Genomic DNA, 98,211 nt, shown 5'->3' with positions numbered 1-98,211 from the left:
GAAGCAATTAGATGCAAAGTTACCACAAATTGATTTTGATAATTTTAGAAAAGATTATGTAAGTAATAATGGATTTGCTAAAACAACAGGTACAAGTACTATATATAATGTTATATTAAATCCTGCTCCAACAAGTTATGTAGATGGATTAAATGTAACCATAATACCGCACATTGATTGTGGAGATAATCCTAAATTAAATATAAATGGATTAGGTGTCACAACAATTTTAAAACAAGATGGAACTGACATAAAAGCTGGAGATATAAAAGCTAATAAACCTTTGCCATTAGTGAGGGTAGGTAGCAATTTTTTTATAAAGAATAGTGGAGGAAGTGGACTTCAAATTAAAAGACGAACAAGTGGTTTTTTTTCAGCAACTCCTGAGAATAGAACTATAACATTGCCTTATACAGTCAATGTTGACAATGCTATTATTTTAATAAATAGTGATCTTAGCGAATTAGAATATTATTTTGATACTTCATTAGGAGCTCACGAATCTAATGCTATAAAGCTTAATACTGGAGTAAGTAGGGCAGGCTTATATTGGGAAGTTATAGAATTTAATAAGAAGGTTCATAATCTCAAATATGAGATAAGGTTTAAACCTGATGAAGTTAATCCAACTGTAAAGTATAATATAGATGTTAAAGACATTAATAAAGTATTAATGTTTTATAATAGAAATGCGACACCTACATCATCTTCGGCATTACAATATCACAACAACATAGGAATAGAATTAGGAAATGATACAAGTGGTAATTTTATAAAATTACATTTTAAAAGCACTTACAATAATTATTATAGTGCCAATATAAGAATTTTTCTTATAGAATTTGATTAAAAATAAGAAGGTGAAACATAAATAAGAAAGGGTGATAAAATTTGCTAATTATATATAACACACAAGGTAAAATATACAAGTCATACACGTTATATAGTGTTTAATAAAGGAAGTGGAATTAATGCAAATAGTTAAGTATGATATAGATGATAATATACTTACAGTAGGTTTTAAAGAAGATAATTTTGTGGTTTATAGTATTATAGAATATAATAAAAACTTATCTAAAAAAGAATTATTGAAACAGGCATATATGCAATGTAAAGATGCTATTGAGTATGAAAGGACTTTAGAAGAACATTTAATTACAACGGATGAAATAGGAGAAGAATTCATACTAGAAGATAGTAAAGCAATAAAATTAGAAGTTGACTTTGATAATTTAAAGGGTAAAGTTTTAGATCAATATGTGAATGTATTTTCTACAGATATTATATTTTCTGTAGAAGGTAGTGACAAAGTTAGTATAAAAAATAATAAAATTATTGAGGAATCTGTATTAATTGATACAGATTATTTTATTGTTGCTAAATATGGAGATTTAATAGAAAAACAACAAAATACTATATATGCTCCAAAAGTTGTGAAAGAAAATGTAGACAAAGAAAAAGTAGCTATGGCTGAAGCTATAGTTGATTTAAATAGTGAAATAGAAATATTAAAGAAAGAAATTGAACTTTTGAAAGGTGGCAAATAATTATGTTAAAACAATATTTAATAGTATCATATGGAATTTTAGTAAAGGCAGGAGCTTGGGATTTGGAAGAAACAGAAGGTTCTAATAAGCAGGTAGTTCCAGAAGAATATAAAATTAAGGTAGCAGAGTATTTGGCTACACAAAATATTACACAATAGAGAGATATGGTGATTGTGCTGAATATAACGAATATATAAGTGCCAAATTAGAAAAATAAAATTATCGTAAAATCGTTACAAAATTATTGTAAAATCATTGCAAAATTTTCAGAATATGATATCCTATAATTAGAAATTCATAAAAAGTAAGGAGGTGATACAATGCAATATTTATATGATCCTAAAAATATAGTCCAGTTAGGCGAAGAATTAAAACAAATTATTGATGATTATTGGGATAAAAAAATAACTAAAGATATTTGTTCTTATTATATATATTACTGGTATAGGAATACTGATTTATTTAATGAAAATGAAATTAATTCAAGTATTGAAAAGATTATAGGTAAGAATAGAACAAAACTAGTATATAGATTATTAAAAACAAATTTATTGGATTTAGAAAATTCAAGGGTTATATTAGTAAAAAGAAAAAAAGTTGACCATAAATACATTTCAATAGAAGTATTAAAAATTGACTATTTGCTTGAATATCTTCAAATTAGAAAAGTAGATATTGAAGATATAGAATATAATCTAAAAAGAACCAACACAGACTATACAGAAAAGGACTTGTTTGAATATTTACATGAAAAATATTCAACAGACTTTTTGAAATCTGATATTAAACTACCTAATTGGAAAGATATCTGTTATTCGCATGGAAATAGTATCGCTGTTTTAAAAGATATAAATAGTTTAAACTTTATGATAAACCTTATTCATAATTCCTCACAAAGTGAATATGAATTAGAAGCTGTATTATCAGAAAATATAGAAGGTATTGATGGCGATTTACAAAGATTTAGTAGATATATGAAAAAGTTAGAAAAAATATTAGAAAAAGCACAACTTGAAGATAAAAAAGAATACTTATATGAAATGAAAACTATATTTTTTAAGAGAATTTTAAAATAAAGTTTTTCATATAAAAATTGTAGGGATCTATCTCTAGATCCCTTTATGATTAATTTATTGGAAATGACATAAAATTGAATTTTATGTCATTTTTGAAATCTAAGATGACATAAAATTAAATAATTAAAAGGAAAAGCAGGGACTAGGTAATAGTCTTTTTTTATTATATAAAAAGATGTTTTATGTAATATTTATTATTAAATTATGTAGGTTTAGGTAATATTACTCAAATAGTATGTATAATATAAAAGTGTAATAGCAATTTTTGCATCACATGATCCAAAACCCTTGAATTAGGCAGTAAAAAGATATATCACCCTTTTTATTGCTTATTTTTATGCAAAGGAAGGTGAACAGAGTTGAATGAGGAGTTAATAGAAAAAAGAATAAGTGATTTAGAAGTTACACCAAAATCATCTAAGGCGACATAAAATTAAATAATTTAAAGACAATAGAGCAGGACCATCAAGGTTCTTTTTTTATAAAAGATATCATGTCTATTAAATAACATACGATATATTTAATAAATCTAAACATACAGGAGTGAATAGTATGAACTTACAAGGTATAAATATATCAAATTCTAATTACTATGCAAAATCAGTAAAAGAAAAATTTATGGTTAAAGATAATGAAAAACTTAAAAAAGATATAGAAAAGCAAAATGAAATTAGAAAAAACAATTTAAATTCAAATAAATTTGAAAATGAACAGGAAGAAAATGAAGAAGGTACAAGTTCTAAAATAGTTACAACTGCTGATGGAATGAAAACATTGTTGTTAATGAAAGATTTAAAAGTAGTTTCATCATTAAGTCTTGGGAAAAGTACAAATGATTTAGAAAAAATACAAGAAAGTGAAGTTGATAATATAAATATTAATATATCTGAATCAAATGAATAAGAATATATTTTTAGATAAAAACGTGTTTTATGTAATACTTATTATTAAATTATGTAGTTTAGGTAATATTACTTAAATAATATGTATAATATAAAAAGTGTAATAGCAATTTTACTTCACATGATCCGAAAACCCTTAACTTGGACAATAGGAAGATGTATCATTTTCTTATTGTCCATTTTTTATATGAAAAATAAGATGATATAAAATTAAATAAATTAAAGGGGAAAGTAGGGGCTAGATATAGTCTTTTTTATTGGAGTTTTATTAAATAAGTATTTAAAATATAAATAACAAAACACTATAAAAATTTCGACAAATGGTTTCAGAAAAATACAAATTGTGATAATCTATTAATAGAAAACATATTTTAAAAACTGAATAGACTCAATTTAAATTTCCCTAAAAAGATGGTGTAAAAGCCATCTTTTTTAATACTCAAAAACAATATAAAATATAAAACTAAAATAATGATTTAAACAATACTGCTTATTAATTGAATAGGCAGTATTTTAATTTAAAATAAATTATCAAAATTAAAGAAGGGTAGTTGTAATATGGAAGAACTATTGAAGGTAGCAGAAACACAAGGAATATGGTGTCTTGCATGTATATTACTTACAATATATGTGCTTAAAACTACAAAGGAAAGAGAAGATAAGTTAAATGCAACTATAGACAATAACCAGAAAATAATAATGGATTTAACTAAAAATATAGAAGTTGTAACAGAAATAAAACAAGATGTTGAGGACATAAAAGAAAAATTAAAATAGGTGGTGATTATATTGGAATTCTTAAAAAATTTACTTCAAATAAAAAAGATAATTGCGTTACTAACTACTATAGTATTTTGTTTTTTATCAATTAAAGGCTTGATAAGTAGCACAGAATTTCTTTCAGTGTTTACCCTAATAATAGGATTTTATTTTGGTCAATCAAGTGCAAGACAAGCTATTAAAGAAAATAATAGGGAGGAATAGTTAAAATGCAAAGTAGAAGTAGAAGCAATTTAAAAGGAATAGATATTTCAAATTGGCAAGGAGATATAGATTATAGTAAGGTCAAAGCTAGTGGGATAAAAATAGCTTATATGAAAGCATCCGAAGGCAGTAATTACAAGGATGCTTTTTTAGAACAAAATTATAGTAGAGCAAAAAAACAAGGATTAAAAGTTGGGTTTTATCACTTTTTTAGAGGTGATGCTTTAAATGAAGCTAGATATTTTGTAGAGTGTATTAAAAATAAAGTTTCAGATTGTTTATTAGCATTAGATATAGAAGTAGATTGTGGTATGGATAAAAGTACACTAACTACTGCATGTATAACATTTTTAGAGGAAGTAAAAAGATCAACAGGAAAAAATGTTGTTGTATATACTTATACATCTTTTGCTAATTCAAGTTTAGATTCAAGACTTTCAAAATATCCAGTATGGATTGCACATTATGGTGTTGAAACTCCAGGATATAATCCTATTTGGACATCATGGGTAGGATTTCAATATAGTGATAAAGGACAAGTTAATGGTGTAAATGGTAACTGTGATGTTAATGAATTTAATAGTGGTATATTTAATGGGGTTGTAACTCTTGATAAGAATGAGGGAATAGTTACAGCAGATGTATTGAATGTTAGAGATAAACCTAATGGAAATATAATAGGAACATTATTAAATGGGCAAGTTGTTAAAATAGATAAAAAAGTTGATAATTGGTATTCAATATTCTATGGAGATTATGGAGGATATGTAAGTTCAAATTATATAAAAACAGAATATGAAAAAGAAAATAAAAAGGAAGTGTATGATATGAAAACAATAGTACTTTATTTCGGTGACATGGATGCAAATGCTGCTATATATGTAGCACAAAAGAATCAATGTCCTATGATGAAGAAAAGTGATTTTGATATAAGTGGATTGAAAGCAGAAAAGATAATTCAAATAGGTGGCAAAGCTGGTAGTACTAGATATGATAGTTTAAAAGGTGCTGGTAAATTAGTGTAAATTTAAAGGTAGATTGCAAGTTGAAAAATACAATAAATATATTTTTATAAAAATATATTTATTGTATATGACTATTGATTATGATTTTGAAAAAAATTATAATATTAAGTAATAAGTATTTGAAATTTTACATATAAAGTGGTAAAATAATTTTTTTGTGTGGGGGATAAATGTATGGCAAGTTTATTTTTTTATAAGAAAAAAGATGAAACAAATATTTTTGATCTAATTTATTTTAAAGATGGCAAATTGGAGTTAGAAGAAATCAAAAATATTTTAGAAGGCAAGAGTGCAAAATATAATTCGGATAAAATTTTTAATGAAGAAGGGTATACACAAATAGTAGTTGATTTAGAAAAAGGATTATTAAGTAGTACATATATATTTAAAAACAAATTAGGTCAATATACAACTATTGAATATGATGATAAAGATGATGAATTAAAAATTAAGAGAAATCCTTATTTTTATTTCGGGCAGTCTAGACTTTTAGTGAAAGATGATTTGAATATAATGGTAAAAGCAAATTATTCTAGTGAAGAATCATCAAAAGGAAAATGCTTATTATTTTTAGATGAAATAGGAATAGATATAGAATCTGTAAAATTTAGTAATGAAGTATTTAAATATATCAAAGATAATTATAACTGGAAGAGAATAAAATTACAAAGAATAGAAAGAGAGAAAGATAGCACTAAAAATATTTCTTATGAAGTCGATCCATCTTCAGATAAGGAATCAGAAGTGGATAAGATATATAGCGAATGTGGAGTTTTTGAAAGTATAGCATTTAATATACCATTCATAGACAGCGTATATTTAGTAAAATTATATAGGGCAGATCATAAGGTTACAGTTGATGAATCACAATTCAAAACAAAAGAATTATTTGAAGAATTTTGTTTGTATTTAATGAGTGAAATTATGTCAATAATACATAATGAGACTTTATTAAATGAAGGAAATGGTGAATTAGATAATGAAGGAGATGATTAGAAATGGATTGCAAAATATTTAAATCATCAGAAAAGATAAATATGAATGATTTAAATAAAAAATTATTAAGTTCTAATTTTTATACTCAAGAAAAAGAAGATATCTCTATATTTCATTGCAATTTAATCGAAGATAATATATGGCATGTAGTATTTTATATTAATGAAGAAATTTCAACTACATCAAAGTATGTAAAAAATATAAGCACATTACCCATAAATGTTTATATTAATACATTTATATTTACTAATAAGGATATATTATGTATTGAAAATATATATACTGAATACTGTGATTTAATAATAAGTAAGATAAATAAGATTACAGATATATGCTTTAAGATGTATAAGTTATTACAAGAAGATATGGTTAATATAGTTAAAAATAAATCTAACCAAATTCTTCAATATGACTGTGAAGAAGATGGATTTATTTATAGTTATGAAAATCAAAATGATATAAATACAGCTATAGAAGAAAATAAAAAAATATATTATATGAATATAACTCCAAATTTAGAAGGATACAAAAAGGTATTAACTTCGATTAAAAAATCTGGCGAGATAAATATAAAGGCAAATATTCCACTAGTATTGATAAAACTATTAGAATATTTTTTAAGTGATATATGATTAATGTTATAAAAATTATTAGCTATATTATATTAGGTTCTATATCAATTATAGTAACAACATTTAAAGATAAATTTGATATATATGCAATAGTATTATCAGTATTTATAGGTATAATATCATTGGTCTTAGGTTTTGTTTGTAAGGAATATGAAAATATATATAATCAACTAACTAATCGCAATGAAGAAAATAAAAAATTGAATGCAAAAATATCAGAGTTACTTATAACTATAAATGACAAATCACCATATATAATACAAGAGTATATTCATGATGCACCTAAAAATGTGTTAATGAGGGATAAATTATATAATGTAGAGATTATTCTATCGACAATAAGCAATGATTATGAAATAAAGTATCTTAATGTAAGTTTAAGTAAAAGGGGAAAGTTAGATCAGAGTATATTTTTAAAACAAAAAAGTTGTTATGAACTTAAAAATAGATATCCAACCTACAGAAATGGGAAACATGAATTTGTCTTTGACATGAAGAATAATGAAAGATTAAATTCAGTTGCTAAAACTGAGTTTAATCTTTCATGTAGCGAAGTTGGTGAAGTTGAGATGATTATAGAAATTATGGGAGATGTAGCAGCAATAACTAAAAAGAAAACAATTAATTTGAAGGTGATAGAATAATATTTATTGTTGTATTAGATTAAAATTATAAATAGAAATTTGATTTGATAAAAAGATGAATTATGTTAGAATAAATTATAAAAGAATATTGCACAAAATAAGCCTAGGAGTTGAAAAGACTTCTGGGTTTATTTTTTTATGTAAAAAAATTAAGTGGTTATTGTATAGTGTCAAATAAAGTTTGAATTATTCTAGTTTTGTCGATATTATGTACAAAAGTAAGATATTGTTATATTATCAAGTTATATATTAAATCAAATAGGGGGATTATTACATGAAAAAGGCAATCGGAATTATAAGTATTGTATTGTTTTGCTTAATAGGATTTCAAAGTTGTGCAGCAGGATTAGGAAATGCATTGAGTTCAAATGGTGAAATTAGTGGCACAGCTGGAATAATGTTAGCTTTCTGTATGCTTATAGGGGGAATCATAGCATTAGTATCAAAGAATAGCAAAGGATTAATTATAACTTCAATAGTATTTTATGTTATAGGTGGTTTAATAGGAATAGCCAATATTGGAACATTTAAAGACTTGCAAATTTGGTCAATATTAAGTTTTATTTTTGCTGTATTGTTAATATTTAATATTATAAAAAATAAAGAGTTATATAATAACAAATAAATTCAAGTAAAAGCATGTATGCAAGTTATAAAACCATATAAGTATTAAGACTGATAATAATAAAAAGTAGTGCAATATTCGTGCAGTAGTAGTGCAGTAATATGAAAAAACGATACTAATTAAAAGCGTAAAATCAACATTTATTCTTTAATAAATGTTGATTTTATAAGGTTTTAGGCATAAATAGAAGTAAATTAATAGATGTTATTTCGACGGGTGAGTTCGATTCTCACATATTCCCGCCAATTAGATTATTAAAATAACTAAGTTTGGTTATTTTAGAGATATAGAGCCGATATGATATAAAAATCATATCGGCTGTTTTATATTTTAAAAAGAAGATTTATATAAAATTTTTATAACAAAAATAAATTGTTTCTAGCTATTATATTAAAACGTATACTATTGTAAGTTTGCTTGCAAATAGTTTTGAAAATAGATAAGGCAATATCATTATTATAAATATCATCATTACAAATATCCCTGCAATTATTTAGAAAAGTCTTTTTATGAGTGTATTCAAAATAGTTATATGAAAATGTCATAAATATACCTCCGAAATATCAATATATTCATATATTATAATATAAGATTATATATTTGTTGATATTCAAATTATGTCAGTATACTAATTGAAACTTAAATGACGTTGTTAAAATGAATAAAGTAAAGAATTTTTAAACATTTATTTTATCAAAAGCATTTATTAATTTTTATAAGTATAATAATAATAAATGTATTAGGAGGAATTTATGGATAAAAAATTTAAATTTTTATTAATCATTTTAACTATTCTATTTTTAAGTGTTGGGTTAATTTTTTATAAAAATGAAGGTCAATTAAAAAAATCTAATATAGCTATAAATAAATATTTAGATAAGGTAGAAATTAAAGAATTAGATGAACATAGTTTTCTTCAAAACTTAGCAAAAACACAGGATATAAGTTATGATGAAGCTATGGGTTTAAATAGTAAATACAAGGTTGATAATGAAAATATAGTAATAAAATATGCAGAGAAAATTCAACCATATAGTATTAATGATGATATGAATGTAGTTATGATTGTAGATTTTAAGTATATTCATAATAAGGATACTAATGAGAATAAGATTATAAGTGTAGGTAGTACTTATATTAATTTAAATGGTGAATATGAAGGCAGTTGGAGTGGTTCAAAATTTAATAAATATATTGAACCTGAAGAAATAAGAATAAGTACAACAGGACAAATTTTAGTTGAGGTAAAAAATAAAAAGACTGATATTTCAGGATTGCAAAAAGTTATGGAAACGAAAAATAGTTTAAAATATGCAAGTGAAATAGAGACTTATGCAATGACAATAAATATAAAAGAATTATAAATATAAAATCTATAACCTTACGATATTCATATACAATAAAGAAATATTTATATATAATGAATATTATATAGGGGTACATTTTATATTCCAAGAAACAGGAATTATTTAAAACGTTATTCATAAAAATTTCAAAGAAACTCTAATGGATTTGTCATTTTATTTCCAAGACTAAACGGCTATTAGTGAACTAAATTAAGAGCTATGTAATTAAATTCTAGTCTATTTTTCATAACTCTTCGTTAGTAATTCACATTAATAAAATACCATTATTGATGTGAATTACTTCCTTGATTTATAAATAATATACATTAAATTTTAAATTACATATTTCTAAATTTAGTTCACACGACGTCCTATCTAGGCAGTCGCTGAACCCGTCCTTGGGTTCAGGCCTTGAAAATAAAACACAAATTAATAAGAGTTTCTAAATCAATTTTTAAAGAAATACTAATTTAAATAATTCCTGTTTCTTGATAAAAGAAAAAAATTTTCAATTGAGAAAGATGTTATTTTGAATTTGAACTTGGAACACTAAGAATCCAAGTTCAAATTCAAATTATTATTTCAAGTGAGAAAGAGCTGTTTAAACGAATGTACAGAAATTAACAATTAACAATGAAGGATAAAACTGAATTATTATTTTTTTATTGGTTTACATAAGGATTTGCAAAGCAAATTATTTAAACACAATATAAAAACTAGTTTTTATGTGCTTCTATTTTTAAATATTAGGAACAAAGTGAGTAATAACTACCATAACTTTTCACTTTTACTTCTTACTTAGTTCCAATATAAAATAGAAATAACATGTAAATTTAGTAGTATCATTTGATAAAAAGATTATTTTAAATTTGAGCTTGGAAACCTATATAAGTAGAAGTTTAGTGTGAAAATAAGGGGTGAGAAACATGGAATTTTTTAAAAAGCCTATATATAAATGTAAAAAGAATAGAAAAATTGATGGAGTATGTGCAGGAATAGCCAAAACAATTGGAATAGATGTTAGTTGGATAAGACTACTTTTTGCAGTATCTATTTTTGCTGGTGGCTCAGGAATAATAGTTTATATATTATTAGATATAGTGCTTGATAATGAACCAGAAGACCCTTTAAATAGTGATTTATAATGATATGAAAAATTTAAGTTTAATTCCAGAGTATTTAACTAATAATATTTTAGATAGTAAATATTATTAGGAGGAATTAAAATGATTAATAAAATAGGAAAAATAACATTATATGTAGATAATCAAGAAGAAGCTAAAGCGTTTTGGGTTGAAAAGTTAAATTTTATTGTTAAATTTGAAAAAGAGATGGGACCTAATATGAAATGGATTGAAGTTGGACCAAGCGAAAGTGAATTTACTACGTTTATATTGTATAATAAAACTTTAATGAAATCACAAAATCCAGATGCAAACTTGGAACATCCATCAATAATTTTAAGCACAATTGATATAGAGTCAGCATATGATAAAATGAAAAATAATGGTGTTGAAGTAGGCATGATGATGAATATGCCATATGGAAAAATGTTTCCATTCAAAGACCAAGATGGAAATGAATATTTAGTTAGAGAAGATAAGTAAAATTATAATTATAATTTTAAATATTAAGTATTGACTAAGAATATTTAATATGATATTTTATAATAAATTGAATTAAAAAGGAGTGCTTTTTGTGAGTGAGGTAGTATCTAAATAAATTAATTTAATATTTTATAAATCTCAAAAAATAGGTATTAAAGTACCTTTGTTTGTTGTGGGTTTATTTAAATTAATGATGAAGATACCTTAATAGCAAAAAGACATTAAATATTAATGATGATAAATGTAACAATGATTTTTTTGTTGTATATGAAATATCATCTATGGTAATTGATTGTTAAGCTATGGATTTTCCATAGCTTTTATTTATTTAAATTAAAATTGAAGTTTTAAAAATAGGTATCTTCATAATGAATTTCTAATAAAAATTTAAAATTAGTTATGAGGAGAAAATAAATGAATAATAATGCAATAGAAAAATTACAATATAACGAAATAAAAGAAATGTTAAAATCATTTTGTGTGAGTGGATTAGGAAAGAATTTAATTGATAAGTTAACACCAGAATCAAATATGAAAATTGTAAAAACTAGACTACAGGAAACTAGTGAGGGCCGAAACATCTTAGATATATATAGTTATGTTCCACTAGAAGGAATTTCTAATATAAATAAATTTATAGAAAAAATTGAAAAAGGAATGGTTTTAGAGTGTGATGAGTTAAATAGTTTTAGTGATTTTTTTAGAGGGTGTACGAAGATAAAACAGTTTATGATAAATAAAGAAGATTTAGCGCCCCTATTAGGTTCATACTCTAATTCTATTGTAGATTTTAAATCAATTGAAGATGAAATTAACTTATCAATTAAAGGAAATAGGGTTGATTCATCTGCAAGTAAGGAATTAAAAAGAATAAGAAGACTAATAGATGTAACTGAGGAGAAAATAGAAGAAAAGTTAAGTAAATTCTTAAAGAATGATTCTAATAAGAAATATATACAAGAATTCTTTATAAGTAAAAGAAATGGAAGATATACTATTCCAATAAAAAGTTCCTATAAAAATTTTGTTGAAGGAAGCATTGTAGAATCATCATCAAAAGGAACCACAATATTTATGGAGCCTAAGGCTATAGGAAAATTAAGCCAGGAGTTGATTGTGTTAAAAAGTGATGAGGCCATAGAAGAATATCAAATTTTAGCTACACTTACAGGTATAATTTTAGAAAAAATAAAAGATATAAAAATAAATAAAGAATTAATAGCTCAATATGATATGATATTTTCCAAAGCTAAATATAGTAAAAGCATTAAAGGAATAGAACCTAAAATAAATAATTATGGATATATAAAACTAATTAAGTGTAAACATCCATTATTGAGGGGTAATGTAGTTCCATTAGATTTTGAAGTAGGAGATAATTATAGAACTTTAATAATAACAGGACCTAATGCTGGTGGAAAAACTGTGGTTTTGAAGACTTTAGGGTTACTAACATTGTTAGTACAATCAGGGATTCATATAGAAGGGGAAAAAGGTTCAGAAATAGCTATATTTGATAAAATATTTGTTGATATTGGTGATGATCAAAGTTTGGAAAATGCATTAAGTACTTTTTCATCACATATGAAAAATTTATCAGCTATAATGAAAGAAAGTAATAGAAATACATTACTATTATTTGATGAAATTGGAAGTGGAACAGAGCCAAGTGAAGGTGCTGCATTAGCCATATCAATACTAGAAGAATTTTATCACATGGGGTGTATTACTGTTGCAACAACACATTATGGAGAAATAAAAAGATTTTCAGAGAAACACAGTGACTTTGAAAATGCTGCAATGAAATTCAACAAAAAAACATTAGAACCATTATACAAATTAGTCATTGGAAAAGCTGGTAATAGTAATGCAATTTGGATTTCAAGAAAAATGGGTATAAGTCAGAAAGTTTTAGAACGTGCACAAAATTATATGAAGAAAAGAGAATATAATTTTAATTTAGTCAAAGAAAGTAAAGTAAAAAAGGCTTCTTTTGATGAACAAGAAACTAACAAAGAAAACTTTTATGAATATAAAAAAGGAGATAAAGTTCTATTGCTAGATTACAATTATTCAGGAATTGTATATGAAGAAATAGATGAAAACAATAACTTAAAGATATTTGTAAACAATGACATTTTAGAAGTCAATTATAAAAGAATAAAATTAGAAATAAAGGCAAGTAATCTATACCCAGAAGATTATGATTTAAATACAATTTTTCAAGAATATAAAGAGAGAAAATTAGAAAAAGATATTAAGAGAGGATCTAAAAAAGCTCTAAAAAAAATTCAAAAAGAAATAAAAAAACATTATATATAATTAAGAAAAATATAAGGAGATGTAAAATATTTTACATCTCCTTAAAAGCTATATATATTTCAAATTTTTAAGAGAAATATCTAAAGACTTATAAGAATGAGTAGTTGCACCGCTTGATATAAAATCAACACCAGTTTCTGCAACAGATTTTATTGTGGATAAATCGATATTACCAGAAGCTTCAGTTAAAGCAGCACCATCAATAACTTTAACTGCATCATTCATAGTTTCAATGCTCATATTGTCAAGCATTATTATGTCCGCATTAGTTAAAATTGCTTCTTTAACTTCTTCTATACTTTCAGTTTCAACCTCGATTTTTTTTAGATTTCCTATGTTATTTCTTACGAGAGTAACAGCATTTGTTATGTTTCCAGCAGCCTTTATATGGTTATCTTTTATTAAGATACCATCAGAAAGAGAATATCTATGATTTACGCCACCACCAATTTTAACAGCATATTTTTCAAACATTCTAAGACCAGGTGTAGTTTTTCTAGTATCTAAAAGTTTTGCTTTAGTATGAGAAATTTCTTTTACTAAGTTATTAGTTAAAGTAGCTATTCCACTCATTCTTTGAATTATATTAAGAGCTAATCTTTCACCAGAAAGTATGTTTTTCGTATTCCCCTTTAAATTAGCTATAATATCACCTTTTTTTATAATATCACCATCTTTAAAATTAAAAGATATATCTACATTTCCAAGAAGTTCAAAAACCCGTTTAAATACAGGGAGTCCTGCAATTATACCATCTTCTTTACAGATTAATTCAATACTACAAAGGCTATCATCATTTACAATGGAATCTGTAGTCAAGTCATAATAAGGCATATCTTCTTTCAATGAGTTTATTAAAAAATCATCAACTGCAAACCAATTCATTTTTTATATCGCTCCTTAAATTTTTTAATTTATCTATTATTAAAATTTCATCATTTTTAATAAGGGATGTATATTCTGAAAAATCTAGTATTTTATCGAAAGTATAATAACTAGATTTTATGGAACTATTATTAATTAAGCGTGAAGCCCTACGAGAGAATACTAACGCCTCTAGTAAAGAGTTACTTGCAAGTCTATTGTTTCCATGGACTCCGGTACAACTAACTTCACCAACAGCAAATAAATTTTTCATAGAGGTTTCAGAATTTAAATTTACCTCTATACCTCCCATGAAGTAATGTTGAGCAGGGCATACAGGAATTCTTTCTTTTGTTATATCATAGCCTTTTTCCATACATTTTTTATATATTGATGGAAATCTAGTTTTGATAAAATCACTAGGTTTATGAGAAATATCTAAATACACATAAGGTATATGACTTTTGGATATTTCTTTTTTTATAGCTTCAGTAACAACATCTCTAGGTAATAATTCATCTATAAAACGTTCATTATTACAATTAAAAAGAAGAGCACCTTCTCCTCTTAAAGATTCTGAAATCAAAAAACTTCTATCAGTAGAGTTTTTTTCATATAAAGAAGTTGGATGAAATTGAATATATTGAAGATCTTTAACTTTTATAGAATGTCTTAATGCAATGCTTAAGGCACTACCTCTTAATGATTTATCATTAGTTGAATGTATAAATAATCCTCCAATTCCACCACAAGCAAGAACAGTGTGATTGGCATTAACTGTAAATATTTTATCTTTACTTAAAAACACTCCGCCATAACATAAATTATTTGTATTTATAATATCAACAAGACAAGCGTTTTCAATTATAGTTATATTTTTTTTAGAACAAGCTTTTTCTTTTAATGTTTCAAAGACTTTTTCACCTGTTTTATCTTTGCAATGAACAATTCTATTTACACTGTGACATCCTTCACGAGTATAATATAGTTTATTATTTATTAAATCAAATGGTACACCTAACTTTATAAGTGTATCTATATTTTCTATAGATTCTGCAACTAAAGTTTTTACTGCATTTAAATTATTTTTATAATTGCCAGCTCTTAGTGTATCGTTTACAAATAATTCTTCATCCTCTTTGTTTAGAGCTGTAGAGATACCACCTTGGGCTAAGTATGAGTTACAATTTATAGTTTTAGATTTAGTAACTATTAAAATATTTAAATTATCACTCAAATTTAGTGCGGTATAAAGACCTGCTATTCCACTTCCAATAATTAAAACATCAGCATATAAATGTTCAGAATTCATTTTATATGCCTAAACTAAGCATATTCTTTAATGAAGCTGAAGCACCTGCTATAACATCTTCAGAAAGAATTACTTCATTATCTAAGTTTTTTAATGTATTATAAAGTGATTTTAGTGATGTTTTTTTCATATTGGAACAAGTCATATCTAAAAAATAAAAGTTTCTATTTGGATATTTCATTTCTAAATCATATTTTACACCGCATTCAGTTACTACAAGATAATTTTCTGATGAATCAGAACCTACAAAATCTATTATTTCTTTAGTACTACCAACAAAAGAAGCTTTGTCACAGACTTCTTTTTTGCATTCAGGGTGAACTAAAATTTTATAAGGTTTATCTTTCATTTCTAATTTGAAAGTATCTAAATCATTTAATGTAATATTATTATGGATAGGGCAATAACCACTCCATAAAATTATATTTTTTTCAGGAAGTTTATTTGCAACATAAGATCCTAAATTTTTATCTGGAACAAAAATAATATCCTTTTCTTTTATATTAGAAACTATATTTATAGCACTAGAAGATGTGCAACAAACATCTGAAACAGATTTAACTTCACTAGAAGAGTTTACGTAGCAAACTACTTTACTATTAGGGTAATCTTGCTTTAATTTTAATATATCTTCCTTTGTTACCATATCTGCCATTGGACATGTTGCTGTCTGTGAGCTATATAGTACTTTTTTTTCAGGCGATAATATCTTAGCGCTTTCAGCCATAAATGTAACACCACAAACAACTAAAAGTTGTTTGTCGCTTTTTTTACCAATTTCGCTTAAATAATAAGAGTCACCTACATAATCAGCAATTTGTTGAATTTCTTTAGGCTGATAAAGATGAGCTAGTATAAGGGCATCTTTATCTTTTTTTAATTTTACAATTTCATTTTCTAAATTTAAGCACATAAGTACGACCTCACTTTTGATGTTTATACTAGTGTATATACACTAGTATAAATATAACACTCATGAAAAGAATAGGCAATATAAATTTGAAAAAATGGATATAAATGAATTAAAGTGTCAATGATTACATATATAATATAATAAAATTAGGTGATCAAATGTATAGGCCATTGGTTTTATATGCTATTTCAATACTTTTAGGTTCTGTTACTTCATATATTTTTTTAGAAAAAATATATATAGGAATAATTATAAATGTTATATTAATAATTATTTTTTATAAAAAGTTAGAAAAAGAAGATTTTATAATTGCTATGATATTTGTGTTTATTGGTTTTATGTCACATTATAATTACTTCAATTTTGAGCTTGGTGAACAAATTCAGGGTAGAATAATAGAATGTAACAAATATAAAATTGTAGCTACTGTGAAAAATAGAAAGGTATTTTTAGAGGGAGAAGGTTTATCTAGTTTAAAAATTGGAGATGTTTTTGAGGCAAAAGGTAATTTTAAATTTGATATAGATTATAAAAATGGATCTTTGGGAATTTTCAACATAGATAGTATGAATTCAAATAGTGATATATTAAGTAAAGTTTATAATATAAAGAATTTGTGTTATCAAGAAATAGAAAAATATGATGAAGAATTAGCCAATTTTGTAATGGCTATATCATTAGGTGATAAATCGTTTTTAGATTACGAAAAAAAAGGTGTAATGAATACATTAGGGATAATACATATAATTACTGTTTCTGGATTTCATATAGCACTTATTTATACATTTATAGAAAAAGTATTAAATTACAAAGTTGCAATAGTAACTACCTTTATATATATAACAATTATAGGATATACTCCATCTACTGTTAGAGCATTTATAATGATATTTATTTTAGTTATGTCTAAAAAAGTTTATAGAAATTATGATAGTTTAAGTAGTTTATCATTAGCATTTATAATATTAGTTTCTATGAAACCATACTACATATTAAATCCAGCATTTAATTTATCATTTTTATCAGTATTAGGAATTATTACTATGAAAGATAAATTTGATAAAGTATTAGACTTTTTGCCTACATTAATAAAAGATTCAGTGTCTATAACTCTATCAGCATCAATGCTTACAACTTTATATATGGCATACAATTTTAAAAAAGTAAATTTAAATGGAATTGTTGCAAATTTTCTATTGATGCCATTTTATTCATTTTTAATAATTGTTAGTAATTTGCTTTTAATTTTAATATATATACCAAAGTTTAATAAAGTTTTTATATATTTATTGAAAGGATTACTTTTATGCACAAATACTTTTGAAAATTTTATAGTTAGCAATTTTAATACTGTATATACTATAAGTTATATTGGAGCATTAACTATAACATCAATGTATATATCATATATTTTTTATAAAAAAAATCATAAGAACACAATTTTCATACCAATCATAATGACAATATTTACCCTTGTTAATATGTATTCATATTATCCCAATATAAGTTATATAAAAACAAAAAAAGGTACAACAATAAATATAAGCTATAAAATGAATAATATCATACTGAGCAATAATAAAGTAAAAATATCAAAAATACGAGAAGATATTAAAGTAGATAGAATATATGATGAAATAGAAAATGAAAAAAATATAAAGTTAAATAATAAATATAATATTATGGTAAAAAATAATGGAAAAGATTTAGATTTAATTATTGATGATAAAATTATTATAACTAAAAATAGGAAATCTAATTTAGACAATAATAAAGCTTATAAACAAGTGAAAATAGTTGAAGATGATAGAAATGTAGGAATTGGATTTACCTATGATAAATATAAGTTAGTAAATAAAAATGTATTCCAGGTTCAAATTTAAAATAGAAATGAATAATCTTAACCATAACTAATCACTTTTCACTCTTAGTTCTTAATTGGTTTTAATCATAATATCAAAATAAACTGTAAGATTGATATTATTATTTGATAAAAAGATTACTTTGAATTTGAGCTTTGAATCCTATATATGTTGTAAGTTTTCGTTAGAAATTATAATATATATATATGGTTTTAAATTTATAATTAGAGGTAGGAGATTAAAGTTTGATTAACTTAGTTGAATTTGAACAAAAAATTAAAAAAAATAGTATAGATAATTTTTATATATTTTGTGGAAGTGATGAAAGTATAATAAAAAATTGTATATATAGTATTTCTAAAAAAGTGATTACAAATGATTTTAAAGATTTTAATTATATAAGATTAGATGGTAGAAAAGTTAGTAATGATGAAGTAGTGAATGCTTGTGAAACATTACCATTTATGGAGGAAAAAAAAGTTGTTGAAATTTTTAGAGCTAATTTTTTAGATGATAATAAAAGCAGTGATGACGAAAAAAACATGGACTTTAACAAATTATTAAAATATGTACAGGATATACCACCGTATACTATTTTTATTATGTATTATATTTTTAAAAGTGACAGAGAAAAGCCAAGTTCTAAAATAAAGAAATTAGAGAAGTTTGGAACACTAGTAAAAATAGATAAAATGAAGGGTGCAAATCTTAGTTATAAAGTAAAAGAGGTTTTTGAGAAAAAAGGTAAGAAAATAGATAAAGCAGAATTAAGTTTTTTTTGTAGTTTGGTAGATGGAAATATGAACATTATAAATAATGAAGTTGAAAAACTTTGTTGTTATTGTGAGGGTAGAAACATAACTAAGGAAGATATAACACTATTAATGTCTCAAAAAAATGAAAATGATATCTTTAATTTTGTAGATTATTTATCTCAAAAAAATATAAAAAAATCTATTGATATACTAAATGAACTTATATATAAAGGTGATGAAGTTACAAGTATACTTTATATGATTCAAAGACAATTTAAACTTTTATTAGCTTTAAGAGTTGGTATAGATTCTGGTGAAAGTTTAGATAAATTAGCTAAAGAATATAGATTACATCCGTTTATTGCAGAAAAGATGATGAAACAGAGCAGAAAATTTACGGTAGAAAAACTAAAAAGTAATTTAGAACTTTCATTAAAAGTTGAAAAAAATATAAAAAGTTTAAATACTAATAATAGAACTCAATTAGAATTCTTTGTAATAAATAGTATTATATAAAAAAAGAGCTATATATAGCTCTTTTTTTATAATAAAAAACCGGTATTGACCGGTTATTTATTATGCTGATAAATTAGATAACTTAGTAGCTAATCTAGATTTTTTTCTAGCTGCTTTGTTTTTATGTATTATTCCTTTGTTTGCAGCCATATCTAAAGCTTTAACAACTACAGTATAGTTTGCTTTAGCTTCTTCTACATTTTTGTTAGCAACTGCAGTTTCAAACTTTTTGATTGTAGTTTTAAGTGCAGATTTTATCATTGTATTTCTAAGAGTTTTAGCCTTAGTAACTTTTATTCTTTTTTTTGCTGACTTAATGTTTGCCATTTCACTTCACCCCCTTGCATTTTTATCACGCCTCGGCAGCTTTGGGGAAGTCTGCGTACGAGTATTTATATTCAACAAGTGATATTATATCATTATTTTTTTACTACTTCAAGTAAAATTTATCATTTAAATATAAAAATATGATAAGGCATGAATAATAATGTTTTATTAACATTATAACCAATATTCTTTATCAAATGCAACTTTTATTAAAAAAAGAATATTAAAGTTGCATTTGGAAAAAATACAAACAAAGGAAAGTCTACATTATTATTTTAAATAAATTAAGAGGTGGAGATAAATATGAACAATATAAGAACAGACTTAGCGTTAGAAGCTAGAGAGTATTATAGTGAACAAAATGAAAATCCTGAGATAGATGGTGTTGAAGTAGAAGAATATGTAGATAAGCAAGTTATGGTTACACATGTAAAAGTATTAAATGAGAATGGAGAAAAAGTAATAGGAAAATCAAAAGGGGATTATATCACATTGGAATTTACAGATTTTGTATATTACGATGCTGATGCAAAAGAAGATGTAAGTCAAACTCTAGCAAAAGAATTATCAAAAGTTGTAAAAATAAATGATAAGACTACAGCACTAGTTGTGGGATTGGGAAATTGGAATATAACACCAGATGCATTAGGACCACAAGTTACATCTAAATTAATGGTAACAAGGCATTTAAAGGAATATGTTCCAGATAGCATAGATGAAGGAATAATACCAGTTGCAGCCATAGCACCAGGAGTTTTGGGGCTGACAGGTGTTGAAACTAGTGAAATAGTAAAGGGTGTTGTAGATAGAGTTAAACCTAATTTAGTTATATGTATAGATGCATTAGCATCAAGAAGAACACAAAGAGTAAATAAAACAATTCAAATAGGAAATACAGGTATAGCACCAGGAGCAGGTATTGGAAATAATAGAAATGCATTAAATGAAGAAAGTTTAGGAGTACCAGTAATAGCAATTGGAGTTCCAACGGTTGTAGATGCTGCAACACTTGCAAGTGATACTATAGATTTAGTATTGGAAGATCTTATGAGTGAGTCTAAAAAAGATAGTAAATTTTATGATATGTTAAATTCATTAGATAGAGATGAAAAAGATTTATTAATAAAACAAGTATTAGGTCAAAAAATGTCATCAATGGTAGTTACCCCTAAAGATATTGATATGGTAATCGAATGCATTTCAAAAATAATAGCAAATGGAATAAATATAGCGCTTCAACCTGCACTTACATTAGATGATATAGATAAATATTTAAATTAAATATATGAAAATAAGAGAATTTTTCAATTCTCTTATTTTTATTTGAAAGTGTATAAAATAATATTTCATTCATATAAATTATATAAACATATTATATTTTTAAGGGGATGAGGGTAGGTGAATTATAAAAAACAATCATATAAGAAAAATAATTTTAAATATAATCCTAAGTATAATATTAAATATTTGGATGATAAAAATAGAAATATTAATTTGAATAAGAGTAAAAGTTTAAAAACTATACTTATAATAACAAGTTTAATCTTATGTTTTGTCTTTTCTGCATTCAATATATATTTTTTAAACAAAAGCGAAATTAAAACTAATATTTTATATAAAGCAATGAATAATAGTATGGCAACATTAGGGGTATCTTCAAAAAAACTAGATACAAATGAAAAAGGCACATTTTTACCAAATAATATAAAAAAAGCACTTAAATATGACATAGAACATATAAAAAATAGTAAAAGTAAAGAAAAATCTTCAATAAGAAAAAATGATATTACCATGGATGATGTTTACAATATTGAAGCATTTAATTTAAGTGAAAATGATATAAAGAAAAATGAAATAGGGAAGGTGTCTAGTGATGATTTAGCTAAAAATGCAGCAAAAAAAATATTAATATATCATACACATACTTGTGAGGCTTATTCACCTGGAGAAAATAGAAAACAAGATTTAAGTCTTACAATTGCCGGTGTAGGTGAGGAACTTACAAAGAGTTTAAAAGAAAAAGGTTTTACAGTTATTCATGATATGACACTTCATGATAATGTTGATTACCCTAATGCATACAAGCATTCTAGGGAAACATTAAAAAGATATTTAAATGAATTTAAAGATTTTGATTTAATAATTGATCTTCATAGAGATGGAGGAGTGCCTAAAGCTAGAGTAACATCAAAGATAAATGAAGAATCTATAGCTAAAATTATGTTTGCTACAACATCTGAAAATCCTAGATATAAAAAGCAATTAGAAAAGATTAATAAAATTGCAGGAATTTCAAAAAAAATATATCCAGAATTATTTAGAGATATAGTTGCTCATGATAATGGAATTGGATGTGATTTTTATAGCCATGATTTAAGTGATAATGCAGTTTTAATAGAAGTTGGTTCAGAAGAAAATACTTTAGATGAAGCAAAAAATAGTATGAAATATTTAGCAGAAGCTATAAGACTTTCTTTAAACTAATTATAGTAATTTACATTTTAAAAGGTATAAATAATATAAAAATTTCATATAAATCAACTAGATGAAAGAAATAAACTTTTTATATGGACAAGTTTGTTGATAATCTTACTTAAAATTTTAATTAATAATAATTTTAAAAATAAGTAAATTATAACTTGTTTAGTATAAATCTAGGGGGGAGAAAATGAATTACAAAAGGGAAACATATAAAAGATACAATCCTAGGTATAACCCAAGATATAATGTTAAATATATTGGAAATCAAGCAGAAAGCATTAATAAAAATGTTAAAAAGCATAAAAAAGTAATTAGTATAATACTTATTGCTATATTAGCATTAAGTGTTTCATATATGAGTGTTAAGGAATGTTTTAATAAAGGTGATAGTAGTTTTAAAACAACTATTTTATATAAGGCTATAAATAATAGTATGGCAACTTTAGGTGCTTCAGCTAAAAATACAGTTAGAAATGAAGATAAAGGTATTGAAGCATTTAATATACAACAAGCAATTAAAGATCAGTTAGGCTTTTTTAGAAATAAAAAAAATAAAGACAAAACTAAGAGTGTAATGAATGAAACATATAATTTAAATGAATTTAATTTAAATGAAAAAGATATAAATAAAAATGAGGTAGGAAATGTTTCAAAACAAGACTTAGCTAAAAATGGATCAAAAAAAATACTTATATACCATACACATACTTGTGAAGCTTATTCGCCAGGTGAAGCTAGGAAAAAAGATCTTAATTTAACTGTTGCAAGCGTTGGTGAAGAACTTACAAAAAATTTAAAAAGTAAGGGATTCACAGTAATGCATGATACTACAATTCATGATAATGTTGATTACAATGGAGCATATTATGAATCAAGAGAAACAATAAAAAAATATATAAATGAGTTTGGAGATTTTGATTTAATAATTGATCTTCATAGAGATGGTGGAGTTCCAAAGGCAAGAGTAACAGGAAATGTTAATGGGGATTCTGTAGCAAAATTAACATTTGTACCAGCTACAGCTAATCCAAGGTATAAAAAACAATTAGAAAAAATGAACAAAATTGCAGCAAATGCACAAAAATTATATCCACAGTTATTTAGAGAAATTCCTATATATGCGGAATATACTACAGGAATAACATATTATAGTCAGGATTTAAGTGACGGTGCAGTTTTGATTGAGGTTGGTTCAGATTCAAACACTTTAGATGAAGCTAAAAATAGTATGAAGTATTTATCAGAAGCCATAAGACTTGCTTTAAATTGAGTATTAAGATGACTTGCTTAGAAAATATCTAAGTAGGTCTTTTTATGTTTTAAAACATTTTTGTTACAAATTAGTTAAAAAGTGAGTTTTATAAGATAAATTATGACTTTGAAAGAATTTTTGAAAATATGTCAATAATATATAAGTATAAAAATTATTTATAAGGCAAAGTATTATAAAAGAAAGGAAGTTAAGCTTGAGAAAGAAAGAAAGATTAATTTTGGTAATAAGCATATTTTCTCTAATGATGGGAGCGTTTATAATAAATTTCAATTCATCACAAATGGTAAAAGATAATAGTTGTATAAAAGTTTGTACAGGAGAAAAACCTAAGTTAATATTTACAATGAAAAATAAGCAAATAGTATTTGATACGAACTTCGTATGTAATTTGAAGAATGGAATTGAAGTAATATATGATAATATAATTACATATTCAAAAAAATAATAATTATAGAAAGTAAAAATACAGTTAACAAAATTTATATTAAATATGATATAATTTAACCTGATTAAATATAATATAAAATTAATTTATGATAATTTTTAGTAGAACTTTCAAAGAAACATATAATAAAGTAGATTTTGAAATTTAAATTCATTACTATAAACGGGGGTAAATAAGATGCAAAGCAACAGACAAAAACACATAAGAAATTTTTCTATAGTTGCCCATATAGATCACGGCAAGTCAACACTTGCAGACAGGTTATTAGAAAAAACAGGTACACTTACAGAGAGAGAAATGGATTCACAAGTACTTGATAATATGGAACTAGAAAAAGAAAGAGGAATAACAATAAAATCTCAAGCAGCAAGACTTGTATATAAAAGAGAAGTAGATGGTGAGGAATATATACTAAATCTTATAGATACTCCAGGACATGTAGACTTTAACTATGAAGTATCAAGAAGTTTAGCTGCTTGTGAAGGTGCACTTTTAATAGTTGATGCAACTCAAGGAATTCAAGCACAAACATTAGCAAACTGTTATCTAGCATTAGATAACAATCTTGAAATAGCACCGGTAATAAATAAAGTTGACCTTGCTAGTGCAAGACCAGATGAAGTTAAAGAAGAAATTGAGGATGTTATAGGAATAGAAGCTCATGATGCTCCAGCTATTTCTGCTAAAACAGGACTTAATATAGAAGATGTACTAGAAACAATAGTTAAAAAGATTCCATCACCACAAGGCGATGAAGAAGCACCATTAAAAGCATTAATATTTGATTCTTATTATGATAGCTATAAAGGCGTTGTAACATATATTAGAGTAATTGATGGTGTTGTAAAACCAGGAACTAAAATAAAGCTTATGAATACTAATAAGATTTATGATGTTACTGAAGTTGGGGTGTTCACACCATCACCATTACCAATCAAAGAACTTAGAGCTGGTGATGTTGGATACTTAAGTGCGTCAATTAAAAATGTAGGAGATGCTAGAGCTGGAGATACTATAACAGAAGCAAACAGACCAACTTCTGAGCCTATGGCAGGATATAGACCAGCAGTTCCAATGGTATTCAGTGGAATATATCCAGTTGATGGAGCAAAATATGAAGCGTTAAAAGAAGCTTTAGAAAAGCTACAATTAAATGATGCTGCATTATCTTTTGAACCAGAAACGTCAATTGCATTAGGCTTTGGATTTAGATGTGGATTCTTAGGTCTTTTACATATGGAAATAATTCAAGAAAGAATAGAGAGAGAGTTTAATTTAGATATTATAACTACAGCTCCATCTGTTATTTATAAGGTTTTAAAAACAAATGGTGAACTATTAGAAATAACAAATCCAACAAATCTTCCAGAACCATCAGAAATAAGTCGTATGGAAGAACCTATGGTTAAAGCTTCTATAATTGCACCATCAGATTTTGTTGGAGCAATAATGGAATTATGCCAAAATAAAAGAGGTACATTTATAGATATGCAGTATCTTGATCAAACAAGAGTTATGCTTAATTACGATATGCCTCTTAATGAAATAGTATATGATTTCTTTGATGCTTTAAAATCAAGAACAAAAGGATATGCATCTTTTGATTATGAACTAAAAGGATATCAAGAAACAGAACTTGTAAAACTTGATATAATGCTAAATGGAGATATAGTTGATGCACTTTCTATGATAGTACCAAATGAAAGAGCTTACTATAGAGGAAGAGCAATGGCTGAAAAACTAAAAGAAATTATACCAAGACAACTATTTGAAATTCCAATACAAGCAGCTGTTGGTAGTAAAATAATAGCTAGAGAAACTGTAAAAGCTATGAGAAAAGATGTACTTGCAAAATGCTATGGTGGAGATATATCAAGAAAGAAAAAATTATTAGAAAAGCAAAAACAAGGTAAAAAGAGAATGAGACAAGTTGGAAGCGTTGAAGTTCCACAAGAAGCATTTATGGCAGTATTAAAAATTGATTAAATTAAATCATTAAATGGAGGAGAAAAAATGGAGAAAATATCATTATATATTCATATACCATTTTGTAAAAATAAATGCTTTTATTGTGATTTTCCTTCTTTTAGTGGATGTGATGGACAGATGATAAACTATGCGAAAGCGCTATCTAAAGAAATAGATAATGTGAGTCTTTCAAATTATATAATAGAAACTATATTTATAGGTGGGGGAACTCCCACCTATTTCTCTTTAGAGGCAATTAATATACTAAAAGAAAGCATAAAAAAATTAAATTTATCAAAAGATATAGAATTTACTGTTGAAGGAAATCCAGGCACATTTACAAAGGAAAAATTAGAAGCATTTAAGAAAATGGGAGTAAATAGATTAAGTATAGGACTTCAAGCTTGTCAAAATAATTTATTAAAAAAAATAGGTAGAATACATACCTTTGAAGAATTTATAGAAAGTTATGATATGGCAAGAGAGAGTGGTTTTGAAAATATAAATGTAGATTTAATGTTTGGACTACCAAATCAAACTGTAGAAATGTGGGAAGAAAGTTTAAATAAAATAATTAATTTAAAACCAGAACATCTATCTTGCTATAGTTTAATAATTGAAGAGGGTACACCTTTTTATAATCTTTTTGAAAAGGATATATTAAAGCTTCCTAGTGAAGAAGATGAAAGAAAAATGAATTTAAAAACATTGGAAATTCTAAAGAAAAATGGATATATACAATATGAAATTTCTAATTATGCAAAGCCTGGAAAAGAATGTAGACATAATTTAGTTTATTGGGATGTTAAACCATATATAGGTTGCGGAAGTTCAGCTCATTCATATATAAATGAAATAAGATATTCTAATGAAAATAATATTTCTTATTATATAGAAAAAATGAATAAAAAAGGAAATGCGATAATATATAAAGAAAAGAATAATATAAAAGACAATATGGAAGAGTTTATGTTTTTGGGTCTTAGAAAAATAAATGGTATAAATAAAAATACATTTAAAGAAAGATTTAACTCGGATATATATGAAGTTTATGGGAAAATTATTAATAAGTATGTAAAACTTGGATTAATGAGTGATGAAAAAAATAGTATTTATTTAACAAAGCGAGGAATAGAAGTATCTAATAGTATAATGTGTGAATTTATTTTTGAAAAAGATTAAAAAATCTATTGACAATATACATAGAAAATGATATGTTAAGAATGTACTAATTAGCACTCTTAATTAGTGAGTGCTAATAATGAGGTGATAAAATGGAAATGGATGATAGAAAAATTTATATACTTAAAGCTATTATCCATGATTATATCACTTGTGGAGAACCAGTAGGGTCTAGAACAATTGCTAAGAAGTATGATTTGGGAATTAGTTCTGCAACTATTAGAAATGAAATGTCTGATCTTGAAGACATGGGATATCTAGAACAATTGCATACATCTTCAGGAAGGAAACCTTCAGATAAAGGCTACAGATTTTATGTTGATGACCTTATGAAAATTTCTGCACTTACTTCAGAAGAAGAAGCTATAATAAAGAATTCACTATTAGATATAGCTTTTGAGGAAATAGATAAAGTGCTTATAGAAGCAACAGAAATATTATCGAATCTTACAAATCTTACTTCTGTTGTTAAAGCACCATCATTAAAAACTAGTTCAATGAGGTACTTGCAGTTAGCTCCAATAGATAACAATAGCATTTTGTTTACTATTGTTACTAATAGTGGTGTAATAAAGAATAAAGTTATTAAAGTTAAAAAGTCTATTGATAGTAGTTTGATCTTACAAATAAATAATGTATTAAATTTAAAATTAAGAAATATATCTTTTGAGGATATGTCACTAGAGTTTTTAGAAAAATTAAAACAAGATTTAATGCAAAATGAGGAAATTTTCAATGCTATCATTCCAATGCTTTATGAAACTTTAATAAATGAAGATAATAGTAAGGTATTTATAAAAGGATCAACAAATATATTTAATTATCAAGAATACAACAATATAGATAAAGCTAAAGATTTCTTGAACTTTGTAAATAATGTAGACTATGTTAAAAAATTGTTAGATACTGATGCAAAGCAAGGATTATCTGTGAAAATAGGTGAAGAAAATTTTCTAGATTCTGCTAAGGAATGCAGTATAATAACTGCGACATATAGTTATAACGGAAATCCAATAGGAACTATAGGAGTTATAGGTCCAACTAGAATTCCATATAGTAAAGTTATAGCAGTAGTTGATAAGTTAGTTAAAGAACTTAATTATAATATACAAAAATTATATAAAGGTTTTTAATACTAAAGTTTAAAATAGCAAGTTAAATAGAAGTATTAATATGCTTTTATCTAAACTTTAATATAAGAAACAAATATTTAAGTATAGCTTGTTATTTTCTTTCAAACCTAAAAATCTAACTATAGTAAATAAATGATAATAAAAATTACAATTTATTTTACTGTATAAAGACTAAGTTAAATATAGAATGGAGGAATGAAAGTGGATAAGAGAGATGAAACCCTTAATGAAAAAAGGGAGGAAAATCTTGAGGAAGAATGCAAGTGTGAAGCAGAAAACCTGAAAGAATCCGAAAATATAGAAGATGCTGAAAAAAATGAGGAAACAAGTTTTGAACCAGTAGATATTAAAGCTTTAAAAGCAGAAAATGAAAAATTAAAAAGTGAATTGAATGATTCAAAGGAAAAGTACCTAAGATTAGGTGCTGAATATGACAATTACAGAAAAAGAACAATAAAAGAAAAAGAAGGTATTTATCTAAGTGCTTGTGAAGATGTTTTAAAAGAAATGTTTACTGTTCTTGATAATTTAGAACGTGCACTATCTTGTGACTCTAATGTAGATGATTTAAGAAAAGGCATAGAAATGACAGTAAAACAATTTAATACTTCACTTGAAAAATTAGGTGTTGAAGAAATAGATACTGCTAATGGATTTGATCCAAACTATCATAATGCAGTTATGCATGAAGAAAATGATGAATTAGGTGAAAATCAAATAGTAGAAGTATTCTTAAAAGGATACAAAAAAGAAGATAAAGTATTAAGATATAGTATGGTAAAAGTAGCAAATTAGAAAATAGGAGGTAAAATACTATGGGAAAAATAATAGGAATTGATTTAGGAACAACAAATTCATGTGTTGCAGTTATGGAAGGTGGAGAACCAGTAGTTATAGCAAACGCAGAAGGAGCAAGAACTACTCCATCAGTAGTATCTTTCATGAAAGATGGTGAAAGACTAGTAGGTCAAGTAGCAAAAAGACAAGCAATAACAAATCCAGATAAAACAATAATATCAATAAAAAGACATATGGGTACTAACCATAAACAAACTATAGATGGAAAAGAATATACACCACAAGAAATATCAGCAATGGTACTTCAAAAATTAAAAGCAGATGCTGAAGCATATTTAGGTGAAAAAGTTACAGAAGCAGTTATAACAGTTCCTGCTTACTTTAATGATAGTGAAAGACAAGCAACAAAAGATGCTGGTAGAATAGCTGGTTTAGATGTTAAGAGAATAATAAATGAGCCAACAGCTGCTTCACTTGCATATGGTATGGATAAAATGGATACAAATCAAAAAATATTTGTATATGATTTAGGTGGTGGTACATTTGACGTATCAATCCTAGAACTTGGAGATGGAGTATTTGAAGTTAAAGCTACAAATGGAGATACAAAACTTGGTGGAGATGATTTTGATGAAAAAATCATTGATTATATAGCTGAAACTTTTAAAGCTGAAAATGGAATTGATTTAAAAAATGATAAAATGGCACTTCAAAGATTGAAAGAAGCTGCTGAAAAAGCAAAAATAGAATTATCATCATCAACACAAACAAACATCAACTTACCATTTATAACAGCTGATGCAACAGGCCCAAAACATATAGATATGAACTTAACAAGAGCTAAATTTAATGAATTAACTCATGATTTAGTTCAAAGAACAATAGAGCCTATGAAAAAAGCTTTAAATGATGCTAACTTAACAATAAATGATATAGATAAAATTATATTAGTTGGAGGATCTACAAGAATTCCAGCAGTACAAGAAGCGGTTAAAAACTTTACTGGAAAAGATCCATCAAAAGGAGTTAATCCGGATGAATGTGTTGCAGTAGGTGCAGCAATTCAAGCAGGTGTTTTAACAGGAGAAGTTAAAGATGTATTATTACTAGATGTTAGTCCATTAACACTAGGAATTGAAACTTTAGGAGGAGTTGCTACTCCATTAATAGAAAGAAATACAACTATTCCAACTAAGAAGAGTCAAGTATTCTCAACAGCAGCAGATGGTCAAACATCAGTTGAAATTCACGTTGTTCAAGGTGAGAGACAAATGGCTGCAGATAATAAAACTTTAGGAAGATTTACATTATCAGGTATAGCACCAGCTCCAAGAGGAATTCCTCAAATAGAAGTTACTTTTGATATAGATGCTAATGGTATAGTAAATGTTGCAGCTAAAGATAAAGGAACAGGAAAAGAGGCTAATATAACAATTACAGCATCAACTAACTTAAATGAAGATGAAATTAAAAAGGCAGTAGATGAAGCAGAAAAATTCGCAGAACAAGATAAAGCTAGAAAAGAAGGAATTGAAGTTAAAAATAATGCAGATCAAATAGCTTATCAAACAGAAAAAACATTAGGAGAACTTGGTGACAAGGTATCAGAAGAAGACAAAAATGATATAAATGCTAAATTAGAAGCATTAAAAGCTGTTAAAGATGGCGAAGATATAGAAGCTATCAAAAAAGCAACAGAAGAATTAACACAGGCTTTCTATGCAGTATCTTCTAAGATGTATCAAGCTGAAGGAGCTCAAGAAGGAGCACCACAAGGCGCAGAAAATCAAGGAAATAACACAGATGAAAATGTAGTAGATACAGATTATAAAGTAGACTAATAAGAAAATTTAGTTTGAATAGTTAATAAATATTAGAAGTTGATAGTTAAGGAGGATATAATCTAATAATTAAATAACATTTAATTATTAACACCTTAACTATCAATTTTTTTTAGAAAAATAATAAATTTAAAAGGTTTTAAAAATTATTAACTATATATTAAATGTAACAAAAATGTATAATAATTAATAAAATAATACAGTTGAAATAATACATAAGATGCATTATATTATATAAGTTAGACTATAATAGGTGGTGAATTGGAAATGGCAAATAAAGATTATTATGAAGTTTTAGGTATAGATAAAAATGCAAGTGAAGATGAAATAAAAAGAGCGTTTAAAAAAGCTGCGTTAAAATATCATCCAGATAGAAATCAAGGTGATAAAGAGGCGGAAGAAAAGTTTAAAGAAATTAATGAAGCGTATCAAGTTCTTTCAGATAGTGAAAAAAGACAACGATATGATCAATTTGGAACTGCTGATTTCAATGGACAAGGTTTTGGAGGCTTCGAAGGAGGCTTCGGAGGTTTTGACTTTGGAGATATATTTGGAGATATATTCGGTGGATTTGGAGGTTTTGGTGGTTCATCATCAAGAAGAAATGGTCCAAGAAAAGGTGCTGACATTGAATATACTTTAAATTTAACTTTTGAAGAAGCTGTATTTGGTGTTGAAAAAGAAGTTAGTATAAATAGAAAAGAAAAATGTGAAACTTGTAATGGATCTGGTGCTCAAGGTGGAGCATCTGCAAAAACATGTCCAAAATGTAAAGGTACAGGACAAATAAGAGTTCAAAGACAAACTCCTATAGGGGTAATAGCTACACAATCTACATGTGATGCCTGTGGTGGAAAAGGTCAAGTAATAGATAACCCTTGTAATACTTGTCATGGAACAGGAAAAGAAAATAAGAGAAGAACTATAACAATAAATGTTCCAGCTGGAGTAGATAATGGTAATGTAATTCCATTAAGAGGTCAAGGAGAAGCCGGCGATAATGGTGGTCCATCAGGAGATTTATATATAAATATTAGAGTTACATCTCACAAAACTTTTGTTAGAAAAGGATTTGATATTTATATAGACACACATATAACTTTTGCACAAGCTACGTTAGGTGCTGAAATAAAGGTACCTACAGTTGATGGCGAAGTTAAATATGTTGTTCCATCAGGAACCCAACCTAATACTACATTCAGATTAAAAGGAAAAGGGGTTCCAAGAGTAAATTCTGCAGGAAGAGGAGATCAATATGTAAAAGTTATAGTTGATGTTCCTAAGGAATTAAATGATAAACAAAGAGATGCATTACAAGCCTTTATGGAAGCTAGTGGTGAGTCTACAGAAAATATACTACATCATAAGAAAAAATGGTTTGGAAAATAGTTATAGGAGAAACTTCTTAAAAAGAGGTTTCTTTTTATATGTTTAAAAATTAAAATATAATTCAGTTTGAAATATTAATGAATTAGGTTTAATATATTTTAAAGCTGTTAAAAATTATGATAGTATAGTAAAATAGATATTCATAATTGCTATAGGGATAAAATCAGATTTTGATTTACTTAGGATTGATCAAAAATTTAAATAAGACTTAAAAATATTACTTAAATAAAGGTACAACTTAAAAACTGAGTTTAAAACCCTGAATTTGAATAAAAGTGAGATAATAAATTAGTAAATTGGAGGAATAAATTATGGAAAAAGATTGGATAGAGATAACTGTTGTGACTAGTAGTGAAGCTAGTGATGTGGTTTCAGGATTCTTTTATAATACAGGTGTAGATGGAGTTTCTATATTAGATTCTGAGGATGTTGCGTTTAAAAAGAAAAATCCAAGTGGTTGGGATTATTTTGATGAAAATCTTTTAAAGGTAAAAGAAGGCGCAATAATCAAAGGTTATTATAAAGAAGATGATAAATTACAAGAGTATATAGAGTACATAAAAGAAAGTGTAGAGAAATTACCTGAATTTGGATTTGATAAAGGGGAAGGTAGTGTATATGTTGTTAAAGTAAATGAAGGCGATTGGGAAAACATTTGGAAGCAATATTACAAACCTACTAAGATAGGTGAAAGAATAGTTGTTAAACCAATTTGGGAGCCTTATGAAGTTAAAAATGATGAAATAGTGGTTGAATTAGATCCAGGTATGGCATTTGGAACAGGAACTCATGAGACTACTAGAATGTGTATGAAGTCTCTTGAAAAATATACAAAAAAAGATAGTACAGTATTTGATATAGGAACAGGGTCAGGTATCCTGGCTATATCTGCTGCGAAATTAGGTGCTAAGCATGTTGTGGCAGTTGATTTAGATCCAGTAGCAGTAGATTCAGCTAAAAAGAATGTTGGATATAATAATATTTCTAATATAGAAGTTTTACATGGAGATTTAATGGAAGTTGTAAATGGTAAGGCTGAGATAGTTGTTGCTAATATAATAGCTGATGTTATTATATTTTTAGTAGAAGGAGTAAAAGAATTTCTAAATAAAGATGGATATTTTATAACTTCAGGTATAATACTTGCCAAAGTAGACGAGGTAGTGGAAAAGTTTAAGCAATGTGGATTTGAAATAGTTGAAGTTATTAGAGATGGTGAATGGGCATGTGTAATAGGTAAAAACATATAGTAATTTAAAGTAGAAGAGGTGATTTTTATGCATAAGTTTTTTGTGCCTAAAGAGAATATTAACTTGGATACGTGTTTTATAGAAGGTGATGATGTAAAACATATATATAAAGTTTTAAGACTTGCAGAAGGAGATAAAGTAAGCATAAACAATTGTGAAGGTAAAGAATATATAGGATTATTAAAAGAAATTAATAAAAAGCAAGTAATTGTTGATTTAATAGAAGAATGTGAATTAAATAATGAAAGTCCAATAAAAGTTCACTTATTTCAAGGTCTTCCGAAGTCAACTAAAATGGATTTAATAGCTCAAAAAAACACAGAATTAGGTGTAAGCTCTATAACTCCTATAATTACAGAAAGAGTAGTTGTAAAAAATGATTCTGAGTTCAAAAAAGTAGATAGATGGAATAGGATAGCATTAGAAGCATGTAAACAGAGTAAAAGGAGCTTAATTCCTACCATAAATGAGCCTATATTATTTGAAGAGTTATTGAATAGATTAAATTATATGGATTTAATTGTTGTACCTTATGAAAATGAAGAAGGATTTGGAATAAAAAAATTAATAGGAAATGTAGAAAAAAGTTCTATTGAAAATGTGGCTATAGTTATAGGTCCGGAAGGTGGATTTGAGGAAAGTGAAATAGAATTACTAAGAAGTAGTGGTGCGCATATAGTGACGTTAGGACCAAGAATTTTAAGAACAGAAACAGCAGGCTTTACAGCTTTAAGCTTGTTAATGTATGAATTAGGTGATTTAGGAGGGGTTTTATAATGAAAGTTGCTTTTTGTACTTTAGGATGTAGAGTTAATGTATATGAGTCAGAAGCTATGACGGAAAAATTCATAAAAGCTGGCTATGAAGTAACATCTTTTGATGAAAAGGCAGATGTTTATGTTATAAATACATGTACAGTTACTAATATGGGAGATAAAAAATCACGTCAAATGATTTCAAGAGCAAGAAGGAAAAATCCGGATGCTATAATTGCAGTTGTTGGATGTTATTCTCAAATTGCATCTGAAGAAGTATCTAATATAGAAGGTGTAAATGTAGTATTAGGAACTAAAAATAAAGGCGATATTGTATTTTATGTAAATAAAGCTAGAGAAGAAAAAAAACAATTTGTAGATGTAAATGATGTCTTAAGAAATAAACATTTTGAAGAATTAAAAATAGAAGAGTATCAAGATAAAACAAGAGCATTCTTAAAAATACAAGATGGTTGTAATAGATTTTGTTCATATTGCTTAATACCTTTTGCAAGGGGAGCAGTTTGTAGTAAAGAGCCAGAGTTGATTTTAAATGAAGTAAAAGAGTTGGCTAAAAATGGATTTAAAGAAATTATTTTATCAGGTATACATATTGCATCATATGGTGTTGATTTAGAGGGATGGTCACTTATAAGGGTTTTAGAAGAAGTAAATAGAATAGATGGAATAGAGAGAATTAGAATAGGTTCTATAGACCCTACATTCTTTACTGATGAAGTTATAGAGAAAATATCTAAATTAGAAAAACTTTGCCCACATTTTCACTTATCATTACAAAGTGGTTCAGATGCAACATTAAAAAGAATGAACAGGCATTATACTGCACAAGAGTATAAATTAGTTCTAAAAAAATTAAGAGCGAGTATAAAGAATGTATCTATAACTACAGATGTTATTGTTGGATTTCCAGGTGAAAGTGAAGTTGAATTTGAAGAAACATATAAATTTTTAAAGGAAATAGAACTTTCAAAAATGCATATATTTAAATATAGTCCAAGAAAAGGAACCAAAGCAGCTGATATGATGTTGCAAGTAGATGGAAATATAAAAGAAAAAAGAAGTGCAAAACTGATTGAATTAAATAATATGCTAGAAAAGAAGTTTATGGATAAATTCATAGGACAAGAAATGAAAGTTTTATTTGAAGAAGAAATGAAAGGTAAAGAAGGCTACTATGTAGGCTATACACCAAATTATATTAAAGTGATTGTTAAAAGTGACTTGTCTTTAGAAGGAAAAGTACTGAATGCTAAACTAATGGAAACAGAAGATGAAAATATGATAGGAAATATATAAATTTATAAAAAAATGAAGGAATTTTAAATAATTAGTAGAATAAATATTAATTAGGTATATAATATGTAATTGAGGAAAATACTTTTTATAAAAAAGAGTATAAATTTATATAAAAAAGTTTAATAATAATTAATAAGTTATTAAATTTTAAATAGAAGGGAGGGAAAATGTCACTAATTTTTCTAAGTGACTATAAATTATGAGCGATTGTATTTTTTGCAAAATAATAAATGGTGAAATTCCAAGTGAAAAACTCTATGAAGATGATAAAGTTTTAGCTTTTAATGATATAAATCCTGAAGCACCAGTGCATTTTTTAGTTATTCCTAAAAAACATATTAAAAATATTAATGAAATAACAGAAGAAAATTCAGAGATAGTATCACATGTGTTTAAAGTGATAAAAAAGATAACTCAAGATTTAGGTATATCAGAAGATGGTTATAGAGTTGTGACTAATATTGGTCAAAATGGAGGTCAAACTGTAGGTCATATGCATTTTCATATTTTAGGCGGAAGAAATTTAGTTTGGCCACCAGGTTAAAAAAACAATGAAATTGTTGACAAAAGATTTAACTATACTGTATAATTAACAATGTGCTATTTATGTCCCGCAGCGCTATTTTAAGTTTATAAAATTGAATTGAGCTAGCGGAGGGAGGGATAACAATGTCAGAAATTAGAGTTGGAGAAAACGAATCATTAGAAAATGCTTTAAGAAGATTTAAAAAGAAATGCGCTAGAGCTGGTGTACTTTCAGAAGTAAGAAAAAGAGAGCACTATGAGAAACCAAGCGTAAAGAAAAAGAAAAAATCAGAAGCTGCAAGAAAGAGAAAATTCAAATAGGATTTTTGAAATTTGAAAGAGGGTAAAGAGCTATGTCCCTTAAGGATAGATTACAGGAAGACTGGAAAAATGCTTTAAAAGGAAGAGATAAATTTAGAGCAAGTGTGATTAGCATGGCTAAAGCTGCTATCTTGTTAATAGAGAAAAGTGGAACTGGAAGTCTTAATGATGATCAGGTCATTGAGGTTTTAGCTAAGGAAGTTAAGCAAAGAAGAGACGCTTTGCAAGAGTTTGAAAATGGAAATAGACAAGATTTAGTGGAAAGCACTAAAGCTGAAATAGAGATCTTGTTAAATTACCTTCCTCAGCAGTTAACAGAAGATGAGATCAGAACAATTGTTCAAGAGTCTGCGGAATTAATAGGCGCAAATAGCATGAAAGATATGGGAAAATTAATGTCCACTGTTAAACCTAAAATAACTGGTAGAGCAGATGGAAAATTAGTAAGTCAAATAGTTAAAGAATATTTGAATAAATAAGAACTCAGTTTATCTGAGTTCTTTTTTCAATTTATAGTAATTTCAACTTTAAAATGTATTAATAAATTGATGAGAAGGGAATTATTCGTGATAAATTAATATAAAAACTAATATAAAAATTAATCAATAATTTAGATTTATAGAAAAAGCATGTGAAAACATGCTTTTTTATTTTGCGTTATATTTATAAGTAAAAATAAAATTATTTAAGTATTAAGTTTAGAAAATAAATTTTATAGTGATTTTCTGAGGAGTTTAGCCTAATAAAAGCATATAATTGCACTTATTGACAAATGATGATTGAACAAACAATTGAATCCATATATATGAAATTTACATGTAATAAGTAATTGCTGAAAATTTTAATACTTCCAAAATCATATAGTTTTAAAAGATAGTAATTTATTTTGAAAGGTAATCATAAAATTAAAATATAAAATAACATATATAATTAAAAAAAGTCAGAGTAACTTATGTTTTTGATTTAAGTAAAAAATAGGTAATATAGTTAAGAATTAAAATATAAATTATGTATAAGTTAAAAACGTATTAAATTTTAGTAAAGCAAGTATAAGAGGTAAAGAGGTGTTTGTTGATGAATAATAAAATTCAAGATAGATTTGAAAAGTTAGGCGAAAAGTTGGACATACCTAGGGAAGCAATATTAGATGTACCTAAAATAACAATTATATCCAATACAGAGGTAACTATAGAGAATCATAAGGGGATAATGTTGTTTGAGAGAGAAGAAATTAAAATAAGAACATCTATAGGAACATTAAGTATTTTGGGTCAAGACTTTGAAATAATATTTATAGGGGGGACAACAATGGTTTTAAATGGCAAATTTAAAGCTATTGGATATTTAGGTGATGAGTAGAATGAAAAAATATAATAAAGGTGTATTATTAGTAGAAGTTGAAACTTTGAAGTCCGAAAAACTTTTAAACTATCTATGGAAGAAAGATATAAAACTTAGAAGAATAAAACGAAATAGTTTAACAAACTACACTATGGAAATAGAGTTTAAAGATTATAATACTTTGCTTGAAGGTGTTAAAAAAGTTGATGGAAAAGTTAAAGTCTTAAATAGAGATGGGATTATGTTTACTATTTTAAAATTGAAAAGAAGGCGTTCATTAATTATAACCTTAGTTATATTTATTGGAGTTATTTATTATTTAAGTAGTTTTATTTGGAGCATTGATGTAGTTACAGAAAATTATATTCCACCTTTTGAAATTAGAGAGATGCTAAAAGATTATGGGATTGAAAAAGGTGTAAATAAAAATAGTTTTGATGTATATAGATTACAAGAAAGAATAATAGATGATAATGATGAAGTGATGTGGGTTAAAGCTAGGATTGAAGGATGTAAATTAAAAGTTGAAATAGTTGAAAGACAAGCTCCACCTAAAATTAAAGAGCCAGAAGTTACTGGAAATGTAATAGCATCAAAAAATGGTGAAGTTCAAAGAATATTTTCTAAAAGTGGAACTGTATTGGTGGAGAGAGGGCAAGTTGTTAAAGAAGGAGATGTTCTTATAAAGGGAGAACAAGGGAAGGAAGGAAAAGAATATATAACAAATGCAGAAGGTGCTGTAATAGCGAAAACTTTTTATGCGGTTAAAAAAGAAGTACCTAAATTAAAAATAGAGAAGAAACGAACAGGAAAGATAGCTAAAAGTTATTATATTGATATTAAAGGAAAAAGAATTTATCTTAAAAATGCCTTAAATACCTTTGAAAAGTATGATAAAATAGAGGATAATAAAGGAATAATAAAAACAGAGATTTATCATGAAGTTTTAGAAGAAGAAAAAGCTACAAATATAAATGATATAGTAGAAGAAATGAAAAGAAGTATTCTTTTGAATTTAAATAAATCTGTAAATGTTTTAGATGTAAAAAAAGATATAAAAGAGCAGGGTGATAAAGTACTTATTGAAGTAGTTATTATAGCAGAAGAAGATATATCTAAGAATCAAACAATAACTGATGAGAATGATATTGATATAGGAAAAGAAGAAACAATAAATAATGAGCAACAAGAAAATTAATATTATTTAAAATTTTCACTAGAGAGAAGAAAGTCGGAGGTATTTTATGGATAAAATACAAAGTAAAAAAAGAAAAAAATTTAATGTATTTAAAATATCTAATAAAATAGTATTTTTAATAGTAACATTAATTATATATCTTATACTTTCTACTTCTATAATAACAAAAACTTATGATTTAAATGTGGGGGATATAGCTAAAGTAGATATAAAGGCTCCTAAAGACATAGAAAATCAACTTGCTACAGAAACTGAAAAAGAGGAAGCTATAAAACATATTCCGGATGTATATAGTTATAATGGAGAAGTAAGTCAAAATGCCATAAAAAATATAGAAGAATTTTTTAAAGATGCAATAGAAGTAAATGGAAAATATGAAAATGTTTCTGCACAAGATACTAAAGCGGAAGAGAGGAAAATAGGAGAGCTTAAGAAAGTATTAAAGATTAGTAACTTATCAGAGGAAAATTATCAAGCGATAGCTAAGACTACAGTTAAAGAACTCGAAGAACTTAGAAGTTTTACAACCAATACTATGACGAAACTATTTGATGAAATGAAAATACATGAAGATAAGCCACAAGACATAGTATTAGCACAAGGAATGATAACAACAATATTTAATAATTCTAGATTTTCTAAAAACCTTAAAGATATAGGAATGAATGTTGGATATTCTCAAGTAAAGCCTAATTATTTTATAGATTATGATAAAACTCAAGAACAAAGAGAAGAAGCTAAAAAGAAGGTAAAACCTGTAATAATAAAGAAGGATCAAATTATTGTTAAAGAAGGGGAACCGATAAATCAAATACAAATAGAAGTTTTAAAAGAACTTGGGTTACTTGATAAAGACAATTCATTGAGGATATATATATATATTGCATTACTTGTTCTTATTCTATCAGTTGTAATTATGCAATGGTATTATTTAAAAAATGTACGAAGTGATATATATGGTGAGAATAATAAAATATTGGTTATAAACACTTTAACGATCATATCATTGATATTAGCAACTACTTTAAACATTATATCGCCATATGCTATACCATTTGCTTGTGTTCCTATACTTATTAGTATCTTAGTAGATAATAGAGCATCAGTAATTATAAATATATTAAACGTTATACTTATGAGTGTAATTGTAAAGTTTAATCCTATAGTAATTATAATTGCACTTTTTAATGCAGTAGCAGTTCCTGTTATGTTAAAAAAAGTTCAGCAAAGAAATGATATATTGCATGTAGCTGCGTATCTTGCTGTATTTAACTTTGTATTCTCGTTGGCATTAGGATATATATTAAGTAATCATATAAGAGGAGTTATTATTCAGGCTGGGTTTACATCTCTAGGAAGTATAATATCAGGAATATTAGCTATAGGCATTTTGCCGGTGCTAGAGAACTCTTTTGATATTGTAACTAATATAAAATTATTAGAGCTTGCAAACCCTAATAGTCCTCTTTTAAAGAGGTTATCACTAGAAGCACCAGGAACGTATAACCATAGTGTTTTAGTAGCTAATTTAGCAGAATTAGGTGCAGAAGAAGTAGGAGCAAATTCAGTTTTGGCAAGAGTAGGTGCATATTATCATGATGTTGGAAAAATAGAAAGAGCATATTATTTTAAAGAAAATCAATTTAGTGGTGAAAACCCACATGATAGAATTTCTCCAAAAGTTAGTTCGCTTATAATTACATCTCATGTAACGGATGGAGTAGAGCTGGCTAAAAAATATGGACTTCCTAAAATTATTAGAGATGTGATTGAACAGCACCATGGAGATTCTTTGGTGAAATACTTTTATATCACTATGAAAAATTCAAGTGAAAATCCAGAAGATGTAAAAGAGGAGGACTTTAAATACAAGGGGATTAAACCATTAAGCAAAGAGGTTGCAATAATAATGCTTGCAGATAGCACAGAAGCGGCAGTTAGGTCTATACAAAACCCAACTAAAGAAAAAATTGAATCTATGGTTGATAATATATTCAAGGGCAAATTAAATGAAAATCAATTAGATAATTGTAACCTAACATTTAAAGATATAAATAAAATAAAGCAAGCATTTTTAAAAGTATTAAGAGGTATATACCATGAAAGAGTGGAATATCCATTAGATAAATTGGAGGCAAAAGAGATAAATAATGATACTGATAGATAATAGACAAGAAAAAATTGAAGTTACAAATGAGTTAGAAGAAAAAATGACAGAGATTATAGGATATACTTTAAAAGAAGAAAAAGTTAATGTTCCTTATGAAGTAAGTATAATTTTTGTTGATAATGATGAAATAAGAAGTATAAACAATGAGCAAAGGGATATAGATAGAGTTACAGATGTACTATCTTTTCCGATGTTAGATTATGAAAAAGATAAATATTTTAAAGATATGTATTCTGATTATAAGTTTGAACCATATGAATTAGATGATGGTAAGTTAGTGCTTGGGGATATGGCGCTTTCGTTAGAAAGGGCTAAGGAACAATGTATTGAGTATGGCCATTCATTTATAAGAGAGGTTATGTATTTAACTGTTCACTCAATGTTGCATCTTTTAGGATATGATCACATGGAAGATGATGAGAAGAAGGTAATGAGAAATCGAGAAGAAGAAATTATGACTAAATTTAATATAACTAGATAAAAATATTAATAAATAATATATAATTACATAACATATATTATAAAATTCATGTTAACTCATAGTTAAGTGTAAATTTAACTATGAGTTAAATTTTAAATTCTATAAAATAGGGTGATATGTTTATGAAAGTAAAAAAGATGTTAGATAGTTTTAATTATGCTATAGAGGGGATAATATATTCGATTAGAACACAGCGAAATATGAGAATACATGTTTTTGCAACATTGATAGTACTTACACTATGCTTTTTTTATGATTTGACCAAAATAGAACTTTTAATAACTACTATAACGATAACCATGGTAATAGTAGCTGAAATGGTAAATACAGCAGTGGAATGTGCTATAGATGCTACTACTAACTATTATCATCCACTTGCTAAAATAGCTAAGAATGTTGCAGCAGGTGCTGTTTTAATAACTGCATTGAATGCTGTGTTAGTTGGGTATATAATTTTTTGGGATAGGTTATTACCTTTTTCGATGAATGTGTTAAATAAGATAAAAAATAGTAGTCCGCATATGATATTTTTAATGCTTATAATTGTTAGTATAGTTACTTTAATAGTTAAAGCTATATTTGGTGAAGGTACACCGCTAAAAGGTGGCATGCCAAGTGGACACAGTGTTATATCATTCTCTATTGCAACAACAATAACTTTAATAAGCAATAATGCAATAGTAATGCTTTTATCATATTTACTAGCTATAATAGTAGCACAAAGTAGAGTAGATGCTGAAATACATTCAATTTTAGAAGTTGTATGTGGGGCATTATTTGGCATATTATTAACACTTATTTTATATAAATTTCTAACATAAAAAAATTATATTTAAAATAAAGATGACTAATTTAGTATTTTGTAATATAATTATATTCCAATGTTCATGGAAAAAATAATTTTATATACGGCATTAATATATAGTGTATATTTGAATTAATTTACATTTATAGTGAGAGTGAAATAAATAATATTAACCATAAATGTTAATTGTCAATTGACATTTGACTTGAGGATAATGGTATATTTAGGAGGAGTAAAAATGCAATATAAAGATATCGTTAAAGAAGCTATAAAAGCTAGAGAAAATGCATATGCACCATACTCTAATTTTAAAGTTGGAGCAGCACTGATAACAGAAGATGGAACAATATATTCAGGATGCAATATCGAAAATGCTTCATATGGAGCATCAAACTGTGCGGAGAGAACAACTATTTTTAAAGCAGTTTCAGAAGGGCATACTAAGATTAAAGCAATTGCAGTTGTTGGAGATATGTCAACATATACATCACCATGTGGTATATGTAGACAAGTAATTGCAGAATTCTTAGAAACTGACGGAAAAATTATAATTGTAAAAAATGAAGAAGATTATATTATAAAAACTTTAGAGGAAATTTTACCAGGAGCTTTTACTAAAGCTGACCTTATAAAATAATGGAGGAAAGAATGTTTAAATCAGGATTTGTAACAATAATAGGTAGACCTAATGTAGGAAAATCTACATTATTAAATTATATAATGGGTGAAAAGGTATCAATAGTTTCAAGTAGACCTCAAACTACTAGAAATAATATACAAACAATAAAAACAACAGAGGATTACCAAGCTATATTTGTAGATACACCAGGAATGCATAAACCAAGACATAAACTAGGTGAATACATGGTGAATGTTGCAAAAGATTCTTTAAAAGAAGTTGATGTTGCTTTATTTATAACAACTCCAGAAGAGGATGAAATAAATAGAGGGGATGCACATATATTAAATCAACTTAAAGAGTGCAACATACCTATATTTTTACTTATAAATAAAATTGATGAAAATTCAGCGGATAAAGTAGCTAAAGCTATTGAAAGATATTCAAAAGAGTTTGAGTTTGCAGAAGTAATTCCTTTAAGTGCGATAAATGGTAAAAATGTAAATACATTATTAGAACTTATAGTAAAAGAACTTCCGGAAGGACCTAAGTATTATCCAGATGATATGATAATGGATAGACAAGAAAGATTTATAGTTACGGAAGCTATAAGAGAAAAAGCATTAAGACTTCTATCAAAAGAAGTGCCACATGGTATAGCTGTAGAAATATTATCAATGAAAAAAGATGAAAGTGGCAAATATCACATAGATGCAAATTTGTTATGTGAAAAAGATTCACATAAAGGTATAATCATAGGTAAAAATGGAACTATGTTAAAGAAGATTTCTACATATGCAAGACAAGATATAGAAAAGTTTTTTGAAACTAAAGTATCACTTAAACTTTGGGTAAAGGTAAAAAAAGACTGGAGAGATAGTCAAATAATGCTTAAAGAATTAGGATATAAAAAATAGAGGTCAAAAGTGAATATAATAACAACTAGAGGAGTTGTGATTAAAACTCAAGATTATAAAGAAAATGATAAATTAGTATGGCTTTTTACTGAAAAGTTAGGCAAGATATCTCTAATAGCAAAAGGGGCTAGAAAAAATAAAAGTAAACTTATGTCGATTACTCTTCCTTTTTGCTATGGAGAGTTCACTTTATATAAGGGCAAAAGTATGTACATATTAAATGAAGGAAAAATAATAGAATCTTTTCAACAGTTTTTAGATGATTTTGACTATCTTATATATGGTACATATTTTAATGAACTTATAGATATAGTTTCAGAAGATGAGGAAAAGCAATTTGAATTATTTAAGGAATTTATTACTTGTTTTTATCTAATGAGGAGTAAAGTGGTTGATTTAGAATTATTATCAAGAGCATTTGAACTTAAAGTGTTAAAATATACAGGATATGAATTAAATTTAAATTATTGTTCAATGTGTAATGAAAAAATGAAAAATTCTAATTACATATCTTTTCAATATTTAGGTGCAATTTGTGATGAATGTGAGAAAAGTTATGGAACAAAAATAACTAATATGGCTTATAATATATTAAAATTTCTTAATAATTCGACCTTAGACAAAGTTAGTAGGGTAAAGGTTAATGAGGTAGCTAGAAAAGAAATTTATAAAATATTAGCTCAAATAATAAGCACTAATTATCAGAGAAGACCTAAAAGTTTGGATATGTTGAAAGAATTTTTTGAAAAATAATTTATTAAATAAATAAAATTTCAAAATGAAGTTTAGTTAGTTATTTAATTTAAAAAACAATCAAAATTGGAGGGGAATATTCATGAAAGAAATAACTTTAGAAGATATAGATATACTTAGAAGTAGATTTGGAATAAGTTATAATGAAGCTAAAGAAATATTAGAAAAATTTGAAGGAAATGTAATAGACGCTCTGATTTATCTCGAAAAAATCGATAATGAGAAAGAAAAAAATACAAATATTAATAAAGATGAAATAATAAATGCTATAAAGAAGATAATAGAAAAAGGAAATGCAACAAGGATAAAAATAAAAAAAGACGATGAAATTATATTAGATATACCGTTAACAGGGGTAATAGCTACAGGTGCGATAACAGCATTATATCCAAAACTTTTGGCTATAATTACAGTCACATGTGCAATTACGGTAGTTGCATCAAAACTTACAATAGAAATAACTAAAGAAGATGGATCAGTTGAAATTATAAATAAAACTATTAAAAAAGGAATGAATACTGCTAAAGAAACTGTGTGTGACTTTGCGGAAGATATAAAAGAAAGTTTAAATGAAATAAAATCCGGAATAAAAAGTAATGTTAGTAGAGAATCAGAAGATGAACATGTTCTTAAATCAAATACTTATTCATATAAAGTAAATTTTGAAAACTAGACATATGTCTAGTTTTATTTAATTTTTTAGAAAAATAGTAAATAAATAATAGTGGTTTGGTGTTTATTTAATACGAAAAAAAGAATTTTAAATTTTAAATTTAATGAATGACACTATAAAATGTCGGAAAAAAATTATGTATAAGTTTTCCTTGAAATAAAAACAAGAATAAAAAAATATCGCAAAAAATACAAATTTCAAATTAATTAATATATCACATAAGCTTTTAAAAATGTTATAAATAACGCGTAAAATAAAAAATGTAATACACTTTTTACTTGATTTTTATTGCGTTTCAAGTTATATTTAAAATGTAAGAAATATGTTATTGAATAATATGAATAGTTAAAATAATTTGAAATTTACAATTCAATGCAACAAAATTTGCATAAGCATATTAAACATGATAAAATAAAGAAGCAAATAGTACTTGCTGACCTTTGAACTTATCGTATATTATGATAAAATTAATACTGTATTTTTATCATCGATATTTATGATTTAAATAATTTTAACTATCCATAGGAAGTAATTTCATATTGTTTTTTATTCAATATGAATGCAAATAGCATTAATAAAAATTTAGATCGAAAGAGGGCGAAGACAATAGAATTTTCAGCAAGACAAGAAGAAATAATAAGACTAGTAAAAGAAAATGGACCAATTACTAGTGAAACATTAGCTGCAAAGTTAGGATTAACACGTTCGGCAATAAGAGCAGACTTATCCATACTTACAATGATTGGGATGTTAGAGGCAAGACCTAAAGTAGGATATATTTACTCAAAAGGAAACTCCGTAGGCTTTAGTAGTGATTATATAAGAAGCATAAAGGTTAAAGATGTTATGTCAAAGCCTATAGTAGTTGCAGAAGAAACTACAGTTTATAATGCTATTTTAGATTTATTCTTAAATGATGTGGGAACTTTATTTATAACTAATAATGATAATTTGGTAGGTGCAGTATCAAGAAAAGATTTTATAAAAACTGCAATGGGGACATCAGATATTCATAAAGTACCAATAGGGATTATAATGACAAGAATGCCCAATATAATATTAATAGAAGAAGAAGATTCAGCTTATGATGCTGCTAAAAAAATAATTGAACATGAGGTAGATTGTTTACCTGTAGTTAAAAAAGAAATAGAAAATGGCAGAGAAGTGTTTAAAATTAGGGGGAAAGTTTCAAAAACTAGTATAACAAATATATTTGTTAAATTGGGTGAAGATAGATAGGAAATATTCTTTGACAGTATATTTCCTGTCTATTTAACTATATATTTCTAAATTATTTTGTTTTAAGGGGTTGTTTAAGAATGGAAGGAAAAAAGTATGTATACCTTTTTAAAGAAGGTAACGGTTCAATGCGAGATTTGCTTGGGGGCAAAGGTGCAAATTTAGCAGAAATGACAAGTATAGGAATACCAGTTCCACAAGGATTTACAGTAACTACAGAAGCATGCAATAAATATTATGATGATAATGAAGTTATATCAGAAGAAGTAGTTAGTGAAATAAAAGAAAAAATGAAGGAATTGGAAAGAAGTACTGGTAAAGTATTTGGAAGTTTAGAAAATCCATTGTTAGTTTCAGTAAGATCTGGTGCTAGAGCATCTATGCCAGGTATGATGGATACAATATTAAATTTGGGATTAAATGATACAACAGTAGAAGTAATGGCTAACAAAACTAATAATCCTAGATTTGCATATGATTCATATAGAAGATTTATTCAAATGTTTGCAGATGTAGTAATGGGAGTAGAAAAAAAACATTTTGAAAATATAATGGATGAGATTAAAAATGCTAAAGGTGTCAAACTAGACACAGAATTGGATGCGGAAGATTTAAAAGAAATAGTTAAAAGATTTAAAGCATTTTATAAAAAGGAAAAAAATCAAGATTTCCCAATGGAACCAGAAGTTCAACTAATAGAATCTATAACAGCAGTGTTTAGATCATGGAATAATCCAAGAGCTATAGTATATAGAAGATTAAATGATATACCTTCAAGTTGGGGTACAGCAGTTAATGTTCAAGAAATGGTATTTGGAAATAAAGGTGAAACATCTGGTACTGGTGTTGGATTTACAAGAAATCCGTCTACTGGGGAAAAGAAAATATTTGCAGAATATTTAATGAATGCTCAAGGTGAGGATGTTGTTGCAGGTATAAGAACTCCATCACCTATAAGTAAATTAAAAGAAGATATGCCTAAAATATATGATGAGTTTATAGAAATAGCTAATAAATTAGAAAGCCATTATAAAGATATGCAAGATATGGAATTTACTATAGAAGAAGGTAAATTATATTTCTTACAAACTAGAAATGGTAAAAGAACTGCACAAGCAGCTTTGAAAATTGCTGTTGATTTAGTTGAAGAAGGAATGATAACTAAGAAAGAAGCAGTTTTAAAGGTTGAACCTAGACAATTAGATACTTTATTACATCCAAATTTTGATATAAAAGATTTAAAAAAATCTGAACCAATTACAAAAGGATTGCCAGCATCACCAGGAGCTGCTTGTGGAAAAGTATATTTTACAGCAGAAGATGCAAAGATAGCTCATGAAGAAAGAGGAGAAAAAGTTGTACTTGTTAGACTAGAAACTTCTCCAGAAGATATAGAAGGAATGATAGCGGCAGAAGGTATCTTAACAGTAAGAGGAGGAATGACTTCACATGCAGCAGTTGTGGCAAGGGGAATGGGAACTTGTTGCGTAGCAGGATGTGGAGATATTCAAGTTCATGAAGAAGAAAAGACATTTAAGGTAAATAATGTTTTATATAAAGAAGGAGATTACATCTCTATAGATGGTAGCACAGGAAATGTTTATGCAGGTCAAATAAATACAGTTGAGCCAGAGATAAGTGGATATTTTGGAACACTTATGGGTTGGGCTGATGAAATAAGAGTTCTTAAAGTAAGAACAAATGCAGATACACCAAGAGATACTGAACAAGCTATTAAATTTGGTGCAGAAGGTATAGGACTTTGCAGAACTGAACATATGTTCTTTGACACAGATAGAATAATGGCAGTTAGGGAAATGATAGTTGCTAACACTGAAGAAGAAAGAAGAAAAGCATTAGAGAAAATACTTCCTATGCAAAAACAAGACTTTATAAAGATTTATGAAGAATTAGAAGAAAAACCAGCAACTATAAGATTTTTAGATCCACCACTACATGAATTCTTACCATCAGCAGAAGATGATATAGAAGAACTTGCAAAAGATCTAAATATAACTGTTGAAAATTTAAAAGATACAATAGCACATTTACATGAATTTAATCCTATGATGGGACATAGAGGATGTAGACTTGCAGTATCATATCCTGAAATAGCAGAAATGCAAACAAGAGCAGTTATAGAAGCTGCAATAGATGTTAAAATGAGAAAAGGATATAATATAATTCCAGAAATAATGATTCCTTTAGTTGGGGAAGTTAAGGAGTTATCATATATAAAGAATGTAGTAAATAAGGTTGCTGATGAAATTATTAAAAATAGTGGAATAGAACTTAAATATCTTGTAGGTACAATGATAGAAATTCCAAGAGCTGCAATAACAGCAGATGAAATTGCTAAAGAAGCTGAATTCTTCTCATTTGGAACTAATGATTTAACACAAATGACATTTGGTTTTTCTAGAGATGATGCTGGAAACTTCTTAAAACACTATTATGATAAGAGAATTTATGAATTTGACCCATTCCAAAAATTAGATCAAGATGGAGTAGGCAAGCTTGTAAAATTAGCAGCAGAACTTGGTCGTAAAGAAAGACCAACAATAAAATTAGGAATTTGTGGAGAACATGGCGGAGATCCATCTTCAGTAGAATTCTGTCATAGAGTAGGATTAAACTATGTATCATGTTCACCATTTAGAGTGCCATTAGCAAGACTTGCAGCAGCACAAGCACAAATTAAAAATCCACGTAAATAAAATATTTAAAATAAAAGGCATCATTGAAGATGCCTTTATTTTTGCGTAAATTTATATTAATTCATCACTCTTACTTCTTACTTGATTTCCAATATAAATATAGTAAGAAATTGTAATAGAGTTAGTATCATTTGATAAAAATATTACTTTGAATTTGAACTTGTTTCCCTATAGAATAGTATCAAATTTATATTCTATATAGTTCTTAAATTTTAACGCAAAACTATATTGTTTTTCAGATAAAGAAACAGATTTTTTTAATAGCATAATAAATGACTTTTTATTACACTTGTTTATATTAGCATAATAATCTCTAGAAATTTTCCAGTATTTTTGCGGAAAAGTTAAATATGAAAGTAAATATTTGTAGTCGTCTAAATTTAAAGAATTTGATTTTTCGTATTCATCTAAAAAATGTAAAGTAAGTGGTAAACTCCATTCATTTTTTTCTTTTCTTAATAATCGTCGCAAACAATAACCTATATCCAATGAACAAAAATCTATTTTGCATTTATCAAAGTCTATAACCCAAACATTATCTTCTTTATCCAAAATTAAATTTTTACTTACATAGTCATTATGACACATAGAGGTAGAAAGGTTATTTTCATTTATAGTTGATGCTATTTTGTTAGAAAATGAAGCTAACTTTATATTTATATCAAAATTTTTTAGATACAATTTAGAAAAATTATCTTTATATTTATAAGCATAATTAGAGTAAAGTAAGAGATTATTGAAATGCTTATTTATAGAAGTATAAAACTTTGAACAACCAATTCTATTGGTACAACCATGTATAGGTTCAAAGTTTGCTGAAGACTTATGGATTTCACCTAGTGTCTTTCCACATAAAATAACTTCATATTGAGAATTAAAGTCGCATTTTTCACCGTTTACCCAAGGGGTAAGAATAAAAAGCATATTATTATATATAACAAATCGTCCATGATTTTTGGTGGATAGAATCCTAGGAACATTTATTTTATGTCTATAAAGCCATTCAGTTGCAGAATAAATAAATAGTAAATCCTCAATAGGATAATAAACTTTTTTAAGACAATATGTATTATCCTTATCACTTATCATGTAAACAGCTCTTTGTTTTTCTGTATCTTTAAATTTGATTTGTTTTACATCACAGTTTTCCAAGTTGTAATTAGTGAGAACATATTTTTTTATATTATCTTCATTTAAGAACTCTAAATTGTTTTTAGAATTTACAACTTTACTCATCAGAACACTCCTTAATAAAAGATTACATTATAAACATATTAATAAAAAAACATTAATATACATGAATATAAAAAAATAAAGTAAATATATTATTAAATAAATTTTTGGCATTTTGGAATTAATAGTATTTAAATAAATATATATAAAAATAGAGGTTTTTATAGTACAACAGTAGAATAAATGATATTATAGGTTTTTAGGTATAATTAGTTTAATATAAAAGAAAAACTATAAAAAATGAGAAAATAGTTTTACATTAATGTGAAAACTATTCGAAGATATAAATAAAAGTAGTATAAAAACTATAGTTAAAGTATTAGTTTTTTATGATGAGTAAGTAGAAGTAATATAATTTTATTATTAAATACCAGTGAAAAGGATATAGTTGAATTAGATTTGACATATGAAGTATTAGATGGCATACTTTATCACAGTGGATTTAATTTAAATTCAAAAAAATCTTTTACATTAGAAGGACAAGTTATAAAATATGCATATAAAATTGCATATACAAATCATGATATAGATGATTTTATTAGAGCTAAATTATTAGCTAAAAATGACATTCCAAGTAGTATAATTAAAAATTTAGGGCAAAATTATTAATGAAAGAATTAATATATTTGTTGAAATTGCATTTTAGATGAAGTTAAAAATAAAATAGTAATAAAAGTAGTAGAGTTTTTTTCATAGACACAAGATGCGTTAGAAGAACTTATAAATTTTATGTTTAAAAAAACATATAAAGGAGATATTTTAAAAGTAGAAAGAAAAAAGGCAAAATTTGTTTTTAAAATTATAAATGATTATCTGTTATAATCATCTACAAAAAGATCTCAATTTATACAGATTATATGTAAAAATCACAAAATGAAAAGTATTAAATTAAGAAGTTATTGATATATTAAGAGAAGAGTAGCAAATATTGTCTTTTGCTCTTTAATAGTATGTATGTTAATGAATATTAAAAATATTATTTTTATAATATTATAATATGTATTTATAATATTTAAGGGAATAATATAAAATACTTAAATAAATAATATAAAAATTGAATTTTTTGAAGGAAATTTTTAATTTATAAAGAATATATAAAAAGTAAAATATTAATACTGACAAAAAATAAATAAAAAAAGAAGGAATTTTAATTTTTTTGTCGAATTTGAATAAAAGAAATTTAAAAGGTGGGATTTTAACCAGTGATTTCAGAAGAAGTCATCCAAAAAATAAAAGAGGAAGCGGACATTGTAGATATTATATCTGAAAAAATTTCACTAAAAAGAGCAGGAAGAAATTTTTTAGGAAGATGTCCATTTCATAGTGAAAAGACACCGTCTTTTACGGTATCTCCAGATAAACAAATATATAAATGCTTTGGTTGTGGAGAAGCAGGTAATATTTTTAGTTTCGTTATGAAAACTGAAAATTTATCTTTTCCAGAGGCAGTTAAAAGAGTGGGAGAAAAAGTAGGAGTAGAAGTGGAAGAAGAAGGAGGAGTAAATAAAGAAAAAAAACAGCGGTATGAAAGAATGAAGAATATTAATTTAGAGGCTGCCAAGTATTTTTTTTCTTTGTTAAGAAAGAATCCTGTTGCTATAAAATATTTAAAAGATAGAAATATAGAAGAAAGAACTATGAATAAATTTGGTCTTGGATTTGCATTAGATGATTGGCAAAATCTTAGAACGTATTTAAAAAGAAAAAAGTATAGTGATAAAGAAATTGAAGAATTAGGATTAATAATAAAAAGTCCTAAGAATAATTACTATGATAGGTTTAGAAACAGAATAATATTTCCAGTTTTTGATTATAAAGGCACTGTGATTGGATTTGGAGGAAGGGTACTTGATGATTCAAAGCCTAAGTATTTAAATTCGCCAGAAACACCATTATTCTTTAAGGGAACTAATTTATATGGTTTAAATTTTGCACTTAAAGATGACTTTCAAAGAACGATAATAATAGTTGAAGGGTATATGGATTGTATATCATTATATCAAAATGGAATAAAAGGTGTAGTTGCAACACTAGGGACTGCTTTAACAGAAAATCAAGCGAAGATTTTAAAAAAGTTTGCAGATAGAGTTATTATAGCATATGATGCAGATACAGCAGGACAAAATGCTACTTTAAGAGGATTAGAAATTTTAAGAAAAGTAGGTTTGGAAGTTAGAGTTTTAACTGTTCCAAGTGGAAAAGATCCAGATGAATTTATAAAAACATATGGAAAAGATGCCTTTGAGAAGTTAGTTAAAAATGCATTGCCTTTTATAGATTATAGATTAAAAAAGGCAGAAGAAGGAATAAATTTTAGAGATAATGAGATGATAATAAAGTATAAGAATTTAGCACTAAATATATTGAAGGATTTAGGCGAATTTGAAAGAAATATATATATAAAGAAAATTTCAGAAAAACTCAATGTTAAAGATGAAATATTAACTGATGAATTTAATCAAAAAAATGCTCATAAAAGTATTGGAGAAAATTTATTAGATAAATTTCAGCGGGATACTTATATAGAACCTGCAAGTATAAAAGCAGAAAGAATTTTAATAAAACATATATTAGAACATACCAAGTATTTTGATACAGCAAAATCTTTAATAGATGAGCTAGGATTTATATCAAATTCACATAAAAACATTTATGAACTAATAGAGAGGTTTTCTAATTTAAATTATGAAGAAAAAATAAAAAACATTGAAAATAATTGTAAAGATAATGATACAATGAAACAGTTTGTAAACCTAATGGAATATTCAATAGATAATGTAGATTGCAATAATGATAAAATAATACAAGATTGCGCTAAGATTATAAAAAAATATAAGTTAGAGGAGTCAGAAAAAGAAATTATGAATAGAATAAAACATTATGAATCTAAAGGCTTGATGGAAGAGTCATTAAAATACGCTCAAGAATTAATTAATATACAAAAGAACCTAAAAGGATTGCAATAGAACGAAGGGAGGGAACTATATGAAGGATAAGGATAAAGGCTCAAGAATTGCTATAGTAAAAAAACTAATAGAAAAAGGAAAAAAACAAGGTAGTTTAACATACAAGGAAATTGTAGATGAATTAGACGATGTTGATTTAAATCCAGAACAAATTGAAAAAATTTATGAAGTTTTAGAGTCAATGGAAATAGATGTTGTAGGAGATATGCAAGAAGTTGAAGAAGAAGAATTAGACATATCTATTCCAGAAGGAATAACTATAGATGACCCAGTTAGAATGTATCTAAAAGAAATAGGAAAAGTTCCATTATTATCTTCAGAAGAAGAAATAGATTTAGCACAAAAAATTGAAAATGGTGATGCTTATGCTAAGAAAAAATTAGCAGAAGCAAACTTAAGATTGGTTGTAAGTATTGCAAAAAGATATGTTGGAAGAGGAATGTTATTCTTAGATTTAATACAAGAAGGAAATTTAGGATTAATAAAAGCTGTTGAAAAGTTTGATTATAGAAAAGGATATAAATTCTCTACTTATGCTACATGGTGGATAAGACAGGCGATTACAAGAGCTATAGCAGACCAAGCTAGAACAATAAGAATACCAGTTCATATGGTTGAAACTATAAATAAACTTATAAGAGTTTCTAGACAATTATTACAAGAATTGGGAAGAGAACCATTACCGGAAGAAATTGCAAAACAAATGGATATGACTGTAGATAAGGTTAGAGAAATAATGAAAATTGCTCAAGAGCCAGTATCTTTGGAAACACCAATAGGTGAGGAAGAAGATAGTCATTTAGGAGACTTTATACCTGATGATGAAGCACCAGCACCAGCAGAAGCAGCAGCATTTACCATGCTAAAAGAGCAATTAATTAATCAATTACAAACTTTAACTCCAAGAGAAGAGAAAGTTTTAAGATTAAGATTTGGATTAGATGATGGTAGAGCTAGAACATTAGAAGAAGTAGGTAAAGAATTTAATGTTACTAGAGAAAGAATAAGACAAATAGAAGCAAAGGCATTAAGAAAATTAAGACATCCAAGTAGAAGTAAAAAATTAAAAGATTACTTAGATTAATAAAAAGCCAAAAGAGTTTTATCTTTTGGCTTTTTCTATTAAATTTACCGAAGTTTTATTTTATGTTATAATTATATACAAAAATATAGTATATAATTTAATTAAAGATAAGATTTTGTTAAGAGAGGTGATAAAGTGGAATTTGGTTCAAAGCGAAGAAAAGAAATGCTATGGATATTTTTAATGGCATTAATGTGTAATTTGTTTTTGATATTTATTTTAAAGTATATAAATTCATATGTGATTTTGAGTTTATTAAAATTAGTAATAGTATGCTATGATATATATTGGTTTTATTATATAGGTTTATGGTTGACCTTAAAGTATTATATTTATGATAATGAAATAATTATTTCAGGATTTAGTGGATTAAAAAAGATAACAATACCCATAAAAGAAATAGAAGGATATAAAAAAATTAGTGGAAAAATAAAAGGCGTAAAATTATCTGGTTTAGTAACTAATAATTTTGGATTAGGAAGAACTGTTATTAAAAAGATTGGTACTACTAGAATGTTTGTAACGAATAATGAAGATGTTTTATATTTAAAGACAAATGAAATTAATTATGCAATATCGCCAATTAATGTAGAACAATTTGAAAATATACTTCATAACAATAATATAAATGAAATAGACTGGGAAAAGAAATTTAATAAAGTTCATAAATTATATAAAGAATGGAGATTTAGAATTCCTGTAATTTTAACTAGTATAATAATAATAGTATTGATTTTAAATCCGTTAATATTATATTTAACGCAAAGATTGCCATCAATTATGCCTATTTCATATGATGCTAAGCTTAATCCTGTTACAATGGGAACGTCTAAGGAATTTGCATCAGCTCAGATGACTTATGGTGTATTAAACATGGGCTTATTCTTTTGTATGTACTATGCATCTTATTTTTATGCTAAATATGACAAAAAGGTAGCATATAGATACTTATATGTGCCATTAATAATAGCGGGAGCATTCTTATTTATGCAATTTAGAATGTTATTTATATCTATATAGAGGAAGTGCGAAATGAATTTAAGTAATAGATTAGAAAAAATAAGCAATATGATAACTGAAGTAGAAAGTGTTGTAGATGTAGGTACTGATCATGCTTATGTACCTATATATTTAGTTAATAATAATATAATAAAAAGAGCAATAGCATCAGACATAAACAAAGGACCTGTTAAGAAAGCAGAAGATAATGTTAGTAAGTATAATCTACAGTCAAAAATTGAGTGTAGACTTGGAGGCGGACTTACTACAATTAAGCCTTGTGAAGTAGAAGCTGGAATTATAGCTGGTATGGGTGGAAATTTAATAAGAGATATAATAGAAGAAAGAATGAATGTATTCAAAAGCCTTAAGTATTTAATAGTTCAGCCAGTTCAAAATCCAGAAGTATTAAGAGAATATATATATAAGAGTAAAATTGAAATTATAGATGAGGCAGTTATAAAAGAAGATAATAAGTTTTATGAAATTTTAAAGATAAGATATAATGGAAAAGATCAGATAATTGACCCTATATACTATGAAATTAGTAAAATCTTACTTGAAAGAAAAGACTCTACAATGAAGGAGTATTTAGAATTTAAACTTAGAAAATATAATAGTATATGTAGTACATTAACTCAAAACACTGAATCTGCAATTAAAAGAAAAAAAGAGCTAGATAAAAATATAAAGAAAATTGAGGAGTTTTTATTATGTTTTTAAAAGTTGAAGATATTATTAAAATAATGGAAAAATATGCTCCACCAAAATTAAAAGAAGACTATGATAATGTTGGGTTAATGGTTGGGGACAGAAATTCAGAAGTAGGAAAAATATTAGTAACTTTAGATGTAACTTTAGATGTAATAAATGAAGCTAAAGAAAAAGGATGTAATTTTATTCTATCTCATCATCCGATATTATTTAAGAGACCTAAAACTATTACTACAGATACTCTTTTAGGGAAAAAAATAATAGAAATTATAAAAAATGATATAAATGTATATTCAAGTCATACAAATTTGGATTCAGTTAAAAATGGAATAAATGATATGGCTGCTAAAATTTTAGGATATAATGATTTTAAAGTTTTAGATTGTAGCAAGGTTTTAGGATATAATGGTGGAAGTCATGGAATAGGAAGAATAATAAAACTTGAAGAACCAATAACTTTAAAAGAGCTATGTATTAAAGTTAAAAATAATTTTAACACTCCGTTTGTAAGATTTTGTGGAGAAGAAAACAAAGAAATTAAAACTATTTCTATAATTAATGGTAGTGGTGAGGATTATCTTGCATTAAGTAAAATAAAAGGTGCAGACTGTATAATAACAGGTGATACTACATATCATTATGTAAGTGATATAAAAGAAGAAGATGTAGCGCTCATTGACGCAGGTCATTTTGTAACTGAATGGTTACCCATGGTTTCATTTGCAAATGAATTTAAAAACATATTAGAAAGTCAAGGATATAAAAATGAAATTATTATATCAGAAAAAAATTCTGATCCATATAAAGTAATGTAATAAAAAACTACTTAGAATAAATGTTTTGTTCTAAGTAGTTTTTTATTATATAATAATTGGAATTTAAAAAATAAAATTATATAAATTTATTAAAAAATTTTAATATAGGGAATACAAATAGTAGAAAAAATTGTATTTATATATATAGTTGGACATAATAAACTATATTTTATATAATTTACATGAGTGTAACAAAATTTTCACTAAAATATAAATGGAATTATAGATATTTTATTAATATAATTTTAAAAGTGAAAAAATTAATTTTTAGAATGTGGGGGATTTTTTATGAATAAGGATGAGTTAGTTAAAGAAGTCAGAGAAACAGCAGAAGGGTATTTCAAAAGAGGAGAATTTTTTTGTTCAGAGGCAGTAGTAAAAACAATAAATGATTTACTTGGAAAACCATTCTCAGATGATGTTACAAAACTTGCATCGGGATTTCCAATTGGTGTAGGTAAGGCTGGATGTTTGTGTGGAGCTGTTAGTGGAGGTGTTATGTCACTAGGTATGGTTTATGGAAGATGCCATGGAGAAGCTATGCAGGAGGATATGTTTCCTAAAGCACAAGAACTTCATAATCATATAAAGAGTATTTATAAAAGTACTTGTTGTAGGGTTATGACTAAAGATTTTGAATTTGGATCACAAGAGAGAAAAAATCACTGTATAAAAATAACAGGTGAAGTAGCTGCTTATGTAGCAGGAAAATTATATGATGATGGAAAAATTCCATGTAATTCATGTAAATAAAGAGGAAAAATATGAAATTTACAGCAATTCAAACAGTGATTTTATTAATTATATTTTTAATATTAGGATATACAATAAAAAATAAAACATCATGTTTAAAAAAATATTATATACCAGCTCCATTAATAGGAGGACTAATATTTGCTATAATTCTTTTAATAGCTAATAGATTTACAAAAGTAGATGGGGATTTTTCTTTAACACCTATATTTGTAGCAGGCTTTTTTGGAACTATAGGATTAAGAATTAATAAAGATGCATTTAAAAAGGGATTTAAACCACAAATGATATTTTTATTTTTTTCATCTTTGATATTAGTTATTCAAAATATTTTAAGTTTTTCAGTTGGAGCAATATTAAAAAAAAGTCATGTAGAGTCAGCAATATTGGGTTCGCTTGGAATTGGTGGAGACCATACACTTTTAAGTACTATGCCATTTCTAGCAAATGATATAAAAGAAAAAACTGATATGTTGTTAGGGATATCAGTTTTAATGCTTTATATAGGGACTATAGTTGCATGTATACTATATGCTAAATTATCAGAAAAAATAGACTTATCAAAGACTCTTAAAATAAAAGAACCAACTTTTAATCCAATGAGTTTTTTGAAAAATTTAGCTTTGATAGGTATCACTATATTTATAGGCATGTTACCTACAAAATTTGGATTTGGCAAATATATAAATCCAGCAGGTGGAGGATTTTTAGTAGGTTTAGTGTTTAGATTAATTATTGATGAAACAAAAGTTTATGAAATAGAAGTTCCATCAATAAATTTATTAGGAAATTTTTGCTTATCTATGTTGTTAGTATCAAATTATGCTATGTTTAATTTAAAATCTATATTAAGTTTAGATTTTTATAGCTTAATATTAATAATATTAAACACTATTATAATAATATTAATAGCTTATTATGTAGTGTTCAAAGTATATAAAAAGAATGCAATGGCAGCTTATGTTGCAGCAGGATATGTTGGATTTAATTTAGGAATGCCAGCTAGTACAATGTCTACAATTCAAAGCATCACAGAAAAAGATGGTGCAATTCCTATGGTTTTATTTATAGTGCCACCAGTTGGTGCATGGATGGTTACAGTAGTTAACCCATTTATAATGAAACTGTTTTTTTAGAATAAATTTAAAAAAATTGCACAATATAATGTTGTAAGACATAGGACATAAATAAAATTCAATAATGATTGAAAAGTTTAAAGAATATGTCTTAAATATTAAAATTAAAGTCTAAATTTTATTTTTAAGCTTTATCATCTATGTTTTGCATTTTATTAAAAAGAATTAGGAGATGATGTAATTATGGGAAACAAAATGAAAAAGAAAAAAACAAATACGCACAAACATATTAATCATGATCCTAAAACAGAAAGTGCCAAAGCTATTTTTGGTGAACCAAAAGCAAAAGAATATAATCCAACAGACTTTAAAATTTAATATTAATAAAAAAACTTCAAGGATATACTCCTTGAAGTTTTTTTATTTCAAAAATCTAAAATTAGACTAGTTAAATACCTAAATTAAAATTTTGCATATATTAAAAAATAACTTTTAATGAAGAAAAAATTAATAAATATCTTGCTTTAAATAGAAAGAATATTACCAATATAAGAGATTAAGGTGAAAAAATTTGCAATTAACATTGAGATGTGATAATATAAATCTTGCGAGTAAGCCAGACAATCGCTGCTGATTTATCAGGAGAGGAAAGTCCGAGCTTCATAGGGCAGGGTGCTGGGTAACTCCCAGTGGAGGTGACTCTAAGGAAAGTGCAACAGAAATATACCGCCAGAACAAGTTTACTTGTGAGTTTAGATTTATCTAACTGGTAAGGGTGGAAAGGTGAGGTAAGGGCTCACCAGCGTACTGGTGACTTTACGGCTATGTAAACCCCATCTGAAGCAAGATCGAATAGAGAGACATATGGGGCTGCCCGTCCCGTCTCTGGGTGTATCGCTTGAGCTTATTGGAAACAATAGGCCTAGATAGATGATTGTCTAATACAGAACTCGGCTTATAGACTTGCTCGTACCAGTAAAATCAATGGTTTGGGAAGATAGGAAGATAAAACTTCCGACATTCTTCCGACATTGATTTTTTTTATTTGGAATAGGTTAATAAACTAGATATTTTTTCAGTTGCATTTTTTTGCATATCTGTAGTAACATGTGAGTATATATTCAAGGTTGTATTGATGTCAGAATGTCCAAGCCTAACCTGGATAGTTTTGAAATCAATTCCTTGTTGTAAAAGTAGGGTTGCATTTGTGTGTCGCAAATCGTGAAACCTTACTTTTTTTTCTATGCCTAATTTCTTTATAATTCTACTAAATTTTAATGTGTAGTAATTAGGGTGTATATACTTACCATTTTCCCAAGTAAAAATAAAATCAAAAGTTTTACCATTAAAAACATTCTTCTCATAAAATTCACCGTATTCCAATTTGTTTAAAGCTTGAATTTTTCTATAGGCTTTAAATTTTAATAGTAATTCATTTGATGCATAAATAGCTCTATTACTATCTTCTGTTTTAGGAGTTCCAAGCTCAACTGAGTTATTAGTATATATAAGATTATTTTTAATCCTTATAGAATTATTATCAAAATTAATATCATTCCATTCAAGGCCTCCAAGTTCACCTCGTCTTAGTCCAAGTTCTAGTGTTGTAGTTAAAGCTAGTGAAAACATATAATCACCATAATTATTTTTATCAAGTTCATTTAGAATCATATTAAATTCATCTATAGTCAATGTTTCGGCAACAAATTTTTCTCGCTTAGGTCGTTCGACGAATCTACAAATATTATCATTTATTATCTGTAGTTTAACAGCTCTATTAAGAGAACTATTTATAACACCATAAATCCCTTGTACTGTAGTATTGCTTAAACCTTGTTTCTTTGCCTTGTTTAGCAACTTTTCTATATTAAGAGCCTTTATATCTTTAAGCAATAGATTGCCGATATATGGAGCTATATTGTTCTTGTATAGTTGATTGTATCTTTCATATGTATTTAGTTTTCTGTTTTCTTTTATAAATTCTAGCCAATCATGCATATATTCATCATATGTCATTTTTTTAGGTTCTATAAAACCATTATTATATTTATATATTGCATCATTCAAGGCTTCAAGTGCTTCTTTTTTAGTATTTCCACCTGTTCGTTCTATTCTTTTTCTTTTTCCTCCTTCACCTTGAACTTCAAAAGAGTAGTACCACTTATTCCCCTTTTTTCTTACACTTCCTTGCATTATGCTCCACCTCCTTAATATATTCTGTTACAATAGCCGAGCATTTTCCACATGTAAAATCTTCCCTTGTCGGCTCACAGATATCTTTTTTAAAAATAGTTTGTCCATTAATTTTAATAGTTAAAATATTTCTAAGCATAACAACATCCCCTTTAAAAATAAGAAAAATATTATAAAAAGTAAATATATTCCCTTTATTGCCATAATTATTACATATTTTAAAATATTATGTAATTGTCTGTATACAGAACTTTCATACATAAAAATACTTTTAAAAACAAAATTAGACATAAACTAATAAAAAAAGACTAAGTAGTTATTAAAATTTACTACTTAGTCTACAGTACTTTTTACTTTTTCAATAAGTTTATCTACATCAAAACCAACTTCATCTAAACTATCAATTAGTTTTTTTACTTGGGTAGGAGTTAATTCATAAGGATATTTTTTATTTACTTTGATAGCGAATATATCTTCATTTAAACTTGTATTACTGTAAATATTAGTTTGGCATAGCAACCAATCAACTGATACATTTCCTAATTTGGCGATGTTAACAAGCATGTTAACATCAGGAGTTCTATTGTTGTTTTCCCAATTAGATACTGCAACTTTAGTTACATTAAGTTTTCTCCCAAAGTCTTCGCCTGTCAAATTTAAAGACTCTCTAATACTATGAATTCTATCACCAATAGTTTTTATAGAAGCATCAGTACGACCTAGCAAGTAATCAGTGCTACAATTAAAAAAGTTTGCTATTTTAACAATCATATCATTATCAGGATTTCTTTTATCATTTTCCCAATTAGATATAGTTCCTTTATGTACTTTTAAAATTTGTGCTAAGTCTTTTTGTTCTAAATTTTTATTCATTCTTAATTTTTTAAGACGATTTCCTAAAGTATTCATAATTTTCCTCCATGAACATGTGATATTTATTATGAATGTTTTAACGTATGATTCTAGAAGGACTAAGCAGTCAATATTTATTTATATTAACTGCTTAGTCCTTCTTATTGTCTTTGTTTTTAACTTTTTCTATAAGTTTATCTACATCAAAACCAACTTCATTTAGGTTATCGATTAGTTCTTTTACTTCATCAGGAGTTAATTCGTGAGGATAGTCTTTATTTACTTCAATCTCTACTTTATCTCCATTTAAATCACCAGTGTATATTTTAGCATTAGGATTATCAGTTCTGCATAATAGATAATCTATAGAAACATTAAAATAGTCAGCTATCTTTACTAGAGTATCTTTATCAGGGAATCTATCATTACTTTCCCACTTTGCAATTCCCACATTCGTAACACTAAAGACTTTTCCAAGTTGTTCTTGAGTTAATTTTAAATTTAATCTAAGTTTTTTTAGTCTTTTGCCAAAGCTATCCATAATATCTCCTCCTCATACAATTATAACAATATGCTAATTAATTAAAAGAAATTTTAGCATATTGCATAATTTTTTAAAAAAAGTTTAAAATACTTATTGACATTAGCAATTTGCTAAGTTATTATTAATACAATGACATTAGCAAATTGCTAATATGGAGGTGAGAATTTGAATAATAAATTAATTGCTTATAGAAAATTATTAAATATAACTCAATTAGAGATGTCTAAGAAATTAGGTGTAAGTCTTACAACATATAATCATAAAGAAACAGGGAAAAAAGACTTTAATCAAACAGAGATGTTTTATATAACACAAATTTTAAAAGAAAAAGTACCACAAATAACTATGGATGAAATTTTTTTTAAAAAGAATATTAGCAAATTGCTAAGTTGTGAAATTTAAAAAAAGAATTTTAAATATTGCATAGTTAGTTTGTCTATTAAAAAAGAAATTATTAAGTAAAGGAGAGGCAAAATTGGAAAATAAAAAAATGATTATTGATGAAGAAACAATGCAGGTAATAGAAGAACTAAGACCTTTGTTTAGAAAAGCAGCAATACAAAGTACTATAAGCAAAATTAAATGTGGTTTAAAAGAATTGCTAAGTATACTATTTAAAAAAAAGTAGTGGCTAAAAATTTAGAATTTAATTGTAAAAGGTAGCTATTTGTTGCATTACTACTATTTAAGGAGTTGAGAAGAACTTGAGTAACACTTTAACAGTAAATGATCAACAACTAATGATTAAAGAATATGACGGTAAAAGAGTAGTTACTATGTGGGACATTGCTAAAGCACATGGAGTAGATACTAAGAATATAAGGAAAAACTTTAAAAGTAATTCCAAATACTTAATTGAGGGTGAAGATTATTATATTTTAGATAAAACAAATGAATTTGCTCACACTTTGAGTGCAAGCAATGATGTAAGTAGGAAAGCAATATCTGCATCTAAGAATATACCAATATTCACAGAAACAGGCTATTTAATGATGGTTAAACCAATGCAAGATGAACTTTCATGGGAAGTACAAAGGACATTAGTAAAGTCATACTTTAAAGCTAGTGAATGTGTAAAAAAACAAAATATTACTATAGAACCAGTACAAACAACTAATCAATTTCAGAAACTTGAAGATGTTAACAGAACCATAGAGCATATGGATTCTATGCTCAGCAAAATGTCAGTTTCTAATACAGAACGGATGAAAGTAGTAAATTCATTATTAATGTCAGCAGGTATTACAATTCCACAAATTGATGTAAAAGTAAGTCAAGAAAAAAAGGACAAAAGTAGATTTATATCATTAGAGGAGCTAGCAGTTAACATTGGATTTTTTACAGAAAGATTTAAACCTAACATTGAAGGCATAATGTTTTGCTTAAATCATATACAAATGGAATTAAGCGATATGGACATAGCACTAAAAACAAGCTTAAACAACAATGGATACTGGTTTTCAATAAAATTTAATCCAGCATTACAAGAGCAAATAGAAGATTTCTTAAAAACAAAAAAATACTTAATAAACTAATAAATTGGGGGATAGACTGATGGAAGAAAAAATAAAAAAACTTGACTTGTAGTAAAGGTTAGGAGGAACTAATAGTGGATACAAAAATGGATAAAGAAAATTTGTTAATACAAACATTAGGAAAAGAAAAGTTTGAAAGAATTGTTGATGATATATCTAATCTTATAGAAAAAGAAAACTTAAATAAATCACCAACAATTATAAAAGATGTTTTTGAATATGTTTTATATTCTATTTTTTAAATTTGTTTAATGGTACGTAACAATTTTCAATTGATACTTGGAATAAATCTTCATTTCTTTCATTGTGATATTTAAGAAAATGATAATTTATATCCATAACAGATCCAATAGCATCACAAATAGAATGCCACATTGTTTCATCCATAACACAATCACAATGTGGACAATTCATTATTTGATTACGAGATAAATTTCTTTCATAGACATAATAATCATTATCGCAATTAATACAATGAATTTTGGCCTGTACACTCATAAATAGCACACCTTTCAAAACTATTTCAGCTCTGTCAAGCTGATAATTAAATTATAGGTCAAAAAATGCAAAAAATCAAAATATTCAAACGGAAACTTCTCGATGGGTTGGTTAAATCGAATATTAGAAATTATAGCTTATATAAAGGGTTGCAACCTTAATAAAAAATGAGGTGAGGATATTGAAAGTAAATACAATAGAGCAATTTAAAGTTTTAGAATTTTTAAAAAGTAATTTTGAAATGGATTGTATAGAGCTTGAATTGTTAGATAGATATTCTATAAAGGTAACTGATAAAACAGGAGATATTCTTACCTTTAGATATGAAAATGAAAAAATAATTTATTAATTTTTTAAGGAATTTAACTTTAATACTTTAAAATAACTTACTGTGGGGACTAGGGGGAATAAAATTATAGGAGGTCCTAATGGTAGTTTTAAATACAAAAGAAATAAGAAAATCTAAAGGACTTTCAATCTCTAAAGTTAGTTATAAAAGTAAAGTGGCAAGAAGTTATCTTACAGAGCTTGAAAGTGGTAAATATGTTAATCCAGGACTACAAGTAGTTTGTAGACTATGTAAATCACTAAAGACAACACCGAATGATCTTATTAATAAAGACTTATGGAATTGGGAGGAAAACTAAATGGAACAAATACTTTTTACAGTTTCAGAGACTGCAGAACTTTTAAAAATAAATAAAAATGCAGTATATAACTTAATAAAAAATAATGTTTTAACAGCTCTAAAGTTAGGGAGTTTAAAAATAACAAAAACTGAGTTAACAAGATTTTTAGACACTTACGAAGGTAAAGATTTAACGGATTTAAACAATATTAAAGATTTGCAAATATAAGTTATTAATTTATTGAGGAGTATTAATATGGAAAATTTAAAAGTATGTATATCATTAGAAAAAAGAGAAGAAGCAATTGAAAATATACTAGAGTTTATAACAAATGAATTTGGAGGATTTGATATAACTTCAAATTTTGTAATAAAACTTTTAGAAGATACTATACAAAATGTTGAACAAAAGAGTTTAGATCTACCATTAAAATACTTAAAATAGGCTTTTCAGCCTATTAATTTTAAAACATTTTTTAAAATTAGTAAAACACCTTCTCAATATATTATATGCAACAGGATAGTAGAAATTGACTAAAAATCAAAATTTATTTAGGGGGAAAATGAAATGTTTAATTGGGGTAAAAATTTCATTATAGCTTATAGCATCATATTATTGGGGGTTATATCAATAAAAGATTTAAAAAAGAATAAAGAAAAAAGTTGGGATATGGTCCTAACAATCCCAACTTTAATACTCTTGTTAAATCTAATTTAGTTAGGTAACTCGGATAAGTTACCTAACACCAATATTATATCATAAAAAATAAATAAAAAACAAAGGAGGGAATGAAAAAATATATGTCAGACAATCAAGTTTATTATTATTTGAGAATAAAAGAAAATTTTTATGAACGAGAAGAAATTAGGGTTATAGAAAGTTTACCTAATGGTTATAAATATTCAAATATTTTATTAAAAATGTATCTTAAATCTTTAAAAAGAAATGGAAAATTAATGGTTACAGATTATATACCGTATAGTTTACAGACCTTATCAGCAGTATTAGGTCATGATATTGATACTGTTAAAGCTGCAATAGATTTATTTAAGCAATTTAAATTATTAGAAGTTTTAGATAATGGTGCTATATATCTTATGGATATACAAAATTTTATAGGATCTAGTTCTACTGAAGCAGATAGAAAAAGAGCATATCGATTAAAGATTGAAGAAGAAAAACGCAAACTTGAATTGGGACAAAAGTCCGACAAAAGTCCAACGAAACGAATAGAACCTTGTAATAAAGCCAAATCAAAAAATGAAAAGGACAAATGTCCGGACAAAACTCCACCAGAGACAGAGATAGAGACAGAATTAGAGTTAGAGACAGAATTAGAGATAGAGACAACAACTACAGAGGACATTTATTGTGGTAGTAGTTTTGAAATTAATTTTGACAATTTAAAAGATTTCTGTGAAAAATATAATTTTAAAAAAGCAACTACTCAAAATATAAAAAGTATTATTAACGATTTTAAAGGGTGGTGGATTAAAGAAGCAATAGAAATAGCAATGTTTAATAATAATAGAAACTTAGGATATGTTTTTGGTATTTTGCGCAACTGGAGAGAAGAAGGAAGAACAGAAGATAGATTAAAATCAAAAGAATTTAACAATGTCACTGGCAAAAGTAATAAAGTAGATAGTTTTAACAATTTTGAGCAACGGAAATATGACTTTGATGAACTTGAAAAAGATTTATTAGGCTGGAGATTTAATGATGAGGGGATGAAAGAGTAATTTGAAAAGAATTGAGATTGAGGGACAATTAAGTCTATTTGACTTAGATATTAATATACCTAAAGCTGTTACTAAAAATCTTGATAATCCAATATTTAATTTAAAAGAAAGAGAAGTAGTAATTAAGGAAGATGCACTAATTAGTAATGCAGAAGTAGTATCTAAGTTCAAAAATACATGTAATTTAAACAGGATAATTAAGTATTGTGGTGGTGGTTTTGGGGTAGAAACCACAGAAAACAACAAGTATAAAACATTATATATAAATAGATTTGGTAAAGAGGAATTTGTAATAGAAAATAAATGTCCAGTATTACCTATGGACCAAATTCTTCTTACCAATATAGCCATAAACTACAATGAAGAACAGGCAGAGTTGTTAAGTAAAAATAAAGGTAAATTTGAAAGAGTTATTAAGCGAAAAGGTGATGAAAATATAATTCTAAAGAAAAAAGGACAAGCAATAGCAATAAATTCTAAAGGGTGGATTTTAGAATTTGAAAGTGAACCAATATATGAAAAAGATGAAATTTTATTTGAAAATTATGAAAAAGACAAAGCAGTTATAGAAGAACTAAGAGTTGGAGAAAAATGTTTAGTTGATTATGATGGACAAACATATAAAGGAACTGTAAGGTCAAAACATTTTACTTATGATGCATACAGTATTGATTTTGAAAAGCGAGGGAAAATGTGTAATACAACATTTCATATTAGTCAAATAAGAGAGGTGAGTTAATTGGATTGGAGCAACATAGCAAAACAAACTTACAAAGCAATTCAAAAACAAAAAATAAAAAAGGCTCAACTTAAAGACAAAGAGTTTAATGCTTATATGGCAAGAGAAGTATCTAAGTGTATGGACTTACCACGTTATGGTAAAAGAAGAGGACAGCCATAAAATAGGAAAATGGGGGAATAGAAAGTGAAAAACGGTAAAAATCTTACAAGAAAACAAAAATCAATGTTATTAGCAAAAGGATATAACTTTAAGTTGTATTTATGTGTTAAGAATACAAGCACTTTTCAGGAGTTTGTTAATAGAGAAACCCTTGAAATTATAAGAATAGAAAATTAAAGGGGAGATATGTATGGAGGATTTAAGAGAGTCAATGTATAGAGCAATAGAACTTTATGGATTATTAGATTCAAGGACCATATATATCAGTGAACAACTAGACAAGCTGGTAGTTAAGGAGCAAAAAAAGTATGAAAGAAAACCTAATTAGTAAATTAGCAGAAGAAGTAGTCAAAGGCTACTTTGAGAATGGAGACATTATAGAACTTTTACAAGCTGCCAACAGAAAATTAAAAAAAGAAGGTAGTAAAAATGAAATTGAAAGAAGGTGAGAAAAAATTTTCTAGAGGTTGGGAATATCGAGAATTGTATTTTCAATTAGAAGAAGATTTTGAACAATTAAATTTTTTAGGAGGTAAGAATGAAGATTATAAGAGCAATACCTTACAAGAACCTAAAAGAGAAAAAACAAATAATAGGCACATATAAAAAGAAAAATAAACTTAAAATTTATAAAGATTTTGTGTATGTAGAAAGTAAGTGAATATAAATGGAAACACAACAATTTTATAGAATAAATTATTTTTTTAAAGGTGATACTTTAAAACTTAAATATATGGATCACTGTTATAACGAGAAAGATTTAGTTAAAAAAATAAAATGTTTAAAAGCAAAAAATGCATATAACATTACAATTTATAAAGTTAAAGAAATACTAGAGTGCATAGAAACTATAAGCAATTAAAAGGAGCAATAAAAATGTTTGAAGAGTTAGGGCGGAAACTTGACGATTTATTATATGACATAAGAGATATGTTTTGGAAAATGGCTTGGGCTAAGTTTTATATGTATGTGTATATAAAGATAAAAAATGAACCTAAGATGATAGATATAGCATATAAACATAGAATGTTATATAGTTGGCAACGTAAAAAATTAAAGAAATATTTTAGTGAAAATTGAAATAGGAGAGTAGGAAAAAGTAAGGAGGAATAGGGAATGTATTCAAATTGCATAGAAGAAGTAGTTATTAAATTAGTTGGCAAATTATCTTTGGAGTTTAAGGAATACAAAGAACAATTAAAAATACGTGGAATAATAGAAAAAGTATTGTATGAGTATGATATAACTCCAAAGGAAAAAGCACTAGTTGTAAGTGATATAGAAGAAAAGATAGCAATTTATATAGCAAGTAAAAAATTAGATGGATTAAGTTATAAAACACTTAAAGGTTATAAATATAACTTAAGTATATTTGCAAGTTACATGCATAAAACAGTTGCAACAATAAGCACAATTGATTTGCGAATGTATCTTGCACAAAGGTGTAAGGATATGAAGCCAAGTAGTGTAAATACAACAATATCACATCTAAAGTCATTTTTCGGATGGCTGAATGATGAAGAATACATTCCTAAAAATCCAGCTAAAAAACTAAAACAAACTAAACAACCAAAACGATTAAGAAATGCATTATCAGAGGAAGAATTAATAATATTAAAGGCTGCATGTAAAAGCGAGAGGGAAAAGGCATTGATAGAGTTTTTTAGTAGCACTGGATGCAGACTTAGCGAGGTAGTAAACATAAATATTGCTGATATTAATTGGTCAGAGAAAAGTTTAAAAGTTATAGGGAAAGGAGATAAACAAAGAATTGTTTATTTTGATGTAAAAACCAAAATAGCATTAGAAAAATATTTAGAAACAAGAACAGATAACAATGAAGCCTTATTTGTAGTAGGTAAAGGTAATCATAAGAGGTTAGGACAAAGAAGTATTCAAAGAGAAATAAAGAATATTGCTCAAAGAGCAGGAATAGAGAAATCAATCTACCCGCATTTACTTAGGCACACATTTGCTACTAAAAAATTAAACAATGGCATGGCGCTACCAACATTGCAACATATAATGGGACACGAAAGTCCTGCTACAACTCAAATATATGCAGAACTTATGGAAGAAAATATCAAGTATGAATATAGGAGGGTATCTTAATGCAATATATAGCTAGTTTTAGTGGAGGAAAAGATAGTACAGCTATGATACTAAAAGTAATAGAATTAGGATTGCCTTTAGATAGAATAGTGTTTTGTGATACAGGCTTAGAGTTTGGAGAACAAAGAAACATTATAAGAATAGCAGAAAGAAAGTTCAAAGAATTAAAACCTAATGTTGAGTTTAATTGGATAAAACCAGAAAAAACATTTGAGGAGTATTTTTATACAGTAAATAATACAGGCAAAAGAAAAGGGCAAATATGGGGATGGCCTTTTATGATAGGGGCTTGGTGCAATAGTCGGTTAAAACTTAAACCATTAAATAAATACTTTAAACAAGTTGGAGATCATAAGCGATATGTAGGTATAGCGGCAGATGAACCTGAAAGATATAAAAGATTAAAAAGCAATTGTATTGCTCCATTATATTTATTAGGAATGAATGAGTGTAGTTGTCTAAATTATATAAAAGAAAAAGGATTTAGAAATCCAATGTACTGGAAATTTGAAAGGTTAGGATGTTATTTATGTCCGAAGCAAAGCTTAAATAGTTTGAGAAGTTTAAGAAGGCATTATCCCGATTTATGGAATAAAATGCTTAGAATGGACAGAGATAGTCCAGTAACGTTTAAAGCTGATGGAACAACATTAGAGGAATTAGAAAAAAAATTTAAGTATGAGGATATGAATACAGTTACTAATTATTATCCAGTACTAGTTGAACCGAGGCTATTTGCTTCAACTAAACAAATAAGTATATTTGATTAAAATATAAAAATGAAAGCGAGGAATTTTAAAATGAATAGTTTAGAAAATAGTATAAAGGATTGTATTACAAAGGAAATTGAAAAAGGGATTATAGAAAAAGTAATTGCAGAGCAATTAGAAAAGTGTATAGAAACATCAATAAGCGATATGTTTAGCTGGGGTGGAGATGTAAAAAAGGTTGTAGAAGAAAAAGTAAAATCAGTTATGATTCCGTATTTAGAAAGTTATGATTACTCACAGTACATTATTAAATTGGATAGTGTACTAACTGATGTATTAAAAAATAGTTGTTTAGAAAATAAAAAATTACTTGAAAATTTTAAGGAGTTAATAGCAAGTAAAAATATTCCAAGAGAACTAAAAATAAGTGATATCTTCTCAGAGTGGAATAAATATTGTGAAGATAAAGTTGATAAAGATAAATTAGACTTTGATTGTGATGGTGCATATATCACTACAAGTTTTGATGTTGAAGAAGTTAGTGAAACATGGAGCAGTTATAAAACGTTCATGGTTAGATTTGAATGTGAAGAAGATGAAGATTTAAAATTTGAATTTAGCATACATGCATGGAAGCCAACAGAAGATAGTAAATATACTAGCCAATATATGAAAACTACAGATTTAAGAAGTTTAAGACATTTAAATGATTTTGAAATATTAATTATGAGAATAAGTGAAGGATATGAAAATATAATTCTAGACAGTTATGGAGATAGCGAAGAGATAGTTGTGGAATATGAAGAGTAGTTTGTAAATTGATTATAAGGCGAATCATGTTCTTTGAAAATTGAATAATACGGTATTAAAATATGGATATAAGCTCATTGATGAAATGTACCACATAATGTTACAATTTATATAAAAAGTAGAAAAATATTAATTTAAGTTTATATAGGGGAGAGTAAGAATGAGTGAAAATTCAATTAAAAAAGTAGGTACAGAGGTACTAAAAGAGGGATCCAAAGACATTTATTATGATGGATTAAAGCCAGCTGTAAAAGAGAGTGGAGAAGCATTACAAGCAATTGTTGGACTTATTAACAATGTTTTACTGTATCCAATTAAAAAGGCTAATATAAAATATAAATGCAAACTTGCAGAGTTTGAGGAATCTTTTAAATTAAAAATAGAAAAGATACCAGATGATAAGTTAATTGAGCCACCTTTAAATATAGCTGGTCCGACACTAGAGGCACTAAAATACACATTCGACACAAAAGAACTTAGAGAGATGTACATGAATCTATTAGCATCAGCCATGAATTATGATACTGTTAAAAATACACATCCAGCATATGTAGATATCATAAAGTCTATGTCACCATTAGATGCAGTCGTATTAAAAAAAATTGTTTTATATCATAACAATATACCATGTGCACGTGTGCTAATGGCAATTGATAATAACACTTATCTTGATGCGATGCCAAAAATATTTGTACCTGATATAATAGATAAAGAAGATCCATTTTTAGTATCTTCAAGCATCCAAAATCTTTGTAGGTTAGGTATTCTAACACTTGTGGAAGAAGGCATTGAGAGCTATAATTATAATTTAATTAAGAAAAATGATTTTGTCTTAAAGAAATACGAGAAATGTAAAAATGAAGAAAAAGAAAATGAGATACAAATAATGATTAAGAAGCAGACTATTACTATTAATGATTTTGGTAGAAATTTTGCCGAAAGTTGTTTGTATCAATAAAAAGAGTTTTTTAATACCGTATCATTCAGAAATGAATTTACGGTATTTTTTTATAACAATAAATTAAGAAGGTGATGTTATGAAATTATTTTCAGTAGAATTAGATAATATTAATGGATTATCTGTACCAAGAGTAGAGTTGAATTATAAATTTGGTGAACTTGATAAATCTGAAATCATATTAATACATGATTTAATATCAAAATGTTATGTAAATGTTATGCAAATTTATATTAGTAAAAAGGAAATTAAATCATAATTCAAATATAAAGTAAAGGAGTAAAAATATGGTTGAAGCTAAGATTTATATGAAAAGTGGAAATGTGATAGAGTTTAAATGCGAGGAAATAATTATTGCTCAAGATAGGCTTGGGAATATAACGGGTTATAGGATAGACCATGAAGCTAGCAAAGAAAGATTGCTTGGTGTAAGCATAGGAAATATTGAAGGAATAACAACTAAAGAATTAGTTAGATAATATAACAAATATAAAAGGAGAATGAAAAATAAGTAAAAGGCTTAGTAAAAATAGGTTATAAAGCAAGAAACTGGGCAAGGTCATATATTCTTAGAGTAAAACAAAAATAAACTAAGGAGGCTTAGTCATGGATGAAAAAGAATACAAGAAAGCAGTAAAGTTGGTAGAAAGTGATTTAAGGGATTATCCATATTTTTTAATTTCATTAGAAGCTTCAGGACTTGGACAAGCTACAAATTGGAATAAAATAAAGGTTAAACCATTATTTAATGGAAGTTCTATAGTAGAAAATCAGTATTTTTACGAGGAAGAAAAGGAAAGAATAGTTGAGATAATAACAACAGTTTTAAGTAAATTAGATCCCAAAAGCAAAGAGATAATAGAAAAATGTTATTTTACAGATATATATAATAATAATAGAAAAGGACTTTTAAATGAGTTAAACATAAATAAAAATGAATTCTACAAGTTAAAAAAACAGGCAATAAGAAAATTTGTTATTGCATTATACACTTAGGATAAATTAAGGAAAAAATAAGGACAAATTAGGGAAAAATTAAGGACAAAAATAAGGACAAATTAAAAAAATAGATGTAACATATATGTATGATACCAAAGGTGTCAGAAACAAAGCAATATAGATTTTGAGGTTAAAGGAACTTTGCAAATAAGCAAGGTTCCTTTTGTTCTTTGAAAATTAAATTAATAATATGGACTTAATTATTAGTAATTAAGGAATAAAGTAATGGGAGCATGCGAGGATATGAGCAGCGCTATAATACATGTAAAAGTCACCAAATTATAATAAAATAAAAAACAAGGGTGATATTATGAAAGTAGGAAAAATAATAAAAAATAATCAGCCTGATATATATATAAAACTAGAAAAGCATAATAAAAAGAAAAAAGAAAAATTATCCGAAAGAGATTTAAAACAACTTATGGGTAATTACAGATATAAGCGAGGACCAGGTGGTGCCATAAGGCAGGTGGGGTTCGGTGGGAAGTAAAACTAAGCCAATTAAAAATCCAAATGACTTAAAAGCATTTAAAGCCTGGTTAAAAGAATATGATGAAGTTGTATATGTTTTTAGTCAGGTTGCATTAGGTACTGGATATAGAGTAGGTGATTTAGTTAAATTAAGAGTAGGAGAAACTAGAGAATCCTTAGAAAAAGGATATTTTAAGATAATTGAGCAAAAAACAACTAAGAAAAAGAGGACTAATCTTAAAAAGAAAAAAGGGAAAGAGTATTGTGAAGATAAGTTTAAAAAAACACTAGTTCCTAGAAAAGCAATTATAAAAGATAATCTAAGATTAATCTTAGAAGAGTACACTAAAGATAAACAGGATTGGGAATATTTATTTCCATCACCTACAAATAAAAGAGAACCTATAGATTCAAAACAAACATGTAGAGTTATAAATAGAGCAACTGAAGCATGTAATATAAAATTTTCTGTATGCAATCATGGATTAAGGAAAACTTATGGATATATCATATATAAGAATGCAATAAAAAGTGGTAAAGAGGCGAGCTATGGATTATTATTAGTTCAAAAAATGTTTTGCCACTCTAGTCCAGAGATAACAAGAATATATATAGGACTGGATGAAGAAGAAGAGGAAGAGTCAATTTTAGCTGTAGATGATTATATCGGATAACAGCTAAAAATATATTTTTTAACCATAGGTGTTCCTTTTTTTTATTTAAAAGACTTTAATGGTAAAAAAATAGAGATATATAGTAGTAGAAATAAAAAAAGAGTAATGTCTTTCTTTATTAGTATAAAGGGACAGTTTTTTAATAGTTTTATTACAATTTATGTAACAAAACAAGTATTATACAGTAAAATCAATAATTGTATAAAAAAGGTTGAGAATGCAACTGATACAGACTCAATTGACTTCTAGAGCCATTGAAAATACTAATATGAGATATATTTGGAAAATTATTTGTGTATATTATTATTATTATGAGTAATATCGTTGGTATAAGAAAAAAAAGAAAGGAAGAAATAAAAATGGAAATAGAAAAAAATTTTATTATACCAATAAGAGAACTTGAAATAATATCAGATACAGTATCAAATTTTGAAGAAATATCAAATTATGAGGATGTCTCAAATTTAAGCAATGAATTATTACAATCTACAAATATTCTTGAAGATATTGAAAATATATCGCAAAGACTTTATCTTATAAAATGCTTACTTGAACGACAATTTAGATTTGATAAAATGTCTTATGAAGTCAATAATATAAGAAATTGTGTAATAAATGTAAGCATGACAATTCAAGAAATCTATAAAAATATTAAAAGAAAAAATGATGCACTTGTAAAAGAATATAACTTAGAATTAAAAAAAATATTACAAAGCTATAGGAGTACTTACTAATTTGTAAGTACTCCTATAGTATCATGACTTAATAGTATTTAATGATTAGAGAATAAAAAATCACAATTGAAGGTACTTTTTTATAATTTTTTATATTGTTGTTGGTTTTGAGGTGTTTTCCCTAATGGTTGAATAATACTTGAACCAGCACTATTTGCATAATTAAAGAACATAGAACCTAATTTAGTGCGGTTTCCCTTGCTTATACGTTCCCATTCAAACCCTCTAAATAGTTGTTTTACTATAAATATTTCTCCAGGTTGTAAGTCGGATAAGGTATTAACTGATTCATTAAATAGATCTTGAAGAGATGTGTTTTTAGTTATTATCATATTTTAAACCTCCTAATGAAATAAATATCATAGCTATATAGTAACAGCTAATAGCTACTAAGTCAATAGTTGTTTAAAATGCTATAGTTTCATAACTTAACAGTATTGACACCGATATTACAAAGACGTATAATCAATGTATAAGAAGGTGTCAAAACTTGGTTTCAAAAGTGAGGTTATGAAAATGGGTAAAATTTATGGATATTGTAGAGTAAGTACAAAAGGTCAAGTAGATAATAATAGTATAGAAGAACAAGGCAATAAAATATTAGAATATTATCCTACTGCTAAATTAATAGAAGAAAGTTATTCAGGTGCTAAAGATAGAGAAATATTTAATAGTATATTGAATGAAATAAAAGATGGAGATATTTTAGTAGTTACTAAGCTAGATAGATTCTGTAGAACAACTAAAGAAGGACTACAGTATATAGATAAACTTATGAATAAGGGTGTTAAAATCCATATACTAAATATGGGATTAATAGAAGATACACCAATGGGAAGATTAATTGTAACAAATTTATTAGCTTTTGCTGAATTTGAAAGAGCAATGATAATTGAAAGAACACAAGCAGGTAAGGCAATAGCAAAAACAAAAGAAGGTTTTAAAGAAGGTAGGCCACAAAAATATAGTAATAAACAATTAGAACATGCATTAAGTTTATTAACTGTAAATGGTGGAGATAAAAGCTATAATGAAGTAGCAGAAATAACAGGAATAAGTAAAAGTACATTAATAAGAGAAGTTAAGAAATTAAAAGCCAATGTTTAAATACATGGCTTTATTTTTTTAGGTGGTGATTAATTGGAAAATAGAGAATTAGCTTTCAATATTTATAAAGATAAAGAAGGAAAAATAAAACCTAAAGAAATAGCAGCTATTCTTAATGAAGATCCTGCAAATATTAGAAAGTGGAAAAATAATGATAAGTGGGATAAAAAGTTAGGAATAAGAAAAAGTAAAGCAGGTGCTCCAAAAGGAAATAAAAATGCAATTGGAAATTCAGGGGGTGGAGCAGTAAAAGGCAATATAAATGCTTTTAAACATGGTGAATATATTAATCCAGAAAGATTTAATAATAAAGGCTTTTTAGCTAAATATCTTCCTAAAACAACGCAAAATATTATGAAAGAAATACAAGAAAATGGCTTAGGTACTTTAGATATATTATGGACTAATATAGAAATACATTTTACCAGCATAATAAGAAGTCAAAAAATAATGTATGTAAAAAGTCATAAGGATTTAACTAAAGAATTAAAAAAATCTAAAGTTAAAAGCAATAATAGAAAAACTGAAAAAACGAATACTAACTCTACTGAAGAAGAATACGAATATGTTTTACAGTTTGCCTGGGATAAGCAAGAAAGATTTCTTAATTCACAATCAAAAGCAATGAAAACATTAGAAGGCATGATAAAGACATATGAGGAGTTACTACATAAGAATTGGGATTTAGCAACAGAAGAACAAAAGTTAAGAATAGAAAAGCTTAAAGCAGAAATAAAAATATTAACAATAGATGATGAAGAAGAAACAGTACAAGATGATGGATTTATAAATGCATTAAATGGAACAGCACAGGAAGATTGGGCAGATGAAGAAGAAGAATAAAAATAAATTAAGCTTTAAGTTTAAACCTTTTTCAAAAAAACAAAGGAAAGTCTTAAATTGGTGGACTGAAAATAGTCCAGTTAAAGATGCAGATGGTATTATTGCAGATGGAGCAATTAGAAGTGGTAAAACTGTTTCTATGTCTTTAAGCTTTATAATGTGGTCTATGGAAAACTTTGATGGTCAGAACTTTGGTATGTGTGGTAAAACTGTAGGTAGTTTTAGACGTAATGTTTGGTTTTGGCTTAAAATAATGCTTATAAGTCGAGGGTATAAATATAAGGATCATAAAACTGACAATTATATTGAAATAACTAGAAATGGAAAAACTAATTACTTTTATATATTTGGTGGTAAAGATGAAGGCTCAAATGATTTAATACAAGGTATAACATTAGCTGGAATATTCTTTGATGAAGTAGCATTAATGCCTGAAAGTTTTGCAAACCAAGGTACAGGTCGTTGCTCTGTTGAAGGAAGTAAATTTTGGTTTAATTGTAATCCAGATGGACCTATACATTGGTTTTATACTAATTGGATATTAAAGGCCAAAGAAAAGAATCTTTTATATTTACATTTCACAATGGATGATAATTTATCATTGACAGAAAAAATTAAAAATCGTTATAGAAGTATGTATGTAGGTGTGTTCTTCAAAAGGTATATACAAGGACTCTGGGCTATGGCCGAGGGTGCTATTTATGATATGTGGGATAGTATTAAAAATGAAATACTAGAAGAAGATTTACCATCAGGATTACAACAAATAGCAAGAAGATATATAGCAATAGATTATGGTACTACAAATGCTACTGTATTTTTAGATATATACGATGATGGTACTGATATTTGGGTAACTAGAGAATATTATTATGACAGTAAGGAAAAAATGGCACAGAAAACAGATAAACAATATGGTGATGACTTAGAAGAATTTATCAAAGAAGGACCATCACCAGTTGCAATAATATTAGACCCAAGTGCTGCATCATTTAAAGCTGAAATGAGAAATCGAGGTTACAGAATAAAGGCAGCTGATAATGAAGTACTGGATGGAATAAGAATGACAGCTACTTTAATTCAACAAGGAAGAATTAAAGTTGTAAAAAAGAAATGCAAAAGAAGTTTAGGAGATATATTAAGTTATGTCTGGGATGAAAAGGCTTGCCAACGTGGAGAAGAAAAACCAGTCAAGGAAAATGACCATGGAGCAGATGCATTAAGGTATTTTGTTAAGACAATAATTAAACCTAGAAGGCTTGCACGATAATGTTTCAAAAACGAATGTTTATGACACATTATCTAATATATTTAAAAATAAGGCTTAATTAATATCAAAAGTGTATCTTAAAACGTATCAAAAACTATTTTAATTTTGATACGTTTATGATACAATATAATTAATTAATAAAGAAAAGAGTTGATTATATTGTTAATAGGATATGCAAGAGTTAGTACACAAGAGCAAAACTTAGATAGACAGATAGATGCATTAATAAAATATGGTGTAGATCCAAGAAATATATATCAGGAAAAAATAACAGGTACAAAAATAAATAGAGAACAACTTAATAAAATGATAGATGAATTACGTTGTGGTGATACAGTAATAATTACAGATTTAACTAGGGTAAGTAGAAGTACAAAAGATTTATTAAGTATTATAGATAAAATAAAAGAAAAAGAAGCTGCAATAAAAAGTATTAAAGATACATGGTTAGACACTACATCAGATAATCCATATAATGATTTTTTATTAACTGTCATGAGTGGTTTAAGTCAACTTGAAAGGGATTTAATATCTCAAAGAACTAAGGAGGGTTTGGCAAGTGCAAAGGCTAGGGGCAGAAATGGTGGAAGGCCTAATAAACAAAATGAAAATGCAGATATAGTAGAAATGTTATATAAAGAAGGATATAAAATAGTTGATATTGTAAAGAAAACTAATTTAAGTAGATCTACAGTATATAGAATATTAAACAATAAAAAAAGCTAGCATTTAGAATATGTTGGCTTTTTTTATTGTTTAATAGAAAGGAGGTAAGTTAATGTCAAAAAAGAAGGCTAAGAATAGAAAAGCGACTAATCCTAAAAATAGAAATTCTAACTATACAATGGATGCATTTACTAATACATTAGCCAGGCTTGGCTTTGGAACTCCTAATTTATTAGAAAGCACTGAATATCCAATGACGAGATTAACACAAGACTACAATCTAATGAATAGCTTGTATAGATCACATTGGATTATAAGAAAAATAATTGATTGTATTCCAGAAGATATGTGTAAGAACTGGATAAATATAACCACACAATTAGAACCAGAACAAATAAAAAGGTTTGATAAGTTACAACGCACTACTAGAATAAAGAAAAGTATATTACAAGCATTAAAATGGGGTAGGTTATATGGTGGAGCAGGAGCAGTTGTAATAATTGAAGGACATGAAAATATATTAGATGAACCACTAGACTATGATTCAATTATGCCTGGTGCATTTAAAGGTTTGATAGTAAGTGATAGGTGGTCAGGATTATTTCCATCAAGTGAAATAATTGATAATATATCAAGTCCTGATTTTGGACTTCCTAAATATTATCAGTGGTTTCTTGAAAGTGGCGATAGCATAAAAGTGCACCATAGTAGAGTACTTAGATTTACTGGTAGAGAATTACCTTACTTAGAAAGATATGCAGAAAATAATTGGGGTGCATCAGAAGTAGAAGTTGTTTTTGATGAATTAAAGAAAAGGGACAATACTAGTTGGAATATAGCTCAATTGATATTTTTAGCAAATTTAAGAGTATATAAAATGTCAGATTTAGGAGAGATGTTAGCAATAGGTGATGAAAAGTCTAAAATAGAATTGTATAATGTACTTTCTATGCAAAATCAACTAATGAATAACATGGGAATGTGTGTTATGAATAAGGAAGATGATTTTCAAACACATCAGTATACTTTTGCAGGACTAAATGATATCTATCAAAGTTTTATGTTAGATATTTCAGGAGCAGCAGAAATACCAGTAACTAAGTTATTTGGTAGAAGTCCAGCAGGATTAAGTGCTACTGGTGAAAGCGATATGCAAAATTATTATGATTTAATAGATCAGAAACAAGAGTCTCAACTAGGGCCAATATTTGATAAAATGTTACCAATAATGTTTATGAGTGAGTTTGGATATATTCCAGATGATTTAGATTGGACATTTAATCCTATAGCTAATCAATCCGAGGATGAACTTGCAAATATAGTTGATAAAAAAACTAATGCAATTATTAATGTTGTTAATGCAGGAATAATAAGCCAAAAGACTGCATTAAAAGAATTAAAACAAATGTCTGATACAACTGGAATGTTTACAAATATAACAGATGAAGATATAGCAAAAGCAGATGATGATCTTGATACTATAGGTGATATGCCATTACCCAATGAAGAAAATATATTGAATTTAAATGATGATATTTAAATTCAATAGAGTATATGTATATGAGGTGTATTATGGTACCAACTAAAAATACAGCTAAAGATTTATGGAAACCTAAAAGAAAAATTGAAGAGAAATATAAAAGGGCATTAAAACAACTTTCAAAAAGTATAAGTAAAAATTTGATAGGATTTACAACTAGTTATGAGATTGTAAGAGAATTAAAAAGAATTTCTAACAGTCCTGAATTCAATCAATATGCTGAAAGTGTGGCTTTAAAGATGGTAACAAGTTTATTCTCTGATGCAGGTCGTACATGGAGAGAGGCAGCAAGAGTAAATAGCAAAGGACAAGGAATATATAAAGCATTAAAAAATGAATTACATGGTCCTATTGGAATATATGTAAAAGAACAAATAGATCGAAATGCAAAAATAATAAAAAGTATGCCTATAGGTATATCAGAACAATTAACAGAACATATAAAAAATGAAACTTTTAAAGGTAGAAGGTCTGAAGAAATAGCAAAAGATTTAGAAAAAAAAGTACCATATATGTTTGAATATAAAGCTAAGTTAATAGCTAGAACAGAAGTAAGTAAAACAAGTACTGCATTAACAGAATCTAGGTGTAAGAATATAGGCATTAGGTGGTATAATTGGAGAACTTCAAACGACCAAAGAGTTAGAAGTTCACATGATCATATGAATAATGTTTTAGTATGTTGGGATAATCCACCTAGTCCAGAAGTATTAATAAATGAAAAGAATGTAGGATATTATCATGCTGGTAATATCTATAATTGTAGGTGCTATCCTGAACCAATAGTAAGGTTAGATTTTGTAAAGTGGCCACATAAAGTTTACTACAATGGAAAAGTTACAACAATGACAAGATTAGAATTTGAAAAAATAATGTAAGGTGGTTTTAAATATGAGATATATTGAAAAGGCTGGTAGTATAGAGCATATATATGAAGCTGATACACCAGAAGAAATTATAAGTTTATATAATAAGAAAAATAGTAAAATTAGATTTAATTTAGTTGGTGAAAATTGGGGCATGAATAATATAACAGTAGATAAATTAGAAGAGGAATTAAATAAAACAGGAATTAGTAATATATCAATTAAAATAAAATAGTTTTAATCATAAAAAGTCTTAGTATAGTTAATAAGGCTTTTTTATTTTTTAAAAATATAAGAAGGAGATGGGAATATGGGGATACCACAAATAATTATAATAGTTTTGCTTTGTCTTAGTTTAGGAATGTCATTAGCTAAACATGGTGAAGAAAGAACAGATAAATATAATTTTTTAACAAGCTTAGTTGCAACAGGCATAGAAGTTGCAATATTAATTTGGGGTGGATTCTTTAGTTAAGTATAAAACAATATTGAAAGGAGGTGAGTATATATGAAAGCATTTTATGGATCTAGGTTTAGTCTTAATATGACTCAAACACCAGAAGGTTTTTTGATTTGTCATAATGTACCTATTTCAAGAACTGGAGAATATGAATACTTAGGTAGGGAAATTGGATTACAAGATAGATTAAATGAAAAAATAAAAGTTTATCGTAGTCCAGAAGAGGTGTTCTCAGATAAAGCTATAGCAAGTTTTGAAGGTAAACTTGTAACGGATGAACATCCACCAAATTTATTGACTCCTGAAAATGCACAGAGGTATTCAAAGGGTACAATTCAAAATGTTAGGCAATCAAATTTTAATAAAGATTTACTATTAGCAGATTTAATAATTTATGATAAAAAATTAATCAATGAAGTATTAGATGGCAAACGTGAAGTTTCATGTGGGTATGATTGCATATATGTTGAGAATAACAATGGAACATTTAATCAAACAGATATACGTGGTAACCATGTAGCTGTTGTTGAAGCTGGAAGAGCTGGAAGGCTTGTATCAATAAAAGATTCAAATAAGGAAATGGAAGGGGAAAAGAAAATGAGCAAAATTAAAATACCATATAAAAAGAGTCCAATAGGCAGCTTTTTACAAGCAGTTGGATTTAAAAGCTATGCAGTTGATGCAGAACCAGAGGAAATAGCAAATACAATAGATGAATTAATGAAAGAAAGACAAAGTTGTGATGGAGAAGAAATTAAAGAAGAAAAGAAAGAAAGTAATATTCAAACTCAACAATCTAATGATGAAGGTGGAGAAAATTCACAAATAGCATCATTAGCACAACAAGTGGAAAAATTAACAGATATAGTTATGCAGTTAGCAAATCCAAAAGAAAAAGCTCCAGAAGAAGCCATTGATGAATTCATTAATGAAATAAAAAAAGACTCTTGCAATGATGATGAAAGTAAAACAATAGAAATGGATGAAGGAAATGAGGTTCCAAATGAAGATAATGAAACAGAAATAGTTTCAAATGATAGTGCAGCAGTTATAAGGGCATTAAATACTATGAAGCCTATTATAGCTAATATAGCAGATCCAAAAGAAAGAAAAAAAGCATGTGACTCATTAATTTCAGAGTTTAAGAAGAATACTGTTAAAAAATCCAATAATGGATATGCAGATATATTAAAAAGCCAGAAACAACATGCAAAAGATTCACAATCTAAAAAACAAAAAACAGCCGATGAAAAAGCAAAAGAATATGAAGAATTAGGTGATAAAATAGCAAGAAAATATAATGCTAATTTAAGGGAGGAAAAGTAATATGCCAGGAGCAGTTATAGGTAAAAAATTAAATTATGGTTATCCAGGTGCAATTTCAAGAAGCATTGATGCAGTAGTTACAAATAGAAGGTCAAAGGGAATAATAAAATTTGGTGCACCAGTAGTATTAAATAGTAATAATAGTTATTCTGCATTTTCAGAGTCTAACGTTGCTACAGATTTTGTTGGAATTGCAGTAAGAGAAGTTAAGCAGTCAACAAACTATTTAACTGGAACTTCTCAATATGAAGATAAAGAAAGAACAGATGTATTAAACAGAGGAAGTATATGTATAAAAGTTAATATTGGTAATCCAACACCAAATGGAAAGGTATATATTAGGATATCCCCAAATGAAGCTAAAGCAAAAGGAGTAGTTGGAGAATTTGAAGCAGAAGCAGACGGAGCACATACAATTGAACTTTCCAATGTTAGATTTACAACAGGTGATTTAGATTCTAATGGAGTTGCAGAAGTAACTATACTTAGTAGGACAATGTAGGAATAGGAGTGATATAGATGGTATCTAATTATAATAAATCAAGTAGAATAAGTTCATTTGATAATCAGGTGTATGGTCCTAAATTTGGAGCTGTTGCTATGGATGAAGCAGCAGCAGGAGAAGGAATGGCATTTCTAGTAGGTGAATTAGAAAAAAGAGACAATACACTAAATGAACCATTAACAAGTGTTACATGGATGAGAGATATAGTAGCGAATACTGGTGGTGGTTGGGCTGAATCTACTTCCAATATGTTTGCAGATTACAGAACTACAGGAGGTAATGAAAATGGTCTAATGAGAGGACAAACAAACAATATTCCTATAGTTCAAGGTAGTGTAAATAAAGATTTATGGAAGGTATATGCATGGAGTAATGTTTTAAAAATACCGTTTATAGATCAGCAAAAGCTACAAGGAATTGGAAGATCATTAAATGAAATGTTAGATAATGGTATAAAGTTAAATTATAATAAAACTTTAGATTATATGGTATATGAAGGAGTTCCAGAAGATGAGGTATATGGATTAGTTAATAATCCAGTAATAAGTGCCATTACTGCTACTACTGGAGCAAGTGGTAAAACTACTTGGAAGAACAAAACACCAGATGAAATATTAGATGATATAAATCAAGCAATAACAAAAACTTGGGAGCAAAGTGAATATGATTTAACAGGAATGGCTAATCATATTTTGATAACACCACAAAATTATACTTATTTAGTTTCTAGAAAAGTAAGTGAAGCAGGAAACATATCTTTATTAAACTATATATTAGAAAATAATATAGCTAAAAATCAGGGAGTTGATTTAGTAATAGATCCATGTAAGTGGTGTTTAGGTTCAGGTACAGGTAAAACTGACAGAATGGTTGCTTATGTAAATGCTAAAAATAGAGTGCATATAGATATACTTGTTCCAATGACAAGAGTTTTTACAGAAACATCAGCAAAAGATTTAGCTTACTATACACCATATGTTGCAAACATAGGACAAGTTAAGTGGATGTATACACAATGTGCATTATATGTAGATGGAATATAAAAAATAAATAAAAATTAAATAGAAGGCAATAGTAATGTTTTAGGTTTAAACTAAAACTTTTTTTATTGCCTTTTATTATAAGGAGGACACTATGGTAATATTTTCAAAAAAGAGTTTTAAATTTATAAATGGTACTGAAGAAGCTAATATAAGAAATCAAGAAATGAAGGAAATGCCTGATTGGATAGAAGGTACATTGTTATTTAAGCTAGCAAAAGAAGATGACAGTATATCTGTAATAGAAAATAGAAAACAATTAAAAGCCGTTGAAAATGGCGAAAAAAAGAATAATAATGAACAAGAAAAAACTTTAACTGAAAGTAACGAAGATAAACCTGAAGCAAAAGGAAAAGGTAAGGATAAAAAATAGAGGTGATTAAGTGAGCTACAATTCAATTATAAGTGGTGCCAGTAATATAAAGACTGGCACTAATCCACCATTTACATTGGAAGACTTCTATAATGTATATCCTCAATTTGGACCTAATAAAGATGGTATTTATGTAGTACCTGAATTAGTTATGAATATGTATTTAGACTTGGCACATGCAAGTGTAAAAGAAAATAGATGGCACAGTTACTGGAAAGTAGGGATGTGCTTTTTTATAGCGCATTTCTGTACTTTATATTTACAGGGAGTAGCAAATCCAGAGAGTGGAGCAGCAGGAGTTTTAGAAGCTGGAAAAGCTAAAGGACTAGATACATCAATTAGTGTTGGAAATGTATCTGTAAGCACAGATTATTCTACAATAGCAAGTGGAATTGATGGTTGGGCAGGATGGAAATTAACAACATATGGGCAACAATTAGCATCACTAGGTAGATTAATTGGAAAGGGTGGAATGTATGTCTATTAGGAGATGTATTTATGTTAAATGGAATTACAAGTCTTAGTATAACTAAGGATTTAACTGCAGATATAAAAAAATCACTAGAAGAATTAGCAAAGGAAAATGTGTGTATTGGTGTTCCTGACAATACACAACATTCAGATGATAAAGTTACTAATGCACAACTAATGTATATACACACAAATGGTGCAAGAAACATGTCCATGAGACAGGCTATGCAGCATGATTTGGAAGATGGTGTACCTTATAGTAGAGCACATGAATTATATGTACATGAAAATGGTAGTCCTTTGTGGAATATACCACCAAGACCAATTTTACAACCTGCAATGGAGAATAGTAAGGAACAAATGGCAGAATTAATGAAAGAAAGTCTTTTAGATGCATTAGATGGAAAAGAAATAGATGTAGCTTTAAATGAAGTTGGACTTCAAGGCCAAAATATAGCGAGAGATTGGTTTGATAATCCAGCTAATAATTGGGCTAAGAATAGTGAAGATACAATAAAAAGAAAAGGTTCTGATAAGCCATTAATAGATAAGGGTGATTTAAGGAAAAGCATTACTTATGTAATTAAAGAAGGTGATTTTTAGTGATAAATGTATCAAGAATTGTTAATGATCCTAGGTTTTCACAGCAATTTAAAGTTTTTAGGAAATCAGGTGAATGGGTAAGAGGTAGATTTGAAGAAGATGAAAAAGAAATTGAAATGAATGGTGTTATAACACCAGCCAAACCCAAAGAAATTGAAATGATTCCTGAAGGTGATCGTGTAGGTGGAGAAATATCTATACACAGTACAAATAAGATATATACAACACATGCATTAAACAATGAAAATGATGAAGAAATAAATGAAGGTACTAGTGATGAAATAGAGTGGCAAGGTGAAAGATATAAAATATACCAGGTAAGTGATTATAGTCAATATGGATATTATTATGCTATAGGTATGAGATTGGTGAGTTGCTAATGGATCAAGTATTAAAACTTAGAGAAATAGAAGATTTTTTTTATGATACAACTTGTAAAATGTTAGATATAGATTTATCTAAAAAGAAAAATCAAAACAAAGTCAGAATAGCATGGCCAAGTGGAGGTGCTCCATCGTGGAAAAAAGATGAAGATATTATTTTTATAAGAATAACACCAGTAGATGATGCAATGGCAAGAGAGCAGAATATTTGCTATGATCCACACAAGGAAGATAAAGCTTATGCTAGAAAAGAAACAGGTTATACTCGTGTACACAAAATAAACTGGACACTCTATGGTCCTAATTCGTATGATAATGCCGATATTATTCGGCATTTAATCTTTGATTATGATTATATGAAGGAATTTAAGAAAAAGAATTTATTTCTTGTAACAGATGTACCTATGCCTGTTAGATTGCCAGAATATTATAATGGCCAATGGTGGGAAAGAACAGATTTTTCAGCAACATTTAATGAAGCAGTTATAAGGGAAAATAAAGTACCTTATATCCAAAGTGCAAGTGTTGAAATTAAATATAATAAATAGGAGGGGTGACTATGACATTACCTTTAAGTGATGCAGTTGATGTATCACTCAGTGTTGGTCCTGTAAGTGCGGTTAGAAGTGGTTTTAATTTAGCACTTATTGTAGGAACATCAAAAATAATAAAAAAAGAAAATAGAGTAAAAACATATTCAAAAATAGGTGATATGAGTGCAGATGGATGGAAAGGAAAAGAACCTGAGTATTTAGCAGCACAATTATATTTTTCCCAAAGCCCTAAGCCAAGTAAAATTGCTATTGGTGTTTGGGATAAAGAAGGTGGAGAAAGTGCAGTAGAAGCTATGACAGCTTGTAGAGAAAAAAATCAAGAGTGGTATATAGGTTATGTTTGTGGAGTTAGTAAAACAGAAATAATTGAACTAGCTAAATATATTGATTCAGCAACGCCATCTAGTATATATGCCTATACAACAAATGATGAAGAGGTATTAAATAATGTAGAAGGAAATGTAATTGAAGCCTTAAAAAAGGATGGAATGCATAGAACTATAGGACAATATTCGAGTGTAGATGATGCAATAATAGCAATAGCTGGATATGCAATGGGAGCAAATACACAAACTGCAAGTTCTGCTTATACATTAAAATTCAAACAAGAAGTAGGAGTAAAAACAGAGAATTTAACAGGAACACAAGTTACAGCATTAAAGAATAATAACTGTAACGTATATATTAATAGAGGTTCAGTGTATAACTTGTTTGAAGATGGTGTTATGGCAGACGGAACACCATTTGATGAAGTACTAAATCTAGATATTTTAAAGAATAATATCCAAGCAGCAGTTATTAATGCATTACAAACATCTAGTAAAATACCACAAACTGATCCAGGTATGGATAATCTATTAAATCATATTACTGCACCACTTGAAAAAGCTCGCAGTATTGGATTTATTGCACCTGGAATTTGGAATACAGCAAGTGTTTTAACTGTTCAAACAGGAGATACACTTCCAAGAGGTTATGTAATACTATCTGATACGATAGATGAACAATCACAAGCAGATAGGGAAGAAAGAAAAGCACCACCTATTTATATTCTGGTGAAATTATCAGGAGCTATAGAATTTGTTAATATAAAAGTTTATGTGAATAGATAGGAGGTAAAATATATGGCATATAAAACTTATAGTTTTGAAGATGTAACTTGTTCTTTTGCACATCCAGGTGTAGGAGCTGCATCATCTACTGGAGCTGGACTTGGTACAATAGCAATTGCTATGGCAAATGACAAGTCAGCACAAGATGTAGCTGCAGATGGTGTAGTAATGATAACAAAAATTGCTGGTAAAAATGGAACAGTATCCATTACAATGCAACAAACATCAGAACTTCACAAATATTTATTGCGTTGGTATAACTATGTAGATATAGCGAATTCATCTGAATTTGCAAAAATGACATTAACTATAAAATCATCAAATTTAGGAGATACAACAACTTGTACAGGAGTTACACCACAAAAACTAGCTGATAGACCATATCAAGCACAAGGACAACATGTAACATGGAATCTTATGGTAGCTGAAATAACAGAAAGTTAGAATTCTAGGAGGGTTTATAAATGGAAAAGCCTATTTTATATAAAGATATAGAAATAAGTAATCGTAAATTTAGATTAAAAAAAATGAATGCAAGAACAGGATCATATATGTTATATAAATTTATAAAGATAGTAACACCAATATTTAAAAATATAAAGATTGACAATGAAAGTAATTTAGAAGATATTGATTTGAAAGATGTGAGTCTAGCAGATGTAATATCTTCTATTTTTAATTTACCAGAAGAAGAATTTAGATATATACAAGATAACTGTTTACAATCAGTGGAAGAAATATTACCTGCAGGTCCAGCGCAAGTACTTGATAAGTATGGAAATTTTGGGGTTATGGATATAGAGTTTGACACTGGATTGGTAATGCAATTAACTGTACAATCGTTAATGTTTAATGTAAGTGGTTTTTTCGACGGAAGTCCCTTGACTTCACTAGTCAAGGGATTGACTATATCCCCGCTCAATTCAGTAATGTAGATGCTTTTTTATATGCTCCAGTTATATCAGGAATGTGGAAACAATATGAATTGTGGGATGGAACATACACATTAGATGACTTATTAGATGCACATGAAATATTAGAAGTTACAGCAGAGAATGAAAGAAGAGCACATGAAGCGCTAGAAAGAGAACTGTAAGGAGGTGTTTTAATAAGTGTCCTTAGATTTAATTAAACAATATTTAATAGGCTTTGGTTTTAAGGTGGATGATAACTCTGTAAAAGATGCAGAGAATTCTATTACTGGAACAGAGGAAAGAATAAAAGAATTTAATAAAGAAAGTAATAAAGGTTTTCTAGAGACAAATGAAACAATAAAAAACCTTTTTTCTTTGTTTAAATCTACAAGCTTAGGTACACTATTCCCAGAATTACAGAAACCTTTTAATACTGTACTTAAAGATATACAAGGCGCTGAAAAAGCATATAAAAAATTAAAATCTAGTAATGAAGAGGTAAAAAATAAAAGCCCTAAAAAGAGAAAAACACAAGATACAAAAGAAGATACAATTAACAGTAAGGATAAATCTCAACATAAAAAAGAAACTCCAGCAAAAAGAGAAGATAGCAATAAAATTGATGATACTGTAAAAGTTAAAGAACCAAGAAAAGATAATAATAAATCTTTTCTTGGTTTATTATTTAAAGATATATTAACAGCTAAGAAAAACCTAACAGAATTAAAGAATCATTCTAAAGGAGAACTAAAAGGTGTTGAAACCTCAAGTGAGGAGCTAGCGGTTAGAGGTGGTAAATCTATACTAGGTTTTTCCTTAAAAAGTGTAGGAAATTTTATGTTGATTGCAGGAGCAATAGCTACAGTTACAACTTTAAGTAAGAAGTTGTTTTTATCACTAAATGAACTTGGAAATGATGATATTGGATATGAGAAAATTGCAAGGCAATTATGGACCACAAAAGAAACTGCTAGGGATGTAGATAGTGCCTTAAAAACACTAGGTGTTTCAATGCAAGACTTATGGTTAAGTCCAACACTAATGAAACAGTTTAATCAACTCATGAAGGACTCTCAAGAACTAAGATTACCACCAGAATTTAAAGATAATATAGAAGTAGTTAAAAGCCTTAACTTAGAATTTAAAAGAGGAAAACAGATTTTAGGATTAACTTTTAAATGGATAGGAAGTTATATATTAAAGTATTGCGCAGGGCCACTTTTAAAAATAAAAAATGGATTGCATAAATTTAATGATGGATTACTAAAAGCTGTACCTTACATTGGGAAGGTACTAGGTTCTACAATAGGTATAATACTTAGAGGGATTTTAATGATAGGGCAAATAGTAACACCTATTTTTAGCATAATATCTAAATTTATAAAGTTTATTATTAATTTAATAGATAAAATACCAGGACCAATTAAAAATATAATTAAAATCATAGGGTTAATAGCAGCTGCAATTTTAGCTGGACCACTTGGTGCAATTATAGGAGTTATTGCAGTAATAGACGATTTATTTACTTTTTTACGTGGTGGCGAATCTGTTATAGGAAATGTTTTTAATAAATTTAAAGATAAAGGATTAAGTGCAATAGAATTTATAAAAAAAATAGGTGCAGTAGTATTTGCTGGGCCTATTAAAGCCATGAAATTCCTATTTAAAGTATTTGAAGGTGGTAAATCTATAATAGATAGTGTGTTTGGATTCTTTGAAGAAAAGGGTAAAAATGTTGCAAATATTATAGAAAAAATAGCTTCAGTTTTAATGGCTCCATTAAAATTGGTTAAGGATTTATTTAAACTTATAAAAGGTGGTAAATCTTTGATAGGAAATGCATTTGGATTTTTTAAAGATAAAGATAAAAGAGTTAATATAGCAGAGAAAGTAGAATATTTTAATAAGAATAGTAAGGATGGAAATGCACCTCAAAGTTATGTAACAAATAGAAGTACATCAAATCAAACAAATACTAGTAACAATAAAATTGATAATAATAATGTAATTAATGTATATGGAAGTGGAGATCCTAAGGTGACAGCAAATGAAGTAAATAGAAATCTTACAGGAATTCATCAAAGAAATTTAGGAGGTGTTTTTTAAAATGAGTGAAATAGTTAAAACATATTTTGATACTGGTAAAGAACAACTATATTTTGATGCAATATTTTCGACTCAACATAACACATCCATAAATATTACTTCACATCCAATACAAACAGGTGCAGATATAAGCGATCATGCTTATGAAGAACCTAATAAGCTAACTTTTGATATAGGCATGAGTGATGTAATGCAAAGTTATCTACAAGGACAATATAGTGACAATAGTTCACGTTCAGTAAGTGCTTACAAAAAACTAAGAGAATTACAGTCACAAAGATTACCAATAACAATAGTTACCAAATTAGGTACTTATAAAAACATGATGATAGAAACCATAAGTTCCACAGATGATAATAAAACAACTTATGGTTTAAGAGCTACAATTACATTAAAGCAAATATTTGTAGTAAATGTAGCAACAGTAAAGATATCAGAAAGACCACATAAGTCATCAACTACAAATGAAGGTGAACAAAGAGTGAAAGAAGCTGATAAAAGTTTACTTTCAAGATTGTTTAACTAGGAGGTGGTTATATGTATATAGTGCCCTTAACATCAGCTCCAAATCAAACTTTTACTGCAACTATACCAATAGATCAAAAGAAAGTTAAATTATTTTTCTTTTTAAGATACAATACAGAACAGAAATGTTGGGAAATGGATTTAGAAGATGAAAATAAAAAACAATTGATACATTCAGTTCCTTTGATTTGTGGATTAAACATATTAGAACAACATAGCTATTTAAACATTGGTTCTGCATATATAGTAAAACTAGATATAAATATTAGTGATGATAGACCTAATGAATACAATCTAGGAGAAAAATTTATTTTAGTTTGGGGTGATACAGAATGAGTACAGAAAAAACTGTATGGAACTTCTTACGAAATAAAAACTTACCGGAAAAGTCCGTTGCTGCTGTTATGGGTAACATATACGCAGAGAGTGGATTTGATTTAAATCTAATTGAAGAAGGTAATGGAATTGGGTTTGGTCTTTGTCAATGGAGTTTTGAAAGAAGAACTCAACTCGAAAGATATGGTACAGATTTAAAACATCAATTAAATTTCCTATGGTCAGAACTATCAGGAAAGGTTGGGAATACAGGAGCAACATTCCAATGGATAGATATGGGAAGTTACTTATCTCATTCAAATTTTATGGATGGGAAAGGAGGTATAGATGATTTAACATCTGCCATGTGTTTTTGTTGGGAACGACCTAATGCAAGTCTTGCACACCTAGATAGAAGACAACAGAAGGCAAAAGAATACTTTAAAGAGTTTACAGGTAGTTCTGGTGGAGATAGTGCAAATTTAGATCAAGGATTAGTTATAGAATCAACTAATTATCAAGTTGTAAAGGGTAGTAAAAAGTATGGTGACTATTTATTTGGTAGAAAATATAGAATAACAGTAAGTGATAGTAGTGGCAATGGACTTGATATATCTAAGTTACATTGCATTTTTAATGCAAAAAAAAGTATTTTAATGGAGCCCAATATTTTAGAAATTGCAGTATACAACTTAAATGTCCAGACAGAAAATACAATAATAATGAGTGGAGTCAGGGTAACTATAGAAGCTGGTTATGAGGGTAGTCAGTTTGGATTAATCTTTGATGGAGACATCTTACAATGTATACGTGAAAAAGAAGAGGCAAACACATTTAAGCTTACTATAATTGCACTTGATGGAGATAGAGCAATTAACTTTGATGTATCAAATTTTTCTATAGTAAGAGGTCAAACACAAAGAAGTATGGTAAATCACATAGCCAATAAAGCGAGTAGTCCTGTTAATTTAGGAAGTATTTCAGATGCATTAAAGGATAAAACATTAACTAGAGGTAAAGTATTCTTTGGTAAATCCTCAGACTATTTAAGGCAAATAGCAAAAAGTAATAGCCTACACTATTACATGGATAATGGAAGTATAAATTTAATTAATTTAAAAGACTTGCCTAAAGATGAAATTTTTGAGTTAAGTCCTAATTCCGGACTTGTAGGTACTCCAGAGCAAACAGAGTATGGAATATCAGGGCAATGTTTATTGAATCCACAAATAAAATTGAACAGTTTAATCCATGTAGATAATAGTTTAGTAAGAGCTAAAAGAATAGATTTTAACACTTCCAATACAGTTCCAAGTGGTGGGGTTAGTACAAATAATGCTACTAGAGATAAAATTATTGCTGAAGCTAAGAAAATATGTGATGATCCTAAGGTCCAATATTCTATGGATTATAGAGGACAAACTATAAATGGTATAACATATTGGGATTGTTCAAGTTTTGTAAAGCAATGTTATAAAGTAGCTGGATTAGATATTGTGGATATAACATATAATCAATATGCTGAAGTTCAGAATAATGGTAAGTTTATTGAAGAAAGTGCAGCAATTCCAGGAGATATTGTATTTTGGGGAGAAGGAAGTAGTTGTTATCATGTAGCTATATATGCTGGTAATGGACATATATATGCAGCAGCAGGCAATGAAGGTATTGCACCAAAAGACCAGGTATTATATCAAAAATTATATGGTAGTTATAAAATAGGTAGACCAAAGTGTCTAGCTGATTCAGACAAAGGGTTACCACCTAGTGCAAATAATAGACCATCTGAAGAAGATTCAAAGAGCAATAATCCTACATTAATTAGAGCATTAGACAAAGATGGAATATATAGAGTGATTAAAATTGAATATATCGGTGATACAAGAGGAAATGATTGGTATGTAAAATTTGAAACTATTTCTCAAGTTGGCGGGGTTATCCCAACAGTTTCAAATTAGTAAGCTAGAGGTGATTCTATGAGAAATATAAATGTAAGTGAAATAATAGGTTCTGAAAATGAGATGTTTAGAACTATGGGTGACGGATGGAAAAGTGCTTTAAGAGTAGCTTGTCCTGGAATAATACAAAATTTTAATTCAACAGAACAGACTGTAACTGTCCAAATATCTTTAAGAGAATTAGTAAGAAAAGAAACTGGAGCTAATGAATGGGTAACAATTTCACCTTTATTGGATGTACCTATAGTAATTCCTCATGCTGGGGGATATTCAATAACAATACCTATTAATGCAGGAGACGAGTGTTTAGTTATATTTTCAGACATGTGTATAGATGCATGGTTTACTTATGGAGGAATACAAAATCAATTGGAATTAAGGCGCCATGATCTATCAGATGCATTTGCAATTCTAGGAATATGGTCACAACCTAATAAAATAAAAAATTACTCAGTTGATTCTATGCAAATAAGAAATAAAAAAGGTGATGCTTATATCGAACTAAAAGATAATGATATTAACATTGTAGGAAATAAAGTTAATATCATAGAAACATCAAAGAGGTGATGTAATGAGATATAGAGTGTTAGATATTAATGGAGATTATAGCTTTGGAAGAGGACAGCAAAATATAACATATGGTAAATATGCAGTGGCACAAGCAGTAGAAACACGTTTAAAGTTGTTAAAAGGTGAATGGTGGGAGAATACAGAAGAGGGCCTACCATTATTTCAAAGAATTTTAGGTACATCAGGGGCATTAAATAATTTAATAATAATAGATAGTTTAATAAAAGAGCGAATAATAAAAACACCAGGAGTATTAGCAATAAAAAATTTTGAAAGTACTTTTGAAAATAGAAAGTATAGTTTTTACTGTAATATTGAAACTCAATATGGTGATATTGAAATAGATGAAAATTTGTAGAGAGGAGGAATTTATAAGTGACTTATTTCAGCCCGTATATAGATAAAACAGGTTTTCATATGCCAACTTATTTAGATATAAGAGAAAAGTTAATTGAAGATGCAAAATCTATTTTTGGCCAAGATATATATCTTAAAGAAGATAGTCAGGACTACCAATGGATTGCAACAGTAAGTGAAAAAATATATGATGCATTTCAAGTAGCGCAGGAAGTTTATAATAATCGTGGTCCTAATGTAGCTATAGGAAGTGGCTTAGATAGCATAGTAAAAATAAATGGTATAAAAAGAAAACCTCATACGTATAGTAAGTGTCCAGTAATTATAACTGGACTAAAAGATACAGAAATAAAAAATGGAATAGTATTAGATAGAGGAAATATAAAATGGAATCTACCAGTAAGCTTTATAATTCCAGAAAAAGAACAAATTGAAGTTATGGCCACATGTGATATTCCTGGTCCTATAGTTGCAAACCCAGGAGATTTAACAACAATATATAATCCAACATATGGTTGGAATGGTTGCTATAATGAAGTTAGTGCAGAGTTAGGTTCATATGTAGAGGATGATTCAAAACTTAGAGTAAGGCAAAGTCAAAGTACTGCACAAGCAAGTTTAACAATGTTAGAGGGAACTTCAGGGGCTGTAGCACAAATTAAAAATGTTAAAAGAAGTAAAACATACGAAAATGATACAAATAATATAGATGAATTAGGATTACCACCACATAGCATAACCGTTGTTGTAGAAGGTGGTGAAAATAAGGATATAGCAAATGCAGTATGGAAGCATAAAGGAATTGGATGCTTTACAAATGGAGATGTAACAATAAATATAATAGATTCTAAGGGACAAACAACACCTATAAGATTCTTTAGGCCAACATATGTAGATATAGATGTAACAATAAATATAAAGCAGTTAAATGGATATACAACTCAAACAACAGAAGATATAAAAAATAATTTACAAAAATATTTAAATTCTATGGAGATAGGTAGCAGCCTATCTCTTTCTGCATTGTGGGGAGTAGCATTACAAGCTATGCCAAATTTAATGAATCCAATGTTTTCTATAACATCCATCACAGCTGCAAGACATGGAGAAGAACAAAATCTAGAAGATATAAAAATGAATTTTAATGAAGTATGTAGAGGAAATATAAATTACATTATTGCAAATGTAATTTAGGAGGATGATGTTATGGCCATAAATAATTATTTAGATAATATAACATCACAGCATAGAGATAAGCCTAAATTTATATCTTGGTTAAGTAAAAATCTTACTATAGTAGACCATGCTTATATGTCTATAAAATCTATAGACATAAATTTTGATATAGATAATGCTATAGGAAAGCAATTAGATACTTTAGGAACTGTTATAGGAAGAAAAAGAGTATTAACATTTCAACCATTAAATAATCATAATCCAGTTTTAGATGATGAAACTTATAGATTGGTATTAAAAGCTAAGGTTGCAATGAATATGTGGGATGGAACAATTCCACAAATATATGAAATATGGAGCAATATATTTAAAGATATAGGTTTGCAAATACAAGATAATCAAGATATGAGCTTTAATGCTTATATCACTGGCTATGTAAATCAGATCAGAACTGATTTAATTCAGCATGGCTATATAGTTCCAAAGCCTGAAGGAGTACGAGTTAATTATATAGGAAAATCCATAATAGATTTTACATCATATTCAGGAATGTTAGTTGCAACAGCGAAGCAAGAAGTAATTAATATGAGTTATGATCCAAAAGAAACTATAAAATTTGAACAATATCAATGGATGATTGTTCAAGAAAGAAATAAATCTACTATAAAAATGGAAGGAGACTATAACAATGGCATTGTTTAAAAATATGGCCATTACGTATAAGGGAATGGCTTTATATGCAAAGGCACAAGCTGGACAAGAAATACACTTTACTAAAATGAAAGTCGGTGGAGGGCAAATTGGTACACAAAACCCAGCAACATTAACACAACTTATAGATCCTAAACTAGATGTACCTATAACATCTATAACAGCAAAGCCAAAACTTAAAAGTGCAATTATAGTTGGAAATGTGACTAATAAAGATATAACTGAAGCTATGTATATATGTGAAATAGGACTTTTCGCAACTGATCCAGACGAAGGAGAAATATTATATGGTTATGCAAGTTGTGGTACTTATGGAGATTATTATCCACCAGCTACACAAGGCCCATTTAGTTGGCAATATGAAATTGGTGCAGCTATAGGAAATGCTGCTAATGTAACAGCAGAATTAAGTGTATTACAATGGGATTCAGATATAAAAAATTCTAATACAGCCTTTATTAAAATTTCTGGTGGAAATCAAAAAGAAATTAATAAAAGCATAGATAATTATTTAAATTCATTAACTAATAAAATTGAAAATATAAAAGTTCCAGTAGAAAGTGTTAACTCTAAAACAGGGAATATAGTATTAAAAGCAGAGGATATTAACTG

The 98,211-nt window shown here is 27.3% G+C and carries 119 protein-coding genes, 1 other RNA gene and 2 pseudogenes; 111 read left to right on the top strand and 11 right to left on the bottom strand.

Going from position 1 to position 98,211, the window contains the following annotated elements:
* The 16 genes and pseudogenes from BN346_RS00580 to BN346_RS00510 form a co-directional block, all read left to right on the top strand.
* Positions 1-850: pseudogene (locus BN346_RS00580) on the top strand (hypothetical protein); the annotation flags it as partial.
* Between the two features lie 121 nt (positions 851-971).
* Positions 972-1,547: a hypothetical protein gene (locus tag BN346_RS00575; RefSeq protein WP_034438177.1), complete on the top strand. Its 576-nt coding sequence runs from the start codon at positions 972-974 to the stop codon at positions 1,545-1,547.
* A gap of 2 nt (positions 1,548-1,549) precedes the next feature.
* A complete protein-coding gene (locus BN346_RS21415; RefSeq protein WP_158644424.1) occupies positions 1,550-1,705 on the top strand; it encodes a CD1375 family protein in 156 nt (51 codons plus the stop codon).
* Between the two features lie 162 nt (positions 1,706-1,867).
* Positions 1,868-2,623 carry a hypothetical protein gene (locus tag BN346_RS00570; protein WP_034438175.1) on the top strand — a complete coding sequence of 252 codons (756 nt, stop codon included), beginning with the start codon at positions 1,868-1,870 and terminating at the stop codon, positions 2,621-2,623.
* Between the two features lie 552 nt (positions 2,624-3,175).
* Positions 3,176-3,526, top strand: a complete 351-nt coding sequence (locus tag BN346_RS00565; RefSeq protein ID WP_034438172.1) for a hypothetical protein — start codon at positions 3,176-3,178, stop codon at positions 3,524-3,526.
* Between the two features lie 557 nt (positions 3,527-4,083).
* Positions 4,084-4,302, top strand: a complete 219-nt coding sequence (locus BN346_RS00560; protein WP_034438171.1) for a BhlA/UviB family holin-like peptide — start codon at positions 4,084-4,086, stop codon at positions 4,300-4,302.
* A 12-nt stretch (positions 4,303-4,314) separates the two neighbouring features.
* Entirely contained in the window at positions 4,315-4,509 is a 195-nt protein-coding gene (locus BN346_RS00555; RefSeq protein WP_034438169.1) for a hypothetical protein, read from the top strand.
* Positions 4,510-4,514: 5 nt separating this feature from the next.
* Entirely contained in the window at positions 4,515-5,534 is a 1,020-nt protein-coding gene (locus tag BN346_RS00550) for a GH25 family lysozyme (RefSeq protein WP_051539814.1), read from the top strand.
* A 174-nt stretch (positions 5,535-5,708) separates the two neighbouring features.
* Positions 5,709-6,530: a hypothetical protein gene (locus BN346_RS00545; RefSeq protein ID WP_034438167.1), complete on the top strand. Its 822-nt coding sequence runs from the start codon at positions 5,709-5,711 to the stop codon at positions 6,528-6,530.
* A 2-nt stretch (positions 6,531-6,532) separates the two neighbouring features.
* Complete coding sequence (locus tag BN346_RS00540; RefSeq protein ID WP_034438164.1) at positions 6,533-7,162, top strand: hypothetical protein; 630 nt, start codon at positions 6,533-6,535, stop codon at positions 7,160-7,162.
* Positions 7,159-7,806: a hypothetical protein gene (locus tag BN346_RS00535; protein WP_034438163.1), complete on the top strand. Its 648-nt coding sequence runs from the start codon at positions 7,159-7,161 to the stop codon at positions 7,804-7,806. The genes BN346_RS00540 and BN346_RS00535 overlap by 4 nt, the downstream gene beginning before the upstream one ends.
* 274 nt (positions 7,807-8,080) lie before the next feature.
* Entirely contained in the window at positions 8,081-8,431 is a 351-nt protein-coding gene (locus BN346_RS00530) for a hypothetical protein (protein ID WP_034438161.1), read from the top strand.
* A gap of 752 nt (positions 8,432-9,183) precedes the next feature.
* Positions 9,184-9,795 carry a hypothetical protein gene (locus BN346_RS00525; protein ID WP_034438160.1) on the top strand — a complete coding sequence of 204 codons (612 nt, stop codon included), beginning with the start codon at positions 9,184-9,186 and terminating at the stop codon, positions 9,793-9,795.
* 908 nt (positions 9,796-10,703) lie between these two features.
* Positions 10,704-10,922 (top strand): PspC domain-containing protein, encoded by a 219-nt coding sequence (locus BN346_RS00520; RefSeq protein WP_034438157.1) that lies wholly within the window; start codon positions 10,704-10,706, stop codon positions 10,920-10,922.
* 81 nt (positions 10,923-11,003) lie between these two features.
* A complete protein-coding gene (locus tag BN346_RS00515; RefSeq protein ID WP_034438156.1) occupies positions 11,004-11,384 on the top strand; it encodes a VOC family protein in 381 nt (126 codons plus the stop codon).
* Positions 11,385-11,798: 414 nt separating this feature from the next.
* Positions 11,799-13,706, top strand: coding sequence for an endonuclease MutS2 (locus tag BN346_RS00510; RefSeq protein ID WP_034438154.1), 1,908 nt, complete (start codon positions 11,799-11,801; stop codon positions 13,704-13,706).
* 48 nt (positions 13,707-13,754) lie between these two features.
* Here BN346_RS00510 and nadC read toward each other — a convergent pair whose 3' ends face one another.
* From nadC to nadA, 3 genes are read right to left on the bottom strand one after another with little or no spacing between them, the layout of a single operon-like run.
* Positions 13,755-14,591, bottom strand: coding sequence for a carboxylating nicotinate-nucleotide diphosphorylase (gene nadC, locus BN346_RS00505; RefSeq protein WP_034438152.1), 837 nt, complete (start codon positions 14,589-14,591; stop codon positions 13,755-13,757).
* Positions 14,572-15,882, bottom strand: a complete 1,311-nt coding sequence (locus BN346_RS00500) for an L-aspartate oxidase (protein ID WP_034438151.1) — start codon at positions 15,880-15,882, stop codon at positions 14,572-14,574. The genes nadC and BN346_RS00500 overlap by 20 nt, the downstream gene beginning before the upstream one ends.
* 1 nt (position 15,883) lies before the next feature.
* Complete coding sequence (gene nadA / locus BN346_RS00495; protein ID WP_034438148.1) at positions 15,884-16,795, bottom strand: quinolinate synthase NadA; 912 nt, start codon at positions 16,793-16,795, stop codon at positions 15,884-15,886.
* Between the two features lie 158 nt (positions 16,796-16,953).
* Between nadA and BN346_RS00490 the strand changes: the two genes are divergently transcribed.
* Both BN346_RS00490 and holA read left to right on the top strand, forming a co-directional pair.
* Entirely contained in the window at positions 16,954-18,678 is a 1,725-nt protein-coding gene (locus BN346_RS00490; protein ID WP_034438146.1) for a ComEC/Rec2 family competence protein, read from the top strand.
* Positions 18,679-18,902: 224 nt separating this feature from the next.
* The gene (gene holA, locus BN346_RS00485; RefSeq protein WP_034438143.1) at positions 18,903-19,928 is read left to right on the top strand and encodes a DNA polymerase III subunit delta; all 1,026 of its coding nucleotides are present in this window, start codon (positions 18,903-18,905) and stop codon (positions 19,926-19,928) included.
* A 60-nt stretch (positions 19,929-19,988) separates the two neighbouring features.
* Here the strand turns inward: holA and rpsT are convergent, their stop codons facing one another.
* Positions 19,989-20,255, bottom strand: a complete 267-nt coding sequence (gene rpsT, locus BN346_RS00480) for a 30S ribosomal protein S20 (RefSeq protein ID WP_034438141.1) — start codon at positions 20,253-20,255, stop codon at positions 19,989-19,991.
* Between the two features lie 303 nt (positions 20,256-20,558).
* On the opposite strand from rpsT, the gene gpr reads away from it, so the two are divergent.
* The 27 genes from gpr to ppdK all read left to right on the top strand — a co-directional run bounded on the left by gpr (position 20,559) and on the right by ppdK (position 49,846).
* Positions 20,559-21,536 carry a GPR endopeptidase gene (gpr, locus tag BN346_RS00475; protein WP_034438138.1) on the top strand — a complete coding sequence of 326 codons (978 nt, stop codon included), beginning with the start codon at positions 20,559-20,561 and terminating at the stop codon, positions 21,534-21,536.
* Positions 21,537-21,653: 117 nt separating this feature from the next.
* Positions 21,654-22,739, top strand: a complete 1,086-nt coding sequence (locus BN346_RS00470) for a stage II sporulation protein P (RefSeq protein ID WP_051539812.1) — start codon at positions 21,654-21,656, stop codon at positions 22,737-22,739.
* Positions 22,740-22,923: 184 nt separating this feature from the next.
* Positions 22,924-24,006 (top strand): stage II sporulation protein P, encoded by a 1,083-nt coding sequence (locus BN346_RS00465; protein ID WP_051539809.1) that lies wholly within the window; start codon positions 22,924-22,926, stop codon positions 24,004-24,006.
* A gap of 196 nt (positions 24,007-24,202) precedes the next feature.
* Positions 24,203-24,454, top strand: coding sequence for a hypothetical protein (locus BN346_RS00460; RefSeq protein WP_034438136.1), 252 nt, complete (start codon positions 24,203-24,205; stop codon positions 24,452-24,454).
* 177 nt (positions 24,455-24,631) lie between these two features.
* On the top strand, positions 24,632-26,440 hold the full coding sequence (gene lepA, locus BN346_RS00455; RefSeq protein WP_034438132.1) for a translation elongation factor 4: 1,809 nt from the start codon (positions 24,632-24,634) through the stop codon (positions 26,438-26,440).
* A 27-nt stretch (positions 26,441-26,467) separates the two neighbouring features.
* Entirely contained in the window at positions 26,468-27,604 is a 1,137-nt protein-coding gene (gene hemW / locus BN346_RS00450; protein WP_034438130.1) for a radical SAM family heme chaperone HemW, read from the top strand.
* A gap of 92 nt (positions 27,605-27,696) precedes the next feature.
* Entirely contained in the window at positions 27,697-28,737 is a 1,041-nt protein-coding gene (hrcA, locus tag BN346_RS00445) for a heat-inducible transcriptional repressor HrcA (protein ID WP_034438127.1), read from the top strand.
* 195 nt (positions 28,738-28,932) lie between these two features.
* Positions 28,933-29,532: a nucleotide exchange factor GrpE gene (grpE, locus tag BN346_RS00440; protein ID WP_101541655.1), complete on the top strand. Its 600-nt coding sequence runs from the start codon at positions 28,933-28,935 to the stop codon at positions 29,530-29,532.
* Between the two features lie 20 nt (positions 29,533-29,552).
* Entirely contained in the window at positions 29,553-31,376 is a 1,824-nt protein-coding gene (dnaK, locus tag BN346_RS00435; RefSeq protein ID WP_034438123.1) for a molecular chaperone DnaK, read from the top strand.
* 267 nt (positions 31,377-31,643) lie between these two features.
* The gene (dnaJ, locus tag BN346_RS00430; protein ID WP_034438121.1) at positions 31,644-32,765 is read left to right on the top strand and encodes a molecular chaperone DnaJ; all 1,122 of its coding nucleotides are present in this window, start codon (positions 31,644-31,646) and stop codon (positions 32,763-32,765) included.
* Positions 32,766-33,076: 311 nt separating this feature from the next.
* Positions 33,077-34,015, top strand: coding sequence for a 50S ribosomal protein L11 methyltransferase (gene prmA, locus BN346_RS00425; protein WP_034438118.1), 939 nt, complete (start codon positions 33,077-33,079; stop codon positions 34,013-34,015).
* A 27-nt stretch (positions 34,016-34,042) separates the two neighbouring features.
* Positions 34,043-34,792 carry a 16S rRNA (uracil(1498)-N(3))-methyltransferase gene (locus BN346_RS00420; protein ID WP_034438115.1) on the top strand — a complete coding sequence of 250 codons (750 nt, stop codon included), beginning with the start codon at positions 34,043-34,045 and terminating at the stop codon, positions 34,790-34,792.
* Entirely contained in the window at positions 34,792-36,087 is a 1,296-nt protein-coding gene (gene mtaB, locus BN346_RS00415; protein ID WP_034438112.1) for a tRNA (N(6)-L-threonylcarbamoyladenosine(37)-C(2))-methylthiotransferase MtaB, read from the top strand. Before BN346_RS00420 ends, mtaB begins: the two co-directional genes overlap by 1 nt.
* 199 nt (positions 36,088-36,286) lie before the next feature.
* The gene (locus tag BN346_RS00410; RefSeq protein ID WP_034438109.1) at positions 36,287-36,631 is read left to right on the top strand and encodes a histidine triad nucleotide-binding protein; all 345 of its coding nucleotides are present in this window, start codon (positions 36,287-36,289) and stop codon (positions 36,629-36,631) included.
* A gap of 125 nt (positions 36,632-36,756) precedes the next feature.
* Positions 36,757-36,933 (top strand): 30S ribosomal protein S21, encoded by a 177-nt coding sequence (gene rpsU, locus BN346_RS00405; RefSeq protein WP_034438108.1) that lies wholly within the window; start codon positions 36,757-36,759, stop codon positions 36,931-36,933.
* 32 nt (positions 36,934-36,965) lie between these two features.
* Positions 36,966-37,412, top strand: a complete 447-nt coding sequence (locus tag BN346_RS00400) for a GatB/YqeY domain-containing protein (RefSeq protein WP_034438106.1) — start codon at positions 36,966-36,968, stop codon at positions 37,410-37,412.
* 595 nt (positions 37,413-38,007) lie between these two features.
* A complete protein-coding gene (gene yqfC / locus BN346_RS00395) occupies positions 38,008-38,292 on the top strand; it encodes a sporulation protein YqfC (RefSeq protein WP_034438104.1) in 285 nt (94 codons plus the stop codon).
* A 1-nt stretch (position 38,293) separates the two neighbouring features.
* A complete protein-coding gene (gene yqfD / locus BN346_RS00390; RefSeq protein WP_051539806.1) occupies positions 38,294-39,472 on the top strand; it encodes a sporulation protein YqfD in 1,179 nt (392 codons plus the stop codon).
* Between the two features lie 46 nt (positions 39,473-39,518).
* Positions 39,519-41,639 carry an HD family phosphohydrolase gene (locus tag BN346_RS00385; RefSeq protein WP_034438099.1) on the top strand — a complete coding sequence of 707 codons (2,121 nt, stop codon included), beginning with the start codon at positions 39,519-39,521 and terminating at the stop codon, positions 41,637-41,639.
* Positions 41,623-42,123, top strand: coding sequence for an rRNA maturation RNase YbeY (gene ybeY, locus BN346_RS00380; protein WP_034438098.1), 501 nt, complete (start codon positions 41,623-41,625; stop codon positions 42,121-42,123). Before BN346_RS00385 ends, ybeY begins: the two co-directional genes overlap by 17 nt.
* A gap of 122 nt (positions 42,124-42,245) precedes the next feature.
* Positions 42,246-42,944: a diacylglycerol kinase gene (locus tag BN346_RS00375; RefSeq protein ID WP_034438097.1), complete on the top strand. Its 699-nt coding sequence runs from the start codon at positions 42,246-42,248 to the stop codon at positions 42,942-42,944.
* A gap of 222 nt (positions 42,945-43,166) precedes the next feature.
* Positions 43,167-43,565: a cytidine deaminase gene (locus tag BN346_RS00370; protein WP_034438095.1), complete on the top strand. Its 399-nt coding sequence runs from the start codon at positions 43,167-43,169 to the stop codon at positions 43,563-43,565.
* Between the two features lie 11 nt (positions 43,566-43,576).
* A complete protein-coding gene (era, locus tag BN346_RS00365) occupies positions 43,577-44,464 on the top strand; it encodes a GTPase Era (RefSeq protein ID WP_034438094.1) in 888 nt (295 codons plus the stop codon).
* A gap of 9 nt (positions 44,465-44,473) precedes the next feature.
* On the top strand, positions 44,474-45,217 hold the full coding sequence (gene recO / locus BN346_RS00360; protein ID WP_034438093.1) for a DNA repair protein RecO: 744 nt from the start codon (positions 44,474-44,476) through the stop codon (positions 45,215-45,217).
* Between the two features lie 82 nt (positions 45,218-45,299).
* Positions 45,300-45,890, top strand: coding sequence for a DUF4342 domain-containing protein (locus tag BN346_RS00355; RefSeq protein ID WP_034438091.1), 591 nt, complete (start codon positions 45,300-45,302; stop codon positions 45,888-45,890).
* A 555-nt stretch (positions 45,891-46,445) separates the two neighbouring features.
* Positions 46,446-47,129, top strand: a complete 684-nt coding sequence (ccpN, locus tag BN346_RS00350) for a transcriptional regulator CcpN (protein WP_051539804.1) — start codon at positions 46,446-46,448, stop codon at positions 47,127-47,129.
* 80 nt (positions 47,130-47,209) lie between these two features.
* On the top strand, positions 47,210-49,846 hold the full coding sequence (gene ppdK / locus BN346_RS00345) for a pyruvate, phosphate dikinase (RefSeq protein ID WP_034438090.1): 2,637 nt from the start codon (positions 47,210-47,212) through the stop codon (positions 49,844-49,846).
* Positions 49,847-50,014: 168 nt separating this feature from the next.
* Here the strand turns inward: ppdK and BN346_RS00340 are convergent, their stop codons facing one another.
* Entirely contained in the window at positions 50,015-51,082 is a 1,068-nt protein-coding gene (locus tag BN346_RS00340) for a CotS family spore coat protein (protein ID WP_034438088.1), read from the bottom strand.
* 396 nt (positions 51,083-51,478) lie between these two features.
* Here BN346_RS00340 and BN346_RS20300 point away from each other — a divergent pair, with 396 nt between their 5' ends.
* The 10 genes from BN346_RS20300 (at position 51,479) to rnpB (ending at position 60,460) form a co-directional block, all read left to right on the top strand.
* The gene (locus BN346_RS20300; protein ID WP_051539802.1) at positions 51,479-51,688 is read left to right on the top strand and encodes a hypothetical protein; all 210 of its coding nucleotides are present in this window, start codon (positions 51,479-51,481) and stop codon (positions 51,686-51,688) included.
* A gap of 593 nt (positions 51,689-52,281) precedes the next feature.
* Positions 52,282-54,045, top strand: a complete 1,764-nt coding sequence (gene dnaG / locus BN346_RS00330; RefSeq protein WP_034438087.1) for a DNA primase — start codon at positions 52,282-52,284, stop codon at positions 54,043-54,045.
* Between the two features lie 19 nt (positions 54,046-54,064).
* Positions 54,065-55,129 carry an RNA polymerase sigma factor RpoD gene (rpoD, locus tag BN346_RS00325; protein WP_034438086.1) on the top strand — a complete coding sequence of 355 codons (1,065 nt, stop codon included), beginning with the start codon at positions 54,065-54,067 and terminating at the stop codon, positions 55,127-55,129.
* 135 nt (positions 55,130-55,264) lie between these two features.
* Positions 55,265-56,149 (top strand): PH domain-containing protein, encoded by an 885-nt coding sequence (locus tag BN346_RS00320; RefSeq protein ID WP_051539800.1) that lies wholly within the window; start codon positions 55,265-55,267, stop codon positions 56,147-56,149.
* A gap of 12 nt (positions 56,150-56,161) precedes the next feature.
* Positions 56,162-56,851, top strand: coding sequence for a tRNA (adenine(22)-N(1))-methyltransferase (locus BN346_RS00315; protein WP_034438085.1), 690 nt, complete (start codon positions 56,162-56,164; stop codon positions 56,849-56,851).
* A complete protein-coding gene (locus tag BN346_RS00310; RefSeq protein WP_034438084.1) occupies positions 56,842-57,657 on the top strand; it encodes a Nif3-like dinuclear metal center hexameric protein in 816 nt (271 codons plus the stop codon). Before BN346_RS00315 ends, BN346_RS00310 begins: the two co-directional genes overlap by 10 nt.
* 288 nt (positions 57,658-57,945) lie before the next feature.
* Positions 57,946-58,410, top strand: a complete 465-nt coding sequence (locus BN346_RS00305; protein WP_034438083.1) for a C-GCAxxG-C-C family protein — start codon at positions 57,946-57,948, stop codon at positions 58,408-58,410.
* 11 nt (positions 58,411-58,421) lie between these two features.
* Positions 58,422-59,546: a sodium/glutamate symporter gene (locus BN346_RS00300; protein ID WP_034438082.1), complete on the top strand. Its 1,125-nt coding sequence runs from the start codon at positions 58,422-58,424 to the stop codon at positions 59,544-59,546.
* Positions 59,547-59,729: 183 nt separating this feature from the next.
* The gene (locus tag BN346_RS22160; protein WP_278245479.1) at positions 59,730-59,864 is read left to right on the top strand and encodes a CPC_1213 family protein; all 135 of its coding nucleotides are present in this window, start codon (positions 59,730-59,732) and stop codon (positions 59,862-59,864) included.
* A 230-nt stretch (positions 59,865-60,094) separates the two neighbouring features.
* Positions 60,095-60,460, top strand: an RNA gene (gene rnpB, locus BN346_RS20305) — RNase P RNA component class A.
* A gap of 67 nt (positions 60,461-60,527) precedes the next feature.
* On the opposite strand, the gene BN346_RS00295 is transcribed toward rnpB, so the two are convergent.
* The 4 genes from BN346_RS00295 to BN346_RS00280 form a co-directional block, all read right to left on the bottom strand.
* A complete protein-coding gene (locus BN346_RS00295; protein ID WP_034438081.1) occupies positions 60,528-61,679 on the bottom strand; it encodes a tyrosine-type recombinase/integrase in 1,152 nt (383 codons plus the stop codon).
* Positions 61,648-61,818, bottom strand: a complete 171-nt coding sequence (locus BN346_RS21410) for a hypothetical protein (protein WP_158644423.1) — start codon at positions 61,816-61,818, stop codon at positions 61,648-61,650. The genes BN346_RS00295 and BN346_RS21410 overlap by 32 nt, the downstream gene beginning before the upstream one ends.
* Before the next feature lie 194 nt (positions 61,819-62,012).
* A complete protein-coding gene (locus BN346_RS21405) occupies positions 62,013-62,588 on the bottom strand; it encodes a helix-turn-helix domain-containing protein (RefSeq protein ID WP_051539798.1) in 576 nt (191 codons plus the stop codon).
* Positions 62,589-62,682: 94 nt separating this feature from the next.
* Positions 62,683-63,072, bottom strand: coding sequence for a helix-turn-helix domain-containing protein (locus tag BN346_RS00280; protein ID WP_034438079.1), 390 nt, complete (start codon positions 63,070-63,072; stop codon positions 62,683-62,685).
* A gap of 168 nt (positions 63,073-63,240) precedes the next feature.
* Here BN346_RS00280 and BN346_RS00275 point away from each other — a divergent pair, with 168 nt between their 5' ends.
* The 4 genes from BN346_RS00275 (at position 63,241) to BN346_RS21395 (ending at position 64,852) form a co-directional block, all read left to right on the top strand.
* Positions 63,241-63,477, top strand: coding sequence for a helix-turn-helix transcriptional regulator (locus BN346_RS00275; RefSeq protein WP_034438077.1), 237 nt, complete (start codon positions 63,241-63,243; stop codon positions 63,475-63,477).
* Positions 63,478-63,550: 73 nt separating this feature from the next.
* Positions 63,551-63,703, top strand: a complete 153-nt coding sequence (locus tag BN346_RS21400; protein WP_158644422.1) for a hypothetical protein — start codon at positions 63,551-63,553, stop codon at positions 63,701-63,703.
* A 76-nt stretch (positions 63,704-63,779) separates the two neighbouring features.
* The gene (locus BN346_RS20290; protein ID WP_051539795.1) at positions 63,780-64,610 is read left to right on the top strand and encodes an ORF6N domain-containing protein; all 831 of its coding nucleotides are present in this window, start codon (positions 63,780-63,782) and stop codon (positions 64,608-64,610) included.
* 74 nt (positions 64,611-64,684) lie between these two features.
* Positions 64,685-64,852, top strand: coding sequence for a hypothetical protein (locus BN346_RS21395; RefSeq protein WP_158644421.1), 168 nt, complete (start codon positions 64,685-64,687; stop codon positions 64,850-64,852).
* On the opposite strand, the gene BN346_RS00265 is transcribed toward BN346_RS21395, so the two are convergent.
* Complete coding sequence (locus tag BN346_RS00265; protein WP_034438075.1) at positions 64,842-65,108, bottom strand: hypothetical protein; 267 nt, start codon at positions 65,106-65,108, stop codon at positions 64,842-64,844. The genes BN346_RS21395 and BN346_RS00265 overlap by 11 nt on opposite strands.
* Positions 65,109-65,289: 181 nt before the next feature.
* On the opposite strand from BN346_RS00265, the gene BN346_RS21390 reads away from it, so the two are divergent.
* From BN346_RS21390 to BN346_RS00175, 23 genes are all read left to right on the top strand, one after another.
* Positions 65,290-65,457: a hypothetical protein gene (locus BN346_RS21390; protein WP_158644420.1), complete on the top strand. Its 168-nt coding sequence runs from the start codon at positions 65,290-65,292 to the stop codon at positions 65,455-65,457.
* A gap of 79 nt (positions 65,458-65,536) precedes the next feature.
* On the top strand, positions 65,537-65,755 hold the full coding sequence (locus tag BN346_RS00260; protein WP_034438073.1) for a helix-turn-helix domain-containing protein: 219 nt from the start codon (positions 65,537-65,539) through the stop codon (positions 65,753-65,755).
* A complete protein-coding gene (locus BN346_RS00255) occupies positions 65,756-65,965 on the top strand; it encodes a helix-turn-helix domain-containing protein (protein WP_034438071.1) in 210 nt (69 codons plus the stop codon). It begins immediately after the preceding gene.
* A 27-nt stretch (positions 65,966-65,992) separates the two neighbouring features.
* Positions 65,993-66,181: a hypothetical protein gene (locus BN346_RS00250; RefSeq protein ID WP_034438070.1), complete on the top strand. Its 189-nt coding sequence runs from the start codon at positions 65,993-65,995 to the stop codon at positions 66,179-66,181.
* Positions 66,182-66,537: 356 nt separating this feature from the next.
* Positions 66,538-67,479, top strand: coding sequence for a phage replisome organizer N-terminal domain-containing protein (locus BN346_RS00245; RefSeq protein WP_034438193.1), 942 nt, complete (start codon positions 66,538-66,540; stop codon positions 67,477-67,479).
* A gap of 1 nt (position 67,480) precedes the next feature.
* Positions 67,481-68,218, top strand: a complete 738-nt coding sequence (locus BN346_RS20285; RefSeq protein WP_051539792.1) for a hypothetical protein — start codon at positions 67,481-67,483, stop codon at positions 68,216-68,218.
* On the top strand, positions 68,219-68,380 hold the full coding sequence (locus BN346_RS21385; RefSeq protein WP_158644419.1) for a hypothetical protein: 162 nt from the start codon (positions 68,219-68,221) through the stop codon (positions 68,378-68,380).
* Between the two features lie 24 nt (positions 68,381-68,404).
* Positions 68,405-68,557, top strand: a complete 153-nt coding sequence (locus BN346_RS21860) for a DUF6906 family protein (RefSeq protein WP_187372115.1) — start codon at positions 68,405-68,407, stop codon at positions 68,555-68,557.
* A gap of 13 nt (positions 68,558-68,570) precedes the next feature.
* The gene (locus tag BN346_RS00235) at positions 68,571-68,708 is read left to right on the top strand and encodes an aspartyl-phosphate phosphatase Spo0E family protein (RefSeq protein ID WP_034438069.1); all 138 of its coding nucleotides are present in this window, start codon (positions 68,571-68,573) and stop codon (positions 68,706-68,708) included.
* Entirely contained in the window at positions 68,689-68,829 is a 141-nt protein-coding gene (locus BN346_RS21380; RefSeq protein WP_158644418.1) for a hypothetical protein, read from the top strand. The genes BN346_RS00235 and BN346_RS21380 overlap by 20 nt, the downstream gene beginning before the upstream one ends.
* Entirely contained in the window at positions 68,810-68,986 is a 177-nt protein-coding gene (locus BN346_RS21375; RefSeq protein WP_158644417.1) for a hypothetical protein, read from the top strand. The genes BN346_RS21380 and BN346_RS21375 overlap by 20 nt, the downstream gene beginning before the upstream one ends.
* A gap of 61 nt (positions 68,987-69,047) precedes the next feature.
* Positions 69,048-69,242: a hypothetical protein gene (locus tag BN346_RS00230; RefSeq protein WP_034438068.1), complete on the top strand. Its 195-nt coding sequence runs from the start codon at positions 69,048-69,050 to the stop codon at positions 69,240-69,242.
* Between the two features lie 14 nt (positions 69,243-69,256).
* The gene (locus BN346_RS00225) at positions 69,257-69,460 is read left to right on the top strand and encodes a hypothetical protein (protein WP_034438067.1); all 204 of its coding nucleotides are present in this window, start codon (positions 69,257-69,259) and stop codon (positions 69,458-69,460) included.
* 36 nt (positions 69,461-69,496) lie between these two features.
* A complete protein-coding gene (xerA, locus tag BN346_RS00220; protein ID WP_034438066.1) occupies positions 69,497-70,492 on the top strand; it encodes a site-specific tyrosine recombinase/integron integrase in 996 nt (331 codons plus the stop codon).
* A complete protein-coding gene (locus BN346_RS20800; RefSeq protein WP_034438065.1) occupies positions 70,492-71,262 on the top strand; it encodes a phosphoadenosine phosphosulfate reductase domain-containing protein in 771 nt (256 codons plus the stop codon). The genes xerA and BN346_RS20800 overlap by 1 nt, the downstream gene beginning before the upstream one ends.
* A gap of 30 nt (positions 71,263-71,292) precedes the next feature.
* The gene (locus BN346_RS00210; RefSeq protein WP_034438063.1) at positions 71,293-72,012 is read left to right on the top strand and encodes a hypothetical protein; all 720 of its coding nucleotides are present in this window, start codon (positions 71,293-71,295) and stop codon (positions 72,010-72,012) included.
* 160 nt (positions 72,013-72,172) lie between these two features.
* Positions 72,173-72,970, top strand: a complete 798-nt coding sequence (locus BN346_RS00205; protein ID WP_034438061.1) for a DUF4393 domain-containing protein — start codon at positions 72,173-72,175, stop codon at positions 72,968-72,970.
* 79 nt (positions 72,971-73,049) lie between these two features.
* Positions 73,050-73,229 (top strand): hypothetical protein, encoded by a 180-nt coding sequence (locus BN346_RS00200; RefSeq protein ID WP_034438060.1) that lies wholly within the window; start codon positions 73,050-73,052, stop codon positions 73,227-73,229.
* Between the two features lie 28 nt (positions 73,230-73,257).
* Positions 73,258-73,449: a hypothetical protein gene (locus BN346_RS00195; RefSeq protein WP_034438058.1), complete on the top strand. Its 192-nt coding sequence runs from the start codon at positions 73,258-73,260 to the stop codon at positions 73,447-73,449.
* 127 nt (positions 73,450-73,576) lie between these two features.
* The gene (locus BN346_RS00190; protein ID WP_034438057.1) at positions 73,577-73,966 is read left to right on the top strand and encodes an ArpU family phage packaging/lysis transcriptional regulator; all 390 of its coding nucleotides are present in this window, start codon (positions 73,577-73,579) and stop codon (positions 73,964-73,966) included.
* 313 nt (positions 73,967-74,279) lie between these two features.
* On the top strand, positions 74,280-74,459 hold the full coding sequence (locus BN346_RS00185) for a hypothetical protein (protein WP_034438055.1): 180 nt from the start codon (positions 74,280-74,282) through the stop codon (positions 74,457-74,459).
* Positions 74,449-75,114, top strand: coding sequence for a tyrosine-type recombinase/integrase (locus BN346_RS00180; protein WP_034438053.1), 666 nt, complete (start codon positions 74,449-74,451; stop codon positions 75,112-75,114). The genes BN346_RS00185 and BN346_RS00180 overlap by 11 nt, the downstream gene beginning before the upstream one ends.
* Positions 75,115-75,473: 359 nt before the next feature.
* Positions 75,474-75,848, top strand: a complete 375-nt coding sequence (locus tag BN346_RS00175; RefSeq protein ID WP_148361067.1) for a hypothetical protein — start codon at positions 75,474-75,476, stop codon at positions 75,846-75,848.
* Positions 75,849-75,928: 80 nt separating this feature from the next.
* On the opposite strand, the gene BN346_RS00170 is transcribed toward BN346_RS00175, so the two are convergent.
* Positions 75,929-76,180 (bottom strand): DUF1413 domain-containing protein, encoded by a 252-nt coding sequence (locus BN346_RS00170; RefSeq protein WP_034438048.1) that lies wholly within the window; start codon positions 76,178-76,180, stop codon positions 75,929-75,931.
* 184 nt (positions 76,181-76,364) lie between these two features.
* Between BN346_RS00170 and BN346_RS00165 the strand changes: the two genes are divergently transcribed.
* From BN346_RS00165 to BN346_RS00035, 29 genes and pseudogenes are all read left to right on the top strand, one after another.
* Entirely contained in the window at positions 76,365-76,955 is a 591-nt protein-coding gene (locus tag BN346_RS00165; protein WP_034438045.1) for a recombinase family protein, read from the top strand.
* A gap of 33 nt (positions 76,956-76,988) precedes the next feature.
* A complete protein-coding gene (gene terS / locus BN346_RS00160) occupies positions 76,989-77,798 on the top strand; it encodes a phage terminase small subunit (protein WP_034438044.1) in 810 nt (269 codons plus the stop codon).
* Entirely contained in the window at positions 77,782-79,068 is a 1,287-nt protein-coding gene (locus BN346_RS00155; RefSeq protein WP_034438040.1) for a PBSX family phage terminase large subunit, read from the top strand. Before terS ends, BN346_RS00155 begins: the two co-directional genes overlap by 17 nt.
* Positions 79,069-79,227: 159 nt before the next feature.
* The gene (locus BN346_RS00150) at positions 79,228-79,794 is read left to right on the top strand and encodes a recombinase family protein (RefSeq protein WP_034438038.1); all 567 of its coding nucleotides are present in this window, start codon (positions 79,228-79,230) and stop codon (positions 79,792-79,794) included.
* Between the two features lie 52 nt (positions 79,795-79,846).
* Positions 79,847-81,274: a phage portal protein gene (locus tag BN346_RS00145; protein ID WP_034438034.1), complete on the top strand. Its 1,428-nt coding sequence runs from the start codon at positions 79,847-79,849 to the stop codon at positions 81,272-81,274.
* 32 nt (positions 81,275-81,306) lie between these two features.
* The gene (locus BN346_RS00140) at positions 81,307-82,152 is read left to right on the top strand and encodes a phage head morphogenesis protein (RefSeq protein ID WP_034438031.1); all 846 of its coding nucleotides are present in this window, start codon (positions 81,307-81,309) and stop codon (positions 82,150-82,152) included.
* Positions 82,153-82,165: 13 nt separating this feature from the next.
* A complete protein-coding gene (locus BN346_RS00135) occupies positions 82,166-82,375 on the top strand; it encodes a hypothetical protein (RefSeq protein WP_034438028.1) in 210 nt (69 codons plus the stop codon).
* A gap of 75 nt (positions 82,376-82,450) precedes the next feature.
* Entirely contained in the window at positions 82,451-82,615 is a 165-nt protein-coding gene (locus BN346_RS21370; protein WP_158644416.1) for a hypothetical protein, read from the top strand.
* Positions 82,616-82,648: 33 nt separating this feature from the next.
* Positions 82,649-83,926, top strand: coding sequence for a DUF2213 domain-containing protein (locus tag BN346_RS00130; RefSeq protein ID WP_034438025.1), 1,278 nt, complete (start codon positions 82,649-82,651; stop codon positions 83,924-83,926).
* Between the two features lies 1 nt (position 83,927).
* On the top strand, positions 83,928-84,428 hold the full coding sequence (locus BN346_RS00125) for a structural cement protein Gp24 (RefSeq protein WP_034438022.1): 501 nt from the start codon (positions 83,928-83,930) through the stop codon (positions 84,426-84,428).
* Between the two features lie 17 nt (positions 84,429-84,445).
* A complete protein-coding gene (locus BN346_RS00120; RefSeq protein WP_051539789.1) occupies positions 84,446-85,474 on the top strand; it encodes a DUF2184 domain-containing protein in 1,029 nt (342 codons plus the stop codon).
* Positions 85,475-85,565: 91 nt separating this feature from the next.
* Complete coding sequence (locus BN346_RS00115; RefSeq protein ID WP_034438020.1) at positions 85,566-85,844, top strand: hypothetical protein; 279 nt, start codon at positions 85,566-85,568, stop codon at positions 85,842-85,844.
* Positions 85,845-85,854: 10 nt separating this feature from the next.
* Positions 85,855-86,331 (top strand): DUF4054 domain-containing protein, encoded by a 477-nt coding sequence (locus BN346_RS00110; RefSeq protein WP_034438018.1) that lies wholly within the window; start codon positions 85,855-85,857, stop codon positions 86,329-86,331.
* 11 nt (positions 86,332-86,342) lie between these two features.
* Complete coding sequence (locus BN346_RS00105; RefSeq protein WP_034438016.1) at positions 86,343-86,918, top strand: phage virion morphogenesis protein; 576 nt, start codon at positions 86,343-86,345, stop codon at positions 86,916-86,918.
* Positions 86,918-87,298 carry a hypothetical protein gene (locus BN346_RS00100; protein ID WP_034438014.1) on the top strand — a complete coding sequence of 127 codons (381 nt, stop codon included), beginning with the start codon at positions 86,918-86,920 and terminating at the stop codon, positions 87,296-87,298. Before BN346_RS00105 ends, BN346_RS00100 begins: the two co-directional genes overlap by 1 nt.
* Positions 87,298-87,849 carry a phage neck terminator protein gene (locus BN346_RS00095; protein WP_034438011.1) on the top strand — a complete coding sequence of 184 codons (552 nt, stop codon included), beginning with the start codon at positions 87,298-87,300 and terminating at the stop codon, positions 87,847-87,849. The genes BN346_RS00100 and BN346_RS00095 overlap by 1 nt, the downstream gene beginning before the upstream one ends.
* An 11-nt stretch (positions 87,850-87,860) precedes the next feature.
* The gene (locus BN346_RS00090; RefSeq protein WP_034438010.1) at positions 87,861-88,967 is read left to right on the top strand and encodes a DUF3383 family protein; all 1,107 of its coding nucleotides are present in this window, start codon (positions 87,861-87,863) and stop codon (positions 88,965-88,967) included.
* A gap of 12 nt (positions 88,968-88,979) precedes the next feature.
* The gene (locus tag BN346_RS00085) at positions 88,980-89,411 is read left to right on the top strand and encodes a tail tube family protein (protein ID WP_034438007.1); all 432 of its coding nucleotides are present in this window, start codon (positions 88,980-88,982) and stop codon (positions 89,409-89,411) included.
* Positions 89,412-89,431: 20 nt separating this feature from the next.
* Positions 89,432-89,902 carry a phage tail assembly chaperone gene (locus BN346_RS00080; protein ID WP_034438005.1) on the top strand — a complete coding sequence of 157 codons (471 nt, stop codon included), beginning with the start codon at positions 89,432-89,434 and terminating at the stop codon, positions 89,900-89,902.
* A 32-nt stretch (positions 89,903-89,934) separates the two neighbouring features.
* Positions 89,935-90,063: a DUF6889 family protein gene (locus BN346_RS22155; protein WP_278245476.1), complete on the top strand. Its 129-nt coding sequence runs from the start codon at positions 89,935-89,937 to the stop codon at positions 90,061-90,063.
* Between the two features lie 16 nt (positions 90,064-90,079).
* A complete protein-coding gene (locus tag BN346_RS00075) occupies positions 90,080-91,987 on the top strand; it encodes a phage tail family protein (protein ID WP_034438003.1) in 1,908 nt (635 codons plus the stop codon).
* A 1-nt stretch (position 91,988) separates the two neighbouring features.
* Positions 91,989-92,513 (top strand): phage baseplate protein, encoded by a 525-nt coding sequence (locus BN346_RS00070; protein WP_034438001.1) that lies wholly within the window; start codon positions 91,989-91,991, stop codon positions 92,511-92,513.
* Positions 92,514-92,524: 11 nt separating this feature from the next.
* Positions 92,525-92,848, top strand: a complete 324-nt coding sequence (locus tag BN346_RS00065; protein WP_034437999.1) for a phage baseplate plug family protein — start codon at positions 92,525-92,527, stop codon at positions 92,846-92,848.
* A complete protein-coding gene (locus BN346_RS00060; protein WP_158644415.1) occupies positions 92,845-94,785 on the top strand; it encodes a phage protein in 1,941 nt (646 codons plus the stop codon). Before BN346_RS00065 ends, BN346_RS00060 begins: the two co-directional genes overlap by 4 nt.
* A gap of 18 nt (positions 94,786-94,803) precedes the next feature.
* A complete protein-coding gene (locus BN346_RS00055) occupies positions 94,804-95,352 on the top strand; it encodes a Gp138 family membrane-puncturing spike protein (RefSeq protein WP_034437996.1) in 549 nt (182 codons plus the stop codon).
* 4 nt (positions 95,353-95,356) lie between these two features.
* Positions 95,357-95,713 (top strand): contractile injection system sheath initiator, encoded by a 357-nt coding sequence (locus BN346_RS00050; protein ID WP_034437994.1) that lies wholly within the window; start codon positions 95,357-95,359, stop codon positions 95,711-95,713.
* A gap of 17 nt (positions 95,714-95,730) precedes the next feature.
* On the top strand, positions 95,731-96,906 hold the full coding sequence (locus BN346_RS00045) for a baseplate J/gp47 family protein (RefSeq protein WP_034437992.1): 1,176 nt from the start codon (positions 95,731-95,733) through the stop codon (positions 96,904-96,906).
* Positions 96,907-96,918: 12 nt separating this feature from the next.
* Positions 96,919-97,590 carry a baseplate wedge 1 family protein gene (locus BN346_RS00040; protein WP_081770880.1) on the top strand — a complete coding sequence of 224 codons (672 nt, stop codon included), beginning with the start codon at positions 96,919-96,921 and terminating at the stop codon, positions 97,588-97,590.
* Positions 97,577-98,211: pseudogene (locus BN346_RS00035) on the top strand (phage tail protein); the annotation flags it as partial. The gene BN346_RS00040 and the pseudogene BN346_RS00035, both read left to right, overlap by 14 nt.

Origin of the sequence: Clostridium ihumii AP5 (assembly GCF_000612845.1) — a bacterium.
Lineage (GTDB): Bacteria > Bacillota > Clostridia > Clostridiales > Clostridiaceae > Clostridium_J > Clostridium_J ihumii.
This window is presented reverse-complemented; position numbering and strand designations above follow the sequence as displayed.

Coding starts and splice junctions, on each gene's coding strand:
- era (WP_034438094.1), top strand. CDS start 43,577: ATGTTTAAATCAGGATTTGTAACAATAATAGGTAGACCTAATGTAGGA.
- BN346_RS00230 (WP_034438068.1), top strand. CDS start 69,048: ATGGAAACACAACAATTTTATAGAATAAATTATTTTTTTAAAGGTGAT.
- BN346_RS00040 (WP_081770880.1), top strand. CDS start 96,919: ATGGCCATAAATAATTATTTAGATAATATAACATCACAGCATAGAGAT.
- BN346_RS21410 (WP_158644423.1), bottom strand. CDS start 61,818: ATGCTTAGAAATATTTTAACTATTAAAATTAATGGACAAACTATTTTT.
- BN346_RS00280 (WP_034438079.1), bottom strand. CDS start 63,072: ATGGATAGCTTTGGCAAAAGACTAAAAAAACTTAGATTAAATTTAAAA.
- ccpN (WP_051539804.1), top strand. CDS start 46,446: ATGAATGCAAATAGCATTAATAAAAATTTAGATCGAAAGAGGGCGAAG.
- BN346_RS00060 (WP_158644415.1), top strand. CDS start 92,845: ATGAGTACAGAAAAAACTGTATGGAACTTCTTACGAAATAAAAACTTA.
- BN346_RS00055 (WP_034437996.1), top strand. CDS start 94,804: ATGAGAAATATAAATGTAAGTGAAATAATAGGTTCTGAAAATGAGATG.
- BN346_RS00575 (WP_034438177.1), top strand. CDS start 972: ATGCAAATAGTTAAGTATGATATAGATGATAATATACTTACAGTAGGT.
- BN346_RS00245 (WP_034438193.1), top strand. CDS start 66,538: ATGTCAGACAATCAAGTTTATTATTATTTGAGAATAAAAGAAAATTTT.
- nadA (WP_034438148.1), bottom strand. CDS start 16,795: ATGTGCTTAAATTTAGAAAATGAAATTGTAAAATTAAAAAAAGATAAA.
- BN346_RS00540 (WP_034438164.1), top strand. CDS start 6,533: ATGGATTGCAAAATATTTAAATCATCAGAAAAGATAAATATGAATGAT.
- BN346_RS00170 (WP_034438048.1), bottom strand. CDS start 76,180: ATGATAATAACTAAAAACACATCTCTTCAAGATCTATTTAATGAATCA.
- BN346_RS21370 (WP_158644416.1), top strand. CDS start 82,451: ATGGGGATACCACAAATAATTATAATAGTTTTGCTTTGTCTTAGTTTA.
- BN346_RS00185 (WP_034438055.1), top strand. CDS start 74,280: ATGAAAGTAGGAAAAATAATAAAAAATAATCAGCCTGATATATATATA.
- BN346_RS00370 (WP_034438095.1), top strand. CDS start 43,167: ATGCAATATAAAGATATCGTTAAAGAAGCTATAAAAGCTAGAGAAAAT.
- BN346_RS00500 (WP_034438151.1), bottom strand. CDS start 15,882: ATGAATTCTGAACATTTATATGCTGATGTTTTAATTATTGGAAGTGGA.
- hrcA (WP_034438127.1), top strand. CDS start 27,697: ATGGAAATGGATGATAGAAAAATTTATATACTTAAAGCTATTATCCAT.
- BN346_RS00190 (WP_034438057.1), top strand. CDS start 73,577: ATGGATGAAAAAGAATACAAGAAAGCAGTAAAGTTGGTAGAAAGTGAT.
- BN346_RS00490 (WP_034438146.1), top strand. CDS start 16,954: ATGTATAGGCCATTGGTTTTATATGCTATTTCAATACTTTTAGGTTCT.
- BN346_RS00080 (WP_034438005.1), top strand. CDS start 89,432: ATGGAAAAGCCTATTTTATATAAAGATATAGAAATAAGTAATCGTAAA.
- BN346_RS00530 (WP_034438161.1), top strand. CDS start 8,081: ATGAAAAAGGCAATCGGAATTATAAGTATTGTATTGTTTTGCTTAATA.
- BN346_RS00375 (WP_034438097.1), top strand. CDS start 42,246: ATGAAAGTAAAAAAGATGTTAGATAGTTTTAATTATGCTATAGAGGGG.
- BN346_RS21380 (WP_158644418.1), top strand. CDS start 68,689: ATGAAAGAAAACCTAATTAGTAAATTAGCAGAAGAAGTAGTCAAAGGC.
- BN346_RS00260 (WP_034438073.1), top strand. CDS start 65,537: ATGGTAGTTTTAAATACAAAAGAAATAAGAAAATCTAAAGGACTTTCA.
- gpr (WP_034438138.1), top strand. CDS start 20,559: ATGAACAATATAAGAACAGACTTAGCGTTAGAAGCTAGAGAGTATTAT.
- BN346_RS00090 (WP_034438010.1), top strand. CDS start 87,861: ATGACATTACCTTTAAGTGATGCAGTTGATGTATCACTCAGTGTTGGT.
- BN346_RS21405 (WP_051539798.1), bottom strand. CDS start 62,588: ATGAATACTTTAGGAAATCGTCTTAAAAAATTAAGAATGAATAAAAAT.
- BN346_RS00545 (WP_034438167.1), top strand. CDS start 5,709: ATGGCAAGTTTATTTTTTTATAAGAAAAAAGATGAAACAAATATTTTT.
- BN346_RS00570 (WP_034438175.1), top strand. CDS start 1,868: ATGCAATATTTATATGATCCTAAAAATATAGTCCAGTTAGGCGAAGAA.
- BN346_RS00205 (WP_034438061.1), top strand. CDS start 72,173: ATGAGTGAAAATTCAATTAAAAAAGTAGGTACAGAGGTACTAAAAGAG.
- BN346_RS00175 (WP_148361067.1), top strand. CDS start 75,474: ATGGAAATAGAAAAAAATTTTATTATACCAATAAGAGAACTTGAAATA.
- BN346_RS00070 (WP_034438001.1), top strand. CDS start 91,989: ATGAGTGAAATAGTTAAAACATATTTTGATACTGGTAAAGAACAACTA.
- rpsT (WP_034438141.1), bottom strand. CDS start 20,255: ATGGCAAACATTAAGTCAGCAAAAAAAAGAATAAAAGTTACTAAGGCT.
- grpE (WP_101541655.1), top strand. CDS start 28,933: ATGAAAGTGGATAAGAGAGATGAAACCCTTAATGAAAAAAGGGAGGAA.
- BN346_RS00340 (WP_034438088.1), bottom strand. CDS start 51,082: ATGAGTAAAGTTGTAAATTCTAAAAACAATTTAGAGTTCTTAAATGAA.
- BN346_RS21375 (WP_158644417.1), top strand. CDS start 68,810: ATGAAATTGAAAGAAGGTGAGAAAAAATTTTCTAGAGGTTGGGAATAT.
- BN346_RS00200 (WP_034438060.1), top strand. CDS start 73,050: ATGAAATTATTTTCAGTAGAATTAGATAATATTAATGGATTATCTGTA.
- BN346_RS00550 (WP_051539814.1), top strand. CDS start 4,515: ATGCAAAGTAGAAGTAGAAGCAATTTAAAAGGAATAGATATTTCAAAT.
- ybeY (WP_034438098.1), top strand. CDS start 41,623: ATGATACTGATAGATAATAGACAAGAAAAAATTGAAGTTACAAATGAG.
- BN346_RS00355 (WP_034438091.1), top strand. CDS start 45,300: ATGAAAGAAATAACTTTAGAAGATATAGATATACTTAGAAGTAGATTT.
- BN346_RS00210 (WP_034438063.1), top strand. CDS start 71,293: ATGAATAGTTTAGAAAATAGTATAAAGGATTGTATTACAAAGGAAATT.
- dnaJ (WP_034438121.1), top strand. CDS start 31,644: ATGGCAAATAAAGATTATTATGAAGTTTTAGGTATAGATAAAAATGCA.
- BN346_RS00515 (WP_034438156.1), top strand. CDS start 11,004: ATGATTAATAAAATAGGAAAAATAACATTATATGTAGATAATCAAGAA.
- BN346_RS22155 (WP_278245476.1), top strand. CDS start 89,935: ATGTGGAAACAATATGAATTGTGGGATGGAACATACACATTAGATGAC.
- BN346_RS00130 (WP_034438025.1), top strand. CDS start 82,649: ATGAAAGCATTTTATGGATCTAGGTTTAGTCTTAATATGACTCAAACA.
- BN346_RS00420 (WP_034438115.1), top strand. CDS start 34,043: ATGCATAAGTTTTTTGTGCCTAAAGAGAATATTAACTTGGATACGTGT.
- BN346_RS00065 (WP_034437999.1), top strand. CDS start 92,525: ATGTATATAGTGCCCTTAACATCAGCTCCAAATCAAACTTTTACTGCA.
- BN346_RS00250 (WP_034438070.1), top strand. CDS start 65,993: ATGGAAAATTTAAAAGTATGTATATCATTAGAAAAAAGAGAAGAAGCA.
- BN346_RS00385 (WP_034438099.1), top strand. CDS start 39,519: ATGGATAAAATACAAAGTAAAAAAAGAAAAAAATTTAATGTATTTAAA.
- BN346_RS00400 (WP_034438106.1), top strand. CDS start 36,966: ATGTCCCTTAAGGATAGATTACAGGAAGACTGGAAAAATGCTTTAAAA.
- BN346_RS00535 (WP_034438163.1), top strand. CDS start 7,159: ATGATTAATGTTATAAAAATTATTAGCTATATTATATTAGGTTCTATA.
- prmA (WP_034438118.1), top strand. CDS start 33,077: ATGGAAAAAGATTGGATAGAGATAACTGTTGTGACTAGTAGTGAAGCT.
- BN346_RS21415 (WP_158644424.1), top strand. CDS start 1,550: ATGTTAAAACAATATTTAATAGTATCATATGGAATTTTAGTAAAGGCA.
- BN346_RS00235 (WP_034438069.1), top strand. CDS start 68,571: ATGGAGGATTTAAGAGAGTCAATGTATAGAGCAATAGAACTTTATGGA.
- BN346_RS20800 (WP_034438065.1), top strand. CDS start 70,492: ATGCAATATATAGCTAGTTTTAGTGGAGGAAAAGATAGTACAGCTATG.
- hemW (WP_034438130.1), top strand. CDS start 26,468: ATGGAGAAAATATCATTATATATTCATATACCATTTTGTAAAAATAAA.
- BN346_RS00305 (WP_034438083.1), top strand. CDS start 57,946: ATGAATAAGGATGAGTTAGTTAAAGAAGTCAGAGAAACAGCAGAAGGG.
- BN346_RS00410 (WP_034438109.1), top strand. CDS start 36,287: ATGAGCGATTGTATTTTTTGCAAAATAATAAATGGTGAAATTCCAAGT.
- BN346_RS00300 (WP_034438082.1), top strand. CDS start 58,422: ATGAAATTTACAGCAATTCAAACAGTGATTTTATTAATTATATTTTTA.
- lepA (WP_034438132.1), top strand. CDS start 24,632: ATGCAAAGCAACAGACAAAAACACATAAGAAATTTTTCTATAGTTGCC.
- BN346_RS00560 (WP_034438171.1), top strand. CDS start 4,084: ATGGAAGAACTATTGAAGGTAGCAGAAACACAAGGAATATGGTGTCTT.
- BN346_RS00310 (WP_034438084.1), top strand. CDS start 56,842: ATGTTTTTAAAAGTTGAAGATATTATTAAAATAATGGAAAAATATGCT.
- dnaK (WP_034438123.1), top strand. CDS start 29,553: ATGGGAAAAATAATAGGAATTGATTTAGGAACAACAAATTCATGTGTT.
- BN346_RS00135 (WP_034438028.1), top strand. CDS start 82,166: ATGAGATATATTGAAAAGGCTGGTAGTATAGAGCATATATATGAAGCT.
- yqfC (WP_034438104.1), top strand. CDS start 38,008: ATGAATAATAAAATTCAAGATAGATTTGAAAAGTTAGGCGAAAAGTTG.
- BN346_RS00520 (WP_034438157.1), top strand. CDS start 10,704: ATGGAATTTTTTAAAAAGCCTATATATAAATGTAAAAAGAATAGAAAA.
- BN346_RS00510 (WP_034438154.1), top strand. CDS start 11,799: ATGAATAATAATGCAATAGAAAAATTACAATATAACGAAATAAAAGAA.
- BN346_RS00265 (WP_034438075.1), bottom strand. CDS start 65,108: ATGAGTGTACAGGCCAAAATTCATTGTATTAATTGCGATAATGATTAT.
- BN346_RS00565 (WP_034438172.1), top strand. CDS start 3,176: ATGAACTTACAAGGTATAAATATATCAAATTCTAATTACTATGCAAAA.
- BN346_RS00125 (WP_034438022.1), top strand. CDS start 83,928: ATGCCAGGAGCAGTTATAGGTAAAAAATTAAATTATGGTTATCCAGGT.
- xerA (WP_034438066.1), top strand. CDS start 69,497: ATGTATTCAAATTGCATAGAAGAAGTAGTTATTAAATTAGTTGGCAAA.
- rpsU (WP_034438108.1), top strand. CDS start 36,757: ATGTCAGAAATTAGAGTTGGAGAAAACGAATCATTAGAAAATGCTTTA.
- BN346_RS00120 (WP_051539789.1), top strand. CDS start 84,446: ATGGTATCTAATTATAATAAATCAAGTAGAATAAGTTCATTTGATAAT.
- BN346_RS00145 (WP_034438034.1), top strand. CDS start 79,847: ATGTCAAAAAAGAAGGCTAAGAATAGAAAAGCGACTAATCCTAAAAAT.
- BN346_RS00465 (WP_051539809.1), top strand. CDS start 22,924: ATGAATTACAAAAGGGAAACATATAAAAGATACAATCCTAGGTATAAC.
- BN346_RS00195 (WP_034438058.1), top strand. CDS start 73,258: ATGGTTGAAGCTAAGATTTATATGAAAAGTGGAAATGTGATAGAGTTT.
- nadC (WP_034438152.1), bottom strand. CDS start 14,591: ATGAATTGGTTTGCAGTTGATGATTTTTTAATAAACTCATTGAAAGAA.
- BN346_RS00115 (WP_034438020.1), top strand. CDS start 85,566: ATGGTAATATTTTCAAAAAAGAGTTTTAAATTTATAAATGGTACTGAA.
- BN346_RS00095 (WP_034438011.1), top strand. CDS start 87,298: ATGGATCAAGTATTAAAACTTAGAGAAATAGAAGATTTTTTTTATGAT.
- BN346_RS00315 (WP_034438085.1), top strand. CDS start 56,162: ATGAATTTAAGTAATAGATTAGAAAAAATAAGCAATATGATAACTGAA.
- BN346_RS00525 (WP_034438160.1), top strand. CDS start 9,184: ATGGATAAAAAATTTAAATTTTTATTAATCATTTTAACTATTCTATTT.
- BN346_RS00255 (WP_034438071.1), top strand. CDS start 65,756: ATGGAACAAATACTTTTTACAGTTTCAGAGACTGCAGAACTTTTAAAA.
- BN346_RS00085 (WP_034438007.1), top strand. CDS start 88,980: ATGGCATATAAAACTTATAGTTTTGAAGATGTAACTTGTTCTTTTGCA.
- BN346_RS00295 (WP_034438081.1), bottom strand. CDS start 61,679: ATGCAAGGAAGTGTAAGAAAAAAGGGGAATAAGTGGTACTACTCTTTT.
- BN346_RS00140 (WP_034438031.1), top strand. CDS start 81,307: ATGGTACCAACTAAAAATACAGCTAAAGATTTATGGAAACCTAAAAGA.
- mtaB (WP_034438112.1), top strand. CDS start 34,792: ATGAAAGTTGCTTTTTGTACTTTAGGATGTAGAGTTAATGTATATGAG.
- BN346_RS00225 (WP_034438067.1), top strand. CDS start 69,257: ATGTTTGAAGAGTTAGGGCGGAAACTTGACGATTTATTATATGACATA.
- BN346_RS00105 (WP_034438016.1), top strand. CDS start 86,343: ATGTTAAATGGAATTACAAGTCTTAGTATAACTAAGGATTTAACTGCA.
- BN346_RS00050 (WP_034437994.1), top strand. CDS start 95,357: ATGAGATATAGAGTGTTAGATATTAATGGAGATTATAGCTTTGGAAGA.
- ppdK (WP_034438090.1), top strand. CDS start 47,210: ATGGAAGGAAAAAAGTATGTATACCTTTTTAAAGAAGGTAACGGTTCA.
- BN346_RS00165 (WP_034438045.1), top strand. CDS start 76,365: ATGGGTAAAATTTATGGATATTGTAGAGTAAGTACAAAAGGTCAAGTA.
- rpoD (WP_034438086.1), top strand. CDS start 54,065: ATGAAGGATAAGGATAAAGGCTCAAGAATTGCTATAGTAAAAAAACTA.
- BN346_RS00155 (WP_034438040.1), top strand. CDS start 77,782: ATGAAGAAGAAGAATAAAAATAAATTAAGCTTTAAGTTTAAACCTTTT.
- BN346_RS22160 (WP_278245479.1), top strand. CDS start 59,730: ATGGGAAACAAAATGAAAAAGAAAAAAACAAATACGCACAAACATATT.
- yqfD (WP_051539806.1), top strand. CDS start 38,294: ATGAAAAAATATAATAAAGGTGTATTATTAGTAGAAGTTGAAACTTTG.